94 protein-coding genes (2 of these 94 only partly in view) are annotated in these 115343 nt (G+C 69.2%); 37 read left to right on the forward strand and 57 right to left on the reverse strand.

Going from position 1 to position 115343, the window contains the following annotated elements; translation table 11 throughout:
* A protein-coding gene (locus ABD912_RS03870; RefSeq protein WP_345148605.1) for a hypothetical protein crosses the window boundary here: on the reverse strand, window positions 1-353 show its 5' end (the start). 622 nt of this gene lie to the left of the window's left edge; the window shows 353 of its 975 coding nt (coding positions 1-353); it begins with the start codon at window positions 351-353; its stop codon lies beyond the left edge, outside the window.
* Between the two features lie 179 nt (window positions 354-532).
* On the opposite strand from ABD912_RS03870, the gene xseA reads away from it, so the two are divergent.
* Together xseA and ABD912_RS03880 are read left to right on the forward strand one after the other, a co-directional pair.
* A complete protein-coding gene (xseA, locus tag ABD912_RS03875; protein ID WP_345148606.1) occupies window positions 533-1837 on the forward strand; it encodes an exodeoxyribonuclease VII large subunit in 1305 nt (434 codons plus the stop codon).
* Window positions 1834-2091, forward strand: coding sequence for an exodeoxyribonuclease VII small subunit (locus ABD912_RS03880; RefSeq protein WP_345148608.1), 258 nt, complete (start codon window positions 1834-1836; stop codon window positions 2089-2091). The genes xseA and ABD912_RS03880 overlap by 4 nt, the downstream gene beginning before the upstream one ends.
* A 32-nt stretch (window positions 2092-2123) precedes the next feature.
* Here ABD912_RS03880 and ABD912_RS03885 read toward each other — a convergent pair whose 3' ends face one another.
* The 4 genes from ABD912_RS03885 to ABD912_RS03900 form a co-directional block, all read right to left on the reverse strand.
* Complete coding sequence (locus tag ABD912_RS03885) at window positions 2124-3032, reverse strand: PPK2 family polyphosphate kinase (protein ID WP_345148609.1); 909 nt, start codon at window positions 3030-3032, stop codon at window positions 2124-2126.
* Window positions 3033-3134: 102 nt separating this feature from the next.
* The gene (locus tag ABD912_RS03890) at window positions 3135-4349 is read right to left on the reverse strand and encodes a pyridoxal phosphate-dependent aminotransferase (protein ID WP_345148610.1); all 1215 of its coding nucleotides are present in this window, start codon (window positions 4347-4349) and stop codon (window positions 3135-3137) included.
* Between the two features lie 76 nt (window positions 4350-4425).
* Window positions 4426-5403 (reverse strand): ABC transporter substrate-binding protein, encoded by a 978-nt coding sequence (locus ABD912_RS03895; protein ID WP_345148612.1) that lies wholly within the window; start codon window positions 5401-5403, stop codon window positions 4426-4428.
* A gap of 89 nt (window positions 5404-5492) precedes the next feature.
* On the reverse strand, window positions 5493-5981 hold the full coding sequence (locus ABD912_RS03900) for an NUDIX hydrolase (protein WP_345148613.1): 489 nt from the start codon (window positions 5979-5981) through the stop codon (window positions 5493-5495).
* Window positions 5982-6085: 104 nt separating this feature from the next.
* On the opposite strand from ABD912_RS03900, the gene ABD912_RS03905 reads away from it, so the two are divergent.
* From ABD912_RS03905 to ABD912_RS03925, 5 genes are all read left to right on the forward strand, one after another.
* A complete protein-coding gene (locus ABD912_RS03905; RefSeq protein WP_345148614.1) occupies window positions 6086-6583 on the forward strand; it encodes an Lrp/AsnC family transcriptional regulator in 498 nt (165 codons plus the stop codon).
* Between the two features lie 94 nt (window positions 6584-6677).
* Entirely contained in the window at window positions 6678-8549 is a 1872-nt protein-coding gene (locus tag ABD912_RS03910) for a tetratricopeptide repeat protein (RefSeq protein ID WP_345148616.1), read from the forward strand.
* A gap of 63 nt (window positions 8550-8612) precedes the next feature.
* Entirely contained in the window at window positions 8613-9035 is a 423-nt protein-coding gene (locus ABD912_RS03915) for a hypothetical protein (protein ID WP_345148618.1), read from the forward strand.
* Entirely contained in the window at window positions 9035-10567 is a 1533-nt protein-coding gene (locus ABD912_RS03920; RefSeq protein ID WP_345148619.1) for a sensor histidine kinase, read from the forward strand. Before ABD912_RS03915 ends, ABD912_RS03920 begins: the two co-directional genes overlap by 1 nt.
* On the forward strand, window positions 10545-11213 hold the full coding sequence (locus ABD912_RS03925; RefSeq protein ID WP_345148621.1) for a response regulator transcription factor: 669 nt from the start codon (window positions 10545-10547) through the stop codon (window positions 11211-11213). Before ABD912_RS03920 ends, ABD912_RS03925 begins: the two co-directional genes overlap by 23 nt.
* 215 nt (window positions 11214-11428) lie before the next feature.
* Here ABD912_RS03925 and ABD912_RS03930 read toward each other — a convergent pair whose 3' ends face one another.
* From ABD912_RS03930 to ABD912_RS03945, 4 genes are all read right to left on the reverse strand, one after another.
* Window positions 11429-11869: a hypothetical protein gene (locus ABD912_RS03930; RefSeq protein ID WP_345148622.1), complete on the reverse strand. Its 441-nt coding sequence runs from the start codon at window positions 11867-11869 to the stop codon at window positions 11429-11431.
* Between the two features lie 115 nt (window positions 11870-11984).
* Window positions 11985-13238, reverse strand: a complete 1254-nt coding sequence (locus ABD912_RS03935; RefSeq protein ID WP_345148624.1) for a phosphotransferase — start codon at window positions 13236-13238, stop codon at window positions 11985-11987.
* A gap of 61 nt (window positions 13239-13299) precedes the next feature.
* Window positions 13300-14136, reverse strand: coding sequence for a hypothetical protein (locus ABD912_RS03940; RefSeq protein WP_345148627.1), 837 nt, complete (start codon window positions 14134-14136; stop codon window positions 13300-13302).
* 130 nt (window positions 14137-14266) lie between these two features.
* Window positions 14267-14902 carry a GNAT family N-acetyltransferase gene (locus tag ABD912_RS03945; protein WP_345148629.1) on the reverse strand — a complete coding sequence of 212 codons (636 nt, stop codon included), beginning with the start codon at window positions 14900-14902 and terminating at the stop codon, window positions 14267-14269.
* A 95-nt stretch (window positions 14903-14997) separates the two neighbouring features.
* Here ABD912_RS03945 and ABD912_RS03950 point away from each other — a divergent pair, with 95 nt between their 5' ends.
* From ABD912_RS03950 to cpaB, 3 genes are all read left to right on the forward strand, one after another.
* Complete coding sequence (locus ABD912_RS03950; RefSeq protein ID WP_345148631.1) at window positions 14998-15711, forward strand: 5-formyltetrahydrofolate cyclo-ligase; 714 nt, start codon at window positions 14998-15000, stop codon at window positions 15709-15711.
* A gap of 144 nt (window positions 15712-15855) precedes the next feature.
* A complete protein-coding gene (locus tag ABD912_RS03955) occupies window positions 15856-16080 on the forward strand; it encodes an FmdB family zinc ribbon protein (protein ID WP_345148633.1) in 225 nt (74 codons plus the stop codon).
* 128 nt (window positions 16081-16208) lie between these two features.
* Complete coding sequence (gene cpaB / locus ABD912_RS03960) at window positions 16209-16901, forward strand: Flp pilus assembly protein CpaB (RefSeq protein WP_345148635.1); 693 nt, start codon at window positions 16209-16211, stop codon at window positions 16899-16901.
* Window positions 16902-16959: 58 nt separating this feature from the next.
* Here the strand turns inward: cpaB and ABD912_RS03965 are convergent, their stop codons facing one another.
* The 14 genes from ABD912_RS03965 to ABD912_RS04030 form a co-directional block, all read right to left on the reverse strand.
* The gene (locus tag ABD912_RS03965; RefSeq protein ID WP_345148636.1) at window positions 16960-21138 is read right to left on the reverse strand and encodes a DUF4011 domain-containing protein; all 4179 of its coding nucleotides are present in this window, start codon (window positions 21136-21138) and stop codon (window positions 16960-16962) included.
* A gap of 223 nt (window positions 21139-21361) precedes the next feature.
* Complete coding sequence (gene guaA / locus ABD912_RS03970; protein ID WP_345148637.1) at window positions 21362-22948, reverse strand: glutamine-hydrolyzing GMP synthase; 1587 nt, start codon at window positions 22946-22948, stop codon at window positions 21362-21364.
* A 63-nt stretch (window positions 22949-23011) separates the two neighbouring features.
* Window positions 23012-24163, reverse strand: coding sequence for an AI-2E family transporter (locus ABD912_RS03975; RefSeq protein WP_345148639.1), 1152 nt, complete (start codon window positions 24161-24163; stop codon window positions 23012-23014).
* 98 nt (window positions 24164-24261) lie between these two features.
* Window positions 24262-25200 (reverse strand): diacylglycerol/lipid kinase family protein, encoded by a 939-nt coding sequence (locus tag ABD912_RS03980; RefSeq protein ID WP_345148640.1) that lies wholly within the window; start codon window positions 25198-25200, stop codon window positions 24262-24264.
* Window positions 25201-25237: 37 nt separating this feature from the next.
* Entirely contained in the window at window positions 25238-25705 is a 468-nt protein-coding gene (locus ABD912_RS03985) for a DUF3817 domain-containing protein (protein WP_345148642.1), read from the reverse strand.
* Window positions 25702-26535 (reverse strand): SURF1 family protein, encoded by an 834-nt coding sequence (locus tag ABD912_RS03990; protein WP_345148643.1) that lies wholly within the window; start codon window positions 26533-26535, stop codon window positions 25702-25704. Before ABD912_RS03990 ends, ABD912_RS03985 begins: the two co-directional genes overlap by 4 nt.
* A gap of 108 nt (window positions 26536-26643) precedes the next feature.
* On the reverse strand, window positions 26644-28422 hold the full coding sequence (locus tag ABD912_RS03995) for a glycerol-3-phosphate dehydrogenase/oxidase (protein WP_345148644.1): 1779 nt from the start codon (window positions 28420-28422) through the stop codon (window positions 26644-26646).
* Between the two features lie 5 nt (window positions 28423-28427).
* Entirely contained in the window at window positions 28428-29576 is a 1149-nt protein-coding gene (locus ABD912_RS04000; protein ID WP_345148645.1) for a GuaB3 family IMP dehydrogenase-related protein, read from the reverse strand.
* Between the two features lie 227 nt (window positions 29577-29803).
* Complete coding sequence (locus ABD912_RS04005) at window positions 29804-30631, reverse strand: class I SAM-dependent methyltransferase (RefSeq protein WP_345148646.1); 828 nt, start codon at window positions 30629-30631, stop codon at window positions 29804-29806.
* Window positions 30632-30754: 123 nt separating this feature from the next.
* Entirely contained in the window at window positions 30755-31978 is a 1224-nt protein-coding gene (locus ABD912_RS04010) for a BtrH N-terminal domain-containing protein (protein ID WP_345148647.1), read from the reverse strand.
* A gap of 176 nt (window positions 31979-32154) precedes the next feature.
* On the reverse strand, window positions 32155-33660 hold the full coding sequence (gene guaB, locus ABD912_RS04015) for an IMP dehydrogenase (RefSeq protein ID WP_345148648.1): 1506 nt from the start codon (window positions 33658-33660) through the stop codon (window positions 32155-32157).
* Between the two features lie 439 nt (window positions 33661-34099).
* Entirely contained in the window at window positions 34100-35731 is a 1632-nt protein-coding gene (locus tag ABD912_RS04020; RefSeq protein WP_345148649.1) for a glycoside hydrolase family 10 protein, read from the reverse strand.
* Window positions 35732-35818: 87 nt separating this feature from the next.
* Window positions 35819-37912 carry an acyltransferase family protein gene (locus tag ABD912_RS04025; protein ID WP_345148651.1) on the reverse strand — a complete coding sequence of 698 codons (2094 nt, stop codon included), beginning with the start codon at window positions 37910-37912 and terminating at the stop codon, window positions 35819-35821.
* Between the two features lie 375 nt (window positions 37913-38287).
* Window positions 38288-38446, reverse strand: coding sequence for a hypothetical protein (locus ABD912_RS04030; protein ID WP_345148653.1), 159 nt, complete (start codon window positions 38444-38446; stop codon window positions 38288-38290).
* A gap of 191 nt (window positions 38447-38637) precedes the next feature.
* On the opposite strand from ABD912_RS04030, the gene ABD912_RS04035 reads away from it, so the two are divergent.
* A complete protein-coding gene (locus ABD912_RS04035; RefSeq protein WP_345148655.1) occupies window positions 38638-39624 on the forward strand; it encodes a hypothetical protein in 987 nt (328 codons plus the stop codon).
* 47 nt (window positions 39625-39671) lie between these two features.
* On the opposite strand, the gene ABD912_RS04040 is transcribed toward ABD912_RS04035, so the two are convergent.
* Complete coding sequence (locus ABD912_RS04040) at window positions 39672-41258, reverse strand: chitinase (RefSeq protein ID WP_345148656.1); 1587 nt, start codon at window positions 41256-41258, stop codon at window positions 39672-39674.
* Window positions 41259-41502: 244 nt separating this feature from the next.
* Here ABD912_RS04040 and ABD912_RS04045 point away from each other — a divergent pair, with 244 nt between their 5' ends.
* Genes ABD912_RS04045 through ABD912_RS04055 form a run of 3 tightly spaced genes read left to right on the forward strand, consistent with a single transcriptional unit; the run spans window position 41503 to window position 45893 of the window.
* Window positions 41503-43860, forward strand: a complete 2358-nt coding sequence (locus tag ABD912_RS04045; protein ID WP_345148658.1) for a glycosyltransferase family 2 protein — start codon at window positions 41503-41505, stop codon at window positions 43858-43860.
* Window positions 43850-44329 carry a hypothetical protein gene (locus ABD912_RS04050; RefSeq protein ID WP_345148660.1) on the forward strand — a complete coding sequence of 160 codons (480 nt, stop codon included), beginning with the start codon at window positions 43850-43852 and terminating at the stop codon, window positions 44327-44329. The genes ABD912_RS04045 and ABD912_RS04050 overlap by 11 nt, the downstream gene beginning before the upstream one ends.
* A complete protein-coding gene (locus ABD912_RS04055) occupies window positions 44322-45893 on the forward strand; it encodes a putative bifunctional diguanylate cyclase/phosphodiesterase (RefSeq protein ID WP_345148661.1) in 1572 nt (523 codons plus the stop codon). Before ABD912_RS04050 ends, ABD912_RS04055 begins: the two co-directional genes overlap by 8 nt.
* A 171-nt stretch (window positions 45894-46064) precedes the next feature.
* On the opposite strand, the gene groL is transcribed toward ABD912_RS04055, so the two are convergent.
* The 3 genes from groL to ABD912_RS04070 all read right to left on the reverse strand — a co-directional run bounded on the left by groL (window position 46065) and on the right by ABD912_RS04070 (window position 48664).
* Window positions 46065-47675: a chaperonin GroEL gene (gene groL, locus ABD912_RS04060; protein ID WP_345148662.1), complete on the reverse strand. Its 1611-nt coding sequence runs from the start codon at window positions 47673-47675 to the stop codon at window positions 46065-46067.
* A gap of 64 nt (window positions 47676-47739) precedes the next feature.
* Complete coding sequence (gene groES / locus ABD912_RS04065; RefSeq protein ID WP_345148664.1) at window positions 47740-48036, reverse strand: co-chaperone GroES; 297 nt, start codon at window positions 48034-48036, stop codon at window positions 47740-47742.
* 175 nt (window positions 48037-48211) lie between these two features.
* Window positions 48212-48664, reverse strand: a complete 453-nt coding sequence (locus ABD912_RS04070; RefSeq protein WP_345148665.1) for a hypothetical protein — start codon at window positions 48662-48664, stop codon at window positions 48212-48214.
* A 290-nt stretch (window positions 48665-48954) separates the two neighbouring features.
* Here ABD912_RS04070 and ABD912_RS04075 point away from each other — a divergent pair, with 290 nt between their 5' ends.
* Window positions 48955-50196 carry a class I SAM-dependent methyltransferase gene (locus ABD912_RS04075; RefSeq protein ID WP_345148666.1) on the forward strand — a complete coding sequence of 414 codons (1242 nt, stop codon included), beginning with the start codon at window positions 48955-48957 and terminating at the stop codon, window positions 50194-50196.
* A gap of 151 nt (window positions 50197-50347) precedes the next feature.
* On the opposite strand, the gene ABD912_RS04080 is transcribed toward ABD912_RS04075, so the two are convergent.
* The 7 genes from ABD912_RS04080 to ABD912_RS04110 form a co-directional block, all read right to left on the reverse strand.
* A complete protein-coding gene (locus ABD912_RS04080) occupies window positions 50348-50509 on the reverse strand; it encodes a hypothetical protein (RefSeq protein WP_345148668.1) in 162 nt (53 codons plus the stop codon).
* A 148-nt stretch (window positions 50510-50657) separates the two neighbouring features.
* Window positions 50658-51455 (reverse strand): hypothetical protein, encoded by a 798-nt coding sequence (locus ABD912_RS04085; RefSeq protein WP_345148669.1) that lies wholly within the window; start codon window positions 51453-51455, stop codon window positions 50658-50660.
* Window positions 51455-52720 (reverse strand): heparan-alpha-glucosaminide N-acetyltransferase domain-containing protein, encoded by a 1266-nt coding sequence (locus ABD912_RS04090; protein ID WP_345148671.1) that lies wholly within the window; start codon window positions 52718-52720, stop codon window positions 51455-51457. The genes ABD912_RS04085 and ABD912_RS04090 overlap by 1 nt, the downstream gene beginning before the upstream one ends.
* The gene (locus ABD912_RS04095; RefSeq protein WP_345148672.1) at window positions 52717-56679 is read right to left on the reverse strand and encodes a Pls/PosA family non-ribosomal peptide synthetase; all 3963 of its coding nucleotides are present in this window, start codon (window positions 56677-56679) and stop codon (window positions 52717-52719) included. Before ABD912_RS04095 ends, ABD912_RS04090 begins: the two co-directional genes overlap by 4 nt.
* A gap of 681 nt (window positions 56680-57360) precedes the next feature.
* The gene (locus tag ABD912_RS04100) at window positions 57361-58308 is read right to left on the reverse strand and encodes a hypothetical protein (RefSeq protein WP_345148675.1); all 948 of its coding nucleotides are present in this window, start codon (window positions 58306-58308) and stop codon (window positions 57361-57363) included.
* Between the two features lie 557 nt (window positions 58309-58865).
* On the reverse strand, window positions 58866-61445 hold the full coding sequence (locus ABD912_RS04105) for a LuxR C-terminal-related transcriptional regulator (RefSeq protein ID WP_345148677.1): 2580 nt from the start codon (window positions 61443-61445) through the stop codon (window positions 58866-58868).
* Between the two features lie 136 nt (window positions 61446-61581).
* Entirely contained in the window at window positions 61582-63285 is a 1704-nt protein-coding gene (locus ABD912_RS04110) for a glycoside hydrolase family 3 protein (protein WP_345148679.1), read from the reverse strand.
* Between the two features lie 96 nt (window positions 63286-63381).
* Between ABD912_RS04110 and ABD912_RS04115 the strand changes: the two genes are divergently transcribed.
* Window positions 63382-64524, forward strand: coding sequence for a glutamate--cysteine ligase (locus ABD912_RS04115; protein ID WP_345149401.1), 1143 nt, complete (start codon window positions 63382-63384; stop codon window positions 64522-64524).
* A gap of 30 nt (window positions 64525-64554) precedes the next feature.
* On the opposite strand, the gene tsaD is transcribed toward ABD912_RS04115, so the two are convergent.
* Together tsaD and ABD912_RS04125 are read right to left on the reverse strand one after the other, a co-directional pair.
* Window positions 64555-65631, reverse strand: a complete 1077-nt coding sequence (tsaD, locus tag ABD912_RS04120) for a tRNA (adenosine(37)-N6)-threonylcarbamoyltransferase complex transferase subunit TsaD (RefSeq protein WP_345148681.1) — start codon at window positions 65629-65631, stop codon at window positions 64555-64557.
* Window positions 65632-65799: 168 nt separating this feature from the next.
* Window positions 65800-65982, reverse strand: a complete 183-nt coding sequence (locus tag ABD912_RS04125; RefSeq protein ID WP_345148683.1) for a tautomerase family protein — start codon at window positions 65980-65982, stop codon at window positions 65800-65802.
* A gap of 240 nt (window positions 65983-66222) precedes the next feature.
* Here ABD912_RS04125 and ABD912_RS04130 point away from each other — a divergent pair, with 240 nt between their 5' ends.
* Window positions 66223-67005, forward strand: a complete 783-nt coding sequence (locus tag ABD912_RS04130; protein WP_345148685.1) for a 2-keto-4-pentenoate hydratase — start codon at window positions 66223-66225, stop codon at window positions 67003-67005.
* Window positions 67006-67191: 186 nt separating this feature from the next.
* On the opposite strand, the gene ABD912_RS04135 is transcribed toward ABD912_RS04130, so the two are convergent.
* Together ABD912_RS04135 and ABD912_RS04140 are read right to left on the reverse strand one after the other, a co-directional pair.
* Window positions 67192-68307 carry a fatty acid desaturase family protein gene (locus ABD912_RS04135; protein WP_345149402.1) on the reverse strand — a complete coding sequence of 372 codons (1116 nt, stop codon included), beginning with the start codon at window positions 68305-68307 and terminating at the stop codon, window positions 67192-67194.
* A gap of 317 nt (window positions 68308-68624) precedes the next feature.
* Window positions 68625-69680: a ferredoxin reductase gene (locus tag ABD912_RS04140; RefSeq protein WP_345148687.1), complete on the reverse strand. Its 1056-nt coding sequence runs from the start codon at window positions 69678-69680 to the stop codon at window positions 68625-68627.
* Window positions 69681-69782: 102 nt separating this feature from the next.
* Here ABD912_RS04140 and ABD912_RS04145 point away from each other — a divergent pair, with 102 nt between their 5' ends.
* Window positions 69783-71033, forward strand: a complete 1251-nt coding sequence (locus ABD912_RS04145) for a PucR family transcriptional regulator (protein ID WP_345148689.1) — start codon at window positions 69783-69785, stop codon at window positions 71031-71033.
* A gap of 14 nt (window positions 71034-71047) precedes the next feature.
* On the opposite strand, the gene rimI is transcribed toward ABD912_RS04145, so the two are convergent.
* The gene (rimI, locus tag ABD912_RS04150) at window positions 71048-71488 is read right to left on the reverse strand and encodes a ribosomal protein S18-alanine N-acetyltransferase (RefSeq protein ID WP_345149404.1); all 441 of its coding nucleotides are present in this window, start codon (window positions 71486-71488) and stop codon (window positions 71048-71050) included.
* Window positions 71489-71514: 26 nt separating this feature from the next.
* Entirely contained in the window at window positions 71515-72204 is a 690-nt protein-coding gene (tsaB, locus tag ABD912_RS04155; protein ID WP_345148691.1) for a tRNA (adenosine(37)-N6)-threonylcarbamoyltransferase complex dimerization subunit type 1 TsaB, read from the reverse strand.
* Window positions 72205-72489: 285 nt separating this feature from the next.
* Here tsaB and ABD912_RS04160 point away from each other — a divergent pair, with 285 nt between their 5' ends.
* Window positions 72490-74217, forward strand: a complete 1728-nt coding sequence (locus ABD912_RS04160) for a sensor histidine kinase (RefSeq protein WP_345148692.1) — start codon at window positions 72490-72492, stop codon at window positions 74215-74217.
* Between the two features lie 309 nt (window positions 74218-74526).
* Here ABD912_RS04160 and ABD912_RS04165 read toward each other — a convergent pair whose 3' ends face one another.
* The gene (locus tag ABD912_RS04165; protein WP_345148693.1) at window positions 74527-75291 is read right to left on the reverse strand and encodes a response regulator transcription factor; all 765 of its coding nucleotides are present in this window, start codon (window positions 75289-75291) and stop codon (window positions 74527-74529) included.
* 272 nt (window positions 75292-75563) lie between these two features.
* Between ABD912_RS04165 and ABD912_RS04170 the strand changes: the two genes are divergently transcribed.
* Window positions 75564-76196 (forward strand): hypothetical protein, encoded by a 633-nt coding sequence (locus ABD912_RS04170; RefSeq protein ID WP_345148695.1) that lies wholly within the window; start codon window positions 75564-75566, stop codon window positions 76194-76196.
* 46 nt (window positions 76197-76242) lie between these two features.
* On the opposite strand, the gene tsaE is transcribed toward ABD912_RS04170, so the two are convergent.
* Both tsaE and alr read right to left on the reverse strand, forming a co-directional pair.
* Complete coding sequence (tsaE, locus tag ABD912_RS04175) at window positions 76243-76869, reverse strand: tRNA (adenosine(37)-N6)-threonylcarbamoyltransferase complex ATPase subunit type 1 TsaE (RefSeq protein WP_345148696.1); 627 nt, start codon at window positions 76867-76869, stop codon at window positions 76243-76245.
* Window positions 76859-78049: an alanine racemase gene (gene alr / locus ABD912_RS04180; RefSeq protein WP_345148697.1), complete on the reverse strand. Its 1191-nt coding sequence runs from the start codon at window positions 78047-78049 to the stop codon at window positions 76859-76861. The genes tsaE and alr overlap by 11 nt, the downstream gene beginning before the upstream one ends.
* Window positions 78050-78489: 440 nt before the next feature.
* Between alr and ABD912_RS04185 the strand changes: the two genes are divergently transcribed.
* Entirely contained in the window at window positions 78490-79632 is a 1143-nt protein-coding gene (locus ABD912_RS04185; protein ID WP_345148698.1) for a hypothetical protein, read from the forward strand.
* Window positions 79633-79635: 3 nt separating this feature from the next.
* On the opposite strand, the gene ABD912_RS04190 is transcribed toward ABD912_RS04185, so the two are convergent.
* The 3 genes from ABD912_RS04190 to rfbB form a co-directional block, all read right to left on the reverse strand.
* Window positions 79636-80316, reverse strand: a complete 681-nt coding sequence (locus ABD912_RS04190; protein ID WP_345148699.1) for a hypothetical protein — start codon at window positions 80314-80316, stop codon at window positions 79636-79638.
* 393 nt (window positions 80317-80709) lie between these two features.
* A complete protein-coding gene (locus ABD912_RS04195) occupies window positions 80710-82176 on the reverse strand; it encodes a sugar nucleotide-binding protein (RefSeq protein ID WP_425548016.1) in 1467 nt (488 codons plus the stop codon).
* Between the two features lie 11 nt (window positions 82177-82187).
* On the reverse strand, window positions 82188-83186 hold the full coding sequence (gene rfbB, locus ABD912_RS04200) for a dTDP-glucose 4,6-dehydratase (RefSeq protein ID WP_345148700.1): 999 nt from the start codon (window positions 83184-83186) through the stop codon (window positions 82188-82190).
* A 54-nt stretch (window positions 83187-83240) separates the two neighbouring features.
* On the opposite strand from rfbB, the gene rfbA reads away from it, so the two are divergent.
* The gene (gene rfbA / locus ABD912_RS04205; RefSeq protein WP_345148702.1) at window positions 83241-84101 is read left to right on the forward strand and encodes a glucose-1-phosphate thymidylyltransferase RfbA; all 861 of its coding nucleotides are present in this window, start codon (window positions 83241-83243) and stop codon (window positions 84099-84101) included.
* 153 nt (window positions 84102-84254) lie between these two features.
* On the opposite strand, the gene ABD912_RS04210 is transcribed toward rfbA, so the two are convergent.
* The 8 genes from ABD912_RS04210 to ABD912_RS04245 form a co-directional block, all read right to left on the reverse strand.
* Window positions 84255-84818 (reverse strand): hypothetical protein, encoded by a 564-nt coding sequence (locus ABD912_RS04210; RefSeq protein WP_345148704.1) that lies wholly within the window; start codon window positions 84816-84818, stop codon window positions 84255-84257.
* Between the two features lie 296 nt (window positions 84819-85114).
* On the reverse strand, window positions 85115-87010 hold the full coding sequence (locus ABD912_RS04215) for a glycosyltransferase family A protein (RefSeq protein ID WP_345148706.1): 1896 nt from the start codon (window positions 87008-87010) through the stop codon (window positions 85115-85117).
* 16 nt (window positions 87011-87026) lie between these two features.
* Window positions 87027-89720 (reverse strand): glycosyltransferase, encoded by a 2694-nt coding sequence (locus ABD912_RS04220; protein ID WP_345148708.1) that lies wholly within the window; start codon window positions 89718-89720, stop codon window positions 87027-87029.
* A gap of 159 nt (window positions 89721-89879) precedes the next feature.
* Window positions 89880-91235, reverse strand: coding sequence for a lipopolysaccharide biosynthesis protein (locus tag ABD912_RS04225; RefSeq protein ID WP_345148712.1), 1356 nt, complete (start codon window positions 91233-91235; stop codon window positions 89880-89882).
* A gap of 179 nt (window positions 91236-91414) precedes the next feature.
* Entirely contained in the window at window positions 91415-92416 is a 1002-nt protein-coding gene (locus ABD912_RS04230) for a polysaccharide pyruvyl transferase family protein (RefSeq protein ID WP_345148714.1), read from the reverse strand.
* Between the two features lie 46 nt (window positions 92417-92462).
* Window positions 92463-93371 carry a beta-1,6-N-acetylglucosaminyltransferase gene (locus tag ABD912_RS04235; RefSeq protein ID WP_345148716.1) on the reverse strand — a complete coding sequence of 303 codons (909 nt, stop codon included), beginning with the start codon at window positions 93369-93371 and terminating at the stop codon, window positions 92463-92465.
* 79 nt (window positions 93372-93450) lie between these two features.
* Window positions 93451-94575: a glycosyltransferase gene (locus tag ABD912_RS04240; RefSeq protein WP_345148718.1), complete on the reverse strand. Its 1125-nt coding sequence runs from the start codon at window positions 94573-94575 to the stop codon at window positions 93451-93453.
* Window positions 94572-95189 carry an LbetaH domain-containing protein gene (locus ABD912_RS04245; RefSeq protein WP_345148719.1) on the reverse strand — a complete coding sequence of 206 codons (618 nt, stop codon included), beginning with the start codon at window positions 95187-95189 and terminating at the stop codon, window positions 94572-94574. The genes ABD912_RS04240 and ABD912_RS04245 overlap by 4 nt, the downstream gene beginning before the upstream one ends.
* 61 nt (window positions 95190-95250) lie before the next feature.
* On the opposite strand from ABD912_RS04245, the gene ABD912_RS04250 reads away from it, so the two are divergent.
* The 5 genes from ABD912_RS04250 to ABD912_RS04270 all read left to right on the forward strand — a co-directional run bounded on the left by ABD912_RS04250 (window position 95251) and on the right by ABD912_RS04270 (window position 101595).
* Complete coding sequence (locus tag ABD912_RS04250; RefSeq protein ID WP_345148720.1) at window positions 95251-96486, forward strand: glycosyltransferase family 4 protein; 1236 nt, start codon at window positions 95251-95253, stop codon at window positions 96484-96486.
* A gap of 65 nt (window positions 96487-96551) precedes the next feature.
* Window positions 96552-97601 carry a GDP-mannose 4,6-dehydratase gene (gene gmd / locus ABD912_RS04255; protein WP_345148721.1) on the forward strand — a complete coding sequence of 350 codons (1050 nt, stop codon included), beginning with the start codon at window positions 96552-96554 and terminating at the stop codon, window positions 97599-97601.
* A 3-nt stretch (window positions 97602-97604) separates the two neighbouring features.
* Window positions 97605-98576: a GDP-L-fucose synthase family protein gene (locus ABD912_RS04260; RefSeq protein WP_345148722.1), complete on the forward strand. Its 972-nt coding sequence runs from the start codon at window positions 97605-97607 to the stop codon at window positions 98574-98576.
* A 132-nt stretch (window positions 98577-98708) separates the two neighbouring features.
* On the forward strand, window positions 98709-100067 hold the full coding sequence (locus ABD912_RS04265) for a UDP-glucose dehydrogenase family protein (protein ID WP_345149407.1): 1359 nt from the start codon (window positions 98709-98711) through the stop codon (window positions 100065-100067).
* 55 nt (window positions 100068-100122) lie between these two features.
* The gene (locus ABD912_RS04270; RefSeq protein WP_345148723.1) at window positions 100123-101595 is read left to right on the forward strand and encodes a sugar transferase; all 1473 of its coding nucleotides are present in this window, start codon (window positions 100123-100125) and stop codon (window positions 101593-101595) included.
* Here ABD912_RS04270 and ABD912_RS04275 read toward each other — a convergent pair.
* Window positions 101592-103133, reverse strand: coding sequence for an NAD(P)H-hydrate dehydratase (locus tag ABD912_RS04275; RefSeq protein WP_345148725.1), 1542 nt, complete (start codon window positions 103131-103133; stop codon window positions 101592-101594). The two genes, ABD912_RS04270 and ABD912_RS04275, sit on opposite strands and share 4 nt — an antisense overlap.
* Before the next feature lie 285 nt (window positions 103134-103418).
* Here ABD912_RS04275 and ABD912_RS04280 point away from each other — a divergent pair, with 285 nt between their 5' ends.
* Together ABD912_RS04280 and ABD912_RS04285 are read left to right on the forward strand one after the other, a co-directional pair.
* Window positions 103419-104201: an SGNH/GDSL hydrolase family protein gene (locus ABD912_RS04280; protein WP_345148726.1), complete on the forward strand. Its 783-nt coding sequence runs from the start codon at window positions 103419-103421 to the stop codon at window positions 104199-104201.
* Window positions 104202-104375: 174 nt separating this feature from the next.
* On the forward strand, window positions 104376-105524 hold the full coding sequence (locus ABD912_RS04285) for a hypothetical protein (protein ID WP_345148728.1): 1149 nt from the start codon (window positions 104376-104378) through the stop codon (window positions 105522-105524).
* Window positions 105525-105893: 369 nt separating this feature from the next.
* Here the strand turns inward: ABD912_RS04285 and ABD912_RS04290 are convergent, their stop codons facing one another.
* Window positions 105894-106244: a holo-ACP synthase gene (locus tag ABD912_RS04290; protein ID WP_345148729.1), complete on the reverse strand. Its 351-nt coding sequence runs from the start codon at window positions 106242-106244 to the stop codon at window positions 105894-105896.
* A 97-nt stretch (window positions 106245-106341) separates the two neighbouring features.
* Here ABD912_RS04290 and galU point away from each other — a divergent pair, with 97 nt between their 5' ends.
* On the forward strand, window positions 106342-107235 hold the full coding sequence (galU, locus tag ABD912_RS04295; protein ID WP_345148730.1) for a UTP--glucose-1-phosphate uridylyltransferase GalU: 894 nt from the start codon (window positions 106342-106344) through the stop codon (window positions 107233-107235).
* A gap of 80 nt (window positions 107236-107315) precedes the next feature.
* Here galU and ABD912_RS04300 read toward each other — a convergent pair whose 3' ends face one another.
* Complete coding sequence (locus ABD912_RS04300) at window positions 107316-108065, reverse strand: AfsR/SARP family transcriptional regulator (protein WP_345148731.1); 750 nt, start codon at window positions 108063-108065, stop codon at window positions 107316-107318.
* A gap of 391 nt (window positions 108066-108456) precedes the next feature.
* Between ABD912_RS04300 and ABD912_RS04305 the strand changes: the two genes are divergently transcribed.
* The 7 genes from ABD912_RS04305 to ABD912_RS04335 form a co-directional block, all read left to right on the forward strand.
* The gene (locus ABD912_RS04305) at window positions 108457-109641 is read left to right on the forward strand and encodes a caspase family protein (protein ID WP_345148732.1); all 1185 of its coding nucleotides are present in this window, start codon (window positions 108457-108459) and stop codon (window positions 109639-109641) included.
* Window positions 109638-110906, forward strand: coding sequence for a hypothetical protein (locus ABD912_RS04310; protein ID WP_345148733.1), 1269 nt, complete (start codon window positions 109638-109640; stop codon window positions 110904-110906). Before ABD912_RS04305 ends, ABD912_RS04310 begins: the two co-directional genes overlap by 4 nt.
* Window position 110907: 1 nt before the next feature.
* Window positions 110908-112014, forward strand: coding sequence for a ComEC/Rec2 family competence protein (locus ABD912_RS04315; RefSeq protein WP_345148734.1), 1107 nt, complete (start codon window positions 110908-110910; stop codon window positions 112012-112014).
* Between the two features lie 193 nt (window positions 112015-112207).
* Window positions 112208-113140 (forward strand): M12 family metallopeptidase, encoded by a 933-nt coding sequence (locus ABD912_RS04320; protein WP_345148736.1) that lies wholly within the window; start codon window positions 112208-112210, stop codon window positions 113138-113140.
* Window positions 113141-113191: 51 nt separating this feature from the next.
* Window positions 113192-113497: a hypothetical protein gene (locus ABD912_RS04325; RefSeq protein WP_345148738.1), complete on the forward strand. Its 306-nt coding sequence runs from the start codon at window positions 113192-113194 to the stop codon at window positions 113495-113497.
* 216 nt (window positions 113498-113713) lie between these two features.
* Window positions 113714-114160 (forward strand): LapA family protein, encoded by a 447-nt coding sequence (locus tag ABD912_RS04330; protein ID WP_345148740.1) that lies wholly within the window; start codon window positions 113714-113716, stop codon window positions 114158-114160.
* A 237-nt stretch (window positions 114161-114397) separates the two neighbouring features.
* On the forward strand, window positions 114398-115343 hold the 5' end (the start) of the coding sequence (locus tag ABD912_RS04335; RefSeq protein ID WP_345148742.1) for a CHAT domain-containing protein. 1703 nt of this gene lie beyond the right edge of the window; the window shows 946 of its 2649 coding nt (coding positions 1-946); it begins with the start codon at window positions 114398-114400; its stop codon lies beyond the right edge, outside the window.

Here is a 115343-nt window from a genome sequence, read left to right on the forward strand (position 1 = left end):
TCGTCGAGTATGCCGTCGACCACGTCCCCCACGGTCTCCTGGAGCCTCGCCTGCATCCGGTCCTGGAGCCGGTCGGGCACCGGGAGCCGGTCCGGAATCCGGTCGAGCAGGCGGCTGGAGATCTCGGCGGGCAGCGCCTCGCGCAGTGCCGGGTCGTTTGCCAGCGCGGTGGCGACCTCCGTGGTGGGGCCGCTGGTGGTGGCCACGCGGTCGGCGTAGGCCGCGTAGGCGGACGCGCAGGCCGCCAGGGCAGCCACCACGATCAGCACCCACGCGAGCACGTGGCGCCACCATCCGCCCGAGTCGGTTGCCGGCGCGGCCGCCTGGCCGCTGCCCGTTGATTCGTAGCCCATGTGCACCGTCCCTGTGTTTCGGCATCCCGGCGACGTCCCACTGCCCACTGTGTCCGGCTGCCCAACATGTTCAACTGCCCAATCCGTCTCAGAGTACTGGTAGGAATGGATGCGGAACAGTAATGGCGACAGCCATGGCAAGGCACGCTGCCGGCACGGCACGCGGGAAGGATGGACACGTGGACGAGGAAGCCGGCCCGGCCGCGGCGCCGCAGGCGACCGCACCGCAGGCGACCGCGCTGCCGCCCACCGCGGCGCAGACGTCGCCGGAGGCGCCGTGGCCGCTGCGCCTGTACTCGGAGAACCTGAAGGCCCACGTCGAACGGGCCCCCGAGGCCTGGATCGAGGGCCAGCTACTCGAGGCCAACATCCGCAACGGCCACGCCTACCTGACCATGCGCGACGTCGACGTCGAGTACTCGCTCTCGGTGAACGTCTGGGCCTCGGTGATGCGCACCCTCGACACCCGCCCGGAGGTCGGTTCGCGGGTGGTGGCCCGGGTCCGTCCCAGCTTCTACCTCAAGACCGGGCGACTGTCGATGAACGCCTCGGACCTGCGCCCGGTGGGCCTGGGCGACCTGCTGGCCCGGCTGGAACGGCTGCGCCAGGCGCTGCAGGCGGAGGGGTTGTTCGATCCGGCACGCAAGAAGCCGCTGCCGGTGCTCCCACTGTGCATTGGCCTGATCACCGGGCGCGATTCCGACGCCGAGAAGGACGTCGTGCGCAACGCGACGCTGCGCTGGCCGGCGGTGCGTTTCAGCGTGCGCAACACCGCGGTCCAGGGCGTCAATTGCGTGCCCGAGGTCATTGCGGCGCTGCGCGGGCTCGACGCCGATCCGGAGGTCGACGTGATCGTGATCGCGCGCGGCGGCGGGGCGCTGGAGGACCTGCTGCCTTTCAGCTCCGAGGAACTGGTGCGTGCCGTCGCGGAGACGAGCACCCCCGTGGTCTCGGCGATCGGCCACGAGGCCGACCGCCCGATCCTCGACGACGTCGCCGACCTGCGCGCCTCCACCCCCACCGACGCCGCGAAGCGGATCGTCCCCGATCTCGGCGAGGAGCTCCAACGGCTGGCGCTGGCGCGCACCCGGCTGGACCGCTCCGTGCGCCACTTCGTGGAGCGGGAGGGACAGCGGCTGGAGTCGCTGCGCTCCCGTCCGGTGCTGGCGTACCCTGAGCAGCTGGTGTCCCGGCTCTCCGAGGACGTGGAACGACTGCGCGGCAGGTCGCTGACCGCGGTGCGGGGAGCCCTGGTCCGCGGGGCCGACGGGGTCGCCCACCTGCGCGCCCAGGTGCGGGCCCTGTCCCCGCAGCAGACGCTGGACCGCGGCTACGCCGTCGTGCAGCGGCCGGACGGCGCCGTGGTGCGCGACCCGGCCGAGGCCCCCGCCGGCACCGAACTGTCGGTGCGCCTCGCGCGCGGGCGCCTCTCCGCCGTCGTCCTTGAAACAGACCAACCCACCCAGGAAGGGACCCCCGCATGAGCGCCGAGCAAGGCAACAGCCAGAACCCCCAGCAGAATCAGGTCACCGCCGATCCGGCCATTGCCAACCTGAGCTACGAGCAGGCCCGCGAGGAACTGGTGGCCGTGGTTTCCCAGTTGGAGGCCGGCGGCGCGACCCTGGAGCAGTCCCTGGCGCTGTGGGAGCGCGGGGAGGCCCTGGCCGCGCGCTGCGAGGCGTGGCTGGAAGGCGCCCGGCAGCGGCTGGACGCCGCCCGCAAGCCCGCCGGGGAATAAGCCGGCGGGGCCCTGCTGATGGATACGGCCCGCTAGGACTTCGCAAGCCGGCGGCGCTGCTCCGCAACGTCGAAGGCGGGCGCGGGCCACTGCGGATCGATGGCGTGCAGGACGTCGATGAGCAGCTGCTGGACGGCGATGCGGGCGTACCACTTCTTGTTGGCCGGAACCACGTACCAGGGCGCGTCGTCGGTGCGGGTGCGTTCGATGGCGATCCGGTAGGCCTCCATGTAGTCGTCCCAGCGCCGGCGTTCGTCGATGTCCCCCGGGCCGAACTTCCAGTGCTTGTCCGGCCGGTCCAGCCGCTCCAGCAGGCGGTCGCGCTGCTCGTCCTTGGAGATGTGCAGCATCACCTTGACGATGCGTGTCCCGCCGCCGGCCACCAGTTCCTCGAACTGGCGGATCGCCCCGTAGCGGCGTTCGATCTCCTCCGGCGCGGCCAGCCCGCGGACCCGCTGGACCAGCACGTCCTCGTAATGGGAACGGTCGAACACCCCGATGATGCCGGCCTCGGGCAGCTGGCGCTCCACGCGCCAGAGGAAGTCATGGGCCCGGTCCTCATCGGTGGGCGCCTTGAAGGCGTGGTGGTGGATCCCCTGCGGGTCCGCCGAACCCATCACGTGGCGCACGATCCCGCCCTTGCCGGCGGTGTCCATGGCCTGCAGGATCAGCAGGACGCTGTTGCGCGCCCCCACGCGGGACGCGGCGAAGAGCCGTTCCTGGAGGGCATCGAGTTCGCCGTCGCTGGCCAGCAGCGCCGCGGCGCCCTCCTCCTTGGTTCCGGAAAACCCGGGGGTCGCGTCAGGGTCCACGTCCTCCAGCCGGAAACCGGCCCCGGCGCGCAGCAGCACGCTGGGGCTGGTTTCGAAGCGGGACGAACCCACGACGACGGCACGCGCCTCCGGGCCGGATCCGTTGCCATTGCCGTTTCCGTTGCCCATCAGGCCTCCCTGCCCTCGCCGAACACCTGCCGACCACTATGCCACCGGGCAGTGTTGGTGGGCAGTGCCGTTGCAGGTCAGTGCCGGGGCCGGTGTTGCGGCTCAGTGCCGCAGGTCCTCCAGGAACTCGGCGATGCGTCCGACCGCGTCCTCGATGTCCCGCACCGCCGGCAGGGTCACCAGGCGGAAGTGGTCCGGGGCGATCCAGTTGAACGCGGTGCCCTGGCTGATGAGCATCTTCTGCTGCTTGAGCAGTTCCAGGGCGAACTTCTCATCGTCGCGGATCGGGTAGACCTCCGGATCCAGCTTCGGGAACAGGTACATGGCCCCGCGAGCCTGCTGGCAGCTCACGCCGGGGATCGCGTTGAGCAGGCGGAAGGCGGTGTCGCGCTGTTCCTTGAGCCGGCCCCCGGGCAGGATCAGGTCGTTGATCGACTGGTAGCCGCCCAGCGCGGTCTGGATCGCGTGCTGCGCCGGGACGTTGGCGCACAGGCGCATGTTGGTGAGCAGGTTGATGCCCTCGATGTAGTCCGTGGCCAGGTGCTTGGGCCCGGAGATCGCCAGCCAGCCGGCCCGGAAGCCGCAGACCCGGTAGGCCTTGGACAGGCCGGAGAAGGTCAGGATGAGCACGTCGTCGGCCAGCGAGGCCGTGTTGATGTGGACGGCGTCGTCGTAAAGGATCTTCTCGTAGATCTCGTCGGAGAAGACCACCAGGTTGTGCTTGCGGGCGATCTCCAGCATCCCCTCGAGGATGTGCTTGGGGTAGACCGCACCCGTGGGGTTGTTCGGGTTGATGATCACCAGGCCCTTGGTGTGCGGGGTGATCTTGGCCTCGATGTCCTCGAGGTCCGGCAGCCACCCCTCCTCCTCGACGTTGAGGTAGTGCACGGGGGTACCGCCGGCCAGCGAGACCGAGGCGGTCCACAGCGGGTAGTCCGGGGCGGGGATGAGCACCTGGTCGCCGTTGTTCAGCAGCGCGTTCAGGCTCAGCGTGATCAGCTCGGACACGCCGTTGCCGAGGTAGATGTCGTCGACGCCGATGGTCTGGATGCCGCGCGTCTGGTAGTACTGCGAGACGGCGGTGCGGGCGGAAAAGATGCCGCGGGAATCGCTGTAGCCCTGCGCCTGGGGCAGGTTGCGGATCATGTCCACCAGGATCGCGTCCGGGGCCTCGAAGCCGAACGGGGCGGGGTTGCCGATATTCAGCTTCAGGATGCGCTGGCCTTCGGCCTCCATGCGTTGCGCGTGCTCCAGCAGCGGACCCCTGATGTCATAGAGGACGTTATGGAGCTTCGTTGATTGCTTGAATTCCGGCATTTTCATAGCTTCTCACAGGGTGTGCGGTGGGTAGGGAAATGTGATCAATGAGACGTGGGCCACGGCCTGCCCCGCGCTAGGCGAAGCCGTTGCCCTTGAGCCAGTCGGAGGCCGCCTCGGCCGGGGTCAGCCGGGCGTCGCCGGAGACCGCGCGGTCCAGGTCCGTGAGGTCGTCGCTGCCCAGCTCCGCGGAGACCCGGTTCAGCACCTCCACCGCGTCCTGGCCGACCACCTTCGCGTTCACCACCGGCACCACCTGCTGAGCGGCGAACACCGTCTTCGGATCCTCCAGGGCCACCAGGCCCTGGTCCACGATGGCCGGTCGCGTCGCCGGCAGTTCCACCACGTCGACGCTGCCGGCGATGAGCGCCTGCACCGCCTCGCCGCCGTCGTCGGCGAGCGCCACGAAGGTGCCGGGCACGCACTCGTAGCCGGCTTCCAGGCCGGGCAGGCCCTGCGCGGAGGTGCGGAACCCGGCCGGGGCCCCGAGCGTGAGCTTGCCGCAGGAGGGCGCCAGGTCGCTGAGGTTGCGGGCGTCGTACTGTTCCGCGGTGGCGGCGGTCGCCACTAGGGCCGAGTGGCTGTCGGCCGCGGCCGGGGTGAGCAGGGCCAGGTCCTCCGGCAGGGCCTGGCGCAGCGCCTGCAGGACGGAGTCGGCGGTGGTGGCGGTGGACGTGGCATCCAGGTCCCGCAGCAGCGCGCCGGTGCGGCCGGGGGCCACGTCGGCGAACCCGCTGGAAACGGCGTGGGCCAGCCCGGCCTCGGCCGTCGCGTCCGTGACCGTGGCCTCGATGCCGGCGGCGTTCAGCGCGCCGGCGTAGATCTCCGCCACGGCGCGGCCCTCGTCCGTGTCCGCGGAGGTGACCAGCAGGCGCTTCTCGGTGGTCGGATTGCTCACCACCGGGGAGTCCGGGACGAACGGGGCGGGGCCGCTGCAGCCGGCCAGGGCCATCACCGCGGCCAGCAGCACCGCGGGCCCGGCCAAGGCGGGGACCCTGGCGGCAGCCGGGTGGCGGGCGGTCCGGGCGTGGGAAGTCCGGGAATGCGGGGTCACGGGGTTGCTCCTGTGGGGATGTGCCGGGGTGAGCGAACGGGCTGAGTCTTGGCGAAGGGTATCCGGGCGAAGGGCGTGCCGGGATGGGGTCAGCGGGCGCCGTGGCGGGCGCCGCCACGGGCACGGTAGAGCTCCAGCGCCTCGTCGACACGGTCCACCCGGTCGATCCGGTCCAACTCATCGAGCGGGAACCACCGGGCTTCCGACGTCGAGCCGTCGTGTTCGAAGGCGAGTTCGCCGCCCACCACCTCCGCCTCGTAGAGCACCGCAACGGTCTGCAGGGCCCGGCCGGTGGCGTGCAGGCGCTTGTGTGCCGGGATGTGTCCGGACACGACGCCCAGCAGCTCGCGGAGGCGGACCTCGTAGCCGGTTTCCTCCGCCAGTTCGCGCACGGCGCCGTCCTCGATGGTTTCCCCCAGTTCCACGCCGCCGCCGGGCAGCGTCCAGCGCGGACGGAAAGCCGGGTCCGTGGCGCGCATGTCCCAGAGCGCCAGCAGGATGTGGCCGTCGCGGACCACGACGCAGTAGGCCGCCAGCCGGGTGTCGAACTCGGGGCGCGGGGCGGGTTTTGCGGTCATTGGTCCAGCCTACCTGCGTGCCCGTCCGCACGCCGGTCCCCTGCCCGTCCTCGCACCGGCCCGCCAACGTGTCCGCGGCTGGTTCCTGTGGTGGAATAGCGACTATGTCAGCCTCCGAGCAGCCCTCCGTCCCCCTCGACGCCGTCGACCGCCGCATCCTGTCGGAACTGCTGGCCGATGCCAGGATCAGCAACGCCGCCCTGGCCCAGCGTGCCGGCATCGCCCCCTCCACGGCGCTGCTGCGCACCCGCCAGCTGGTGGAGCGCGGGATCATCGAGGGCTACCACGCCGAGCTGAACCTCTCCGCCGTCGGCCGCGGCGTGCAGGCGCTGATCGCGGTCAAGCTGCGGGTGCACGACCGGGACAAGATCGACCGCTTCACCGCCGAGGTGCCGCAGCTGCCGGAGGTCCTTTCGATGTTCCACGTTTCCGGGGGCACCGACTACCTGCTCCACGTGGCCGTCGCCTCCACGACGGCGCTGCGGGACTGGGTGCTGGACCACCTGGCCACGGACGGCGCCGTCGGGCACACCGAAACCACCCTGGTGTTCGAGCACTTCAAGGGCCAGTCCGGCCCGCTGCTGCCCGAGGGCGCGGACTAGGGCCAACGGCGCGGGCCCGAAGGCGTGGGCGGCAGGGCCAGGGCGTAGGCTGGAGGCCAGCCACCCACCCGGCGATCCTCGAGGAGGCGCCCCGTTGTCCGCACTGGCCGAGCGTTTGCACGGCATCCTGAACCGTCCCCAACCGAGCCCGTTCCTCTCCCCCGACGACCCGCGCGGCTGGCTGGAGCTTGCCTACGACCGCGCCTACGCCGAAGACCACGACGGCGCGGTGCGTGCCGCGGAGGCCGGGATCGCCGCCGATGGCGCCGATGTCGAGGCGCAGCTGTCCCTGTGGGGCGTTGCCGCCTCCGTCCACCACCTCGCCGATCGGGACGAGGAAGCCCTGGAGTGCGCGCGCCGGCGCGTGGAGCTGCTGCGCCGCCTCGGCCGGAACCACCAGGCCGACCTCGAGGAGGACCTCGGCAGCCTGCTCTTCCGCGAGCCGCGCCCGGAGGAGGCGCCGCTGCTGGAAGCCGCGCTGGCCACCCACTCCGCCGCCGGCGCCAGCGCCGCGGTCCTCGCGGACATCCGCCTCCCTTTGGCGGTGTGCCGCGTGGAGGCCGGCGACGATACGGCCCTGGAGGACCTGGAGCTGTGCGCTGAGGACTACCGGGCCGGCGGACGCACCGAAAGCCTGGCCGGCGCCCTGCTGTACCTGGCCCACCACTACGCCCGTGCCGGCCGCTTCCAGGAGGCCCTGGAAAAGTCGGACGAACTGCTGGGACTTCCGGTGAACCGGGCCATGCGTGCGGCCGTGTGGATGGTGCGTGCCACCGGACACAGCGAACTGGGCAATCCCCTGGAGGCCGAAGGCAGTGCCGTCGAGGCGCTGGACCTGTACGCGGCGGCAGGGGTGCGGCGCGGTGCGGTCTCCGCCGCGGCCCTGGTGGCCAACATCGCTTCCCAGGCCGAGGACCAGGAGGCTGCCGTGCTTGCGTGGCGCATCGCGGTCCAACAGGCCGAACTCGGCGAGTTCGGTGAGGTCTGGGCGGTGCGCATGGGCCTGGGCAACCAGCTGCTGGAGGCCGGCGAATACCTGCTCGCCGAGGAGGTCCTGGAACATCTGGCCGGCTGGCTGGAGCAGGCCGGCCGGCCTGCCGACCAGGCCCGCACGCTTATGTCGCTGGGGCACTGCCTGCGCCATCAGGAGCGCGAAGGCGAGGCGCTCGCCGCCTGGGAGCGGGCCAGTGCCCTGTTCGCCGCCGCGGACCTGCCCGGCGAGGCCTCCCGTGCCCTGATGTCTGCCGGCACCCTGCTGGCCCGCGAAGGCCGCGACGGCGAAGGGCTGAAAAGCTTCGAGCGGGCGGTCGCGTGGGCCCGCCGTGCCGGGGAGGACGATCCGGCGGCGTTGCCGCAGGCGCTGCATGCGTTCGGCCATGCGCAGTGCGAGGCCGGCGACGCGGACGGGCTCGCCACGCTGGACGAGGCCATCCGCCTGGCTGACGAGCACAACGCCGAATGGCACTCGGCGGATTTCCGCGACACCCGCGCGCGCAGCCTGTGGCTGCTCGGGCATGGCCGGGAGGCGGTGTCCGCGGCGCTGGAGGCGGCGGACCTGTACCGGGACGCGGACGATCCGGACGGCAGCGGCAACGCCGAACTGTTCGCCGCCCAAGTGCTGTTCGAAACGGGGCAACTGGACCAGGCGTCCCGCGTGTTCCGGCTGATCGCGGAGGAACACCGGGGCAGCCCCGCCCACCACCATGCCGCGCAGCGGGGACTGTCCGAGGTCCTGGACGCCATGGGGCTGCGGGTGCAGGCCGAGGAGGCCCGCGCCGCTGCCGACGCGGCGCTGGATGCCGCAGATCCTGACGCGGACCCCGAGGGCGCGGATTCCGAGGGCGAGGACTCCCGGGAAGGGGGTCCCGAAGTCGGGGCTCCCCAGGAGGGGGGTCCTGCCGCGCAGGACAAGGCCGGAGGCGCGGACGACGCCGGGAACGCGCAGGGCGATGCCCCCCGCAGCTAGGACCGGGAACCGTTCCGGCGGGTTCTCATGTTCGTCTCATGGGGTGGCCCTTTAATGTCTCGCATGTCCTCCTCACGTCCGACGCGCCGCCCCCTCCGCATCATGCTCGCGGTGCTCGTGCTGGCCGTGCTCGGGGCCGTGGGCGCCCTCGTGGCCAGCACGCTGGTGGCCGCGCGTCCCGTCGACCTGGGTCCCGGCGTCGTGCTGCACGACGACGCCGCGGGCAGCGCCCCCGCGACCGATCCCTCCCCGGCCTCCACGGACGGCGCCCCCTCCGAAGGCCCGTCCACGGAGCCGGCGCCCGCCACGCAGTCCCCCACACGGTCCCCCGCGGCACCGACGCGGACCGCGTCCGCACCGGTGGTGCCCGCCCCGCCGTCGTCGTACGACGACGATGACGACGACGACGACGCGTCCGACGACTCGGATGACGATGACCACGCTGACGACGATGGCCCGGAACGCGAATCGGAGGACGACGACTGATGGTCCGACGCTTGAGGGCGCCGGGCTTCAGGGTTCCGGGCCGCCTCGCCGGGCCCGGCCGCGGGGCCAGCTCCGTGGCCGGACGCATCCTCGGATCCATGCTGCTGCTCTCGCTGCTGACCCTGCTGGTGGCCGGCGGCACGTCCTACGGCATCCTGCGCAGCCAAGCCTCCGCGCGCATCGACGACGCGCTCAGCCGGACGGTGAGCGAGTTCCGGGTGCTCTCCGCCAGCTCGGTGGATCCCGCCACCGGTGCGCCCTTCGTCCGCGCCGAGGACCTGGTCTACGTCGCCATGCAGCGCACGCTGCCCGCCGCCAACGAGGGAATGATGGCCCTGGGCCCCGCGGACGTGCGGTGGGTGGCTCCCGAATCGGTGTCCCTGCGCCCCGAAGCGGACCGGCAGCTGCTCGACGGGCTGCTGTCCGAGGCGGTGCCGGAACGCGTCGTGTTGCGGACCCTGTCCACCGGCACCACCACCTACCGCCTGGCCGTGGTCCCGGTGCAGCTGGCCGACGACGCGGCCGCCATGCGCTACGTGGTGGTGTTCGACCTCAGCGCCGAACTGGGCGCCCTGGGCCGCACGCACCTGGTCTTTATGGCCGCGGGCCTGGCGGCGCTGGCGCTGTCCGCCGTGCTGGGCTGGATGCTGGTGGCACGGCTGCTGGCCCCGCTGCGGGAGATGCGGCGGACGGCCGAAGCGATCTCCGAACACGACCTGGGACAGCGCCTGGAAGTGCGCGGCAACGACGACCTCGCGGACCTCTCGACCACCTTCAACCACATGCTGGACCGGCTGGGCAACGCGCTGCGCTCCCAGCGGCAGCTGCTGGACGACGTCGGCCACGAGCTGCGCACTCCCATCACGATCGTCCAGGGCCACCTGGAGCTGCAGGACGCCACGGACCCTCACGATGTCGAACAGACCCGCGCCATCGCCCTGGACGAGCTGGACCGGATGGGCCTGCTCGTGGACGATCTGGTCATGCTTGCCAAGGCTGACCGCTCCGACTTCGTGGCACCTGTCCCGGTGGAACTGGACGTGCTCATCGACGACGTGCTGGACAAGGCCCGCGGCCTGGGCGACCGGCGCTGGATCGTGGAGCGGCGCGCCCACGGGACCGCGGAACTGGACCCGCGCCGGATCGAACAGGCCATGCTGCAACTGTGCCAGAACGCGGTGAAGTTTTCCGCCGCCGGGAGCACGGTGGCCCTGGGCTGCGGGCTGCACGCGGGCACCGTGCGCCTCTGGGTGCGCGACGAAGGCATCGGCGTCCTACCCGAGGACCGGGCTGCCATCTTCGACCGCTTCGCCCGCGGCAGCAACGGCCGCCGCGCCGAGGGCTCCGGGCTGGGGCTGACCATCGTGCGGGCGATCGCCGGCGCGCACGGCGGCACGGCCGGCGTCGAATCGCGGCCCGGCGCCGGTTCGACGTTCTTCATCGACCTTCCGCTGCGCGGGTTCGGACCCGCGCCGGACGAGACAGACCACACCGGCAACGAGGAGGCCCATGAGCCAGATCCTGATCATTGAGGACGAGGAGCGGATCGGCTCCTTCATCGCCAAGGGCCTGCGCGCCGCGGGGTTCTCCCCCACCATTGCGGGCAGCGGCCGCGAGGGCCTGGTGCTGGCGCAGACCGGGGACTTCGAGCTGGTGGTGCTGGACCTGGGGCTGCCGGACCTGGACGGCTTCGAGGTGCTCCGGCGGATCCGGGACGGGCACAACACCGTGCCCGTCATCATCCTCACGGCCCGCACCAGCGTCGACGACACGGTCGCCGGATTCGAACGCGGCGCCGACGACTACATGCCCAAGCCGTTCCGCTTCGAGGAGCTGCTGGCGCGGGTGCGCCGGCGGCTGCGCACCGACGCCAACGGCGCGGACCTGGCGGTGCTGGGGCACGCGGGGCTGTCCCTGGACCTGCGCGCGCGGCGGGCCAGCGTGGACGGGCGCGAGGTGGACCTCTCGGCGCGTGAGTTCGCCCTCGCCGAGGCCTTCCTGCGCAACCCCGGCCAGGTGCTCAGCCGCGAGCAGCTGCTCTCCCGGGTGTGGGGCTACGACTTCGACCCGTCCTCGAACGTGGTGGACGTCTACGTGCGCTACCTGCGCAACAAGCTCGGAGCCGAGCGCATCGAAACCGTGCGCGGGATGGGATACCGCCTCGCCGCCAAGGCCTAGGCGGCAGGGACGGCTCCTCAAGGATCGCCGGCCGGGCCAACCGTGGCGACCTTTTCGACAAACCATCCTGCCCCTGACCCACGTTTGGCCAAAGGTTGCTGCTGGGTTCAAGGTTGAAACCCAGCGACAAGCTTTGGCCAAACGGTTGGGGAGTGCGTTTTCCTTTGTCCAAACGCCCGCGGCCGAATTCGCTTCCGGCCGGACGCTATGCGCGGCTAGGCCGCGCTGGCGGCGGAGGGCGCCGTCGCGGCCGTTGCCGCGGACACCGGGCTCGCCGGCGTCGCCGGGCTGGCGGCCGTGCCCGGGGTGACGGGCGAGGCGGGGGTCACCGGCGACGCGGCGGTCACGGGCGACGCCGGCGTGACGGGCGACGCGGCGGTCACGGCGGATGCGGGAGTGGCCGGGGTGGCGGCCGAGGCGCCGCGCTCAGTGAAGTCATCAACGTTCACCGCGCCCGGGTCCGCCGTGGCTGAGGTCCCGACCGCGGCCGCGGTGTCCGTTCCGGCGGTGTTTGCCGCGGTGCGCTCGACGGTGCTTTCGACCGTGCTCGGCGCGGTTCCCGATGCTGCCGTGCCCGTGTCCGCGGCTGCCGCGCCCGCGCTCACGGCAACAACGCCAAGCGCGCCGGTCACTGCCCAGAATTTGCGGTTGATCATGATCTTTCCTTCCGGTTGGGCCCTGGGGGCGTCTACGTCCCCCAGTGTTCGCCAGCCGTATGAGAACAAAAGGAAACGCTCATGAGAGGGTTCTCATGCGGCGCGCCCCGAGGCGTTAGCCGACCCGTCCCAGCAGCTCCTCGGCGGCCGCGAGCCGGGCCAGCGCCGACGGCTCCCAGCCCGGTATCCCCGGAGTCCGTGCTCCGGCCACCAGGGAAACCGCCACGGCCGCGGACCGGGCCCACAGCCCGCGCGGGTCCACGGTCCGCCCGAACGCCGCACCGAAGTGCTCCAGCCCCGCACCGGCGTGGACGTACCGGGAATCCACCGCGGGCAGCACGGCGAGGTGGCCCAGGAAGCAGGCCAGGTCATCCACGCGGTGGCCCGGACCCACCGCATCGACGTCCAGCAGCCCGGACACCCGTGGCCCGTCCATAAGCAGGTTGGCCTCGTAGAAGTCGCCATGGCTGGGAACCAGCGGGCCCCGGTCCGCGGCCTGGAGGACCGCTTCGATGCGCCCGCGCAGCTTGTCGATGCGGTCCGCCGCCACGGGCAGGGCCGAGATCGCAGCGTCCGCATAGCGGCCCAGCCGGTCGCTCCACGCGGGACGGGCCTCCAGCCCCAGCGCCGCGGCCGGCAGGCCGTCCAGCAGCGCCAGGAAGACGGCAGGATCAAGCGAGGTGCCGCCGTCGTGCAGGATGCGGCGGGACAGCGGTTCCCCGGGCGCCTCGGCCAGGGCCAGGACATCATCGACCGGGTCGCCGAGCGGCGGCGGGACCGGCAGTCCGGCGGCGAGCAGCAGGAGGTGGCGCGCCTGCAAGGCGGCGGCCTGGCCCGGGCGCAGCACCTTGAGGTAGACGTTGCGGCGGTCCACCACCGGGCCGGGGGTCGCAAACACCGCACGCAGCACCGCCCGGCGCAGCGGACGGTAGGCCACCGTTTCCAGCCGTTCGAGCCGTTCACCCCGTCCCCACAGGCCGCTCAGGCGGTCCGGGTCGCATGCCAGCGGCAGGCCGGGCAACCGCGGATCGTGCGGGTGCCGCCAGGCCGTGACCACCAGCGGCTCGGTGGGCCGGCGGGCCCCCGCCAGCAGGTCCTCGGCCTGTTCGGCCGGAATCTCGATGCGCACCGATCCGCCGTTGCCGGCACGCCGTTCGGTGCTCAGGCCAACGAACTCCGCCCCGATCGAGGGCGGAAGCTCATAGAGCGCGCTGACCCCGGCACCCGGGCGGTGCTGGAGCTGGACCTGAAGCGGCCGGTCCGGTCCGGCGAACCCGTCCAGGCCCACGGCGGCGGCCACAAGATCGTGGCCGTGGGCGGCGAAGAGCGCCAGCTGCAGGGTCTCGGACCATCCGTGGGCGCGGCTCACTGGGTGCCCGCCCGGCGGGTGCGCACCCTGTCCGGGCCCGTGGGGGCCGTACGCACCATCGCTAGGCGCGTCGGCGCTGCAGGACGGCGTCGAGGTTGATGCGGCCGGTGGCCGGTGACGCGCCGTCGGACCGTGCGCCCGAAAGTTCGGTGACGTTGACGACGTTCGGCTGTGCCGCCTGCGCGGCCGCGCGGGTGTCCTGAAGGATGCTGGTCACGCCGGAGGGCTTTTTCTCCTCGTCCGCCGGCAGCGGGGCCGGCTCTGGGCGTTCGGCCTTGGCCGCGCCCATGTAGGTCGGCAGCGGAACCCCGACCGGTTCCCAGGTCTTGGCGGCGGGAGCCTCCACGGATGCCGCGACGCGGCGGGCCTCCGCGCGCAGCTCCTCGAGGGTGGGTGCCGGCGCGGGCTCGGCCGCGGGCTCCACGTCGAACACCTCGGACTGGGTCCGGCGGACCGGGGCCGGCGGGTCCGGGGTGCTCATGGCCTCGGCGAAGACGGCTTCCATCCGGGCCAGCGCCTTGCGGCGCCGGTCGCGCACGGCGAAGGAGCGCAGCCCGGCGAAGCTGGCCGCGAGCACCACCAGCGCGACGCCGGGCACTCCGGCACCCACGGTCCCGAAGAGCGCCAGCGGTGCGCACACCACCAGAACGACGACGGCGGCCAGCCCGGCAAGCGCGACGGCCAGGCGCCCGGTTCGGATCCGCGCGGGGGCGGCCGGGGCGTGGATCCGCGGGGCTTCGGCTGGCATGTGGTTCCTCCGTTGGTGGCCGCTGGTGTCCGTGGCCGGTTCGTTGCGCGACGGCTTGGTTCCCCTATTGAACAGGCTGGGGACGATGAAGGCGAGCAGCAGTCCGAGCATGGCCACGAAGACCACGGAGCTCTCGACTTGTACGTCCACAATCACCAACTTAAGGGCGTATGCATTCCGCCTGCGGCATTTGTCCCGGTGTGTCTGTGGCCTCCACGGGAAATCCGCTGATTCTCCTGCCCGACAAGGTGTTTTCGGCGCCTTTCGGGGTTCCGGAGGTTCAGTTGCGCAGCGGCTCCCCGCGGGACGCGAGCCAGCGCGGCAGCAGCCCTCCGGCGGCTTCCTCGGCGGTCAGGGCGAAAGTGCGGTGGTCGGCCCAGGCGCCGTTGATGTGGAGGAATTTGCGGCGCAGGCCCTCGTCGCGGAATCCCAGCTTCTCCACCACGCGCAGGCTGGGTCCGTTTTCCGGGCGGATGTTGATTTCCATCCGGTGCAGGCCCAGGGCTTGGAAGCAGTGGTCGGTGGCCATGGCCACCGCCGTCGGCGCCAACCCGTGGCCCGCCCGGGACCGGTCCACCCAGTAGCCCAGCGAGGCGCCGAGCGCGGCACCCCACACGATGCCGGACACCGTGAGCTGCCCGGCCATCACCGGCTGGCGGCGGCTCGGTTCACGGACCGCAATGACCCAGGGCAGCGCCTGCCCCGCCCTCGCCTGCGCCTTCAGGGACGCCACCATGCCGCGGTAGGTGGGCGGGGGTGCTTGGGGGTCCGGCGAGGTGGCCTCCCACGGCCGCAGCCAGTCGGCGTTGCGGCGGCGAAGGTCCTCCCACTCGTCGTGGTCGCGGTAGCGCAGGGGACGCAGGAGCAGGTCCCCGCACTCAAGCGTCACAGGCCAGATCCCCGCACCGGTCACCATGGGTCACAGCTTAGCGCCACGGCGTCCCAGCGGTTGGCTCCCGGCGTTTGGGCCCTTGCGGTGGGGTCCTTGCGGTGGGGTCCTAGCATGGTGGGGTGGAACACCTTAGCGAAGACCAGGACCAAACCGCCGGCCGCGGCACGGAGCCGGGCATCGGCGGGACGGCGGACCGCGGAACGGCGAATCGGAGTCCGGCGCTGGAGAAGATGGACAAGGAGCACGCCCGCGCCACCTACCGCGGGTTGCGCCGGGCCCTTTCTCCCGCCGAGCGCCTGGGGCAGGCCGACGCGCTCGGTGGCCACCTGTTGCCGTGGCTGGCCGGACGCGCCGCGGGCGGTACCGTGGCCGGCGTCGTGTCCTACGGCGCGGAACTGCCGACGGCGGGGCTGCTGGCCGCGCTGCACGGGGCCGGGCATCGCGTGCTGGTGCCCATCTGCGAACCCGAGCGGCGGCTGTCCTGGGCGGACTGGTATCCGGACGTGCCGATGCAGCGGTGCGCGGTGGCGCCCATCGACGAACCGGCGGGGCCGCGGTTCGGGGCCGAAGTCATGGACGGCGCCGACGTGGTGCTGGTCCCCGCGCTGGCGGTGGACCGCGACGGCGCGCGGCTGGGCCAGGGCGGCGGCTACTACGACCGCTTCATCGCCTCGCTGGACCGGCTGGACCGCCGCCCGGTGCTGCTGGCGATGGTGTATGCGCACGAGTTCGTGCCGGCCGGAACGTTCGAATACCACATGCTGGACCGGAAGGTGGACGGGGTGGTGACCGCGGACGGGTTCACGTGGTTTTCCCCACGCCCGGGCCATTGATGTAGAATTGGCACTCTGGGGGTTGGAGTGCCAGCACCACGTGCCCGAACGCGCGGTTTCAAAACGCGCGGTTCCCGCATGTGGTCCGGCACAGGTCCCGGTGCGCCGGGCTCCCCCGACCAGCAACCTTCCGAAAGGGAACCCATGCCAACGTACGTGTACTCCTGCAAGGACTGCGACCACGCGTTCGAGACCGTCCAGTCCTTCAACGAGGATTCGCTGACCGTCTGCCCCGAATGCGGCGGCGTCCTGCGCAAGAAGTTCAACAGCGTGGGCGTTGTGTTCAAGGGCTCGGGCTTCTACCGCACCGATTCGCGGGGATCGTCCTCCTCGACCGCCCCGGCCGCGGCCAGCTCCGCCGCCAGCTAGGCGGCGAGGGCCCCGCGCCGAGCGCCAGCCCTCCACAGCTTTGCCTCCCCGCCGCGGCGGAGAGGGGCCGTCCACATTCCCGGAGTGTGGGCGGCCTTTCGCATGCCCGGCGTGCGGTACTGGGAGGCATGAGGAAGCCGCCCCGTTCCCGCCTTCCGCGCCCCGCCGGGGCGCAGGATCCACCCCACCGGCGAACCGGGCGCGAGTTGCTGGCGGTGTACCGCCGCCCGCTGTCCGCCTGCCTGGCCGCGCTTTCCGTGGCCTGCGCCCTGTCGGCCCTCGCTCCCGAACACGTTCCCACCCGCACGGTGGTGGTCGCGGCGCGGGACCTCCCCGCCGGGCACGCGCTCGCCGCCTCCGATCTGGCACTGCGGGTGCTGGCCTCCGCGGCGTTGCCTTCGGACGTTGCCGGCGATGCCGGCGAGGTCGTCGGCGGGCGCCTGGCCGTGCCGCTGAGGTCCGGGTCGCCCGTGGCCGTGGCCTCTCTGGTGGGGCCGGGGCTGCTCACCGGCGCCCCGCCGGGAACGGTGGCCGTCCCGGTCCGCCCCAGCGACGCGGAGACGGTCTCGCTGCTCTCGCCCGGCCAACTGGTCGATGTGGTGTTGAGCACCGGGAACGGCTACGAGCAGCCGGTCGAGTCCGCGGTGATCGCCTCGGCCCTGCCGGTGCTGTGGACCGGCGACGCGGCGTCCGACGGCGGCTGGCTGGGCGGGGAAAGTCCGGCCGGGATGGTCGTGCTCGCCGCATCGGCGGCGGAATCGGCCGTGCTGGCCGGTGCCGCCAGCCGGGGCCGGATCTTCCTGGTGCTCGTAGCTGGGTGAAGGGCTAGCTGGGTGAAGGGCTAGCTGGGTGAAGGGACGGCCGGCTGGAAGGGGCGGACTAGCTCCAGTGCGGCGGGCGTTGTTCCTGCAGCCAGCGGTCGCGGTCGCCTTCCCGCTCGCCCCAGGCGCGCGGGTCGTCCTCGGAGGCCACTCGCGGGACGACCCCGTCAACGGGGCCACCCGCGGAACGGCGGCCGCTGCCCTGCGGGAGCGTCGCACCCGCGCCGACCAGTTGCGACGTGCCGGTTTCCGATCGGCCCCCTGCGGGAGCCCCGGCCTCGGAAGCGCCGGCCTGCGGGTTCGGGCTTGCGGCGTCCTTCGGCGCGATCCCCGCGGCTTGGGCATGGCCCGCGGCAGGGGTGCCCCGCCCGGCAGTCTCCTGGGCGGATGCAGCTTGGGCGGAGGTGTCCTGGTCTGGGGTGCCCCGGGCAGCATCCTGCCGGGCCGGGCGGGAAGCGTGGGTGGGAGCGGATTCGGCCCGGCGGGGGCCTCCGCTGCGGTTGCCTGCCATGGCGTCCTCCTTGGCGCTGTCCTGTCCCCCATTGTCCGCCTGTTCCCTGCCAGGATCGAAGCCGGGGTCCGGATCGACCGCGGGCAACCCGAGGTGGGCGGCCAGCGTGTTGGCGATGGTGCCGGGATCGCTGAACACGTCGATGGTCCACAGCGGGATGTAGCGCCAGCCCATGGCCTCCAGCTGCTGGGGGCGCAGGCGGCTGCGCTCGCGCACGGTCATGCCGCGGTAGGCCTCGGTTCCGTCGGAGACCACCGCCAGCGGGGGGTGGTTGCCGGCGGCATCGACATCGGTGGCCTGGGCCGCCAGGTCCAGCACTCCGCGGTAGTGCTGGGCAACGGTGGCCCCGCGCCGGGCGAGCCGGTTCATCAGGTCCGCGACCAGCGGGTCCTTCAGCGGCGTGCCTTCCCCTTCCACCCCGGAGTCGCCGGAGAGCACCCGCCCGGCCAGCTCCAGGAAGCGGCGGGCACCGCCGCCGACCCGGTCCAGGTCGACGTCGGAGGGCAGGACGCCGGTGACCAGTTGCAGCAGGTCGCGCGAACGGGTGACGCCGGTGACGAACAGTTCGTCACCGCGCGCTCCGGAGAGCGGGCCGAAGTCGTGCAGGGCCTTGCCGTGCGGGGTGCGGCCGTAGCCGAGGGTGAAGATCACGGCGTCACGGACCAGCCCGTGGGCCCGTTCGACCGAGGACACCTGGAACGGCTCGTCGGCGCGCTTGAAGAAGTCGGCGGCCCAGGGGAAGTTGGGCAGCTGCAGGCGGATCGCCTCGGCAATCCGGGCGGCGTGGCGCTGGTTGGAGGCGATGACGGCCAGCGAACGGTTGGGGCGGCGGCGGATGTGCCCGAAGACCAGGTCGGCGACACGGTTGACCTCGGCGACGGTGGTTTCGATGCCCTCTCCGCCCTCGGGCAGGGCGGTGCCGTCGGCGACATACTCCACCGACAGCGAGGGGGTTCCCCCGCTCATGGCCCGCGCCGCGGGCAGGCGGCGCAGCGATCCGTCGTAGTACGCGCGGCCGAGGGCCTCGGTCAGGCCCTCGTCGACTCCGCGGTAGACGGTGCCCAGCCGGCGCAGGGGCAGCACCCCGGTCAGCGCGGTGAAGGTGCTCGCCGGCGGGGCCGGTTCGCGGGTGGAGGCCGTGGGATCGACGGAGACGTTGAAGCCGCGCGGGGAACCGAGCATGGAGTCGCCGAACGCGATCACCTGGCGGGAGCGGCTGATCGAGCCCAGCGCGGAACGCAGCGACAGGGCGTCGGCGTCGAGCAGGATCACGGCGTCGAAGTCGATGTCCGCCGGAACCTCGGCCGGAATCAGCAGCGGGGCTCCGATCCAGACCGGGACCAGGGAGTTGACCAGTCCCGTGCCGAGGTTGCCGAGCGCCTGCAGCGTGGGTTCCCCGTCCTTGAGCATGGCGCGCAGCTCGCGCGAGGCGGCGCGGTGGTCGGCCAGGGCGCCCTTCCAGCGTTTGGCCAGCAGCCACCGCAGGCGGGAGGCGCCCGAGGCGATGTGGGTGTTGTCGGCCAGGCGGTACTCGGCCTCGAGGCGGCGCAGGCGGGCACCGTCGGACATGGCGAGGTAGTCGTCGCCGCTGATCATGGCTTCGAGGGCGGACTGCCACCAGGCCAGTTCCAGCTCGTTGCCCACCAGTTCGGCGGCGACCTCGCGCTCGGAAAGGTCGTCCATGAGTTCGCTCAGGCCCTGCTCGCGCAGCTGCTCCTGGAGCAGGGTGCGTTCGGGCAGCGAGACCAGGGTCTCCTTCCCGGCGACCAGTTCCCGGAGCCGGACAAGCATGGTCTCCAGCGGAAGCCGGGGCAGCGCTTCCCGCTCCGGCGTGCGCGCCAGGACCTCGACGAGACGGTCCAGCCGCGCCTCGGCGTCGCGGTAGGCCGCGCCCAGCTCGGCCAGCCCGGTCGGCACCTGCGGGTGCCGCTGGCTGGTGGCGTAGCGGGCCCATTGCCCGCGCTGGCGCTGCACGGCCTGCAGCGCCTGGTGCAGGTCGGCGATGTGCACGCCGGGGCGCACGTATTCCTTGGCCACGCGGCGCAGCCGGGAACGGGTGATCGAGCTCATCTCGATCCCGTGTTCGCGCCGCCACTGGGTGGGGGCGGTGGCGCTGATCAGGTCGTCGACGTCGCGGTCGAAGATGTCGGGCTCGAACCGGTCGAGGCTGCCGCGGACGGCCAGCAGCAGGTCCAGCTGTTCGCCCCACTCGGCGAAGCTTTCGCCCAACTTGATCTCCGAGTGGGCGGCGACCTTGAGGATTTGTTCGTGCAGGGGCGGCAGGTCGGCCGCCAGGGACTCGGTGATCTCCAGCGCGTTTTCGGTCTCGCGGCGGTTGCGCAGGCGGGCTCCGTGCCAGGGGCTGGTCGCGGCGGCCCGGCTGAACCCGCCCAGCTCGGCGGCGCGGCGCAGCTTGGCCCCGGTTTCGTCGCGGCTGGTGATGTTGTCCAGGACGCTGCGCTTGAGCCGCACGGTGGTGGCCGGGGCGGGCTCGAGCGCGGTCAGGCGGGCCAGTTCCTGCATGGCCTGGTAGGGCGAGCACGCCCACCGGGCACGGACGTTGTGCAGCGAGCGCACGTGGTCCAGCAGCGCGTGGCGGTGGCCGGTGAGCGTGGCATGCAGCTTGTACAGCTGGGGTTCGGTGGCGCGTTCGTTGCGCAGGATGGCGCGGGTGAGCTGGTCGCGCAGCTCCTCGGGGCCGGTCTCCGGCGAAAGGCGCAGCGCCATGCTGTCCAGCCCGAGGTCGGCGAGGCGCTCGACCAGCCCATCGGCGGTCGCCCGCCGCTCGGCCACCACGAGCACCCGCTTGCCCTGTCCGGCGAGGATGGCTGCGGCGTTCACCGCGGTCTGCGTCTGGCCGGTCCCCGGGGGGCTGGAGACCACCACGGACTCCCCCGCCTCGACGAGGTCCAGGACCTCCTGCTGGGTGCCGTCGGCGTCGAGGACCAGCAGTTCGTCGGCGGGGTCGCGCTCGTCGCTGCTGAGCACGGTGACTTCGGGTTCGGGCACGTCCACCGGCCGGCCGGCATCGGCGTCCAGCAGCCGGGAGATGACGGGGTGGCGCACATCGAGGCGGGCGGGGTCGGCGGGGTCGTTGAGGTCGGCGAAGGTGGAGAGCATCAGCCGGTGTTCGATCACGGCGCCGCGCACGTCGGCGACGTCGCGGCGCAGCGAGTCCATGGCCAGGCGCGGGTCGAAGCGCGCCGTGGCGTAGGCGGAGGAGCGCAGCGCGTCGGCGTCGATGGCGACCCCGTGCACCTGGTCGAAGTAGCGGACCAGCGCGGGGTTGACCTCGGCCCGTCCGCTGAGCTGGATCTCGTAGTCGTCCTGGCCCTCGCGCAGGGAAAGCGAAATGCGTCCCAGCATCACGGGGGCGCTGAACTGTTCGCTGCGGCCGTCCTGGGTGGCGCGCCAGGTGGCCAGGCCGGCGGCGAGGTAGCCGACGTCGATCCCGCGGTCCTCGGACAGTTCCTCGACCTTGGCGCGCAGGGAGCGTGCGGCGCGACGGCCCACGGCGTACTGTTCCTGGTCGCGCAGCAGGGTGGACAGGCGGGTGCGGCGCCCGGCCAGGAACTGGGCCAGCCCCGACGGGTGGGCGTGCGTGAGGTCGATGCTGTTGGAGGAGGATCCGGCGAACCGCAGGAGCGTGTCCGTCCCGGCACCGGGACCGAGCTTCTCCAGCCATGCGGACAGCTCCGCGGCTCCGCCTTCCCGAGTCCCGTCCACGTGAACACATCCCTTCCCTGTTGTCGCCCCACCGTCGCCCCACTTGTCGTTCCGCGGGCGACGTCTCCCCCCGGACCCTACCTAACCTAGCCGAAAGCGGCCCCACCGTCGCTGACCGCAACGCGCAGGCGCCCGGACCGTGCCCGCGGGGAACCACGAGAAAGGGGAGGGACCGAAGCCCCTCCCCCGCTTCACGGACGTTCCGCGCCGCAGCGCCGAACGCCTACTCCCATTCGATCGTTCCCGGCGGCTTGCTGGTCACGTCGAGGACCACGCGGTTGACGCCGTCGACCTCGTTGGTGATCCGGTTGGAGATCCGGGCCAGCAGGTCGTACGGAAGCCGCGACCAGTCGGCCGTCATCGCGTCCTCGGAGGACACCGGACGCAGCACGATCGGGTGGCCGTAGGTGCGGCCGTCGCCCTGGACGCCCACGGAGCGGACGTCGGCGAGCAGCACGACCGGCATCTGCCAGACGTCGTTGTCCAGGCCGGCCGCGGTGAGCTCGGCGCGGGCGATCGCGTCGGCCTTGCGCAGCAGCTCCAGGCGCTCCTCGTTCACGGCGCCGATGATGCGGATGCCCAGGCCCGGGCCCGGGAACGGCTGGCGCTGGACGATCTCCGCTGGCAGGCCCAGCTGGGCACCCACGGCACGCACCTCGTCCTTGAAGAGGGTGCGCAGCGGCTCGACCAGCTCGAACTGCATGTCCTCGGGCAGGCCGCCGACGTTGTGGTGGCTCTTGATGTTGGCTGCACCCTCGCCGCCGCCGGATTCCACGACATCGGGGTAGAGCGTGCCCTGCACCAGGAAGCGGACAGGTTCGCCGGTTTCGGCGGCCTCGGCCATGATCGCGGCCTCGGCGGCCTCGAACGCGCGGATGAACTCGCGGCCGATGATCTTGCGCTTGGTCTCCGGGTCGGTGACGCCATCGAGGGCGCTGAGGAAGCGCTCCTGCTCGTCGGCGATGTAGAGCTTGGCGCCGGTGGCGGCGACGAAGTCCTTCTCCACCTGCTCGGCCTCGCCCTCGCGCAGCAGGCCGTGGTTGACGAACACGCAGGTGAGCTGGTCGCCGATGGCGCGCTGGACCAAGGCCGCGGCAACCGCGGAGTCCACGCCGCCGGAGAGGCCGCAGATTGCCCGGCCGGTGCCGACCTGCTCGCGGATCCGCTCGACCTGTTCCTCGACGATGTTGCCGGTGGTCCAGTCGGGCTTCAGGCCCGCGCCCTCGAAGAGGAAGTTCTCCAGGACCTTCTGGCCGAAGTTGGAGTGCTTCACCTCCGGGTGCCACTGGACGCCGAAGAGGCGCTTGGCCTCGTTGGCGAAGGCCGCGACGGGGGCGCCGGCGGTGGAGGCCAGGACCTCGAACCCTTCGGGGGCCGCACTGACGGCGTCGCCGTGGCTCATCCAGACGTTCTGCTCGTCCGGGATGCCCGCCAGGATCGACTTCGCACCGACGGTTGCGGTGGCATCGGTGGCGCCGTACTCGCGCAGGCCCGTCCGGGCCACCGTGCCGCCGAGTGCGTTCGCCATGGCCTGGAAGCCGTAGCAGATGCCGAAGACCGGCACTCCGGCCTCGAACAGCTCGGGGCCGACGCTCGGGGCGCCGTCGGCGTACACGCTGGAGGGGCCTCCGGAGAGGATGATCGCGGCCGGATTCTTGGCCAGGATCTGTTCGGTGGTGAAGGTGTGCGGGACGATCTCCGAGTACACGTTGGCTTCGCGTACGCGGCGGGCGATGAGCTGCGCGTACTGGGCCCCGTAGTCGACGACCAGAACCGGCTGGTGCTCTGGGGGGGTGGCTTGGTTGGTCACGGGTTCCAGTTTAGTCGCCCGCCGGACCGCGGCGCACCTTGGCGGGCCCGGACGTGACGGACCCTACGACGCCGGGCCGGCCGCCGTCGGGCCCGGGCCGCCCGCAGCCTCCCCGGCATCCCCGGGTGGCAGGGCAGTCCCGGCCTGCTCGGGCGGCTCCCGCCATACCTTGAGCACGGCCCACGCGACGGCGGTGACGGGCACGGCCAGCACGGCCCCGGCGATTCCGGCCAGGATGACGCCGGCGGCAAGCGCCAGCAGGATGACCAGCCCGTGCAGGCGCAGCGTCCGGCCCATGACGATGGGCTGCAGGATGTGGCCGTCCAACTGGTTCACCGCGATCACCACCGCGGCAACGATCAGCGCGACGGCCGGCCCGTTGGCGACCAGTGCCACCAGGGCGGCGAAGATGCCCGTGACGGTGGCGCCGACCATGGGTATGAAGCCGCCGAGGAAGACCAGGACGGCCAGTGGCAGGGCCAGCGGGACCTGCAGCACCAGCAGCGTCAGTCCGAGCGCCAGCGCCTCCACGAACGCAATGATCGCGGTGCCGCGCACGTACTTGCCCAGGACTTCCATGACCACGTCGCCCGAGCGGTGCAGCTTGTCCAGCCGGTCGCCGCTGAATCCGAGCAGGAAGAAGGCCCAGATCCGGTCCCCGTCCTTGAGGAAGTAGAAGAGCACCACGGCGCAGAGCAGCACGCCGGTGATGACTTCGGCGGCCGTGGACAGCCCGGAGAGCGCCCCCAGGCCGAACTGGCTGCTGCCGAGGAAGTCCCGCAGCGCCGCGGCCGCCTGGTCGATGGCCGTCTGCTCGATCGGCAGTGGCCCCTCAGCCAGCAGGCGCCGCAGTTCCTCCCACCCGGCGGTACCGGCCGCAACAAGGTTGTTCCATTCGCTGCGCACCGCGAAGACCAGCCCGGTGATTATTCCGCCGAGCACCAGCACAATGGCCAGGAAGGTGACCCAGGTCGCCAGGCCGGGCCGCAGGCCGCGGCGGCGCAGGTAGCCCACAACGGGGCTGAAGGCAGCGGCGAGAATGAGGGCGATCATCAGCGGGATGGCAATCAGCTTCAGCCGGACCAGCCCGTAGACGGCGACGGACACGGCAGTGAGCAGCAGAAGCAGCTGTGCTGCACGGATGGCCGGGCGGCCAAGCGTATCCGACCAGAGGGCTCCGGGTGACAGGGAGGGCCCGTAAGGGGATTGTGCCATCGTCGTGGCTCCTTCGTCAGGGCAATCGGGTGCGGGCCTTCTCCGTCCCGCACGCCCTATCCTCCACGTCGAGGGCCCGACACCCAAGCCCCTGCCGGTTAGCCCGGAATCGCCAAGGCGCCCGGGACGCTTTCGACGAGCACCGAGGTCCCGGCCGGGATCTGCAGGATTTCGCCGTCGATCTGGAACGGCACCGGGTCGACGACGGTGAAGGCGTAGCTCTTCACGCTGGCCTGCGGGCCCAGCCCCACCGTTACGGCACGCAGGGTCATCAGCGCCAGCCGCCACCGGCTGGCGTGCTGCATGGCAATCACCTCGAACCTGCCATCCATCGGTTGCCCGGATTCGCTGACGGTGCCGTACTTCGCCATCCCGGTGATGTTCGCCAGGATCAGGCTGTCGAATTCGGCACGCGCCCCGTCCGCGCGCACCAGTTCAACGGGCCGCAGCCGGGGGATCGTGCGGGCGACCGCGATGAGTTCGCGCAGCCTGCCCTTGCCGACCTCTTCGATGCCGATGGCCATGGCCGGGGTCACCCCGAAGCCGATGTAGGAGTGGGCGTATTGGGTCCGCCGTCCGCCGGGCGCTTCTCCTTCCGGAAAATCGAGGCTCAGGCGCAGCAGGTCCATCCGCCAGGTCCGGCCGCCGACGATGGCCTCGACAAGGGGCTGGGTGCTGGTGCTGCGCCGGTGGTCGTTTGCATTGCCGGCGGCCACCACCGCGCAGGGGGCCCGGCCGCCGCTATCCATCACGCCGTTGACGACCTCGTTGTATCCCCCATCGCCGCTGACCGACACGAGGAGCGGCCGCCCGTGGGCCGCGGCTGCGCGGGCCACTTCACGGGCATGGCCGGCGAAGGCGGTGGGCAGCATCTGCACCGGGACGTCCGGCAGCCGCTCCGCCAGTTCGGCGCGCAGGGCGTGGGCGGTGTGGACTGGCTTCTTGGCGGGGTCCGGGTTGAAGACCAGAACGATGCGGTCAAAGGGCGCCTCCGCCGCAGCGTGCCCGTTGGACGGACCTTCGGGCACGTGGACCATGACTGCGGCTCCTTCAGGCCTAGGGGCGGGCGCCGGCTCAGTAGCGTTTGGCGGCCTCGGGGTGGGTGGCGAGCTCGCGCTCGACCTCCTTGTGGACCTTGGCCTCCATGATGAAGGACAGCGCCGGCACCACGCCGCCGAGGGCGATCGTGACGAACCGGGTGAACGGCCAGCGCATGAGGCTCCAGAGCCGGAAGTCGGCGATGAGGTAGGCGACGTACATCCAGCCGTGGACGATCAGCACCGCGGTGGAGAGGTTGAAGCCTCCCTCGAAGGAGTCGGCGGGCAGGAAGCCGAACGTGTTGGGAGTGCCGTCGGCAGTGGTGCCGCCCAGGACGATCTCGGTGCCGAAGGCGTACTTCGCGACCATCTCCACCACCACCAGCAGCAGCATGACGCCGGTCGCATAGGCCAGGACCTTGTACGCCTTGGCTGCGCTGCGGATCTGGGCGGGGGTGCCGGCGAAGCGGCGCTTCTTCTGGGCGGGTACGGTCTGCTCGGTCATGCCTGTTCCTTTTCCGGGATGGTCTGCTGGGTGTCCTGCGCCGGCGCGTCCGGTGCCTCGGTGCTGCGCAGGGCCGCGGCCGCGTCCTCGAGGTCCTCCTGCTGGCGCCGGTAGTCGTCGGCGACCAGGCGGTACCAGAGGAACACCGCGAAGCCCGCGAAGACGAACCACTCGATGCCGTAGAACACGTTCAGCCAGTTGATCTGCTGTTCCTGCGGCTGGGGCCCGACGTGGACGGGCTCCAAGCCCGTGGTGGCGGCCCCGGCGTCGGCTCCGGCCTCGGTGGCGACGCCGAAGGCCACCACGAAGCCGCTGTACGCCGGCACGTCCCAGAGGTTGATCAGCTGGGCGGCGGACACGGCCCCCAGCGCCCCGGACACGGGTTCCTCGATGGGCGATTCGGTGGGCAGCAGCCGTCCAGTCAGGTCCAGCTGTCCGGACGGCGCGTCCCGGGGCGCGGAGGCGTCGGCCTGCCAGCCGCGCACGACGGCGATGGTCTCCCCTTCCGGGGCACCGTCCACGGCGAAGGGCGCAACGACCCAGAACCCCTTTTCGCCCTGCTGGAGCCTGTCGCGGACCAGGACCTGCTTGCCCGGGAGGAACCGGCCGCTGGCGGTGACGATCTGGTCCGCCTGGAAGCCCATCATCTCCTCGTGCGGGCGGATGTGGCCGGTCAGCGGGACCGCGGTCTCGGTGGTGCTCGGCGGCGGCGGGGCGGCGCTCTGGGAGCGGTTGAACTGCCACTGGCTGAGGAGGACGAAGCCAGAAGCCACGAGGAGCGCCCCCAGCAGGGCAAGGATCCATTGGGGCTTCAGGGCGGTTTTCAACACCCTTTAACGGTACTTCGGACGGGCTCGGTTCGGCGAACCGGGTCCCTGTGACCCCCGCGACGGGCCCTAACGACTACCAGTCTCCCCGTTCACGACCTGCCCCGCGCGCTAGTCTCGGACCGGAACGATGTCCTCGACGTTCGTGCGGGTCCGGTCCGCGGAGACGTCGTCGGGCTGTTCCTGGCTGGCCCGTTCGGCCTCGACGCGGGCCAGGTAGTGGCGGACCTCGCGCTCGACCTGCGCGGTGCTCCACCCCAGCAGCGGCGCCATGAGCCGGGCGACCTCGGGGGCGGCGGAAACGCCCCGGTCCCAGGACTCGATGGAGATGCGGGTGCGCCGGGTGAGGACGTCGTGGATGTGCCGGGCACCCTCGTGGGTGGTGGCGTAGACCGCCTCGGCGGCCAGGTAGTCGTCGGCGCCGGGCAGCGGCCGGGCCAGTTCCGGGTCGGCGGCGATGAGCGCCAGCACGTCGCGGGCCAGCGACCCGTACCGGCCCAGCAGGTGTTCGACGCGGGCCACGTGGACGCCGGCCTCGCGGGCCATCCGGTGCCTGCTGTTCCACGCCGCCGTGTACCCCTCGGCGCCAAGCAGCGGGATGTCCTCGGTGCACGACGGCGGGACCTGGCGGTCCATCGCCCGCACCGCCTCGTCCACCGCGTCGCGGGCCATGATCCGGTAGGTGGTGTACTTGCCGCCGGCAACCACCACGAGCCCGGGCACCGGATGGGCCACGACGTGCTCGCGGGAGAGCTTGGCGGTGGAGTCGGACTCCCCGGCCAGCAGGGGCCGCAGGCCGGCGTAGACGCCTTCGACGTCCTCGCGGGTCAGGGGCCTTTTGAGCACCCGGTTCACGTGCTCCAGCAGGTAGTCGATGTCCCGGCTGGAGGCCGCCGGGTGGGCCTTGTCCAGGGTCCATTCGGTGTCCGTGGTGCCGATGATCCAGTGCCGGCCCCAGGGGATGACGAACAGCACCGACTTCTCGGTGCGCAGGATCAGGCCCACCGTGGACTGGAACCGGTCCCGCGGGACCACCAGGTGGATGCCCTTGGAGGCGCGGACCTTCAGCCGCCCGCGGTCGGTGACCATCGCCTGGGTCTCGTCGGTCCACACGCCGGTGGCGTTGAGCACCTGCCGGGCGCGGACGTCGAACTCCTCGCCGGTCTCCTGGTCCTGGACCCTGGCCCCGACCACGCGTTCGCCCTCGCGGAGGAAGCTCACGGCCTTGACCCGGTTGGCCGCCCACGCCCCGTACTTCGCGGAGGTGCGCACCGCGTCCACGACCAGGCGCGCGTCGTCGACCTGCGCGTCGTAGTAGCGGATGGATCCGACGAACGCGTCGTCCTTGAGCGACGGGGCGCTGCGCAGCGTGGCGCGGCGGGACAGGTGCTTGTGGAAGGGGACGCCGCGGCCGTGCCCGGACGCCAGGGACAGCGCGTCGTACAGCGCCACCCCGGCGCCGACGTAGGCGCGTTCGGCGAAGCGGCCGGTCAGCGGGTAGAGGAAGGGCACCGGGCGGACCAGGTGCGGGGCGATCCGCTCGATCAGCAGCCCGCGCTCCTGCAGCGCCTCGCGGACCAGCGCGAAGTCGAGCATTTCCAGGTAGCGCAGTCCGCCGTGGATCAGTTTGGAGGAGCGCGAGGAGGTTCCGGCGGCCCAGTCGCGCGCCTCGACGATCGCCACGTCCAGCCCGCGGGTGGCCGCGTCGAGCGCGGCCCCGGCGCCGACGACGCCACCGCCGACGATCAGGAGGTCCAGCTCCTGTCCGCCCGCCGCGGCGGTGCCCTTCATCGCCTCCAGCGAGGCGGCACGGAACGCGGGGCCCAGTTGGCCGGTGTGCTGGTCACCGGCCTGGCCGCCTGCTGGGGCACCCGCCGCGTTCCGCGCCATGGGCGTCAGACGGACTCGTACGGGGACACGACCACGTCCACCCGCTGGAACTCCTTGAGGTCCGAGTAGCCGGTGGTCGCCATCGAGCGGCGCAGCGCGCCGACCAGGTTGGAGGTGCCGTTGGTGTGGCTGGAGGGGCCGAAGAGCAGCTGCTCCATCGGGCCGACGGTTCCCACGTAGGCGCGGTCGCCGCGCGGGGAGGTCTCGTGGTGCGCCTCCGCGCCCCAGTGCCAGCCCTGCCCGGGGGCCTCGTCGGCGCGGGCCAGCGCGGTGCCCAGCATCACGGCGTCCGCGCCCATGGCGATCGCCTTGACGATGTCGCCGCTGGTGCCCAGGCCGCCGTCGGCGATCACGTGCACGTAGCGTCCGCCGGACTCGTCCAGGTAGTCGCGGCGGGCCGCGGCGACGTTGGAGATCGCGGTGGCCATCGGAGCGTGGATGCCCAGCTGGCGGCGGGTGGTGCCGGTGGCTCCCCCACCGAACCCGACCAGGACGCCGGCCGCGCCGGTGCGCATCAGGTGCAGGGCCGGGGTGTAGCCGGCGGCGCCGCCGACGATCACCGGGACGTCGAGTTCGTAGATGAACTGCTTGAGGTTCAGCGGTTCGGTGGTCTTGGAGACGTGCTCGGCGGAGACGGTGGTGCCGCGGATCACGAAGATGTCGACGCCGGCGGCGACGACGGTCTTGTAGTGCTCCTGGGTGCGCTGCGGGGTGAGCGCGCCGGCCACCGTGACGCCGGCGTCGCGGATCTCGGCCAGGCGGGAGGTGATCAGTTCCGGCTGGATCGGCGCGGAGTACAGCTTCTGCAGGCGCTTGGTCACCGCGGGGCTGAAGTGCGCCGCTTCCAGCTCGGCCTCGAGGGCGACGATCTCGGCCAGCACCGGGCGGGGGTCCTCGTAGCGGGTCCACAGGCCCTCGAGGTTCAGCACGCCCAGGCCGCCGAGCCGGCCCAGCGCGATCGCGGTTTCCGGGCTCATCACGGAGTCCATCGGCGCACCCACGATCGGGGTGGAGAACTGGTAGGCGTCGATCTGCCAGTTGACCGAGACGTCCTGGGGGTCGCGGGTCCGGCGGTTGGGGACGATCGCCACGTCGTCCAGGGAGTAGGCCCGCAGTCCGCGCTTTCCGCGCCCGATTTCAATCTCGTAAGTCACCGGCCCAGCTTATCAGCGCGCCCCGCCCGCTCATTTCCGCCAAGCGCGGGGCAGCCGGGTCCCTGCGTGGCGACGAAGTCGACACGAAAGGGCCTGCCCAGCAAGCGCGGGGCAGCCGGGTCCCTGCGTGGCGACGAAGTCGACACGAAAGGGCCTGCCCAGCAAGCGCGGGGCAGCCGGGTCCCTGCGTGGCGACGAAGTCGACACGAAAGGGCCTGCCCCGCGCGCTACCGGCCCGCGCGCCGGGCGACGATGACGGTGGGTGCCAGCGCCCCCGATTCGATGGCCCGGCGCAGGTTGGCCAGGCGGGTCCCCATGTTGGGGCCCATCACCACTTCCGGCCCCAGCGGCTCCCCCTCGGCGGAGCGGGCGGGCGGCTGGTCGAGGAAGGCGAGCGCCTCGGCGCTGCGGTCGCGCGTGCTGTCCACCGCGAAGCCGGCCCCGGCGAGCGCGGCGTCGTACTCGGCCACGCTGCGCACGAACGAGTCCCCGGCCGAGGAGGCCCACGGCATCGGGTACTCGGCCGTGTCCCCGTCCCGCGCCATGATGTCGTAGATCGCGAAGACCCCCTGCGGGTGGAGCACCCGCGACACCTCGGCGAACACGCGTGCCTTGTCGGCGATGTTCATGCCCACGTGGATCAGGGTGACGGCGTCGAAGGCTCCGGCGTCCAGCCCGCTGTCGGCGGCGCTGGCCCGGGTCACGGTGATCGCGCTGGAGAGTCCGCAGCGTTCGTTCAGCTCGGTGGCGAGGTCCACGAATTCGGGGGTCACGTCCACGGCGTGGACCACGGCCCCGTGCTTGCCGGCGAAGATCCGGGCGGGCCCGCACAGGCCCGAGCCGAAGTCGGCCACCCGGGTGCCGGCGCCGATGCCGGCGTCGTGCACCAGCTCCTCGGTGGCCGCGACCCCGCCGGTGTGCAGCTGGTCCAGAGGCACCAGGTCCGCGGCGCTGAGGTTGTCCGGGTCCTTGCCCGCGCCGCGCAGGGCGGCGAAGACGCGCTCGCGCAGCGTCCCGGAGGAATAGTGGTCGACGACGGCCTGGACAGATCCCATGGTGTCCTCCACAGCTGGTTGCTCCACAGTAGTTTGCTCCACGGTGCGGCACACCTGCACGCCGGTGTGCCGGTTCCTGCCCTCATGCTAGGACGGCGCACACACCCCGCCAACCCCGGGGCGTCAGCCGGTGACCGTCGCCAGCGCCGAAGCCAGTCCGCGGGCGGCTGCCTCTTCGGCATCGGCCAGGTCCTCGGCCAGGTCCGCCAGGCGCGCGAAGTGCGCGGTCCGCTCCTCCACCGTCACCGCCGGGTCCACCGCGGCGGCGAGCGCGTCCCACCGCGGAGCCAGCGCGCGGTACGCCTCGGCCGATTCCGCCAGCGGGGCCAGGCCCGGCAGCGCCGAGGCCTCCGCCAGGAAGTCGGCGTAGAGCCCGCGCAAGCCTCCCGCCCCGGAGAAGCGGTTGGAGGTGAGGAACCCGGACAGCTGGGCCATGCCGTTGCGCAGCCGCGCCTCGTCGGCGAACATCGCCGTCCAGCCCTTCTTGGTGGTGGTGTCGCGCAGGCGCTCGGCCCAGGTGCGCATCCCGGCAACCCCGAAGTTCTTGGCGAAGTGCGCCGGGATCCCCTCCAGTTCGCGGGTTCCCAGCAGCCTCCCGGTGGTCTGCCCGATCGCCTCCAGGACGTTCAGCCGCAGCACCTTCACGCGCGGGCTCAGCGCCTGCGGAGCCCAGGCGGAGAAGTGCTTGTCCTTCTTGCTGGCCCGCCGGGCCGCGGCCAGCTGGTCCGGGGAGATCAGCTGCAGGGCGCCGGATCCGTCGTCCACCAGGTAGTCGTCCCCGTGCTCGCCCACCACGGCGATGTCCAGCGAATCGCTCTCCTCCACGGCTTCGCCGTCGATCCACGGCAGGGCCGCATGGGTGACGCGCACCACGACGGCGCGGCCGGCGTCGAGCCCCGCGTCCAGGTGGTCCTGGGCCTGCTTCGCGCTGTTGGTGGTGCGCTGGGTGACCGGCACCCCGCAGCGCTCCAGCAGGTTGGCCGTGTACGGCTCGGGGTGGGCCCGCGTCACCACGGTCACGGTGGTGGTTTCGGCGTATTCGAAGGTGAACACCATAAAGCCGATGCCGCCGGCAAGCCCGGCCAGCAGGGCCTGGCTGAGCGGCTGGCCGGTGACCGGGTGAGTGACGCCGGCCTGCGTGAGCACGCGATGCCACAGCCCGGCGTCGTACTGCACCACGTCCGCCGGCGCCGGGTACTCGGGCAGTTCCGCCTCGTCGACGAAGCCCGTCTCGGCCTCCTGGGCCTTCGGCGCGTTCATGAGCTTCTTGCGCGCCGTGGTGTAGGACTCCCCCGTCTTGGCCATGCGCTCGCGGACCATCTTCTTGAGCTGTTTGGGCTGGGGCATGGAAACTCTTTCCTTTGGGTCTCGCTGGTGCGCAGGGCGTGCCGGGGTGGTCCCGGGGGTGCGCAACGGACGGAACCCTCCTGCCGGGGACCGAGGTCCCGGGCAGGAGGGTTCCGTGCGGTGGCAAGTCTAGACGCCGAGGGGCCCCGCCCGAGGGCGGGGAGGCGTCGAAGACGCTAGCGCGAACGGTAGTTCGGCGCCTCGACGGTCATCATGATGTCGTGCGGGTGGGATTCCTTCAGCCCGGCCGCGGTGATGCGGACGAACTTGCCGCGGGCCTTCAGCTCCGGGATGGTGCGCCCGCCCACGTAGAACATGGTCTGGCGCAGACCGCCCACGAGCTGGTGGGCGACCGCGGAGAGCGGGCCGCGGTAGGGCACCTGGCCCTCGATGCCTTCGGGGATCAGCTTCTCGTTGGAGGGCACGTCCGACTGGAAGTAGCGGTCCTTGGAGTAGGAGGTGTTCTTGCCGCGGGTCTCCATGGCGCCCAGGGAGCCCATGCCGCGGTAGGCCTTGAACTGCTTGCCGTTCATGAACACCAGGTCGCCCGGGGACTCGGCGGTGCCGGCCAGCAGGGAGCCGAGCATCACGGAGTCGGCGCCGGCCACCAGGGCCTTGCCGATGTCGCCGGAGTGCTGCAGGCCGCCGTCGGCAATGACCGGCACGCCCGCGGGGATCGCGGCCTTGGCGGCTTCGTAGATGGCGGTGACCTGCGGGACGCCGACGCCGGCGACGATGCGGGTGGTGCAGATGGAGCCCGGGCCGACGCCGACCTTGATCGCGTCCGCGCCGGCGTCGATCAGCGCCTGCGCGCCCTCGCGGGTCGCCGCCTGGCCGCCGATGACGTCCACGTGCGCGGCCTTCGGGTCCTTCTTCAGGCGGGCGATCATGTCCAGCACGCCCTGGGAGTGGCCGTTGGCGGTGTCCACCACCAGCACGTCGACCCCGGCCTCGACCAGCGTCATCGCCCGGTCGTAGCCCTCGCCGAAGAAGCCCACGGCCGCGCCCACGCGCAGCCGGCCCTCGTCGTCCTTGCTGGCGTTCGGGTACTGCTCGGCCTTGTCGAAGTCCTTGACGGTGATCAGGCCCTGGAGCACGCCCTCGTCGTTGACCAGCGGCAGCTTCTCGATGCGGTGCTTGCCCAGCAGGTGGACGACCTCGTCCCGGGACACGCCGACCTTCGCGGTGATCAGCGGCATCGGGGTCATCTTCTCGAAGACCTTGGTGGTCAGGAACTCCGAATAGGGCACGAACCGGGTGTCGCGGTTGGTGATGATGCCCAGCAGCTTCTTGTCGACGTCGACCACCGGCAGGCCGGAGACCCGGTAGTGCGCGCAGAGGTCGTCGAGTTCCTTCAGCGTGGCGTCCGGGCTGATGGTCACCGGGTCGGTGATCATGCCGGATTCGCTGCGCTTGACCTGGTCCACGTGGTTGGCCTGGTCCTCGATGGAGAGGTTGCGGTGGATGATGCCGATGCCGCCCTGGCGGGCCAGCGCGATCGCCATCGGGGCCTCGGTGACGGTGTCCATGGCGGCGGAAAGCAGCGGGATGTTGATGTTGATCCGCTTGGTCAGCCGCGTGGTGGTGTCCGCCTCCGACGGGATGACGTCCGTCGGGCCGGGCAGCAGAAGGACGTCGTCGTAAGTCAGTCCTTCAAAGGCGAACGGGTTGAACTCGGTCACGGGGGGCCTTTCGCACGAGGGGGTTTCGTACCATCCTAGAACGCGCGCCGGGCTTGCGGCATTCCGCCGGTTCCCCACTGTGCCCAACGCCACGTCCCTGCGGCTGGAGCACGACGGCGGGCGGCTGCCCCGGCGCTCCGCGGGGCCCGCACCCCGTACAGCGCGGCACTCGCCTCCGGCGCTGCGCAGGGCCCGCCGCGGGCAAGGATTTCCACGGCCGTGGGCGGCCTTGGAAATCCGCTGCCCGCTTCCCGGGCCCCGCTTCCCGGGCCCCGCTTACCGGGCCCCGTGCGGAAAGGCGCCTTGTCCCAAGGGCTCCAAGGCCGGGCCGTGAACCATCTTGCGCGAATGGCTGGAACGGCTCGGTCATTCCAGCCATATCCGCAAGACGGTTGGCCGCGGCCGAACTTTGGGTGATGCTCCGGGCCAACCCCGCCGCTCAGGCGCGGATGAAGATGCAGGTGGCGTTGGCGGAGTCCATGCCGGTCTGGCTGACCGACTGGATCATGTACCAGTAGGTGCGCCCCGGCACGGCCCCGGTGTCCAGCCAGCTCTGGGTGCCGGCGGTGCGCCGGGGCACCGCGCGCAGGTAGGTGGCGGTGGACTGGATGTTGGGCACCACGGAGCCGGTGGATTCCCAGCGCCAGATCGCGATCAGCGTGGGGTCTTCGCCGGTGGTGCCGGAGGTCCAGGTCAGCCGGACGCCGGTGCCCTCGCGGACCGCGGACTTGATCACGGGCGTGGCGGGGCGGCCGGCATTCAGCTGCGGGAACGGGACGGGAAGGGCAGGGCGGGCGTAGTGCCTCGCGGCCAGGATGCCGATCGCGTTAAGCTTGTTCGCCCGGAACGCGGTGGTGTTGTAGAAGCAGTGCCCCCGCACCGCCGGGACGCCGCGGGCCTTGGTGAGGTGGTCGCGTAGCTCGTTAGGGTCCAGCCACGCGGCCGGGGAGGCGTCGCCGACCTTGTAGGCGGCCTCGCCGGTGTAGAGCTTCACCGCGGTTCCGGCCACCTGCTTGGCCCACCAGTCGACCAGCACGTTGTAGTTGGCCACCGGGTACCCCTGGTACCAGTACAGCTGCGGGGTGATGTAGTCCACCCACCCCTCTTTGACCCACTTCCTGCTGTCCGCATAGAGGGCGGAGTAGGACTCCAGCCCGCTGGTTGCGGAACCGAGGCTGCTGGAGGAGGAGTTGCGCCAGATCCCGAACGGGCTGATCCCGAACGCGACCCGCGGCTTCACGGCCTTGATCGCCGCCTTGGTGTCCCGGATGAAGACGTCGATGTTGTTGCGCCGCCAGCTGGCCACGGAGGTGAAGGCGCCCTTGTGGGCGGCGTAGGCCGCGGCGTCGGGAATCGCCTGGCCGGCCATCGGGTAGGGATAGAAGTAGTCGTCGAAGTGGATGCCGTCGACGCCGTAGTTCCGGACCAGGTCCACCACCACGGAGCGGATGAAGTTGCGCACGGCGGGAATGCCGGGGTTGTAGTAGCGCTTGCCCCCGTAGGCGAAGCTCCACGTGGGGTTCGTCCGGGCCGGATGGGAGGCCACCAGCGAATTCAGGCTGGTGTCCATCGCCACGCGGAACGGGTTGATCCACGCGTGCAGCGCCAGCCCGCGCTTGTGGGCCTCGGCGATGGCGTAGGCCAGCGGGTCGTAGCCGGGGTCCTTGCCCTGGGTGCCGGTGAGGTACTTCGACCACGGCTCCGCCAACGTGGACTTCCACATCCGGTCGGCCGTGGGCCGGACCTGCAGCAGCACGGCATTGAGGTTGCGCTTGCGGGCCAGGTCCAGGATCGAGCGCAGCTCGGCCTGCTGCGCCGCGGCGCTCAGCCCGGTCCTGGAGGGCCAGTCGATGTTGACCACGCTGGCGGCCCACAGCCCGCGGAATTCGGCCTTCGGGTAGACGGTGCTGGTGGCCGTGTTGCGGGCGGCCACCGTGTAGACGCGGTTGCGCACGACGGCGGCGGGAGCCGCCGCGGCGGCCGGTCCCGCCAGGCCGGCGGCAAGCCCCGCCCCGGCCAGCCCCGATCCGGCCAGCACGGCGGTAAGCACCTCACGGCGCGAAAGTTCCATGGTGCACCCCCCAGGTGCGGCACAGTCGGACTGTGCCGTGAGGTCAGGCTACGCCCGGGGAACACCTTGGCCAAGTGGCCTGGTCCACTACCAGTCCAGCGCCGCCTTGAAGCGTTCCTCGAACACCGGGGAGGTCGTGGCCGTGTAGGTCTTGGACAGGTGGGACTGGTCTATGTACACCAGCACGTTGCCGATCACCGGCCGGCAGACCTCGTCGTCGCAGATCTGGTCGGTCATTTCGAAGAAGCCCAGCCCGGCATAGGCCCGGTCACCCTTGAGCCTGTCCCGCAGCTCCTCCAGCGGGGACTCGGCGGCGATGGCGGCGTCGCGCTCCACGGTGCAGGCGGCGGATTCGGGGCCGTTCAGGTCCACGCATTCGGGAACCATGAAGTCGAAGCGCGCCGTGTCGCGCATCCCGGCAACGCGGATCCCGGCCTCCAGCCACGGCCTGACGCCCTCGAGGTAGCCCGGCGTGACGCGTTCGGGCGCCCCGAAGGAGGCCGTCAGGGACGCCAGCGTGAGCACGGCGTCGGGCCGGTGCTCCAGCACGTAGGCGGAGGCGGCCTCATTGAAGCCGTTGCAGGCCTCGTCGCGTTCCGGGCTTTCCGCACCGAAACGGCATCCCGGACGGTGCACCATGACCACCAGCCAGCCGTTGCGCTCGGCGGCCGGACGCAGCGCGGGAATCCAATGCTGGGCGTGGGAATCGCCCACCACGAACACCGTCTTGCGGGCGGTGGCCGGGTCTCCCGCCATGTAGCACTGGTCGATCCTGGCGTCGCCGGGCGCGTACTCCCCCTCGCACGGGCCGTCGAATTCGGCCCATTCGGCGTCCAGTTCGGTGGTCAGGGGAAGCACCGCCGCCGCGGGGCTGCCGCCGTATTCGAAGCCGGGGCGCAACGCCTCGGCACCGGGGTTGTCCTGCGCCGTCTGCGTCCCGGCCATCCGCTCGTAGGCGGCGACGCGCGCCTCCCATCCGCTAAGCGGGGCGGCGACCACCGCCAGCAGCACGGCAACCACCAGGCCCAGCCGCCGGCGTCGTACCGTGGGCCAGCGCCACGAGCGCAGCGGAGTCTCCACCGCCTTGGTGGTGGCCCACGCCAGCGCCAGGGAAAGGGCGATCACCGCGGCGCCTCCGGCCGGCCCCGGGCCGGCGGTCTGCCGCGTGGCCAGGTAGATGACCAGGATCGGCCAGTGCCACAGGTACAGGCCGTAGGAGATGTCCCCGAGCCGGGTCAGCGGGCGGAGCGAGAGCAGGCGGTCGGCGCCGAAACGGCTGCCGGTCCCGCCGGCGGCGATGACCGCCGCGCCGGCCAGCGTGGGCCACAGCGCCACCCAGCCGGGGAAGGACTGCTGAACCTGCAGCACGATTCCGCAGGAGAGCATGGCCGCCAGCCCGGCCCAGCCAAGCCCCACCCGCACCGCGGAGGGCAGCTTCGCGGCGTACGGGAGCGCCAGGGCCAGCAGCGAACCGAGGGCGAACTCCCACAGCCGGGCGCGGGTGTCGAAGTAGGCCCAGGCCTGGTCCGCGGCGGTGACCTGGATCGAGTAGGCCAGCGAAACCGCGAAGATGGCCCCGAACGCGGCCGCCGCCACCGCCCGGAACCCCGGCGCCCGGAGGCCGTGCCGGCGGGCCAGCACGCACATTCCGCGCCACAGCGCGGCGCAGGCGGCGAACACCAGCGGCCAGAGGATGAACACCTGGCCTTGGATGGACAGGGACCAGAAGTGCTGGAGCGGACTGGCGGTGGAATGGTCCGCGGCGTAGTAGTCGACCGCCGCCTCGGCGAGCGCCCAGTTCTGGACGTAGAAAAGGCTGGCCCAGGACTGGCCGAAGATCTCCGGCCAGCGGCTGCGCGGCAGCAGGTTCGCGGTGGCGGCGAGCACCGCAAGCAGGACCACGACGGCGGCGGGCAGCAGCCGCCGGAACAGGTTCAGCCAGTAGGCGGGCAGCCTGAGCGGGCGCCCCGCCTCCACCTTGCGGACGAAGGATCCGGTGAGCAGGAACGCCGAGATGAGCAGGAAGACGTCCACGCCCCCGGAGACCCGCCCCAGCCACACGTGGTAGACCACGACCATCAGCACCGCCAGGGCGCGCAGTCCCTGGACGTCCGGGCGGTACCCGGGCTTGCCGCTGGCGGCGCGGCCCGGATGGGCAGGGCCGGCTTGGGGAGGGCTCATCTGGGCCGGTTTTGCATGGGCAGGGCGCGCTGGAGCCACGTCGTGCACCTTCCGTGGTGGATCGGTCTGCTGTTTCCCCCGGCGGGTTGCCCCACCCCGAGCAGAAAATTTTACCAGCGGGCCGCGCCGCCCGGGCGCGGAGAAGGGTGCGCGCCGTCACGTGCCGTGCCGCAGGCCGGCCCCTCCCGCCCCCTGGAGCCCTTCGATAGGGCGCAGCCGTCCGACAGGACGCGCTCGCCACCACAGGGCCAAAACAGGACGACGGCGGAGCCGCACCCGACGCATGCGTGCATGCGTCGGGGCGGCCCCGCCGTCGTTGGCCTGGCTTGGCCCGCCTAGGGGGACCCCACGACTAGTGGGGACCCGCCGAACGGCTTAGTACGGCCAGTTGCCACCGTTGACGGTGACGTTGTACGGCCAGTTGCCACCGGCGTTGGCGTCGTCGGTGGAGGCGGAGCCTGCAGCGGCACCGCCGGCAACGAGGGCAGCGGCAACCGCAAGGGCTGCCGCGGACTTCATCAGGAACTTCTTCACTTTTTCACCTTTGTTTGTGGTGTGGGTTGTGGCGTTACTGGCCAATGGGAGAAACGCGCAGGTCAAGGACCATTCCTCCCCCAGCAGTATTCCATTGTTGCCCAAGTGAAGGAAGTGACCAAAGGGGAAGTTTCGTACCAATACGCGTTGTCAACCCATGGCGTGGCGCCCCCGTAGGACATACTGGTCCCATGCACCCGCCCCCCGTCCCCGGCGACCTCCGCGGCATCGAAGCGTTCCTTCGGCGTGCCCAGCGCGAGGGCGACCCGGACGCGGTCATCCGTGCCGCCCGGCAGGGGGCGGAGACCGCCCGCGAGGCGAACAACGCCGCGCTCGAGTGGCAGTTCGACCAGGCGCTGGCCGATGCGCTGCACGCCCTGGACAGCTACCCCGAAATGCTTGAGGTGGCGCAGCGGATGACCACCTCGACCGCTTCGGCGGCAGACGGGGCCCTGCGCGCCAAGTCCCTGGTGCTGGAGTCGATCGCGCTGCGGTGCCAAGGACGCTTCGTCCCGGCATCCGACCGCGCCCGGCAGGCGCTGGAGCTTCTGGACTCCGCCTCGAAACAGGCGGAAACACGTGCCCAGGCCTTCCAGTCCCTCATCGCGGCGCTGGTGGAGTCCGGCCGCATCCAGGAGGCATGGGACCAGCAGGCGGATCTGGCGTTGTTGCTGAGCTCGGGGTTTGATGGGCAAACCGCGGGAAAGGGATTCTGGACCCTCGGCAATCTGGCCTTCCTGGTCGGTGAAATCGACCGGGGCCTCGACTACCATGCACGCGCTTCCTCCCTGCTCTCCCCCGCCAACGACATCCAACTCTGGGCGCGTTTCAACAGGGCCTCCGCGGACCTGCAGCTCCAGGCCGGCGTGGCCATCGAGCAGACCCGCGACTGCATCGACCGGGCCGTCTTGGCGCATGAGGTCATGTCGCCCACGGAAATGGACCGGGTGGCGCTCGCCGTCACCCGGGCCCGGTGGGGCCTGGCCGTCAACGACCTCGCCGAGGCCGATGAGGTCCTGGGCACGGAACTGGCGGAGGTCAGCGATCCCGCGGCCGCCTACATGGTCCCCGCCTACCGGGTGTGGGGCGCGGTCCTTGAGGGGCTCGACGATCCCGCGGCCGCCCGGAAATTTGCGGAGGCCGACCGCCTCGAAGCCCTCGCCGACGGCGAGGGCTAGCCCGAAAAGCGCCCCCGCGCCGTTCTGCGGCCCGGAACGCTTTCCCGTCAGGGGGCGGGGGACTCCGTGGCCTCCGTCGATGCAGCCACCAGCTCCTTGACCTGGGCATTCGTCAACAGTGTCCACGGCGTGTTCGCGGCCGACTGGAGCGCCGCTTCCGGACTCTCCTCGGTGTTCCACCACTTCGCCTCCAGCACCCGCCCCTCGTACAGCACGCGGTCGCCCTTGGTGTAGACCCGCTTCGCTGACCATTCCGGGTACAGCCCGTCCGGGGCGAGCACGGGTTCCTCCGGCTTGTCGCCCGGAAGCACCGGCCCCACCAGCGTCCAGGGGGTGGCCTCCGAGGCGGCCACGGGGGCATCGGGCGCATCGCCCTGCGTCCACCATTTCGCTTCGTAGACGTTGCCGCGCCACACGATCCGGTCCGCTTCCACGTAGGCGGCTTCCTCGTTCCAGATCGGGTACGGGCTGGTTTCCGGGTTGTCGACGATCGCCGTGGCCGCCGGGGCTGACTGGATCCCGCCGGACGGTTCGGCCACGTCCTGCAGGCCCATTTTCGCGATGTCGCGCGCCAGTTCGGAGGCGAACTCCCCGGGGGCCTGCGAAACGCCGCTGCAGTTGTTGGAGACCCGCGTCAGGTCCGGGTAGTTGGGACCACAGTCGAAGTCCCGGTTGGCCGACCACATCGAAACGCGGCCCACGCCGACCTCCAGGGCGAAGGCGTTGAGGTCCCTGGCGTCCTGCGGCGTGAAGATCTCCCCGAGGAGATCGTTCTGGCCGATCATCGGGGTCAATCCGATCTTGCGCCACAGCGAACGGTCCCCCCATTCCGTTCCGTGGGAACGGTAGAGGTTCTTCAGCTGCCGGTGGGTGCTGCGGGCTCCTTGGATGGAGGCCTCCGCCATCGACTGGTCCGCGGAGCGCGTTCCACCGAAGTTCATCGTCATCAGGTTCACGCCCGCCAGCTCAACGCCGCCGGCCACGTACCGTTCCACCTCGGCCAGTCCGGCCGCCGTCAGCCCATCGGTGGCCACGGGCAACGTCAGCCACACCTGCAGGGGCTTGCCGGCGGCCGCAAACCGGTCCTGCACCTCGCGCACCGCGGTGACCCGGCGCTCGGAGGCGGCGGCGTTTTCCAGCGCGGCCCCCTCGATGTCCAGGTCCAGCGTGGACGAATCGTAGCGCTCCAGCAGGTTCCCATAGGCGGCAACCAGCCGGGCCGGGTCCTCGCACGCCACCGCGGGTTCGTCGTTGATCAGCCCGCCCGTGGACACCACCACGGATCCGCCCGACTCCTGCACCCGCGCCACCCGGCGGTCCAGGTCGAAGGTTTCGGCAGCGCCGTCCATCGAGTAGTAGCTGCCCCACGAGGGCTGGCAGGGGTCCTTGGGATCGGCCACGGCGAACCCGAGGACCACCCGTTCCCCGGCGGCGACGCTGTCGCCGATCGGATAGAAGGGGGTGGACGTCGCGTCCACGTAGGAGCCGAACCACGCGTGGCTCTGGTCGGCCTGGGCGGCGTCCTGCACCCTGCCCCACGCGGAGAGCGATCCGCCGACGATGAGGGCGGCAATGGCAAGGACAATGGAGAGCCGGACGACGGAAAGCCGCCGTCCCGCAAAACGTGAAGCCATGGTTTCCCCAACCCTCTTCGAGCGGCGTCGGCACCGCGCAGGACAAACGGCCCTCCGGCCGCGGTTTCCAGTACCCCGCGGTCACGGGCCGCCGCGCCGTCACGGATTGTCACCTGCACACTGCGCAGGTCCACAGCATAGTGCAGTACGTTACAATCAAACGAAAATGGGACGGCATGCGTCAAACCGTTGCCCTTCGGATTGTCTAAGGCATCACATTTTGTGTAGCTGGGGAGCACACTCGATGACTCAAAGCAGCACTGCCGCATCGCCGGACCAGGTCGACGGCCCACCCCCACCGCTCCACCCCGGCCTCGAAGCGGCGCCGCGGCGCCGCCAGTGGGGTTCGGAACGCCGCTCCGAGCCGCTCTCGATCGTCCACCCGACCCCGTCGAAGCGGAAACTCGCCTGGGGCCGCGTAGCCATTTCCGCCACCATCGTGTCGTGGGCGCTCTACGTCGTCACCACGGTGCTGCGGCAACTGGCCAACAATCCCGGCGTCGGATTCCGCTTCCAGTTCGAGGCCGTCCTTTACCTGGTGGTGGTCACGTTCCTGACCTTCTCGGCGCTGATGTACCTCACCGCCAGGCAGGCGGCGCTGCACCGTTTCGCCGAGCACAAGCGTGCCCCGCGCGGGGAACTGGACCGCCACTTCCGCGACTACGACAAGGGCATCACCGTCCTGGTGCCCAGCTACGCCGAAGAGACGTCGGTGGTGCGCGGAACCCTGTGGTCGGCAGCCCTCCAGGAATTCCCGGACCTGCGGATCGTGCTGCTGATCGACGACAACCCGTACCCGACCGATCCCGAGGTCGCGGCCAAGCTCGACGCGACGCGCAACCTTGCGGCATCCATCGAGAAGGCCCTGCAGGCCCCGCACCGGCAGGCCCTGGCCGCCCTGAACGCCTTCCGGCAGGCCCGCGGAACGGGTGCCACGGCGCAGGGACTGCTGCCGCACCTGTCCGCCAGCTACCGGCATTCGGCCGAATGGCTCGAGGCGATGGCCGAGGCCGAGCCGGTCAACGACCACGTCGACGAGTTCTTCGTCGACTCGGTGATCATGGGCCTCTCCCGTGAGCTGCGCCTGACCCTGCTGGCCCTCACCGCCGCGGAAGCCCAGCAGACCGGCCCCGATTTGGACCGGCTGGAGGAGCTGCACCTTCGCCTGGTCAGGATCTTCGACGCCAAGCTGACCTACTTCGAACGCAAGCGCTACGCCAGCCTCTCCGCCGAGGCGAACAAGGCGATGAACCTGAACTCCTACATCTCCTCCATGGGCCACCGCTGGCTCCTGGACCAGCGTGGCGACGCCCTGGTCCTGCGGGAACTGGAAGACGGGGAGGAGGCGGACGAGGACCGGGTCCTCGACATCCCGGACAGCGAGTACCTGCTGACCCTTGACGCGGACTCGCTGCTGCTGCGCGACTACTGCCTGCGCCTGGTGTACTTCCTCGAGTCGGAGGAGAACGCACGCATCGCCGTCACCCAAACCCCGTATTCGTCCTTCCGCGGCGCCCCGACCCGCATCGAGCGCGTGGCCGGGGCCACCACCGACATCCAGCACATCCTGCACCAGGGCATGACCGGCTACGGGGCCACCTTCTGGGTCGGCGCCAACGCCATCATCCGCAAGCGGGCGCTGCTGGACATCGAAGAGATCAATACGGTCGGCGGCTACGAGATCCGCACCTACATCCAGGACCGCACCGTCATCGAGGACACCGAGTCCAGCATCGACCTCGGAACGCACGGGTGGCAGCTGGCCAACTACCCCGAGCGCCTCAGCTACAGCGCCACTCCCCCCGACTTCGGTTCCCTGGTGGTGCAGCGCCGGCGCTGGGCCAACGGCGGCCTGCTGATCCTGCCGAAGTTCTGGAAGCAGTTGGGCGAACGCCGCTTCCAGCGCCAGCCCATCCAGCTGCGTGAAGTGCTGCTGCGGGTGAACTACATGGCCTCGATCGCCTGGGCCAGCTTCGGGCTGGTGTTCCTCCTCGCCTACCCCTACGACAGCCGGCTCCTGAGCCCTCTCATCTTCGCCGCGGCCCTGCCCTACTTCCTGTGCATGGGATCGGACCTGCGCGACTGCGGCCACCGCTTCTCCGACATCTTCCGGATCTACGGCTTCAACCTGGTGCTGCTGCCGGTGAACCTGGCCGGCGTCCTGAAGTCCGTCCAGCAGGCGTTCACCGGCGACAAGATCCCTTTCGTCCGCACTCCGAAGGTCCGCGACCGGACCGCCTCGCCCGGCCTCTACGTGGCGGTCCCCTACCTGATCGTGGCCTTCTCCCTGGTCACCCTGTGGCGGGACTTCCTGGACCAGAACTGGGGCAACGCCGCGTTCGCCGCGCTCAACGCCTCCCTGGCCATCTTCGCCATCCGCGCCTACATCGGCATCAAGAATTCGCTGGTGGACATGTGGCTGGGGCTGCTCAACTGGCTGTTCGTCGTCCCCAAGGCCAAGCCCGCCCCGAAGGCGGCGCCGGCCCCGGCAACACCCGAAACCACGGATTGGGCAACTATCCTTTATCAGGGCGACCGGCGGCTGAACCGGGATCTGCGCGGTTCCGATGACCGCAGGAGGAGGATTGGCGTTGGCAGGTAGCACCGGGACCGGCATCCATAGCGGGCGGGTCATCGAACCCGCGGTCCTGCCGGCCGCGGAAGCCGTTGCCCCGCCTGCCCCCGATTCCGGCGAGTCCCCGAACACCGCCGTGTTGCGCCCGCTTTCCGGCGGCATCCTGGAGATCGGGTTTGCGCCGGGCAGCATCCTGACCCCTTCCCTTCTCGAGCAGGTCGCTGCGACGGGCACCGCGACAGTCGCCGCTGCGGCCGAACCCCAGTGGGTACCGATGCATCTGTTGATCGACGTCTCAGCACTTGACGGAGTCGACCCCCGCGCCGCCTGCGTGCTGGGCACGTTCTCCGGAATCGGCAGGATCGCCTTCCTGGGCAGCGGCCCTGCCGACCGCGTCACTGCGCGATTCGTGGCCTCCGGGCTGCCCTCCGGAACCGACTTCCGCTACGTCCAGGACCGGGACGAAGCGCTCCGCTACCTGGAACGCAATGGCTAAATCGGCACTGAGGCTCCAGGCCGGAGACGACCGCCTCGAACGCCTCGTTGCAGCCATCCTTGACATCGCTGACAAGAAGTTCACCACCGGGCTGCAGCCGAGCCCGCGGCGGGACGAGATCGACGCGATCATCGTCGGAGTCAACTCCATGGCCCTGGAGCTGGCCCAGACCTATGCCTCCCTGGACCGCCGGGTTGCCGAGCGCACCGCCCAGCTGGAGGAGGCCCGGGACCAGCTGCAGATCCTCGCCTACTCCGATCCGCTGACGGGACTGGCCAACCGCGGGGCCCTGATGCGCGAGATCGAGCACAGCCTGGACGAACACCGGCGCGGGGAGCCGGCGCCCCTGTTGATGCTGCTTGACCTGGACGCCTTCAAAAGCATCAACGACATGCACGGGCACGCGGCCGGCGACCGGGTGCTGAGCACCGTCGCCGACCGGCTCCGCGAAGGACTGCGCGCGGGCGACGTCATTGCCCGGCTGGGTGGCGACGAATTCGCGGTCCTGCTGCCCGCGGGCTGCCCCTCCCCCAGCGAACTCGGCGACCGGCTGATCGAACTGATCAACAAGGAGATCAAGATCGGCGACGTCGCGGTCTCCCCCGGCGCCAGCCTGGGCATGGCCCACGCCACCCCGGAGCACGACGCGAACCGGCTGCTGCTCGAATCGGACACGGCCATGTACGTGGCCAAGCAGTCCGACCGGCGCAAGGTGCAGGAGTTCGAGGACTTCATGCTCTACGAGCGCCAGGAAAAGGCCACGCTGCTGCGCGACCTGCGGGTGGCCTTGGAGACCACGCAGCTGTTCCCGGTGTACCAGCCGATCGTGGACATCGAGTCGGGCCGCTGGGTCGGGGCCGAGGCCCTGGTCCGGTGGCGCCATCCGGAGCGCGGCATGGTGGTGCCGGACCAGTTCCTGGGCCTGGCGGAGGAAGCGCGCATGCTGCCGCGGCTGACCGCCCGGATCCTGGAGGCCACGCTGGAGGATCTGGCGCGGTGGCGGCACACCGGCCTGGTGGGCGAGGACTTCACGCTGCACGTCAACGTCACCCCCGCCGAGCTGCACATGCTGGACTTCCCGGACTCCATCCGCGCGGCGCTGCGCCGCAACGGGCTGCCGGCGTCCTGCCTGGGCATCGAGGTTACCGAGCACAATCTGATCAGCGGCGACTCCCTGGACCGGTACTCCCTGCTGGCCCTGCAGCGGATGGGCGTCGACACGTCGATCGACGACTTCGGCACCGGCTACTCCTCCATCGGCTACCTGAACAGGCTGCCCGTCACCGGGGTGAAACTGGACCGGTCGCTGATCCTGGGCATCGAGGAGGATCCGCAGCAGCTGGCGCTGCTGGGCGCCACCCTCGGACTGGTCGTGGCCTGCCAGCTGGGCTGCATCGTCGAGGGCGTGGAGACCCCGGAGCAGGCCGAACTGCTGCTCCGCCTGGGCTTCAACCGCGCGCAGGGGTACTTCTACAGCCGCCCGGTTCCGGCCGCCGAGCTGGAGCCGCACTTGCAGGCCCGCACCGCGGAGGGCCCCTGTCCGTCCGCGCCCGAGGCGCCCTAACGGCGCGACGGCGGAGGTCCCCTCACAGCACGACGGCGGGGCCCCGCCCTCCGCAATCCCCTGGTTTCCCACGGGGTGCGGAAGGGCGAGGCCCCGCCGTCGTTGCCTTCCGCGCGGATCACTTGGGATCCGCGCGGCGGCAGCCTAGCGGGCGTGGGAGCCCGCTCGGCGCTAGTGGCTGTGGCCCGCGTGCTCGTCTTCGTCGCTCGGCTTCTCGACCACGAGGGTTTCGGTGGTCAGCACCAGCGCGGCGATGGAGGCCGCGTTGCGCAGGGCGGAGCGGGTGACCTTCACCGGGTCGATGACGCCGGCGGCCAGCAGGTCCTCGTACACGCCGGTCTTGGCGTTGAAGCCCTGGTTAAGCCCGGACTCGGAGACCTTGGAGACCACCACGAAGCCGTCGAAGCCGGCGTTCTGGGCGATCCAGCGCAGCGGCTGGACCAGCGCGCGGCGCACGATGCCCACGCCCGCGACGGCGTCGCCCTCGAGGGCGAGCACGGCCGGGTCGGTGTCCAGCACGGCCAGCGCGTCGACGAGCGCGGTGCCGCCGCCGGCGACGATGCCCTCTTCCAGCGCGGCGCGGGTGGAGGACACCGCGTCCTCGATGCGGTGCTTGCGCTCCTTGAGCTCGACCTCGGTCGCGGCGCCGACCTTGATGACGCCGATGCCGCCGGCGAGCTTGGCCAGGCGCTCCTGCAGCTTCTCGCGGTCCCACTCGGAGTCCGTGCGGGACAGCTCGGCCTTCATCTGGGCGACGCGGTCGGCGAGGTCGGCCTCGGAGCCGGCGCCGTCGACGATCGTGGTGGAGTCCTTGGTGATGGTGACGCGGCGGGCGGTGCCGAGCACCTCGAGGCCCACCTGGTCCAGCTTGAGGCCCAGGTCCGGGGAGACGACCTGCGCGCCGGTAAGGATCGCGAGGTCCTGCAGCATGGCCTTGCGGCGGTCGCCGAAGCCGGGGGCCTTGACGGCCACGGCGTTCAGGGTGCCGCGGATCTTGTTCACGACCAGGGTGGACAGCGCCTCGCCGTCGACGTCCTCGGCGATGATGAACAGCGGCTTGCCGGCCTGCAGCACCTTCTCCAGCACCGGCAGGAACTCCTGCACGGTGGAGATCTTGCCGGAGTTGATCAGGATCAGCGGGTTCTCCAGGACGGCTTCCTGGCGCTCCGGGTCGGTCACGAAGTTCGGGGACAGGTAGCCCTTGTCGAACTGCATGCCCTCGGTGAGGACCAGTTCGGTCTGCGTGGTGGAGGATTCCTCGATGGTGATGACACCCTCGGTGCCGACCTTGCCGAAGGCCTCGGCCAGCAGGTCGCCGATCTCGTCGCTCTGGGCGGAGATCGCGGCCACGTTGGCGACCTGGCCGCCCTCGACGGGACGGGCGTTCTCGGCCAGGCGGGCGGCAACGGCCTCGACGGCCACTTCGATGCCACGCTTGACGTCGCCCGGGGCGGCGCCGGCGGCCACGTTGCGCAGGCCTTCCTTGACCAGGGCCTGGGCCAGCACGGTGGCGGTGGTGGTGCCGTCGCCTGCGACGTCGTTGGTCTTGGTGGCGACTTCCTTGGCCAGCTGGGCGCCGAGGTTCTCGTACGGGTCGTCGAGCTCCACCTCGCGGGCGATCGTCACGCCGTCGTTGGTGATGGTCGGCGCGCCCCACTTCTTGTCCAGGACGACGTTGCGGCCGCGCGGGCCCAGCGTCACCTTGACGGTGTTGGCGAGCTTGTCGACGCCGGCCTCGAGAGCCTTGCGGGCGTCGTCGTTGAAGGCAAGCTGCTTTGCCATGCTTTAACTCCTAGATCATGTGCATGAAGCCCCGGCCGGGGCCGGGGCTTCGCGCGCTGGAAAACTACTTGACGACGATTGCGAGAACGTCGCGGGCGGACAGCACCAGGAACTCCTGGCCGCCCACCTTCACCTCGGTTCCGCCGTACTTGGAGTAGAGCACGGTGTCGCCCTCGGCGACGTCGACCGGGATGCGGTTGCCGTTGTCGTCGACACGCCCCGGGCCCACGGCGACAACGGTCGCCTCCTGGGGCTTTTCCTTGGCGGTGTCGGGGATGACCAGGCCGGAGGCCGTGGTCTGCTCAGCCTCGAGCGGCTGGACAACGATGCGATCCTCGAGGGGCTTGATGGAGACCGGCATGCGGCACTCTCCTTTGCGTGAGTTACCTAGTGGTTTACGGGGCCGTTGGGCGTAGCCAACCGTCGTCGCGGTGCCAGCTGGCAAGTACCTCAGGCTTTGGCACCCGGACGAGCCGAGTGCCAAGAACGACTCTAGGCAAGGGTTAGCACTCGGTCAAGGCGAGTGCCAATTTGCTTCACATCGCGCCACGTCGGCGGCCGCGCAGGATCCCGAAGGCGCCCACGCAGATCGCCGCCAGGGACACGACGACGGCGGCCACGAATCCGCCCAGCGGCACCCCGAGCAGTTCCCGCACGGCCTCGCCCTCGGGCCCGGCCGCAAAGTAGGCGTAGCCGGCCCGGACGGACGTCCCCACCAGGACCAGGTGCAGCACGAAGGATGCGCCGAGCGCCAGCGCGGACACCGCCCCGACGGCCATGCCCCCGTACAGCAGCACCCGGAAGACCGTGCCCGCCGCACCAACCGGCGCGGGTCCTGCCGCCTCGGCCGCGGCATGCGCGTCGACGGCCTCCGGGAATCGGCCCAGGAGACCGTCACCGGCGCCGTTCTCCGCCCCGTTCCCTGCGACCTTGTCCGGCGCCTCGTCCTGCGGATCCATGTGCACGGTCCTGTCCTGTTCATCCACCACGCCACCACCGTACCCCCATGCCCCGACTTGTTGGGGCGGCCCGACCGGCTGGGCCCGAACCACTAGCGTCCAGCCGGCTCCCCGTTCGCGGCCTGCCCCGCACGCTTCGCGCGCGGGGACCCCTGACCGCTCTCTTACCTCGCTCCGCTCGGCGCGGGTCCCTCGCCGCCTAGCGTCCAGCCGGCTCCCCGTTCGCGGCCTGCCCCGCACGCTTCGCGCGCGGGGACCCCTGGCCGCTCTCTTACCTCGCTCCGCTCGGCGCGGGTCCCTCGCCGCCTAGACTTAGCCCCATGGCTCCACCCTCCACCGGCCCCGCCGACCAGCTTGCCCCCGTCCTGACTCCCGAGGGCTGGGCGCTGCTCAACGCTGTGGATCCGGCCGCCGCCCGCACCGAGCAGGGCGCGCTGGACCTGAACCTGGCCCTGCGCAAGGCGGGGCACGCCCCCGAACTGGCCACCGCCGTCGTGCACCAGACCCGGCTGCGCGCCAAGGGCGAGGCCAAGTTCGGCCCGTTCGCCGCGAACATGGTCTTCACCCAGGCCGGGCTGGAGCAGGCGACCCGGCTGAACGTGGCTGCCCTGCACGCGCGGCGTTACTCCGACGCGGGCCTCACCCGCATCGCGGACCTGGGCTGCGGCATCGGCGCCGACGCGATGGCCATGGCGACCCTGGACCTGGAGGTGACCGCCGTCGAGCTGGACGAGGTCACCGCCGCCGCCGCAACCCTGAACCTCATGCCGTGGCCGAACGCGCGGGTCGTGAACGCTGACGCCACCGGCTTCGACCTGGCCGGCTTCGACGCCGTGTGGCTGGATCCGGCGCGGCGCACCACCTCCACCTCCGGCACCTCGCGGATCTTTGATCCGGAGGCGTTCAGTCCCCCGCTGTCCTTCGTGGAGAAACTGGCCGACGCCGGGTGGCCGGTGGGCGTGAAGCTGGGCCCGGGCATCCCGCACGCCTCGGTCCCGGCCGGCTGCGAGGCGCAGTGGGTGTCGGTGGACGGATCGGTCACCGAGGTGGCCCTGTGGTTCGGTCCGCTGGCCCGGCCGGGCGTGCGGCGCGCGGCGCTGGTGATCGGGGCCCACGGCGGCGCGGAACTGACCAGCGCCGAGGAGTACGACGCCGGCGCCGCCTCCCGCGCCGAGCTGGGCGAAATCGGGGGGTACCTGTACGAGCCGGACGGGGCGGTCATCCGCGCGGGACTGGTCGCCGAGGCCGTGGAGCTGGCCGACGGGTACCTGCTGGACCCGCACATCGCCTACTTCTGCGCCCCCGGGCTGGTGCGCACCCCGTTCGCCCGCGCCTACCGGGTGCTGGACGTGATGCCCTACCACGTGAAGAAGCTGCGCGCGTGGGTGAAGCAGCGCGGCATCGGGGTCCTGGAGATCAAGAAGCGCGGGGTGGACGTGACCCCGGACGAGCTGCGCAAGGTGCTGCTGGCCGGGGCGGGCAAGTCCGCGAAGGAGAAAGCCACGCTGGTGCTCACGCGCATCGGGGAGCACCGGGTGGCGGTGGAGGTGGAGCCGTGCTGACTCCCCGTTTCGGCCAAGGTTGCTGCCCCGCCCCCACGTTTGGCCAAAGGCTGTTGTCGGTTCGGGCCCCAAAACCCGACATCTTCCTTCGTCCAAACGTGGATCGAAGGCAGCGTCCTTTGCCGAAGTGTTTGGTTCCAGGCCGGCGGAGCTAGCCGCGCGGACCGTCCTGGGCGGCGGTACGGCGCCAGCGCTCCTTGGCCTCTTCGCTCAGCGATTCCCACGGGAGCGCGTCGGGCATCCAAAGGCCCGGGAGCAGCTTGGCCCGCTCCTCGTAGAGTTCCTTGCCGGGATCCTGCCCGTCGGTCGTCACTGTTGCACCTGTTAACTGCACCTTGGCCCTCGGTCCGTGATGGCCCGCATCTCAGCGGCTGCCTTGGAGCCAGTTTAGGGCAGGTTCCCCTACCCTCCGCCTGCGTAATGGAGGTGGACAGCAAACTCTGGGGCGACGGACAGCTAGTTCACAGCCCGGAAGATGGGGCGCCGGAGGTTGCGGGGGCCGGCACGGCAAAAACGTCCTCCTCCACCCCCATGATGATCCGGTCGCCGGGCACGGCCGTGCGGAGCAGCGCGGTGACGGTGTCCAGGTCGGTGGAGATGCAGCCCACCGTCACCGCGTTGCCGGTGTGGAAGAAGATGGCGAACGAGGCGCCCTGCACCGTGGGCATGTCCGGTTCGCGGTTCCAGTTGATGACGGCCGCCTGCTCGTAGTGGCCCTGGCGCATGTAGCGCCAGAGGTTCTCGTCCGCCGCGCCCCCGCGGCCCTCGAAGTACCGGTTATAGGTCGGCCCGTGCTCCCCGCCCCACCGGGACCGCCGGTTGATGGTGTGGTACTCCAGCGCCGTCCCGGGATCGGTGCGGCCCAGGGCCTCCGTGAAGGTGAACGATCCCACCGGGGAGTAGCCGGTGTCCTCCCACATTTTCCCGGCCGGGGCGAACCCGGAGGCCCCGGCGAATCCGGTGGCCTGCCATTCCTGGACGTACCCACGGGCGGTCCGGGCGCATCCGGTGATCAGGACCCGGGATTCGCCATAGGAGGCAGCCGTCGCAAAGGTGACCCGGCCGGCGTCGTGCGCGGGATAGGCCACCTCCCCCGCATTCAGCCGGGCGCAGGGACCCGTCACCGGCGGGCCGGCCTGCCCGGCGGCGCCCATTCGGGGCGGCCAGAGCGCGTCCGCCAGCAACAGCGCGACAACCAGCATCAGGGCCGCCGTCCCCACGCCGGCGCTCCACCACCCCGTCCGGAACCGATGCCCCATCAGTCCTCCCTCGCTCCCGCATCACTCCTCTGTCCGGTATCGCTCTTTGGCCCGGGGTCGCTCGTCCGCCCGGCGCCGCCCGTAGGCCCGGTGCCGCCGGCCGGGACGATCCTGGCTCCCGCGCGCTTGGCGGCGAGGGAGACGAGCCTCTCGAGCGGGCCCGGCCGGCCTTCGGTGGCGTTGCGCCAAATGAAGGCGAACAGCAGCGCGGCCGCCACGTGCACGGCCAGGGCGGCCCACGGATGCCGCAGCAGCAGGCCGGTGGACAGGAGCACCAGATGGCCGGTGTAGAGCGTCAGCGTCATGCCCCCCACTACCCGCAGCGGCGTCAGGGCCCCGCCCCAGGTGCGGGAGAGGAAGAGCAGTCCGCCGAGGGCCGCCATGGCCGAGCCGGTGGTGGTGATGATCTCCAGCGGGGTCGACGAGTACGGGGCCATGACCGCCAGCCACCAGTTGGTGCTGGTCGAGAGGCCAAAGTCCGGGCCGTAGACCAGCAGGTCCTCCAGGTCCGCTGCCTCCAACCCCGGCGTGGCGGCCAGGATCCGCTCCCGCCCGCCCAGCGGGCCCATCAGCAGAAGCGAGACCAGCCAGCCGGCCACCGACAGCAGGACGCCCCCGACCACGAGCCGCAAGTGAACGGCCTTCGACCTCAGGTCCAGGCGTCCGATGGCCAGCCCGGCGCAGATGTAGGCCATCCACGGAACGGCGGGGTAGCTGCCGCTGAACAGCAGGACGCCGGCGACGTCGCCCGGGTGGGTGATCAGGTCCGTCAGCGTCGGGTCGTAGCCGTCCAGGTCCCCGAGCCCGTCGCGGACATCCTGCATCAGGACCGGCCCCAGGACGGCAAAGCCCAGCGCGGCAAAGGCCAGCACGCGCGGGCCCAGGCCGAGGAACGGCACCGCCAGCAGGAACATCGCCCCGTAGTAGGCAAGGATGATCGCGGCCGGCGGGTTCAGGTACCCCACCAGCAGCCCGATGGCGCAGATGGCCAGCGCCCTCACGGCCAGCGAGACCCGGGCCCCGGCCAAGGCCCGACCGGACAGCAGCCGGGTGCCGCCCGAGGAGAAGGTGAGCGAGACCCCCGCCAGCAGGGCGAACAGCGCGGCCGACCGGCCGGCGAACAGCGTCCACACCGGGCTTGTCCCGGCCTCCTCGGTCCAGGCCGGGATGATGTGGATGGCCATCATCCCCAGCAGCGCCACGCCCCGTGCCACGTCCACCCCGCCGAGGCGTTGGGCTGCGGGCAGGCCCGCCCGGCGGTTCACCGTGCCCCCGTCCGCGACGCGGTGGCCGGGGCCGGACCCTGGCCGCCGGAGTCGTCCTCCGCACGCACCCAGTTGCGGATCGGGTTGCCCGTCCAGCTGCCTCCGGCCGGCACGGCCTCGGCGCGCATGACCAGCGAGCTGGCGCCCACGGTGGCCTGCTCGCCCAGCGTGCTGCCCGGCAGGACGATGCTGTTGGGGCCCAGCGTGGAGCCGGCCTCCAGCACCACCGTGTCCATGCGCATGATGCGGTCGTGGAACAGGTGGGTCTGCAGCACCGTGCCCCGGTTGACGCTGGCGCCGTCCCCCAGCCGGATCAGGTCGAACTCCGGCAGCCACCAGGTTTCGCACCAGACCCCGCGGCCGATCTTGCTTCCCATCAGCCGCAGCCAGAGGTTCAGCAGCGGGGTGCCCAGGATCATCCTGACCAGCCCGGCCACCGCCAGCGATTCGGCGAAGACGTCGGCCAGTTCGTTGCGCCAGATGAAGGAGGTCCACAGGGGATGCTCGGACGGTTTGAACCGGCCCACCAGCGCCCATTTGGCCGCCAGTGCCGTCAGGCAGCCGGCGAGGCCGCTGGCCAGCAGGACCGGCCCGGACCAGGCCACCATGGCCGCCAGCCCGGCCTCGGCTTGGATGGTGAAGAGCACGAAGACCGTGGCCAGCGCCAGCCAGGCGGTGATGATGGCCGGCAGGATCCGGCAGATTTCGACGGCGGCGCGCGCCACCAGCAGGCGCCGCGGCGGGTCGTAGGTCCGCGAGGTTTCGCCGTCATCGACCGGCCGGGGAAGCTCCACGGCGGGGCGGCCGAACCAGGACGAGTCCGCCGGCATGTCCTGCGGTGCGGAGGACAGGACGGCGATCAGCGAATTCTGCGGGACCTGCCGGTCCGGCCCCACGATGGCCGAGTTCCCGACGAAGGACCGGGTTCCCACCCCCGCGTGCCCCAGATGCAGCCAGCCGCCGCGGGTCCGGGGGGTGGAGATCATCGAGTGGTCGGCCAGGAAGGAGCGGTCCTCCACGGTGGTCAGGTGCGGCAGCGTCTCCACGGTGGAAATCTCCACGTTCCGGCCCACCTTGGCCCCGAGCAGCCGCATCCAGGCCGGGGTGGCCAGGCTGGCGTAGAGCGGGTAGATGGAGATCAGGGACTTGGCCAACAGGACGTTGGTCAGCCACGCCGCCCAGGCCGCGGTTCCGTGCAGCGGGTGGAAGCCTGGCGTGAGCAGCGGCCTGAGGCCGCGCACCAGCGCCACCGTCAGGCACAGGTAGATGCCCAGCGTCGCCACGACGAACACCGGGCTCCACAGCGCCAGGGTCCACAGCGCGGTCTCGAGCCGGCCGACGCCGGCCACGACGTGGACCATCAGCAGGCCGCCGGGGACCACGCTGACGAGCGGCAGCAGGGCCAGCAGCATCAGGGACAGCGGGTAGAGGAACCCCACCCGGCGCTGGCGCCGGTGCTTGCGGCACTCCGGGGGCCAGTCCTCGCCGGCGGTCCCGACGCGCTCCATCGCCGATCCCGCCCACAGTTCGCCCTGCGGGACGGTGCCGTCGACGCAGGTTCCCGGGGCCACTTCGGCGCCGGCCTCGACGCAGGCGCCGCCCATCAGGGTGGAGCGGGTGCCCACGCGGGCATCGGCCCCGACCCGCACCCGGCCGATGTGCAGCTGGTCGCCGTCGAGCCAGTGCCCGGCCAGGTCGGCCTCGTACTCGATGGCCGCCCCGTCGCCGAAGGAGGCCAGACCGGTGACCGGCGGCATGGTGTCCAGGTGGACGCCGCGGCCCACCGTGCAGCCCAGCGCCTTGGCGTACCAGGGGGCCAGCGGGGTGCCCATGGCCGGTTCCAGCTTGCAGAAGGTGACGATCCGCTCCACCGCCCACAGGCGCAGGTGCACCCAGCCGCCCCGGGGATAGGTGCCGGGCCGGACCCCCGCCAGCAGGATCCGCGCGGATCCGACGGCGAACAGGAACCGGAAGGGCATGCTGTACAGCACCACCCAGGCCGCCAGCGTCGGCAGCAGCGGGGGGTTGGGCATCCAGGGGGCGTCCGTCACCCGGAACAGCACCGCGCACACGACCGCCAGGCCCGCCACGTAGCGCAGTCCGACCACGCCGTAGAGGCCCAGCACCACCGGGGCCTGGACCAGGCCGGTCCACCAGGGGGTGGGACGGATGGACCGCCCCGACGCGGTGACGGCGCCCAGCCGGCCCAGCATCCCGGCCATGCCGCCGAGCGTGGGGTGGGCGTAGATGTCAGCGATGGAGACGTCCGGGTAGCGGGTCCGCAGCGCGGACACCAGTTGGGCCGCGGCCGTGCTGGCGCCGCCGACGGTGAAGAAGTCGGTGTCTTCGGTCAGCGGCACCGGTCCCAGCAGGTCCGTCCAGTGCCCGGCCAGCCAGGCGGCCTCGCCATTGAGCTGTTCGCCGCCCTCCGCCGCGCCGGGGCTTCCCGGAAGCGGCCAGGGCAGGGCCTTGCGGTCCACCTTCCCGGAGGTCTTGGTGGGAAGCTCCTCGATGATCCCCAGCGCCGGGACCAGCTGCGCGGGCAGCTGCTCGGCCAGCCGTGCGCGGGCCGCGTCCAGGTCGATGCTCCGGCCGGCCTCCGGCACCAGGTAGCCGGCGAGGACCTTGTTGCCGCTGGGCGTGGACTGCACGGCGGCGGCCGCGGTGGCCACCCCGGGCAGCGCGGAAAGGGCCTTGTCGATCTCCCCCAGCTCCACACGCCGGCCGGCGAGCTTGACCTGTTCGTCGGCCCGGCCCACGAACACCAGTCCCAGCGGGTCGGCCAGCACCAGGTCCCCGCTGCGGTAGGCGCGTTTCCAGCCGAGGGTCGGCATCGGCGCATACTTCTCGGCGTCCTTCTCCGGGTCCAGGTAGCGGCCCAGCCCGACCCCGCCGATGATGAGTTCACCCTCCTCGCCCCAGGCGACCGGGCGGCCGTCGGGATCCACCACCGCGAGGTCCCATCCCTGCAGCGGCAGGCCGATCCGGGCCGGCGGGGTTCCGTCCAGCCGCGCCCCGCACGCGATCACGGTGGCTTCGGTGGGTCCGTAGGTGTTCCACACCTCGCGGGTGGGGCCGGCGAGCCGTGCGACGAGCTCGTTGGGGCAGGCCTCCCCGCCGAAGATCAGCAGCCGGACGTGCTCCAGCGCCTCCGCCGGCCACAGGGCGGCCAGCGTCGGGACGGTGGACACCACGGTGATGTGCCGCCCGGCAAGCCACGGCCCCAGGTCCGCGCCGGAGCGCACCACCGCCCGGGGGGCGGGGACCAGGCAGGCGCCGTTGCGCCAGGCCAGCCACATCTCCTCGCAGGAGGCGTCGAAGGCCACCGACAGGCCCGCGAGGACCCGGTCCCCCGGGCCCAGCGGCCGGTCGGTGCAGAACATCCCCGCTTCCGCGTCGGCCCAGGCGGCCGCCGAACGGTGGGTGATGGCCACGCCCTTGGGCTTCCCGGTGGAGCCGGAGGTGAAGATGATCCAGGCGTCGTCGTCCAGCGACGGCTGCGGGATCTGTCCGGTCGGCGGGACGCCGGGGACCATTACGATGTCGAGCCCGGCACCGATCACGGCGCAGACGCCGGCCTCCTCCCACACGGTCCGCGCCCGTTCGTCGGGCTCGTCCGCATCCACGGGGACGTAGGCCGCCCCGGAGGCCAGCACGCCCAGGATCGCGATGTACAGGTCAGCGGAGCCGGACGGCACCCTGACACCCACCCGGTCCCCCGCCCCGACGTCGGAGCTCCACAGGCGGCGGGCCACGCCCTCCATGCGCACCTTGAGCTCCCGGTAGGTCATCGGGCCGGTTCCGTCATCCAGGGCGGCGGCCGCGGGATGGGTGTCGATGGTGTGGTTGATGATGTCCAGCAGCGTCCGTTCGGCCGGCGCGGGCAGGGTGGGGAAGAGTGCCGCCTCCGGACCGAACCGTGGCGTGGCCGCTCTCCCCTCCTCCCCCGGGGACTGCACTGCCGGTGCCGCCGTTGCCTGTACTGCCGTTGCCTGAGCTGCCGTTGCCTGTGCGGTGATTGCTTGTGCCGCCGTCGCTTGCGCGGCTGTCACCTGTGTTGCCGCCCTTACCTGCGGCGCGTCCGATTTACCTATCCCGAAACTACGGTCGTAGTTCAAGTGAAGCTCCCCCCAGATACTTCAAGCAGATTCAGATATTCAGATGTCTCGCACAGCTGCTCCGGGGATTCCGGCCGCGATGTCCTCCGGACCCTGCCCAAGGGGCAGCGCCCAGGGACCAGGCCCCTCGTTCAAGGGCCCTGGTGCGGTGGATCGGATGGTGGTGCGAGTGATGACAGCGCGCCTTCCGTGGCGCGTGGGGGCCTTCCCCTGCTCCCACCGCGCTGTTCCCATCCGCTCATGCGGAGACCGCTGCCCGGGCAAGGCGGTGGCCCGCCGGACGTAGGTTTCCGATTCATGATTCCCCGAATGCAGCTATGTTTCGACTGTATAAACAGGAATCGGCCCCCCGCATGAGTAAGGACTACTCAGATCAGGCCGCAAATTACTTGGATGCCGCCCCCCGCGTTTCGACAAAGGAAGATGTTGTTTTTGGGGCGAAAATCTGCATCCACCCTCGGCCAAAGGAGCGCCAAGGGCATCGTCCTTTGCCGAAAAGCAGCGCGGGGGCTACGCGGAGCCTCAGGCCACGGCCGCAAGAAGCAGTTCGCGCCGCAGCCGCGCCAGGAACTTGGCCCGTCCCTCCCGGCTGAAGACCGTTCGGGTGACCTTGATGACCGTCCATCCGCGCTCACGCAGCATGGCGTCGCGGTTGATGTCGCTCTCATACTGGTTGCGGTCGAGCCGGTGGTGGTCGCCGTCGTACTGGATGGCGATGCGCGCACGCCGGATCACGAGGTCCGGCATGACGGACCAGCCATCGGGGAAGTGGAGCCTCACGTTTACCTCAAGGTCGTGGATCCCTTCCTCGACAAGCATGCTCCGCAGCCGGGATTCGGGCGCCGAATATACTCCGGGCCGAAGCAGCGGGAGGACCTCCCGAGCGAGGCGGACACCCGGCACGGACTTGCGGCGCGAGAGGACCTCCGCGATCTCCTCCACGTTGGACAGCGGGTGGACCCCGAGGACGCCGTCGGGCCGCGGCGGCCCCTCCGGGGTCTGCAGCAGCGAGTCCCCCGCCGCCACCAGGTCCTCCAGGCGCATCCCCGTTCCGGCCAGGTCTGCCCACGTCCAGGCCGGCGAGGTCAGCGCCAAGCCGCCGGCGGTCCGGACGTCGCGTTCCAGCAGCGGCGCCACGTGCCCGACGACGTCCGGCCTGCGCGAGTGCCCGCCGGCGCCCTTGATGCGGGTGAGGTGGATGGGGAAGAGCACACTGATAGAGGCCGGGAGCCAGATTCCCCACGCGAGGGCGGAGCTGATGTGGCTGAGGAAGGTGCCCGGATCCAGTCGGGTGTAGGCGCCAAAAAGTTCGAGCACGCCCACGTCCTCCCCGGCGAGCCTCCGGAGGCCCCGCGTGGGGGCGTCGAAAGCGGCCGAACGCATGGCGCCCGGGGAGAGCCCCTGCTCAATCGCGTCCCGATAGGTGAAGATGCTGGGGGTTTCCGCACGCCTGTTCGGTTGCTTGTCCATGGATGCCATGGTGCCCGGAACCGAGACTGCCCGCAGAAGTTATCCACAGGCCAGGGTTCCAGGCGGGGGAGCCGCCATTTAGACCAAGCTTCCTGCCCTCGCACCCCGTTTGACCAAGGGTTGTTGTGGGGTTGAGGGCCAAAACCCAGCGACAAGCTTTGGCGAAACGGAGTGGGAGGGCAGGAGGCCTTGGCGAAACGCACGGCAGGGACAACAAAGGCCGCCGCGGCACGCTTGGGGGGAAGCGCCGCGACGGCCTTGTGTTCTTCCAAAGGGCCATGGTCCCGAACGGGGGGCATGGGCCTTCGGGTGAAGGGCGCCGGGCTTTCGGGGGAAACAGCGGACCGTACGGTCGGCTTGCCCGGCATGCTGCGCCGCCAGTTGGGGGACTGAGGCGGCGCAGCCTCCAGTATGCCCGCTCCCCGGAGGCTGAAACGGGATTGGACCCGCGAGGTGGTGTTAATCACCCGTTCATTCACCCGTCGCCCGCGCCGTCCGGTCATCCACCGACCAGCCCGTCTGGCCGCCAGCCGGGGGAACCCCTGTCATCGGGCCCGCTATCCGCCGGGCCCGTCGACGATCCCGCGGGCTGCGGCGCGAAGCAGCGCTTCGGACCTGCTGGCCACCCCCAGTTTCCGGTAGATGTGCCTGACATGCGTCTTCACGGTGTTCAGGGACAAGTGCAGGTCGTCTGCCACGTCTTGGAGGGTGCGGTGGGAGACCAGGGATCGGAGGACTTCGGTTTCACGGTCGCTGAGTTCCTCCGCCGAAGGCACGTCGCCGATCTCCAGAACCGGTTTCAGGGCGGGCGGATGGAGCTCGGCCAGGATCCCCATCTGATGGAGGAGTCCGCGTTCGGCCTCGCTCAGGACCAGCCACGGGGTGCTGAGGCCGTTGTTTCGGCAGAGGGCATCCGCGGCGAGCGCGCTTTCCCGGGCAGTCCGGGCATCGCCTTTCATCGCGGCGGTGACCGCCCCCAGGAATGCGCCGACCGCCTGCCAGCGCGGCTGGTCCTTGTCGATGCGCGCCACGACGCGGCCCAGGTTGGTGGCCGACGCCCGGCCAGCCGCAAGAGCCAGTCGCAGGCCGAGCAGCTTTCCGACCACGGAGGCTTCCGCCCCCGTGCCCAGTAGGCGCTGGGCACCGGCCACGTCGCCAAGGATCATTCGGAGATAGGCCATGGACGCCTTGCGTTCGGCCTCGTCCACGCCGATCCGGGACTCGGCGGGGCCGGTTTCCGCCTCCAGTTCCAGCCGTTCCAGGCAGCGTTGCACCAGCGGCCGGCCGTCCGGTTCCGAGGCGGCGTAGCCGATCAGCCACAGGAATTCGGCAACGTTCCGGGCCCGCTGGAGCATATGCGCGGCGCGGCCCGTCCCGGCGGAGTCCAACAGGATGCGGGCACCGGAGAAGTCGCCCGACTCGGTGAGGAACAGGGCCTTGGCCACCCGGTACGCCGTACCGCGGTCGCCGGCCAGCCAGTCGGCGGGCCAGCCGCGCCGCTCCAGGACCTCGAGGGCGGAACCACAACGCTCCATGAAGCCGGCGAGCGCCAGGGCCAGCGCCTCCAGGCCTGCCGCCCGGAAGCGCGTGAGGTGGGTCTGCGCGCTGGCCCTGCGCTCCAGGACGGTGCGGAGGAGTTGGATGGCCACACCGTGCCGCTCCTCGTGGAGCAGGGTTTCGGCCGCAACCAGCGCCGCGCGGTCCGCGACCGCCTGGGCGTCCCCCTCGAAGCCTCCGGTGGACTGGACGAGGACAGCGACGCGGGTGGCGGCCTCGAGGCCGATGCGCCGGTCTCCGGCGAGGGTGGAATGGAAGGCGATCAACGAATCGAAGACGCAGCGCCGCAGGGGGTCGCGTCGCCAGGCCTTGGCGACGCGGGGGTCCTGGAGCTGCTTCTGCAGCTCGGCCAGGAGGGAGGGGTCCCAGGCGGCAAAGTCGCGGGCGGCCCAGTCCATGGTGAAATCCAGGTGGTCCAGCAGCAGCGTCCGGGGGCCCGGCTCGGGGACGGAGCGGCGGACGGAAAACCACTGCTGCGGGGTCAGGGACTCGGTCTCCGTGATCCGCTGCAGGATCAGGGCGTCAATGTCCCGTCCCGGCAGGGCGGCCAGGGCCGCCTTGAGGGCGGGTGCGAACTCCGCGTGTTCGCCGGCCCAGTGGGCGATCCGCTTCTGCGCCACGGTGGTGTCCAGCCCCAGCCGGTCTTCGGCGATGATCCCGGCCCTGCGCCACGGCTCCACCACGCGGGTGCGCAGGAGCCCGCCACTGCTGCCGTAGTCGAGCAGGCCCAGCGCCTCGATCAGTTCCGTCACCCGTTCAACGGCGGCCGGGCCGGTTGATTCCTTAGGCAGGCCGGGGACGCCGTCGACCAGCGGGGCCAGCAGGTCAACATTGGTGGCGGCGGCGGTGTCGATGACGCGCAGCACCAAGGCGGCGAGGCCGTGGAGCGGCTCGGGAAAATCGAAAACCCAATGGCGTTCGTACACCATGCGGGCCAGCGCTTCCCCGGGGCGGAGGCGGATGGCGGTGTCCAGGTCGGCCGGGTCGCCCGGGTCGAAGGCGCCGAAGTACATCTGCGCCAGGCCGGGCAATCCTTGTGCAGCCTCCTGGAGCCGCTCGGCGAGTAGTGCCGACTCGGGGTAGCCGCGGCGCATCCCGAGCAGGTTCACCTCGGCTGCCGTGAAGGCGAGTTCGTCCAGGCGAATGATCCGCGTGGAGAAGGGCAGCGTCTCGGCCGCCAGTTCAAGGGAGGTCGGATGCCTCGTGGTCAGGATGATCCGCAGCTTGGGACAGCGGGCCAGCAGTTCGGGGATGGTTGAACCGGCCAGGGTCCGGACGGCGGCCGGGTCCTGTGCCCGCAGCCCGGAGTGGTCCAGCACCAGCACGCGCGGACCGGATCCAAGCTGCTCCACCGCGGCGAGGATCGTGTCCACGGTGGCGGTTGGTTCCCGCCCCGTGTCCCACCATCCATAGCCGGGCGCGTCGGCTCCCCCTGCACGCATCCGCTCCCGGACCCACTGCGCCACGGCAAACGTCTTGCCGGCAAAGGCGGGGGCACGCAGGATCGTTAGCCGCTGCGTGCCGTCGAGGGCCGCCGCGATCCGCTCCCTGGGCACGGCGATGCCTGCCGGTTCCGGCATGTGCTCCAGCAAATGGTGCCTCAGCTTGCATTCCTCCCCTGGCAGGACCGTGGTGGACGGATCGACCCAAGGGTAGCAATGGACGGACGTCACACCGGGGAGCGCACCGGCGAGAGCGATCCGCTGGCCAGGTTTGCTACGGACAGCCGGTACCCCGCGGGTACCGTCCGACGTCGGCGGGCAGCGTTCCGGGGGCCTCCGTCTTCCCGGCCAGCACGTCGGCGAGCGCGGTGAAGGATTGGGGGGTGCGGCCGTAGAGGGCGATCCGGGCGGTCCGCGCCGCGGATCCGGCCAAGCCCCACGGGGCGTCCAGGGCCACGACGATGTCCCCGGAGCCGGTGGCCTTCCCGCTTCCGAGCAGCCTCACCAGCGTCCCTCCCTTGGAGGATTCGGCGGAAGTCGCGACGTCCAGTCCGGCGGCTTCGGCCGCGCTGCGCAGCCGGGCGCGGTCCGTGGCGGTGCCGCCCTCGATCCGCAGCTTTCCGGAGACCAGCGTGCCGGAACATTTGCCGCTCACCACGGTGACGGCGGCGCGGGCGGCTTCGAGCCCCACCTTCCGGCCCGCGCCCGGGGCGGCCGGCGGAACCCGCGGCCAGTCCTGCCCCGTGCCCCCGAAGGCGGCCCCGGAAGCGGCCAGCCGTCCCTGCCAAAGCATCATCGCCCCCACCTTGGCGGCGGCCTCGTCCAGCCGGGCCTCGGGAATCTCGCCGGACCGGACGGCCTTCACGACGGCCGCATGGGCCGGGGCGATCGCCTCCGGCATCAGCAGCAGGTCGGCCCCTGCCTTGAGCGCCTCCACGGCGGCCCTGCCGTTCGGGTAGGCCTCCGTGACGGCACCCATGTTCAGTGCATCGGTGACCGCGACGCCGTCGAAATCCAGCCCGTCCAGCTTCCGGTAGCTGGCGGCGGACAGGGAGGCCGGCACCCCCTTCTCGAGTTCGGTGACCGCGATGTGCCCCATCATGACCATCGGCGCCCCGGCCTCCACGGCGTCCCGGAACGGCACCCAGTCCCGGTCGGACAGCTTCCGGACGGAGGTGTCCTGCGCCGGCAGCCCCACGTGGGAGTCCGTGGTCACCGAGCCGTGCCCGGGAAAGTGCTTGACGGAGGGCAGCACCCCCGCGTCCAGCGCGCCGGCGACCGCGGCAACGGTGTGCCCGGCCACGGCCTCGGCATCGTCGCCGAAGGAGCGGGAGCCGATCGTGGGGTCGGAGGCGCCGGCCGTCACGTCCGCGATCGGGGAGAAGTTCACGGTGAAGCCCAGCCGGGCGAGCTCGGCATCCATGGCGGCCTGCGCCCGCCGGGTCAGGCCGGTGTCCCCCGCGGCCCCGAACGCCATGGGCGTCGGCCATTCCGTCAGCGGTTCCTTCAGCCGCTGCACCACCCCGCCCTCCTGGTCGACGGCCACGATTCCGGGCCAGTCCCGCCCGGCGGAGAGCGCCTCCCGGAAGTCCCCGACGATGTCGGCCAGCTTGTCCGTGTCCGCCGCGGAGGTGCCGCCGGTGGTGGGGACGTTGTCGCCCATGATGATCACCCCGCCCAGGTGCAGCTTCTTGGCGAGTGCAAGTTCGGCGTCCGGCTCCACGCCGGCGTAGTGGTCGATGAGGACCTGCCCGGCCTTCTCCTCCAGGTCCATGCCGGCAACGGCGGCGCGGGCGGCCTCGACCTCGCTCGCCAGCGGGCCCCAGCCGGTCGGCGGGTCCTGCACCGTGGCGGACGACGGCGGCGGTGTGCCGGCCGCCGTCGTGCCGCCGCCGTTGGGCGCCGGGCCGGTGCAGGCTGTCAGGGCGGTGCCCGCAGCCAGCATCAGGACGGCCATTGTCCGGGTAAAGCGCACCACGACCCCAGTCTACGGGCCGATAGGATGGTGGTATCGGCCGCCCCACCCCCCTGGGGCCCCGTAGCTGATGGAGCCCCTTACCTGATGGAGCACGGATTGAAGATCGAGTTTGCGCAGTCGGGGCAGTCATCCCTCGGCGTCGAATGGGAAATCGCCCTGGTCGACAAGCAGACCCGGGACCTGCGCCCGGTGGCGGAGGACGTGCTGCGCGGGGTGCACGAGCTGCACGGCGAACTCGACCCCGACGAGGAGCACCCGCACGTCAAGCAGGAACTGCTGCTGAACACCATCGAGATCGTCACCGGGGTGTGCTCGACGGTGGCCGAGGCCAAGGACCAGCTGCGCTACAACCTCGGGGCCGTGCGCGAGGTCACCGACCCGATGGGCGTGGACCTGTACTGCGCCGGATCGCACCCGTTCGCGCCGCCGAAGCTGCAGCAGGTGACGGACAAGGAACGCTACGCCAAGCTGATCGACCGCACCCAGTGGTGGGGCCAGCAGATGGTGATCTACGGGGTGCACGTGCATGTGGGCCTGGACCGCTGCGCCAAGGCGCTGCCGGTGGTGGACGGGCTGATCAACTACCAGCCGCATTTCCAGGCGCTTTCGGCCTCCAGCCCGTTCTGGGGCGGCGAGGACACCGGGTACGCGAGCCAGCGCGCGCTGATGTTCCAGCAGCTGCCCACCGCCGGCATCCCCTACCACTTCGACACCTGGGCCGCCTACGAGGGCTACGTGGCGGACATGCTGCACACCGGGGTCATCGACGACATCTCGGAGATCCGCTGGGACGTGCGCCCGGTGCCCCGCTTCGGGACCGTGGAGATGCGCATCCCGGACGGGATGTCCTCGCTCAAGGACGTCGGCGCGATCGCCGCACTGACCCAGTGCCTGGTCGATGACATGTCCACCACCCTGGACAACGGCGGCAGCATCCCCGTCATGCCGCCGTGGTACCGCGTGGAGAACAAGTGGCGCGCGGCCCGCTACGGCATGGAGGCGATCATCATCCTCGATGCGGCCGGCAACGAGATGCTGGTCACCGAGCACCTTGAGCAGGAGCTGAACCGGCTCGAGCCGGTGGCGCGCAAGCTCGGCTGCGCGGACGAGCTCGCCGACGTGGAGCGGATCATCAGGGGCGGGGCCGGGTACCAGTGGCAGCGGGAGATCGCCGCGGCAAACGCCGGGGACCTGCGCGCGATCGTCGCGGACAACGTGGCCCGCATGCACTCGGTCTGACTCCGGGATTTCGCCACCTCCCAGGCTGCCTCAGAGGGTGATCGCGGTGACCGGCTGGCCGGAGTCCGCGGCGAAGCCGATGCCGCTGGGTGCGCCGCCGGCCATGACCACCTGCGCAGCCAGGGCCGCCACCATCGCCCCGTTGTCCGTGCACAGGCCGGGCCGGGGCACGCGCAGGGCGATCCCGGCGGAGGCGCAGCGCGCTGCCAGCAGCTCGCGCAGCCGGGAATTGGCGGCCACTCCCCCGCCCAGCAGCAGGGTGGACATGCCGTGTTCGCGGCAGGCCAGCACGGCCTTGGAGGTGACCACGTCCACGACGGCCTCCTGGAAGCTGGCGGCGATGTCCGCGACCGGGACCTCCTCGCCGCGGGCCCGGTACTGCTCCACGCAGCGGGCGACGGCGGTTTTCAGGCCGGAGAAGGAGAAGTCGTAGCGGTGCTTGCCGGGGTTCTCGGCGGTGCCGGTGAACTTGGGCATGGTCAGGCCGCGCGGGAAGCGGATCGCCTTGGGGTTGCCTTCCTTGGCGATGCGGTCGATGACCGGCCCGCCCGGGTAGCCCAGCCCCAGCAGGCGGGCGACCTTGTCGTACGCCTCCCCGGCCGCGTCGTCGATCGTGGCGCCCAGCAGGGTGACGTCGCTGGCGAGCGCGTCGACCTTGAGGATCTCCGTGTGCCCCCCGGAGACCAGCAGCGCGCCGAGGCTCTCCGGCAGGTCCCCGCCGTCGAGCACGCCCACGCCCACGTGCGCCACCAGGTGGTTGATCGCGTAGAGGGGTTTTCCGGTGGCCAGCGCGAGCGCCTTGGCGGCGGCGACGCCAACCATCAGTGCCCCGGACAGGCCCGGGCCGGAGGTGACGGCGAGCGCGTCGACCTCCTCCAGCGTGACCCCGGCGGTGTCCAGGGCGGAACGCAGCGTCGGGACGAACGCGTCCAGGTGCGCCCGGGAGGCAATCTCCGGGATAACCCCGCCGAAGCGCACATGCTCGTCCATCGAGGAGGAAACCGCGTTGGCCAGCAGTTCGGTGCCGCGCACGATTCCGACGCCGGTCTCGTCGCAGGAGGATTCGATGCCAAGGACCAGGGGCGCGGTGGGCACGGGGGCAGACATGTCCACCAGTTTATCCTTCCCGTTTCGCCCTTCGTTTCGCCGAAGGGTCCCGCTCCCCTCTCCCGTTTCGCCAAAGGTTGTCGCTGGGTTTTACCCCCAAACCCGACATCATTCTTTGGCGAAACGGGAGGGGCGGACAGTGCCCTTTGGCGAAATGCGGACCCCGGATCACTCGGACTTGAGCCTGTCCCCCACCGCCCACAGGTCCGGCTCCACCTCAACGACCTGGACCCGCACCGTCTCCAGGGGAGCGGAGAGTTCCTCGGCAATCGTCGCCGCGACGGCCTTCGCGCATTGGCCCAGCAGCGCCCGGTCGCGCCCCTTGACAACCTTGATTTCGACGATGGGCATGGTTCCTCCTGGTTCGCGGGGCGCCGGCACGGCCTGCCGCGGCGCCGTTGGGCCCCGACACTACCCCACTGCCTGCGGCCTGCCCCGGAGGGGACGCCAGGTCCCGGGATGGCGCCGGCACGGTCCCTCTCCGTTCCCGCGCGTTCCGGCCCCGATCGTCCACCGCAGGCCACCGCACCGGATATCGTCAACCGCAGGACATTCCCCCGATCAGGACATTCCCCCGAGAGGAAACACGCCATGGCGAACTGGACCGTCGACTCCGCAGCGGAGTTCCTGCTGGCTGCCGAACGCAACCGCACCGACGTCGAACCGCTCACCGACGAATGGATTGAGCTGGATGCCGCCACCGGCCACCTCATCCAGGACGCGCTGATCGCCCGGAAGGTTGCCGCCGGAGAGGCCGTCACCGGGGTGAAGCTCGGCCTGACCTCCCGGGCCAAGCAGGAGCGCATGGGCATCGACAGCCCGCTGACCGCCGTCGTGACCGACGCGATGCAACTTCCCGAGGGAACGCCGGCCCCGTACTCCCGGCTCATCCACCCGCGCATCGAGCCGGAGATCGTGTTCGTCATGGCCCGCGACCTGGAGGGCCCCGGCGTGGACGCCGAGGCCGCTCTGGCCGCCGTCGGCACGGTCCACGCCGGGTTCGAGATCATCGACAGCCGGTACAGGGACTTCCGCTTCCGGCTGCCGGACGTCATTGCGGACAACGCGTCCTCGGCCTGCTTCGTGGTCTCCGGGCGCGCTTTCAGCCCGGCCGAGCTGGACCTTGCCGCCGAGGAAGTGGTGGTCAAGGTCGACGGCGTCGAGGTGGACCGGGCCACCGGCGCGGCCGTGCAGGGTCACCCGGCCGCCGCGCTGGCGCTGGCCGCCAATGCGCTGGCGCGGCAGGGCAAGCGCATCCCGGCCGGTTCGCTGGTGCTCACCGGCGGCCTGACCGACGCTGTGGCCATGGCCCCCGGCTCCAGCTTCACCGCCGAGTTCGCGACCCTGGGGACCGTGGAGATCCCGGCCGGCTAGGGCATGGCTGCGCTCCGCGCATTTCGCCAAAGGATCCGTTTCCGCTCCCCCGTTTCGCCAAAGGACGATGCCGGGTTTCACCCTGAAACCCGGCATCGTCCTTTGGCGAAACGCGAGGGGCGAGCGGCGTCCTTGGGCGAAACGGCCTGCCCCACCGCAGCCCCTGCCTTCGTAGGGGTGCGGCGGCTAGGAGCGGGCCGGCTTCCCGCCGCCGGGCAGCGCCAGCCGGAAGATCTTGCCCCAGGTGGAGCCGACCTGCTTCAGGAGGGGCCCCTCGTTGTAGGGCAGTCCGTAGCGCCGGCACAGGTCCTTGACCTTCGGCGCCACCTCCGCGTACCGGTTGGACGGCAGGTCCGGGAACAGGTGGTGCTCGACCTGGTGGGACAGGTTGCCGGTCATCAGGTGCATGAAACGGGATCCGGAGATGTTCGCGGAGCCGATCATCTGGCGCACGTACCAGTCTCCCCGGGTCTCGCCCTCCACCATGTCCTCGCTGAACGTGTCCGTCCCCTCCGGGAAATGCCCGCAGAAGATCACCGCGTGGGCCCAGACGTTGCGCACCGCGTTGGCGGTGAGCGTGCCGATCAGCGCCTGCTTGCCGGAGCCGGTGAGCATCGCCGCCGCCGGGGTGGCCGCATAGTCCTTGGTGAACTGCTTGGCGGCCTTCAGTCCCAGCGCCTTGAGGTCGCGCTTCATGGCGTCCTTGGACTTCCGGCCTTGCTTGAAGTCCTCGAGTTCCAGGTCGTAGATCGCGATCCCCCACTCGAACAACGGCGCCAGGATCGCGTTGTAGAGCGGGTTGCCCAGGTTGAAGGGCTTCCACGGCTGGGCCGGATCCATGCGCAGCAGGTTGTAGCCGATGTCGTTGTCCTTGCCCACCACGTTGGTCCAGCGGTGGTGCAGGTCGTTGTGGGTGTGCTGCCAGGACCGCGACGGGGTGACGAAATCCCACTCCCAGGTGCTGGAGTGGATGTCCGGATCGCGCATCCAGTCCCACTGTCCGTGCAGGACATTGTGCCCGATCTCCATGTTCTCGAGGATCTTGGCCACGGACAGCATCGCGGTGCCCGCAACCCAGGCCCCCTTGTTCCGGCTGCCCAGCAGGGCAACCCGCCCGCCGATCTCAAGCCCGCGCTGGATACGGATCATGCGGCGGATGTAGGCGGCGTCGGAGGCGCCGCGCTTGGCCAGCACGGCGTCGCGGATGGCGTCCAACTCGCGCCCGATCTCCGCGACCTGCGCGTCGGACAGGTGCGCGGCGGCCGGCGGGCGGACCAGCGGGCGCCCTTCGGTGGCGAGCATGCCGGGGCGCTTCTTCGCGGCGGGCACGACGGCGGCCGGCACGGTGCCTGCCGCGCCCGCCGCCGCGGTGCCCGCGCCGTCAGCCTTGCCATCCGTTGCCGGCACCCAGGACTTCGCACCGGGGGCACCGGTGGTCGCGTGCGGGGTGCCGGTGCCGTGGTGGTTCGCGGTTGTTGTCATACGGTGCTGCTCCTGAAGGCTTGGGGACTGGGGGTGTCGGCGGGTACGGTTCGCCGTCGAAATCCTGTGGGTGCGGGAAAGCGGTAGTGGCCGTTGGGGCCCGTTCCGATCCGAGTGCTGCGCGGCGTCCGGGCCGTTCAGAGGCCCAGGTTGACGGGTCCGGCGGCGGCCGAGACGCAGGTCTGGATCAGTTCTCCTGGCTCCCCGTGCACCTCGCCGGTGCGCAGGTCGCGCACCTGGCCGGAACGCAGGGGGATGAGGCAGCTGTGGCAGATGCCCATGCGGCAGCCGCTGGGAACCAGCAGTCCGGCGTCCTCGCCGACCTCCATCAGCGGCACGTCGCCGGGGGCCTCGACCTCGCGGTCGGAAAGCTCGAAGGTGACCAGACCGCCGTCTTCCCCGGCGCCGGCGGCCAGCGTGGTGTCGAAGCGTTCGATCGTCAGTCCGTCCCCGTTCGCCTCGGCCTCCCACAGGGCATCCGCGGCGGCGGCGAACCCCTCGGGGCCGCAGGCGTAGGCGGCGCGCTGGCGCCAGTCTGGGCAGATGGATTCGATCGCGGCGGGGGTGGAAAAGTCCAGCCGCCCGTCCGTCTCGGTGTAGCGCTGGGTGACGCGCAGGTTCGGGAACTGGTCGGCCAGTTCGGCCAGTTCCTCGCGGAAGAGGCTCGTCTCCGGCGTGCGGGCCGAATGGATGAGCACCACGTCCGCGTCGCGGCGGTGCGGGACCAGCGTGCGGATCATCGACATGACCGGGGTGATGCCGCTGCCGGCCGTGAGCATCAGCAGCGGGCGGGGACGCTCGGGCAGGGTGAAGTCGCCCTGCGGCGGCGCCAGGAACAAAACGTCGCCGGGCCGGGTGTTGTGGACCAGGGCGTCGGAAACGGCGCCCATGGCGGTGACGGTGACGGCCGGGTCTTCGCCGGCGGCGGTGCTGAGGGAATAACTGCGCCAGTGGCGCACGCCGTCCAGTTCGACGCCGATGCGGGCCCACTGGCCGGCCTCGTGGGCCTTCCAGCCGCGTCCGGGGCGGAAGTGGATGGTGGCGGAATCCGCCGTTTCGGCATCGACCCGAGTCACGACGCCGCGCAACTGGCGGGTCGAGTAGATGGGGTCGAACAGCGCGAGGAAATCCTCGGGGGCTAGCGGGGTGGTGAACAACGATGCGGCTTGTGCCAGCTTACGGAGCCGGATCATGTTTTCTACACTACGGGCAAAAAGGAAGGATTTCTTCCGGGCGGGACATACGATTGTGGTGGAAAAACTATTGCGCGGCAACAAAAAGCTTCCGGAGGGATAATGGAAACGGCCAAGGGCGGCACAACCCAACACGGCGCATCCGAGCACGTCACGGACGGCCCGCCCCGGCCCCGGGACGAGTTCCCCCTGGACCCGCCGTGGCTGCAGCTTCCCCCGGAGGTCGGCGAATTGCTGCGGCCCATGCTGCCGGGAGTCGTGCATGCACTCATCGATGCCATCCCGCTCATGGTGCCGGCCTATGCCCGGCCCATCGAGGGCCGGTTCGGGCGCGGCGTGCGGAAGGGAACCACGGTGGCGCTGGAGCGGTTCCTGCAACTGCCCGGGACCCGCCTGCCCGCGCTGAACGAGGAGAGCCGCATGCTGGTGGCGGGCCTGGGCAGCGGAGAGTTCCGGCAGGGCCGTTCCATGGATGCGCTGCTGGGAGCCTATCGCGCCGGGGCGCGGGTGACGTTCCGCGAACTCTCCAAGGCCTCGGTGGAGCACGGGTTGGGCATGTCCGTGGTGGTGAACCTGGGCGAATCGATCCTGGCCTACATCGACGAGCTCTCGGCGGTGAGCGCCGAGGCCTACGCCTTTGCCCAGTCCGAGCGGGCCGGGGAGATGGACCGCCGGCGCACCCAACTGCTGGAGCTGCTGCTGCTGGGCCACGGGGACGAGGCCTCCGTGCGCCAGGCCGCCGCCATGGCGGACTGGTCCCTCCCGTCCCGCCTGGCCGTGGTGACGCTTCCGGTGGAGAAGGCCGAGGGACTGCGGCTGGGGCTGGGCCCGGGCGCCCTGGTGGTGGAGCGCGAAACCGACGTCGTCGCCCTGGTCCCGGCGGGAGCGTCCAAGCGGTCCCGCGCCGCGCTGGCCCGGACGCTGCGGGGCCGCGGGGCCTCGATCGGTCCGGGCGGCGGGTGGGAGCGGATTCCCGATTCGCTGCGCCTGGCCATGCAGGCCGCCTCAGTGCTGCCGCCGCGGGACGGGGAGGCCGCTCCCCCGATCTGGGCGGACGAGCACCTGGCCGAAGTGGTGCTGGGGACGGAGCCGTCGGCGCTGGCCGAGCTCGCTGTCCGCAGGCTCGCACCACTGGAGGGGCTGCGCCCGACCCAGCGGGAGCGGCTGGCCCAGACCCTGCACTCCTGGCTGCGGCACTGGGGCCAGCGCACCCCGATCGCCGCCGAGTTGGGGGTGCATCCCCAGACCATCGGCTACCGCACCACGCAGCTGCGCGACCTTTTCGGGGAGGACCTGGATGATCCGCAGGTGCGGTTCGAGCTGGAACTGGTGCTCAACGCCGGCCACCGCTAGCGGGCGTCCGGGGCCTACGCCTCGAACTGTTCCCGGAGCACCTTGCGCATGATCAGCGCGTCCACGCCGTCGCGGTAGTAGCGCGGACGGACATGGATTTGCTCGAACCCAAAGCGCAGGTACAGCTCCTGGGCGCGCGGGTTGTCCGCGCGCACCTCCAGCAGCACGTCCTCCGCCCCGCGCCGGCGGGCCTCCTCGATCAGGCCGGCCAGCAGGGCGGAGCCGATCCCGCGGCCCTCGCAGGCCGGAACGACGGCGATGGTCTGCACGTCCGCCAGCGGCAGCACGCACATCATCCCGCAGTAGCCGACGATCTCCCCGCCAAGCTCGGCCACCCAGTACAGCCGCGTGTCGGTCTGGGAGAGCTCGTCGTGGAACATCTGCTCCGGCCACGCGTCGACCGGAAACAGCCTCCGCTCCAGCTCCCAGACCGTGGGAATGTCCGCGGCGGCCATCGGACGGATCGTCGCGCCGGCGCCGGTCACGGGGTGTGCCCCTGCATCGCGGCCGGAACCTTCGCGTCGGATTCGCGCAGGTACAGCGGGGTGGTGGCCAGCAGGTCCTCGCCGCGCGCCAGCTTCTCCAGGGCCGAGGCGCCCAGCGAGGCCGCGGTCGGCTGGCGGTCGCGGAAGCGTTCGACGGCGGGTGCCCCGGCGGCGGCGAGCCGATCCGCGTAGAGCCCGGCCCCGGCGCCGCACACCGGTCCTTCGGGCAGGTGCCCGGGGACGGAGACGTGCGGTCCCTCGTCCAGGGAGCCGTCGGCGGCATAGCGGGCCCAGTACAGTTCCTTGCGCCGGGCGTCGATGGCCACGGTGAACCCCTGTGCGGGCGCCTCCCCAGCGGCCAGCACGTCCCAGGCGATCGCGTCCAGGCTTACGGCGCCTTCCACCGGCACGTTCCAGGCGAATCCGAGGGCGCGGGCGGTCGCGATGCCCACGCGCAGGCCGGTGAACGGGCCGGGCCCGACGCCGACGACGATCCGGTCCAGCTCCGCCCCGGCGACGCCGGCTTCGGCAAGCAGCCCCTGGATCGCCGGGGCCAGGACCTCGGCGTGGGTATTGGTCTCAGTGGAAGCGAAGGAGGCAAGGACCTCGGCGGCACCGTCCGTGCGGGTGCTGCGCAGGAGCGCCGCGGAGGCGATGGCTGAGGTGTCGATGGCCAGAATAAGCACCCTGACATCCTAGTCCGCCGCGGGAGGTGCGCCCATGGCGGCCGGCGCCGACGCCGGGCGCGGCTCCCCACTCCCAGGCGGCTCCCGCTCTAACGTCCAGGCGACTCCCACACCTCGCTTCGCTCGGTGCGGGTCCCTCGCCGCCTAGCGTCCAGGCGACTCCCACACCTCGCTTCGCTCGGTGCGGGTCCCTCGCCGCCTAGACTTGGGGCTACCGCGTCCACCCGGGCCCGCGTGTGTTTCCGCAAGCCACCCCGACGTTGTCTCCAAGGCGGTTCCCACCCGATGCAGATCCCCCTGATCCGGTCCTTGATCGGCCCGGTGCTGTTCCATGAGCTGCCGCTGGCACGCAAGGTCAATCTCAGCCAGTTGCCGATGACCCTCCTGGTGCCCCTGGTGCTGGCCCTGGCCTACGTCACCAACCCGGAGACGGCGTTCAGGGAGCCCGTGTTCCTGGTCGGTGCGGCCATGGTCCTGCTCATTTCGGCGGTCACCGCCGTGCTTCCGTGGGACAGGTTCCCGCGACGGGCCCACCTGGTCATCCCCGCCCTGGACCTGGTGGCGATCTTCCTCATCAGTCTGGGCGGCTACCAGGTCCTCATTGCTCTGCCCTTCCTCTCCGGAATACCGATCTTCTGGATGGCCTGGTCCGGGATGATTCCGCGCACCACGGTGGCGGTGTCCCTCCTCGCCCCGCTGGCCATGTTCTGGAGCCAGGCCGTGCATGCCGGCAGGCCGCTGGCGAGCGAGGTACTGGGCCGCCCGCTGGTTATCCCTTTTATGATGCTGGCCCTGGCGCTGGTCGTCATCGCCATCGAAAGCAGCACCACCCGCCAACACGGGAGCATCAAAGAGGCCTACGCCGAGAGCCATCGCCAGGAGAAGCTGCTCAACGCCGTGCTGAATGCCGCCAACGTCGGGCTGGTCGTTTTCGACGCGGAGGGAAAGATTGTTTTCATCAACGAACTGCAGCATCGCCTGCGCCTGAGCAGCCTCAAGCCCGGCCACGAGCCGGAGAGCGAATCGAGCCTGGAACTGTATGGCGCCGATGCGTGGGGACGCCCCGAGGCCCGGGAACTGCCCGCGGAGGAGCGTCCGCTCCACCGCGCCCTGCGGGGAGAGGAGTTCTCGGACGATCTGGTGTGGGTCGGCCCCCCGACGAACGGCAGGCAGGCCCTCACGGTCTCCGCCCGGCCCCTGTTCGACGACGGGAACCGCCCGGCGGGCGGGGTGCTGGTCTTCAAGCAGGTCACCGACCTGATCGGCGCCCTGCACGCCAAGGACAGGTTCCTTTCCAACGTGAGCCACGAGCTACGCACTCCGTTGACCTCCATCCTCGGCTATGTGGACCTACTGGAGGACGACCCCAGCCTGCAGCCCTCCGCCCGGTCCGGGCTGCAGATCGTCAGCCGCAACGCCCGGCGGCTGGACCGCCTCGTGGACGACCTGCTCACGGCCGCGGCGGACCGGCTCGATTTGCGGTCCCAGCCGCTGGATCTGGGCCGGGTGGTCAGCAGCTGCGTCCGTTCCGCGGATCTGCGCGCCGCGGCCGGAGACCTGGTCCTTGAGCGGGACATCCCCTCCGGCATCCGCGTGTTCGGCGATCCGATCCGGCTGGGCCAAGTGGTGGACAACCTCATCTCCAACGCCATCAAGTACACCCCGGAGGGCGGTCGGGTCCACGTGGCCCTCCGGTTGGACCGTGGCGGCGACGGAACGCAAGCCGCCGTCGTGACGGTGGCTGACACCGGCATCGGCATGGACGCGGCGGAGCTTGAACACCTGTTTGACCGGTTCTTCCGGGCCGAGCGAGTCCGCCGTGCGGCAATCGCCGGCGTTGGGCTGGGCATGCCGATCACGAAGGAACTGGTGGAGGCCCACGGCGGGGAGATTGCGGTGGAGAGCGAGCCCGGCGCGGGCAGCACGTTTACGGTACGGCTGCCGCTGCTGACCCCGGGACAGTCGGAAGCCGGTCAGGCGGAGGCGGCAGCGCACAGCCGGCAGGAAGCCTAGCCCTCCGGGTCCCGCCCCGGTTGCACCCCCCAAGACTGCAACCGCGGCGCCCCCGGGACCCGCCGGCACGCGCGAAGTCGCTGGTCGTGCCGAATGGCGGACGGCACGGTTTCCCCGGAAAGCCGCAGTCCGCCAGAAGATCAATCGTCTCCCACGAACCTTCAAGATCCGCTCCGGAATCCGTGCATAAAATCCTCAGCGTTGGCGCATCCCGCCAGGGGCCCGTACCAAATCTTGGGTTCCCGGGAGGGTGTTCCTTGAGACTGGGGGCGAAAATCCCTCCGGGCACCTGCCCGGCCGGCCGCACGGCTAGCGGTGCGGCGCCGCCCGGTAGCCGATGCCGCGCACCGTTTCGATCCAGCGCGGTTCCCCTGTCCGGTCGCTCAGCTTGCGGCGCAGGTTGCCCACGTGCACCTCCACGGCGCGTTCGTCGGCCGGGACCACCAGCGTTCCGGAGTCGAATCCGTCGCCGCGCAGGAAGCGGACCAGTTCGGATTTGGAGCGCACCAGGCGTCCGCCGGAGAGCAGCACATGCAGGAGCAGGAATTCGGAAGGGGTCAGCGGCACCGGAGCCCCGTCCACCGAGACCGAGTGCTCCGAGGGATCCAGCACCAGTCCGTTCAGCTCCAGCATCTCGTTCCGTTCCACCGGTTTGGCGGCGGGGAGCGAAACCGGGCGGGGCGGCGCGGGCGCACCCCGCTTCCTTCGCCGGCGCATCATGGCCTCCACGTGGGCGCGCAGCTCGCGGGGACGGAACGGCTTGGTGATGTACATGTCGGCGCCGATTTCCAGCCCCTGGATCGCATCGATCTCGTCGGTGCGGGCGGTCACGATCACGATGTGCACGTCCGCGTTTCGGAGCCGGACGCGGCGGACCACCTCGAAGCCGTCGATGTCCGGCAGGCCCACGTCCAGGGTCACCAGGTCGGGGGCGTGCGCCTGCACCAGGCTTATCCCCTGCCACCCGGTCTCGGCCACATGGACCTCGAAGCCCGACTGGGCCAGGATCGCCGCGAGGAGGACACGAATGTCCTCGTCGTCCTCCACCACGATGGCGACACGCCGTTCATCCATGATCCACCTCCCTCGGGTCCCCTGCCCTATCTAGTGCCAGTCTACGAGGTGCTTCGGCCCCAGAAGAGGCAATCCCGTCTATGACTGGCAACTTTTTTGTTCCGCGTGTGGATTTTCTGTGTACTTGGCGCATCCCGCCAGACCCCGGGGTGCCGTGACGGGCAAATCCGGCGCCGGGCACCCTGCGGGGATTCCCCCGCCCGGGCCGGAAGAGGCCTACACTTCGGGTATCGCGCAGATCACATCGGCGGGATTTGGGGGAAGGCGGGGCCATGGGGGAACTGATCAGGCTCACCGAACACGGACTTGCCCGACGACGGCGGATGGGCTGGCAGCCGCGCCCCCACCGGTGGGCGCACGGCGCGGCTTCACCCGCACCCGGCGATGCCGCGCCGGAACGGCCGATCGATCTCGCCGCGGCCCGCCTGCGCCGGCGCACCCGCCGGGAGGATACCAGCGTGGTGCATGTGCATTTTGGCCCCGCACCGCCACGCAGGCCCGGACCACCAATCAGGCCCGTCTCAGGCGTTTCCGGCGGTTCCCGTTCCGGGAGCGCCCCTTCCGGCGTCCCCGAAACCGGCCTCCTGCGCCTGGTCGTGCGGGACGCCTGCTCCCCCGGCCCCGAGGATTCCGGGCCGGCCTGCGGCACCTTCAGCCTGGAGCGCCGGCCGCGGATCACCGGACGGCAAAACCCCGGCATGCTGCTGTCCGTGGAGACGGGAACCTGGGCCCCTGAGCCGGGCCGCCTCCGCTACCGGTGGTACCGCGACGGCCACCCGATCCACCGGGCCACCGGTCCCCGCTACAGGGTGGATGCCGAGGACCGCGGCGCCAGGCTCAGCGTCAAGGTCACCGCGGTCCGTGAGGGCTTCGCCCCGCGCACCGCCACCGCCACGCTCCACTAGGTCTACTGACGCCCCGCCAGGTGCACTGATTAGGGACGCCGCGGCGCTAAGGCTGGATTGGGCGCACGTCCTGCCACCGGGGCCCGTAGGCCTCGATGCGGATGGTGCGCGGGTCGGCTGCGTCCGTTTCCTCGAAGTCGAAGACCAGCTCGTCCCCGGCCTGTTCGCCGGTTGCGCGCAGCAGGGTGATGTCCAGCCGCGAGTCGCTGAGCGGTTCCACCTTGCCGCGGCCCCACTCGACCACGGTCACGGACGTGGCCAGCGTCGACTCCAGGTCGATGTCATCCAGCTCCCCGGCGGAGTCCAGCCGGTAGGCGTCCACGTGCACCAGGTCGGGTCCGCCGACCAGGGACGGATGGATCCGCACCAGCACGAACGTCGGGGAGATGATTCCGGGCCGCACGCCCAGCCCCTCCCCGAGGCCCTGCGTGAACGTCGTTTTCCCGGCGCCGAGTTCGCCGGAGAGCACCAGCAGGTCGCCGGCCCGCAGCCCGGCAGCCAGCCGCGCCGCGAACGCCCGGGTGGCTTCGGCGTCGTCGGCCCGCACTTCGGCCGTCCACGCCGGCCGCTCACGAAGGAGGCCCTGCTCACCCGCGCGCGCATCCCCTGCACGCGCGACGCCGGCCCCGGTGCCGCCGTCGTGCTCCGCGCCCGCGGCCGGCTCACTCGCCATGTTCGCCCCAGCTGCCTTCCACGTAATGGCGCGGCACGCGCTCGGAGATGCGCGTGACCATCTCATAGTTGATGGTTCCGGCGGAGGCCGCCCACGCCTCCGCGGCCGGTCCCCCGTCGCCGAACAGCACCGCCTCGGCACCGATCAGGTCCGCCGGCTCGACGTCCGCGCCCATGTCCACCACGAACTGGTCCATGGCCACGCGGCCGCTGCTGCGGCGCAGCGCGCCGGCAACCAGCACCGGCGCGGCCTGGGCGGTCCGCGGGATGCCGTCGGCGTAGCCGAGCGGGACCAGCGCCACGGTGGTGGGGCCGGCCGTGCGGTAGGTCAGCCCGTAGGAGATGCCCTGGCCGGCGGGCACGCGCTTGGCGTTGGCGACGCGGGCCACCAGCCGCATCGCCGGGCGCAGCCCCAGGTCCGCTGAGGTCTGGTCCGCGAACGGGCTCAGCCCGTACATGCCCAGGCCCAGCCGGACCATGTCGAAGTGCGTGTCCGGGCGGGAGAGGATGGCCGGGGTGTTGGCGGTGTGGCGGACCTCCAGGCCGAATCCGGCCTCCTCGGCGAGCGCGACGGCGGTACGGAACGCGGTGAGCTGTTCGTCGGTTTCGGGGCGCTCGGGTTCGTCGGCCACGGCCAGGTGGGAGAACACGCCGACCACCCGCAGGACACCTTCCTCCTGGTAGGCGGCAGCGGCGGCCAGCAGGTCCGGCCAGCCGTCGGGGGTGCACCCGTTGCGGCCCAGGCCGGTGTCGATCTTCAGGTGGATGCGGGCAGGCTGCGCCGCGGTGCGCGCGGCGGCCGCAATGTGGTCCAGGTCCCAGCCGGAGACGCCCAGGTCGATGTTGGCGGCGATCGCTTCGGCGAAGGGGGTGTCGGTGGTGTGCAGCCAGGCCAGCAGCGGGGCGGTGAGTCCGGCGGCACGCAGCGCCAGGGCTTCGGTGGCGTGCGCCGTGCCCAGCCAGGTGGCGCCGGCCTCGAGGGCCGCCTTGGCGACCGGGAGGGCGCCGTGCCCATAGGCGTCCGCCTTGACCACGGCCATGACCTGCGCGGGCGCGGCAAGGTCGGCAATGCGGCGCACGTTGTGGCGGATCGCGGAGAGGTCGATCACGGCACGCCGTTCCCACGGCTGTTCGGCGGGAAGGGCGACTGCGGCGGAACTGGGCTCGATCTCGATACTCACCAATCCATTGTCCCAGACGCAGCCGATCCCTCCGTCGCCGGCAGTTCGAGCGGCCACTCTGCTCCACGACTGCCGGGCCGTCAACTTCCCACTGACCAAGTGTTTTAGATTACGAATTTTGTAAAAGGGTTCACAGGAAAATGAGCCTCCCGTAGAGTGTGCCGCGAGCGGGGAATCCAGGGGGGAACCGGGATTCACCGCTTGTTCGGGTACGCAAAAAAACCAGTTATTGGGGGACAAAAAATGCAACAGGACCGCTATCAGTTGGCCGATCGACGCCGGGCACGGAACCAGAAACTGGCAACCGCGGGGGTCATCCTCTTGGCTTTGGGTGTGGCCGCGGCCGTGGCGTACGCGCTGCTGTACGTCTAGCTGGGCACTTCCCGCTTGGCGGTAGCTGCCCATGCCGGCAGGCCGCCAAGCCGAGGATGATGGGCGCCATGGAGGATGACGCGTACGCCAGGAGACTGTTCGCCATCCTGACAAACCCGCATCCCACGGGAATCGATCCCGATGATCCGTACGGGCAGGCCGATGACGGGCTTGACCGCTACGACGGCTTTGGTCGGGACGTCTGGGTGGAATCGGTGAGGGTCGCCGACGGGGAATTCGGGGCGGAGCTCCACATCGAGTTCGGGCTGGCGCTTCCTTCGGGTCCGGACTGGAGGGGCGTGCCGCAATCGGGCACGCTCCGGCTCCCCGCCGCTGCGGAGTGGCGGGAGGTGAGCGGCTATGCGGATCCCGCGGCATACGCTCCAGTCGTGGCGCGCGAGGTGGAAATCGCCGCCGGCAGGCATGTCGAACGCCACCGGAGCCGCCCCGCTGCTTCGTTGGGGGCCGGCCCGGCTCGGCCGGTGCCACCCGGCCGGGATGCGCAGTGGCAGGTTCTCCTGGACGCGCTGGGAGGCGAGGGCGCCGTGGCTGAGGTCGGCCCCGGCAGGATCGAGGTCCGTGAGGCCGACCGAACCGTCGTCACGCTCGTCGTTAGTCCCGACCAGTGGGAACGAGTCCTCCTCGATCACACGTGGGGCGATGTCGACCTGTACTTCGCCGAGCTGCTCGGTCCGCGCCAGGAGGACGAGGCGTTCGTGGTGTTCTACAACGGCGATCTGTCCCGATCCACTCGCGAGAAGCTGCCGCCTGTCCGGGGCAGGGATGGCCCCGGCCCTCCCTGCGGCCCTAGGGCCGTTCTTCACCCGCTGGTCGATCAGTGCTCAGCCCGCGGCCTGACCCTCGCGGGCCACCTCCTCCAGAATCCTGGCTGTCGGCGATGCCGACATCAGCTGCCCTATCACATCGGGGTTGTCCCACACCTGGCTGCGCAGCCGTTCCAGAAAGACGGTCGCGGCGTCCTTGGTGTCGAAGTCAAGGAGCACGGCCACGTTGTTCTGGTCGTCCGTATCCCGAAATACCCGCACAGACCGGGCGCCCGACGCGGCGCGACCTGCGGGATCGCTGTCGAAGACTTTCTTGAATTCCGCGTAGTCCCGGACCGTATAGCCTATCTGCAAGGTGAACATCGTTGTTCCTTTCCCTCGTCTTGCGCCAGGACCACAATAGGCCGCCCAATATCATCCGGGTAGGGCTCAAGGCTGGCGCCGATCCGGTGCCGCGAACGTGTCCGGCAGCACGCGGGCACCGGCCGCCTCCCGGTCGAAACGGCCCAGCACCGACACCCGGCCCGGCGCATTGATCACGGCATGGGGAGCCCGTTCGCGCAACAACCGCATCCCCCGATCCGAGGCCGTCCTGTAGTCGGCCTGCGCACCGCCCTCCAGCGATCCCCAGAGAGGGTCGTCGATGGCCAGCACCGTGTCAGCGTGCGCCAGGGCGAAGGCCATGAAATCGTCACTGCGGACGGCACCGGCAGCTTCCGGCAGCAGGCCCGCCCGGTGCAGCGGATAGGAAGAGACCAAAGCAGGTTCCACCGCGGCCGGTTCCACCGCGAGTGCCACGGAATCCACGGCAAGGGGAAGGCCCATGGAACGGGCCACCAGCGTATGGTGCGCGGCCAGTCCGTTGGTACCCGGCGGCAGCCCGATCACCGCGCATCCCGGGGCCCCGCCTTCGGCGTCGGATACGGCCCAGTCCCCATCGGCACGTCCCAATTCGACCGGGCCCAATTCGGCCAGGATCCGCACGGCGGCGGTGGCCGCGGCCTCGGCCGGGCAGCCACGGCCCACCGGCACAAAATGGATCTCCGGCGCACGCTCCGGACGGTGGATCGCCACGGCGAGGGTCTGCGCATCAATCAGGTCGCAGCGCAAGAGCACACTCCCCGGGAGGGCCGCTCCCAGGCCCTCCAAGGCGGCGTCGCGGATGCGCGCGGAGAGTGACGAAAGGAGGGTGACGAACACAGGAACCCCTTTCCGGCGGTTGGCGTTCCGCCACGGCCCGGAGGTTCCCACCAGTGTGTGGGTGAAACCTCCGGCATGTCCTACTCGGTCAAACGGCAACAGGCGTGGGGATAACCATGCCAGCCCCTGCCGCCCCATCGGCGCCGTCCGCAGCCAGGCGAGGGCGCGGATTTCACGCCGAAATGGCTGCAAGATCCACTTTACATATTGATGACCGCCATTCGGTAAATAATGTCATCGTCTTGTAAAAAAGACGGCCTGCGTCACAGACGGCAACCCCGCCAGGCAGGCGGCGTCCCGCGTTCACCCGTGCAGGTACTCGCGCAGCCGCACCAGCTGGTCCTCGGGCTCGAAGCCGGTGGAGCGGATCTTGGCCAGGTCCAGCACGCTGTTGGCCGGCCGCGGGGCCGCCTGCTTCCCCGCGAAGTACTCGCCGGTGGAAACCCCGGTGACGGCCGCCGGGTCGTGCCCGGTGGCCGCATAGACCTCCGCGGCGATCTGGGCCCAGCTCATCGGTTCGCCCGCGTTGGTCAGGTTGTAGGTGCCGTAGGGGGCGCCGTTGGCCAGCAGGTGCCGGATGCCGTCGGCCAGGTCCCGGGTGAAGGTGAGCCGGCCGGTCTGGTCGTTGACCACGGACGGGGAAATCCCGCGCTCGGCGAGGGACGCCATGGTGGCCACGAAGTTCGCGCCCTCCCCCACCACCCAACTGGTGCGCAGGATGTAGTGGCGCGGCAGGACCGAGACGATGGCGTCCGCGGCGGCCTTCGTCTGCCCGTAGACGCCCAGGGGCGAGACTGGCGCGGCCTCCGCGCGGCCTGCTCCGGCATCGGGCCCGCTTTCGGACCCGGCCGGGGTGAGAGTGCCGTCGAAGACGTAGTCGGAGGACACGTGGACCAGGGCGAGCCGGTGCTCCAGGCAGGCCCTGGCCAGTGCGGCCACCCCGGTCACGTTCGCGGCCCACGCGTCGCGGCGGCCGGGCTCCGTCTCGGCGGCGTCGACGGCGGTGTGCGCGGCGGCGTTGATGACCGTGCCGTAGCCGCGCCAGTCGAACCCTGCCACCGCGGCCGCATCGGCGAGGTCCAGCTCGGCGCGGGTCGCGAACACGACCGACGCGTCGCCGTCGTACGCGGCGCGCAGCGCCCGTCCCAGCTGGCCGTTCGCGCCCAGGACCAGCGTCTTGCGCGGCGGCATCGGGACCACGTCGGCCAGCCGCGGATGGGCCCTGTCCTTCGCGGAGAGCTCGGCGTTCTCCAGCGGGATCGGCCATTGGATGGCGGCGGTCTCGTCGGCGAGGTTGAGGAAGGTGTATTCGGCCTGCGCGTCGGCGGACCAGTGGTCGTTGACCAGGTAGGAGTACGCGGTCTGGTCCTCCAGGGTCTGAAAGGCGTTGCCCACGCCGCGCGGGACGAACACCGCCTTGGACGGATCCAGTTCCGCGGTGAACACGGCCCCGAACCCGGGCCCCTCCCGCAGGTCCACCCACGCGCCGAAGATCCGACCCGTAGCGACGGAAACGAACTTGTCCCACGGTTCGGCGTGGATCCCGCGCGTGGTGCCGGCGGAGGCGTTGAAGGACACGTTGTTCTGCACCGGGCCGAAGTCCGGCAGCCCCGCGGCGAGCATCTTCTCCCGCTGCCAGTTCTCCTTGAACCAGCCCCGGTTGTCCCCGTGCACCGGCAGGTCCACCACCAGCAGGCCGGGGATCGGCCCCGGCTCGGTGACCGCCAGCGGCTTGGCGAAGCCGATGGTGCCCTCGGTGGCCGCGCTCACTGCCCGCCCGTTCACTGCCCGCTCCGCGCGTACTTGGCCTCGGTGGCCGCCTTGGCCGGCCGCCACCAGTCCTCGTTGTCCCGGTACCAGCCGATGGTCGCGGCCAGTCCGGAGTCGAAGTCCCTGTAGGCCGGGGTCCAGCCGAGCTCGGTGCGCAGCTTGGTCGAATCGATCGCGTAGCGCAGGTCGTGCCCTGGCCGGTCGGCGACATGGTCGTAGGCCTGGGGATCCTCCCCCATCAGGGCAAGGATCGCCTCGACCACCGACTTGTTGTCCTTCTCCCCGTCGGCCCCGACCAGGTAGGTCTCTCCGATCCGGCCCCGGTTCAGGATCGTCCACACGGCGCTGGAATGGTCGTTGGCGTGGATCCAGTCCCGCACGTTCAGCCCCGTTCCGTACAGGCGGGGGCGGATGCCGTCGATCACGTTGGTGATCTGGCGCGGGATGAACTTCTCCACGTGCTGGTACGGACCGTAGTTGTTGGAGCAGTTGCTGATCGTGGCCTCCAGCCCGAACGAACGCACCCAGGCCCGCACCAAAAGGTCCGATCCGGCCTTGGTGGATGAGTACGGGCTGGAGGGGTTGTACGGGGTGGACTCGGTGAACCGCTGCGGGTCATCGAGTTCCAGGTCCCCGTAGACCTCGTCCGTGGAAATGTGGTGGTAGCGGACCCCGTGCCGCCGCGCGGCTTCGATCAGGGTGTAGGTGCCGAGGATGTTGGTGTCCACGAACGGGCGCGGACCGGCCAGCGAATTGTCGTTGTGCGACTCCGCCGCATAGTGCACCACGGCGTCGGCCCCGGCCACCAGCGCATCGACCGTCTCGGCGTCGCACACGTCCCCCACCACCAGCGACACCCGCTCCTCCGGCAGCCCCGCCAGCGACGCCGGGTTGCCCGCGTACGTCAGCTTGTCCAGGACCACCACCTCCGAATCGGTATTCCCGATCAGGAAATGCACAAAGTTTGATCCAATGAATCCGGCTCCCCCGGTGACCAGAATTTTCCCCATGAACGCGATGCTAATGTCTTCCCTTTTCCAAAAACAGGGGTAAAGATGGGCCGCATGCGAGGAATCGTTCTGGCTGGGGGAACCGGGTCGCGTCTTCACCCCATCACCCTTGGAATCAGCAAGCAGCTTGTGCCCGTCTACGACAAGCCGATGATCTACTATCCGCTGTCCACGTTGATGCTGGCCGGCATCAGGGACATCCTGGTCATCACCACGCCGCAGGACCAGGACCAGTTCCAACGGCTGCTCGGTGACGGCAGTCAGTGGGGCATCAACCTGACCTACAAGACCCAGCCCTCTCCGGACGGGCTGGCGCAGGCGTTCGTGATCGGCGCGGAGCACATCGGCACGGAAGGCGCAGCCCTGGTGCTGGGAGACAACATCTTCCACGGACCCGGGTTGGGCCGGCAGCTGCGCAAGCTGACCCGCGGCGAGGGCGCCACCGTGTTCGGCTACCACGTGGCGGACCCGACCGCGTACGGCGTCGTGGAATTCGACGCCGACGGCCATGCGGTTTCGCTGGAGGAGAAGCCCGCCCACCCGAAGAGCAACTACGCGGTTCCGGGGCTGTACTTCTACGACAACGACGTCGTGGAGATCGCCCGCAACCTCAAGCCCTCCGCCCGCGGCGAGCTGGAAATCACCGACGTGAACCGCACCTACCTGGAGGCCGGAAGGCTGAACGTGCAGGTGCTGCGCCGCGGCACTGCCTGGCTGGACACCGGCACCTTTGAAACCCTCAACGACGCCGGCATCTACATCCGCACCATCGAGGCCCGACAGGGTCAGAAGATCGGCGTGCCGGAGGAGATCGCTTGGCGGTACGGGTTCATCGACGACGGGCAGCTGTCCGCGCTGGCGGACAAGCTGGGCAAGAGTGGCTACGGCCAGTACCTGCTGGGGCTGCTCGGCTAGACGGCGCCTTCCGAACCGCCCCCCCTGAACCCGTCCAAACCCGCACGATCCCCTGCTGGCCGAGCTGCCCGCCGTCAACCCCGTGTTCGCTACCGGTTCCCGCGATGAGATGTGGTGCTGGGCTTCTCCTCGGGGGTGGGGGCTCGGGTGGGTTTAGCGGCAGATCTTGGCGCGGATCTTTTTCGCGACGGTCATGTCCTTGGAGGTGTAGTAGAGGCCCTTGACGTTGGGTGCGCCCAGAAGCACCGAGTACGCGTCGGTGACACGTTCAATACGGTTCTTGACGATTCTGGGGATGAGTATTCCGCACTTGCGGTGAATCTCCCGGTGGGCGACCTCGTGGAGTGCGATGTGACGGATCTTCGTCCGGCTCTGGTTCAGCCCGAGGGTGCTGATCGAGAGAGGGTTCTTCCGGGAGGGTGTGTAGCAACCCAGGACGCGGGAGGACGTTGTGCACCTGTTGTTGGCGTGCACGATGGTGACGCCGTACTTCTTGGTGATCGACTGGGCGAACTTCAGGTTCCTGCGCTGTTGCGTGGTGAGACTGGATTTCCGGGCCTCCACGGCCGCTGCTGTTTGGACGACGTTCTGACCGAGGGTGGGGACAGCCGGGGCTGTCGATGTCGGCGGTGCCACGGCGGCTGCGCAAAGCCCGAGCGTAAGGACCGCAACGAGCAGGATCGCCCAGGGCATTCTGTGGTGGTGGGGCGTCTTCACGGTGTTCTCTTTTCTGGGGTGAGCGAGAAGGCCGCGTTGTGGCGGCCCATGGTTTGCTCGAAAGATCCGTCGGGATCTCCCGGAGAGGGACCTTCATCGAGGTCCAACCGACTCATCCCCGGTGCACCCTGTGGTGCACGGGTACCAGATACCACACCAAGAGGCTGCTCCCGATACAAGGGGTCGGGCTACCCTTTTTCCGGCCTGACCCCTGAGTGGAATCCTCGGCTGGAAGGCCGTTTCCGGATGGTGGCATAGGTTTCGGCGGGGCGTGCGGGCCAGCTCGCGTCGCGCGCCTACGCCTCCGGCGGCTTGAACAGGGTGGTGCTCCACCGGTCCTCGAAGCGCATCCGCGACTCGGTGAGATCCAGCCCGGCCGGGGCGGAGATCTCCACCCTGGCGGTCCCGCGCTCGCCGACCAGTTGGGCCGGGTAGGTGACCTTGCCGTTCCCGCCGGCCCTGCTCCCGTCCGTGCCCACCGGCCCCGCCTCCACACTGCCGGCCAGCCGGGTGTCCCCCGAGACGTGGACGGCGGGAAGGCGCAGCACCAGCGGCTCCCCGGGGGCCGAGTCCTGGGCCAGGTCCTGCTTGCGGGGACGCGCGGAGCCGACCGCCGTGCGGGCGAAGGACTCAAGGTCCAGCGCCAGCGCCCCGCCCTGGGTCCGGTACGGAATCGCCGAGCGGCCGTTGAGCAGGGCCGGCCTGCCCGGGTCCCACGTGGTGCGCACCCGGTGGGTTGCCCCGTACCCCAGTCCGGTGATGCGCACGAAGATGTCCCACACGCCGCCGTCGAGCCGGGACCCGTAGGCGGCCGTCTCCGGGTCCAGCTCGAACACCACCTCGGCGCGCACGGCGAGCGCGGGGCCCAACCGGCTCGCGTCCACCCGGCTGCGGCCCTGCAGCAGCCAGTCGACGTCGGTTTCCCGGCTGCGGATGACCGGCTCCACAGCGGCCGCGGCCGGGTAGTGGGCCAGCACCTCCTCCGGGACGCCGGAGACGATGCTCTCCGGAAGGTTGCGGAACAGTGCCCCGGCCAGCGGATCCGCCCGCACGGCATGCCGCCCACCGGCCCCCTCCGCCCCGGCCACTTCATCCCCGTTCCGACCGCGGCGCGCGAACGGCAGCGGCGCGCCCGCGCCGTCGAGCAGGATGGCGTCCACGGCCACCTGCAGGACTCCCCGGGCCCACCGGACGTCGCGCACCTCGGGGGCCACCCGAATGCCGGCGTCCAGGCGGGAGAGCTCCAACAGCCGCACATGGTGGCCGCGGCGCAGCAGGTAGGAGCGCAGCCGTTCCGGCGGCTGCAGGCCGGCGTCGATCCGTTCGGGGAAGTGCTCCAGCAGCCGGTCGAAGCGGGCGGTGAAGCGTTTGCGGTCCGTGGTGGAATAGCGGCCGTAGCCGGCGACGCGCTCCAGGATGCGGCTGCGGTACCAGCGCCGCAGCAGCACGTCCTTGCGCGGATCGGAATCGGGCAGGGCGAGCACCGGCTGCAGCGACTCCTCGAAGGAGCGCCAATAGACCTCGAAGTCGTATCCGGCCTTGTGGCTGTTGTTCTCATGGATGGTCCACCGGTAGCACGGGTAGTCGGCCAGCACCCCCACGGCCTCCGTCGCGCACCACACCATCCCGTTGAAGCTGAAGTCCTCCAGCCGGATCCGCCCCTCCGGGAACCGGATCCCGTGCTCGGCCAGGAACTCCCGCCGGTAGAGCTTGTGCGGGGTGATGCATTGGACGGCGGCATCGTCCAGCCGGGCCAGCGGGGCGGCGTTGGCCCGCCATTCGTTCCACCCGGGCGAGGACCACCCCTGCACCACCTCCTTCGGGTGGAGCGCGTCCAGCCCCGCGCCCGCCGCGAAGCGCCCCATCCGCTCCAGGGCCTCCGGGAACAGGTAGTCGTCGTGGTCGCAGTAGAAGACGTAGCGCCCCCGGGCGGCGTCAGTGCCGACGTTGCGCGGCCGGCCGGGCCAGCCGGAGTTGGGGATCCGCAGCACCCGCATGTACGGGCGGGCGGCGGCCATCGCCTCCAGCCGGGGATACGTGCCGTCGGTGGAGCCGTCGTCCACGAAGATGGCCTCCCACTCCCCCGCCGGCAGCGTCTGGGCATCAAGCGACGCCACCAGGACATCGAGCTCCGGCGGCGAGTTGTAGGTGGCGACGACGACGCTCACCAGGACGTCCGTGCCGTTTCCCATGGCTGTTCCTTTCGCCCTACCCGTCCAGCAGCTTGCCGTCCTTCACCACCGGATTGCCGGCGACGCCGACGGCCCGGTAGAACTCCTCCATGGCGTGGTCGTTGTAGGCGGCGGGGTCGAAGACGGCGGGCTCCACCCTGCCGTCCAGGAAGGCCGTCAGCCCGGCGGCCAGGGCGTCGTCGTCGCGGTCGACGACGAGCCCCTGGCCCGGCGGCACCGCCGAATCGACCGAGCCGAACGCGGTGGTCACCAGCGGCAGCCCCAGCACCATGGCCTCGAGGATCACCATCGGCAGGCCCTCGTAGTCGCTGGAGAGGACGAAGCAGTCGGCCGCCTCCATCACCAGATACGGGTTGGCCAACTGTCCGGTGAAGCTCACGCACCGGTCCAGGCGCAGGTCACTGGCGAGCTGGCGCAGGTCCTTCTCCAGCGGGCCGCTGCCGATGAGCAGCAGCCGGGTCTTGGGCCGGGTCGCGTGGACCTGGGCGAAGGCCCGCAGCAGCCGCGCCTGGTTCTTTTCCGGGGAGAGCCGGCCGACGGTGACGAAGGTCTGCACGCCGTCCTCCTGCCCTTCCGGGAAGAAGGCGTCCAGGGTGCGCTGGTGGCCAAGTTCGGCGTCGATGGTGGCGTCGGTGTAGATCCTGCGCAGCGTGCGCATGATGTACCCCAGGTCGCGGGAGCCGGAACCGTAGAGCTCGGCGAAGGCGGCCTCCGCCCCCGGCAGCGGGGTGCGTTCGGTGGAGACCATCGCCTGCAGCCGGTGGTAGGCCAGCGAGTTGCGGGCGGAGACGAAGGACGACGGCGGCGCGTACGCGGCCAGGTTGGTCGCGTTGACGCGGGCCAGGTCGGCTGAGACGGAAACGATGGCGTCGAAGGACCGGTAGGCGGCGAACAGGGCCGTCAGGTGGACCCGGTGCGGCTGCTTGCCCTTGATCTCCTTGCGGGCCTCGGCGAAGAGGTCGTTGTGCGCCCAGACGGAGTGCTTGCGGGCGTGCCCGCGCAGCAGCACCAGGGACCAGAACGGCGAGTATCCGGAAAAGTCCACGACGTAGTCGAACCGGCTCTGCCCGAAGCAGCGGCTCCACTCGGTGTCCCAGATCGGCCGGGAGCCGGCCCTGAAGTTGCTTCCCCGCGCGGGACCCTTGTCCAGCATGCGCCGGTACCGGACCCGGTCGGCGATGCCAAGGATCGGTCCTCCCGCGCGGGGGAAGAGCCGGATGTTCGGGTTGATCCGCAGCGCGTTGGCGGCGCGGTCGGCCTGGTTGGAGTAGCTGTACCAGACGGAGACGTCGAACTTTTCGTGGTCGATGTTGTCCATTAGGTTCAGGAAGGAGGTGGTGATGCCGTTGGAAACCAGCCCGCCGGCATAGATCAGCAGCTTGCGGCGCCCGTCGGAGTGGTCGCGCAGCAGGTGGGTCTCCCCCAGGCCGTGCCTTTCCGTGCCCTGCCCGTGGGTTCCGGCTCCCTGTGCGCCCGCTCCGAAGACCGCCGCCACCACGCGCTCGGTCGCGTGGCCGTCGTCGTCCGGAACGTAGTCCCGCACGTCGCGCCCGTATTGTTCCCACGCATCCGACCACCCGCCGTCGCGCTCCTGCTGCGCCCGCACGCACTCGGCCAGGTGGGCTGCCAGTTCGGGCACGGTCCGGGCCACCGGCCCGGGCAGCGAGTCGGGGCTGCGGTAGAGGCCGCGGCCCTCGGCGTAGTCCTCCCAGTCGGGGGTGTAGAAGAGGATGGGTCCGCCGGTGGCGAGGAAGTCGTAGAAGATGCTGGAGTAGTCGGTGACCAGCACGTCGGTGATGCCCAGGATCCGGTTGGCCGGGACCGCGTTGGGCACCAGGTACCCCTCCAGCCCCGGGGTGTCCCGCGCCGCGGCGTAGACCACCTGGTGGATCTTCAGCAGGACGCGGAAGCGGGTGGTGTCGATCAGCTCCTCCAGCGCACGTACGGTGTGCAGCAGCCGGGCGGCATCGTTGGCCGGGTTGTAGAAGGAATCGCCCTTCCACGTGGGGGCATAGAGGATGATCCCGCGGCCGTCGTCGTGGATGCCGGCCGCGGCCAGGCGTTCCCACAGGTCCTCCCGGGCGGCGGCGTCCGGCCACTGGTGGTCGATGCGCGGGTAGCCGGCCTGGATGATGGTGCCCTCGAAGATGTTCCGCAGCTTGTAGCCGGCGTAGTACATCTGCTCGGTGGTGAACGGATTCGGGGAGAGCAGGTAGTCGGCCTGGACGAAGTTGCGGATGATGTTGCGGGTGTCCGGCCCGCCCCCGGGGACGTCGTACCCCATCGCCTTCAGCGGGGTGCCGTGCCAGGTGTTCAGGTAGATCTGGCCGGGCCGCTTGGCGAAGGACCACGGGAAGGTGGAGTTGTTCACCAGGTACTGCGCGCCGGCCAGCGCCTCAAGGTAGTCGGCGGTGCCGGTTTCGACGAACGACACGCGGGGGTCCTCCGCAAACTCGGCCACCGTGTCCGCATGCTCCTGCAGCGAGTTCAGCGCCCAGACGTGCCGCAGGTGCCGGTAGCCAGGATCCGCGAGCAGGTGCCGGAAGATCGCCTCGGGATTGCAGAGCATCCCGTTGCCGGAAAACGACTCGTACAGCACCGTCCCGGTCCGGATCGGCGCGCTGCGCGCCCGTGCGTAGCGTTCGGCCGTGGCCAGCCGGCGGGCCCGCCCAGCCTGCTTTGCCAGGACCTTGTAGCTCCCCGATTCCATTAGGCGCCGAACACTCAATTTCCCCATGCAGAGCGTTTCCCCTCTGTCCCCCATGCGCGAACTCGCCCGGTGCGCGGGCGGGCACTGCCGAATCGGCTTCAGCTTAGGGCCTTGCTGGGAATAGGGGTAGAGAACACCGGCCCATGCCCATGAGAGGCGTCATCGGTCAGGAGCGGAAATTTGCTGCCCCAGTATCCGGTCAAAATCGCTCAAAGGCTCGGCAGCAGCGATCGGTACGCCCTTACCGTCCGCGGGTACGGAAAACTCTGTCTCGCTTTTCCTGTCCAACGTAGGACCGGCCCCACAATCTACTCGCCGCAGGCGACCCCGAGCACGAGGACTTGGACCAGCATGTCGAGCACGTCGCCGCGTCTGGCCAATCTGCCAGCGAGCCGTCGCGCTGCGAACTGCATATCCCAGAGCTAGACCACAGATGCCTCCGAGAGCACCAAACTGCCACGCAAGCACGGCGCATGCTCCGAGGCCAAGGAACGAAATAATCCCTGAAATGCGGGTGGACTGCCCCAAGATCCCCAAAGGTGCCAGGCCGCATTGAACCAGCATCGTAGTTTGAATCCCCAAGACGAAGAGAACAGCAAGCCCCAGCGCCACCACAAAGGGAACTTCTAACATACCCAAGGAGATCCATTTGAAGAAAGGTTCAGAAAAAGCCAAGAAAATCAATGCGCAGGCAAGTGCAATGACACAGCTTTGATTAACCACCCTCAGCGATGACCGAGCGGATGGACGCCCATTAGACACGGCTTTTGATCTGAAAAAATCAAATAGTGGTGAGAATGCAGTATTTGCCTGCTTCAGCGTTTTGTCTACCAAAGCAAACAGTGGAAGGGATTGGGGCGCGACTATAGCCACAATCGGAATGGCAGCCGTTGCGTAGGTAACGCCGATCACGCTATTTCCCAATCCGTGGATATTCTTTCGAATGACCGACCTAATGCCGCCTATGGATTTAACGCTACTGCCATCAGAATCCCGACTTACCCAGACCTGCGTTACACCGATGGCCAGAAATAGCCCAACAGTCGAACCGATGAGGATCCATTCCGGTTGCTTGAGGTGAGCCGTCAAGATAATCCCCACTAAGGTGGGCATAGTCCTCGGCAGCGTCTCAAGCAACTGCATCATTCCGGGTCTCGACAACCCGACAAATACCCAATTGCAACGCATCCCCAGAACAGCAGTCGACAGGAACGCGAGACCGAAGACTAACGCGTCCCGGCCCGCTCCAATAATCCACAGTACGACCATAAAAACAAGGACGGCAAAACAAAGAAGCGCGAACCGAACATACAAGGATCTCGCCACCCGAGCCGCAAGGGTTCCGGGGTGCGCCTGAGAAACCTCAGCAGGCCCCGTAAGGTCCCAGCCGAAGGAGATCACAATCGACGCCCAGACGCCGACGGTCTGGCAAAGTACGATATGTCCCCACGCCGCTGCGCCGACCGCTCCCATGAGCACAGGTATGGACACAAGGGCCAGCACGCCATAGACCAAAACACCAGCAGCGTACAGACAAACTGCCCCAAGAGATCGTTTCAGGATCTTTCCTCTCTCACGCCACCGTCACTTGAGGCAATTCCAGGGAAGCGGACTTCCAACTCTCCCTATCCCGCACTGGCGAGTACAACTATCGGAAATGGCGCCCACTCATCAGTGCAGAATCAAGAACTTTGCTAATCTTGATGGCTGAAGAATCGCTGGGCCTCGCGCACAGAACCAGCCATGCTCACGTTTCCCAGCGCAGAGACATAATCCGAGTAGATTCGCGAGATTTTGTGATTGACGTTATCTACTGCGACGACTTGCTTCCCCAGCAGTACTCCGAGCACCATTGCATGAAGCCGATCCGTCACCACCGACTCTCCTCGACTCAGATTCCTGATAGCTGACTCAAGATTCGTCTTCGCCATGGATTCGAACCCTCGAATCTTCAACCTCAGGAACAATCCGCCAAGTAAAGGGCACAGTCGCGATATATCTTCAGGCAAACGCTGCAACCGCCAGAGCACTCGAGGGGGAAGGCGAGTTTCCCAGTGCCAATCATAGGTAGCTACGCCCTCCGGGGGGATTCCGGATTCGGAAGCCGCGGTTGACTCCCTGTCCAAACGCAAAAGCTGGACTACAGGATTGGTCGTTTGCCCCAAAGCTTCCTGGTACCCCAATCCGAGCGCTAGGTCGGGGCAGAAATCGACAGTCGTCCCGGGAAATGCCTCCCGAGCTTCATCAACTGCAGCTCGCTCTCGCAAAAGAAGTACAACGTTACCGTGATTGGCCAGAACCTGGGCCGCACGATCTCGACCTGAAACGTGGTCAAAGTCCATGGTTTGAGGCAGTTGAATGATCTGTCGATCCGGGAAGCTTTCAATAACTTTTTCGCGGAAGGCTTGGTGATCCGGCCATCTATCTCCGAAATTTCCACCGCCATGGATAAGAATCGGCCCTTCGGGGTAGACTCGCCGAAGCTCTCGTGGATTGAAATAGTGTAGCGAAGCTTCATAAGAAACTTCTACGCCGAGACGGCTTAGATAGTTTTTGGTTCCGAGCCAAATCAGCGAGTCACCAGAATTAAAATGTCTCGGAAAATCAAGGAGCGCTACCTGCTTCGCTCCACCCAAGTGGTTACCTAGGGCGCGTAGCGTTTCCTGCTGGATTTCTGCAAGATCCTTGAATGCCATCAAATCCCCCTGATGCAAAAGCGATATCTTAGATTATGTAACATCTTCATGAGCTTGACCCCTGCGTTATCCTGGCATCTATCTGCCCAAGGATTTCTTGTTGACTCGACCTGATTTTTCGGATGAAAAAATCGTTGGCCTCAATTCCACTGGTCACATCGCTAGAAGACACATAGCCGTTCATGTCATCCCGCAAGTAGTGAAAATTCTGCAAACCAGAGACCTTGCCGTTCTGAGTGGATTCGAGGCCACCTGCTATAGTCTTTGAGCTCCACCGCGAGTTATGTACGAAAGTCTGAAAAGCCATTTCATCGGGCGCATACGAGTTGCGGAGAAAACGAAATTCCGAAGTCCTGATGGCGGCAACGGCTTCACGAGCGCATGCAACCGGGAGAGCCATCCATTGTGACCCCGCGACAGGTTGGAGAGTGTCAGGGATTTTTTGACTCCTAGATACTGCCGCCATAAATTTACGAAGAATTCGCGCCGCCAGCGGCGGTATAAAACCCTGCAAAGTCCCGCGAAGGTCAAACCAATGTCGGCGCGTAACTCGCTTCATGTCCCAACGTTGATCTGATGAACGCAAATCGTAGGCACGACAAAAGACCCCTCCATCCGAAGCAGAAATGGCCTCCACGAATTCCGGGAGGGGTCGGAGGGGGTAGCAGTTGCCCGAAAGGAAAACGACGTAATCGCCTTCATTCGCCTCACTGGGAAGAGCGTCGACACACTTCATCATGGCTTCCACAACAGAAAATCCGCCCCAGTGGACGGGGCAACGGTCATTAACGAAGTGAACCGAGGCGGACCTGAACGATGTCAGACCTGCTCGGAATCCTCGGACCTCTCGCTTGGCATCAATATGGGCAATGACCGGATGCGGAGCCAGTGAATCGACCAGTCGGCTGAACATCTCTTCGTCGTTGTGGGCCATGACTGCAAAGTAGATTTTCATCGAAGCGCGATCTGCCAGTCGACCGCAGTAGCGGCGGGTCTAAGGGCCCAGAGCCCACTACTTGATATGCAAAGCCACGTCACGCGCTGCCAACCTTTTCGTAGGTTCTGTTCAGTTGGGCCACGACGGAACCCATGTTGAAGCGCTGGCTCACTGCAATCGTCGCTGCTTTTGCCATGGTCGATCTCTTGAACTCGTCGCCCAACAGCCCGTCAACAACTTGAATGAGGTCATCCAGGGATTCGTCGAAGACCTCTCCGGCACCATACTGCTCGACGTACGGTGCCAACCCACACGAACTGGATACGACGACCGGGCAACCCACGGACATCGCTTCTAGTACTGCCATGGGAAACGGCTCATTGATCGACGGCAAGACAAAGAGGTCCTTGCCCCGCATCACGCTCAAGGTTTGTTCAGGTGAAATGGGTCCTAGCCACTTCACGTAGGCCCCTGCGTTATGGCGGGCGATGGCAGATTCCACCGCCGCGCCAGCACCCTCATCGGGTCCTACGAGCTCAAAAACATGCTGCGGATACTTGGCGTGCAATGCCGCCGCCATCTCCACGAACAGTTCGGGCCGCTTTCGAGCCTGAAGCCTAGCCAGATAGAGGACCCGCAACGATGGTGAATCAGCGCTGATGCCGGGGCCATTGTCGGGGACTCCGTTCGGCAGGAACTCAAGGGATTCGTGCTTCGCCCCTACTTCCAAGAGTCCCGCGCGCTCTGTTTCTGTCAGGTAGAAGACAGCTCCGGCTCGTCGTAGCAGACGTTTGGTCGCCAGGCGATCCAGGACATTTGCTGAAAGACGTGGGGATGGGTCGATCATGCCGTGGGTCTGGAGGACAAACGGCACTCCCCTCAAGGCGACGACGATGCCTGCCGGCAGCGTCACAAGGTCACGAGCGGCATGGATATGAACGACATCAAACCGACGCGCATTCTCATGAAGCCACTTGATCATTCGAGGTGCGGAAATTCCAGCAAACCCGATGCCTGGAATTGTCCGGTGTGCATTGAACAATGTAACTGACACGCCGTCAAAGACGGTCGGAAAGCCGTCATCGAACCCACTGCCGGCGGCGATGAACTCGGCGTCGTGGCCCGAACTGTGGATTTCCTTAACCAGATTGGTCGCCACCCGGACGGGTCCGCCATATGCACCATCAGGTGTTATCAGAGTCGCAATGTGGAGGATTTTCATTCGGTAGCCGATCCGTGGGAGGCCTGGTCTTTGTCCTCCGGAAACCGGTGTCCGAGAACAGATGGGGGACAGCCGCCAAACACGGTGTTCGCCGGCACATCACAGGAGACGACTGTCATGGGCTTGACAAGCGCGGAGGTGCCGACGGTGCAGCCGCCCGTAAGCATGACACGCGAGGTAAGCCAGGCTCCGTCCTTTATTTCTACGGGCGAAGTGAGCAAAGCCATATCGTTCCGATGTGCGTGGCTGCCAGTGGTTACGAATGTTTCCTGGGAGAGGACAACGTCCCGTCCGATGATCACCGTGTCTTGGTTGTGAATCCACACACCTTCGCCGATCCAGCTTCCGGCGCCGATCTCCAATTTCCAAGGGAACTTGACCCGGGTGCGAGGACGGAAAATCACGCCCTCACCGATCTTTGCTCCAAACAAGCGCAGGACCCGAATGCGGAGATTGGAACTAATCTGAAGCGGATTCGTCACGAAGAACAACTCAACGAGGCCCCATAGGTACACAACTAGAGCGGGACGTCCCCAAGCCGCGCGTTCCCCCGGCGCCCTGGAGAGGTCGATAACAGGAATCTCGTTTACGTCACTGTTCGTAATTTCGTTCATTTCGCCCCCGCCACACGCACGATTTCTTAATTTGTATATCCGCTCGCCTATTCTGGCATACGTGACTACCCGAGACTTCGCGGCATTGATTGTCAGCCTCAACTACGCCCCGGAGCCCACAGGCAATGCTCCGTATTCCACCAAGTTGGCGGAGGGGCTGCAGCGGAGGGGCCGCGATGTCCAAGTTCTCACCGGGTATCCGCATTACCCTGAGTGGAGCATTTCGGACGGCTACCACGGGATGACGATGGACCAGCGGATCAACGGCATCCCGGTGAAACGACTCAGGCACGCTGTGCCGGCCGAGCCCCGAACCCTTTCACGTATGCATATGGAACTCTCCTACGGGCTGCGCTCCATCCTCGCCAGCTGGCGGAAAGCCGACGTCGTTCTCACGGTTTCACCTGCGCTTTTCGCTTCTGGCCTAGCAGTCCTTAAGGCCCGCTTGACTAGGATCCCCGTTGGTGTCTGGGTCCAAGACATCTACAGCCGTGGCTTGGAGGAAACCCAAGGCTCGTCCTCATTGGCGGCCAAGATCATGAAACGGGTGGAGGGCCGAATTCTCCGGTCGGCCTCTGGGGTGGCCGTCATCCATGAACGCTTTCGGACGTACATCGTCGATGAACTCGGTGTCCCACACGACCGCGTCCGCGTCATCCGGAACTGGACACACATTTCCGTTCCCGAGAACGTAGACCGCGCAATGGCTCGTACTCGCTTCGGCTGGGCACCAGAGGACATTGTCGCCCTGCACGCTGGCAATATGGGCATCAAGCAAAATCTGGAGAATGTCGTCGATGCCGCCCGACTCGCGGACCTGCAAGGATCTTCCGTGAGATTCGTGCTCCTCGGCCACGGCAACCAGCGCCAGTCGCTGGAGAAGTACGCCCAGGGAGTGAAAAACATCACTTTTATGGACCCTCTTCCGGATGAGCTCTTCACGCAGGCCCTTCAGGCAGCGGACGTACTGATCGTGAACGAGATGCCCGGGGTCAAGGAAATGTCCGTCCCCAGCAAGCTGACGTCATACTTCGCCACAGGACGGCCCATCGTGGCCGCTACGGAACCGGATAGTGCGACGGCCGACGAAATCCGTGCCTCAGGTGCGGGTATCCAAATCAACTCTGGCCGGCCCCAGTCTTTACTCGAAGCAGTCGAGGAACTGGTAGCCGACACCAAATTGGCCGCTTCTTGCGGGGCCGCCGGCGTTCCATACGTACAGTCCGTACTTGACGAGTCACGGGCCGTCGCCGCGTACCAAGATTGGCTGGCAAACTTGATTACCACCGCTAGGTAGGAATTAATAGCCTCTAGGGGTGTCCACGACAGATGTTGTTAAAATCATTTACACAGGGGGAAAACTTGGCCAAGAAAGCGCTCATTACGGGGATCACGGGCCAAGACGGCTCCTACTTGGCTGAGCTGCTGCTCGGCAAGGGCTACGAGGTCCATGGCCTGATCCGCCGCGCATCGACGTTCAACACCGCCCGCATCGACCACATGTACGTGGACCCGCACCAGGAGGGCGCGAAGCTCTTCCTCCACTACGGCGACCTCTCCGACGGCGCCCGTTTGGTGACGCTGCTGGCCCAGATCAACCCGGATGAGATCTACAACCTCGCCGCCCAGTCCCACGTCCGGGTCTCTTTCGACGAGCCGGAACACACCGGCAACACCACAGGCATGGGCAGCATCCGGCTGCTGGAGGCCATGCGCATGGCTAACGTGAACGCCCGCTTCTACCAGGCGTCGTCCTCCGAGATGTTTGGCGCCACTCCGCCGCCGCAGGACGAGGAAACCCCGTTCTACCCGCGCTCCCCTTATGGCGCAGCCAAGGTCTACAGCTACTGGGTCACCAAGAACTACCGCGAGGCGTACGGGATGTTCGCCGTCAACGGCATCCTGTTCAACCACGAGTCCCCGCGCCGCGGCGAAACGTTCGTGACCCGCAAGATCACCCGTGCCGTCGCCGCCATCAAGGCAGGCAAGCAGCACGAGCTCTACATGGGCAACCTGGACGCCGTGCGCGACTGGGGATACGCCGCCGAATACGTCGAAGGCATGTGGCGCATGCTCCAGGTCGATGAGCCCGAGGACTTCGTGCTGGCCACCAATGCGGGCTACACGGTCAAGGACTTCCTGCAGTACTCCTTCGAGCACGTCGGCCTGAACTGGGAAGACTACGTCCGCTTCGATGAGCGTTACCTGCGCCCCACCGAGGTCGATGCTCTGATCGGCGACTACTCCAAGGCCAAGGACAAGCTCGGCTGGGAGCCCACGGTCAAGACCCCGGAACTCGCCCGCATCATGGTCGACGCCGACATTGAAGCCCTCAAGAACGCTGGCACGCACTGGATCGACACCGTCGACCTGAAGAGCTGGAACAGCGACCTTTTGGTTACGGGGGCCTAAACGGTGGAGAACGTCGAGTTCACCGCCCGCCCGCTGGACCGCAACGCCAAGGTCTATGTCGCAGGCCACCGCGGATTGGTCGGGTCCGCGATCTGGCGCAAGCTGGAGGCCGAAGGCTTCACCAACATCATCGGCCGCACCTCCGCCGAGCTGGACCTGAAGGACCGTGGTGCGGTCTTCGAGTTCTTCTCCCAGGAGAAGCCACGGTATGTAGTGTTGGCCGCGGCCAAGGTCGGCGGCATCCTGGCCAACAACACCTACCCGGTGGACTTCCTCAGCGAGAACCTGCAGATCCAGCTCAACACCATGGACGCAGCGCTGGAACATGAGGTCGAGCGCCTGCTCTTCCTCGGTTCCTCCTGCATCTATCCGAAGCTGGCCCCTCAGCCGCTGAAGGAGGAGTACCTGCTCACTGGGCATCTGGAGCCCACCAACGACGCCTACGCAATCGCCAAGATCGCCGGCATCCTTCAGGTCCAGGCCGTCCGCCGCCAACATGGCAAAGCGTGGATCTCCGCCATGCCGACCAACCTGTATGGCCCAGGCGATAACTTCTCCCCCGCCGGCTCCCACGTGTTGCCGGCCCTGATCCGCCGCTACGACGAGGCCGTCCGGGATGGCGTCAACACCGTGGTGAACTGGGGCACCGGATCTCCGCTGCGCGAGTTCCTCCACGTCGACGACATGGCTGCCGCGTGCCTGTTCCTGCTGGAGAACTACGACGGTCCGGAACAGGTCAACGTGGGCGTCGGCACTGACGTGACTATTCGGGAAGTCGCCGAGATCGTGGCGGCGGCAGTCGGCTATACCGGCACCATCGAGTGGGATGCTTCCAAGCCGGACGGTACTCCGCGTAAGTTGATGGATGTCAACAAACTCACCGAAGCTGGCTGGAAGGCCCAGATCGGTTTGCGTGATGGCATAGCAGGGACCGTGGCCTGGTTCCGGGAGCACCGGGACTCCTTCCGCGCGTAACACGCGGGTGGCTTGCGGCTTCCGCTGGCCGCCCGCATCCGCACCAGCGGATAACCTAACCGTAGGGACGGGAAGATTAGGTCTCGCCCGACACAGTTCGCACTACCATCTGATAGGGGAAGCAACGTGTCATTGCGCATTTCCGTCATCGGAACCGGCTACCTCGGCGCCACCCACGCGGCCTGCATGGCCGAATTGGGCTTCGAGGTACTGGGGCTGGACGTCGACCAGGCCAAGATCGACAGCCTCTCCCGCGGCGAACTCCCGTTCCACGAACCTGGCCTTCCGGAGCTGCTGCTCAAGCACATCGCTTCCGGCCGGCTGCGGTTCACCACCTCCTATGAAGAGGTGGGTGCGTGGGCCGACGTGCACTTCATCGGCGTCGGCACCCCCCAGAAAGCGGGGGACAATGCGGCGGACCTCACATACGTGGATGCTGCGACCCTTTCGCTGGCCCGGAACATCACCAAGGACGCGCTGATCGTCGGCAAGTCCACGGTGCCGGTGGGCACTGCGCGCCGGCTGCAGCAGTTGGTCATCAAAAACAAGAACGATGGCGTCGACGTCGGCTTCGCATGGAACCCCGAGTTCCTGCGCGAGGGCTTCGCGGTACTGGACACGCTGACCCCGGACCGTCTGGTGGTCGGTGTCGAGAACGCGGAGGCCGAGGCAGTCCTGCGCGAGGTCTACGCCACCGCGCTGGCGGCCAACACCCCGTTCATCAGCACCGACTTCGAGACCGCCGAGCTAGTCAAGGTCGCCGCCAACGCGTTCCTAGCCACCAAGATCTCCTTCATCAACGCCTTCTCCGAGGTCACCGAGGCCGTCGGCGGGGACATCGGCACGCTGGCGGATGCTATCGGCCACGACACCCGGATCGGGCGCCGGTTCCTGAACGCCGGCGTCGGTTTCGGCGGAGGCTGCCTGCCCAAGGACATCCGTGCCTTGCAGGCCCGCGTCAGTGAACTCGGGCTGGAGCGCACCATGCGGTTCCTTTCCGAGGTGGACGAGATCAACCTGCGCCGCCGCGACCGCGTGGTCTTCCTCGCCGAGGACATGCTCGGCGAACTGGCGGGGAAGAAGATCGCCGTACTCGGTGTCGCCTTCAAGCCGGACAGCGACGACGTCCGCGACTCCCCCGCCCTGGATGTGGCGGCCCGGCTGTTCAACGCCGGTGCGGACGTGAACGTATACGACCCGCAGGCTAATGCCAACGCCGCTCAGCGGTTCCCGCGGCTGAACTACGTCGGTTCCATTGCCAACGCCGCCCACGACGCGGACCTGGTGATTCTGCTTACCGAATGGGCCGAGTTCAAGAGCCTGTCGCCGACAGACCTTGACGGGATGGTCCGAGGGAAGCGCTTCATCGACGGACGCAACGTGTTGGCTATGGGCGTATGGCAGGACGCCGGGTGGGACATCACCGCACTCGGGCACAAACACCTGGACCACCAGCATTCGGGACTGACGCGGCCGCCGATCAACGGCTAGTCCTACGGACCGCCCCGCACCGGGCAGAGTATTTTCTTTGGGGGAATGAAGCACCTTGCAGACCTTGGAACCAGCCGCCTGGACCAGGCAGGCAACGCCACAGCCATGGCAACAAAGTCTTCCGCGCGCCCTGCGCCTCATCGACGCAGGTGTCATCGCCGTGTCCATGGCACTCGCCCAGATCCTACGTTTTGGCACCGATACCTCCGTCACTCTTAATGGATCGGCAAGACTGAACTATTGGTTAGTAACGGCGCTGATTATTTTTTCCTGGTGGATCATGCTCGAAGCCTGGGGCAGCCGTGACCCCAAGGTCTTCGGGGCCGGCCCCGAGGAGTACAAGCGGGTTGCCGTCGCGTCGCTGTATCTCTTCGGCCTCATCGCGATCGTCTCCTACGCGCTGGAGCTCCCCACCGCCCGCGGCTACGTGGGCGCCGCACTGCCTGCCGGTGTCGTGCTTCTGCTCTTCAGCCGCTGGCTGATCCGGCGCTGGCTGATCCACCAGCGGGAGAACGGTCTGCTCATCCGCCGGCTACTGCTGGTAGGCGGGCCATCAGCCGTGGAGCACCTGCACCGCCACCTCACGGCCACCCCAGCCGCCGGCTATATCCCCGTCGCTGCAGTACTACCGGGCTATGAAGCCTTCTCCCCTACCGGCAACGAGCTCCCTCTTCCGGTAGCCGGCACGGGTAGCGAGACGCAGGATTTGCTACAGGCCATTGAGGAGCATCAGGCGGACGCGATCGCCATTTCCGCCGGATCCGCGCTGAAACCGCGCACCATCCGCCGCCTCGGGTGGGAACTTCAGGAACGGGGGATCAGCATGATCATGGCCCCCGCGCTAACCGACATCGCCGGACCACGTATCCACACCCAGCCGGTGGCGGGGCTTCCGCTGATTCACGTCTCCACCCCGAAGCTCGAGGGTCCCCGCGCGGTGGTGAAGAGGAGCTTCGACATCCTGGGCGCCGGGCTGGTGCTGCTGATACTGTCCCCGCTGCTTCTGGTGGTGGCCGTTGCCGTCAGGCTGGACAGTTCCGGTCCGACATTCTTCCACCAAGAGCGGATCGGTAAGGACGGGGCAGCGTTCCGCATGCACAAGTTCCGCTCCATGGTGGTGGACGCAGAGGCCCGGCTGGCTGCGCTGCGGCAGGCGGACGAGGGTAACGGTGTGCTGTTCAAGATGCGTGAGGATCCTCGCATCACCCGACTCGGGGCCTTCATCCGCCGCTACAGCATTGATGAATTGCCACAGCTGTGGAACGTATTGGTCGGCGAGATGAGCATGGTGGGGCCGCGCCCGCCGCTTCCGGCGGAGGTGGACACTTATGAGAAGTACGTGCACCGCCGACTCATGGTCAAGCCCGGCATCACTGGGCTGTGGCAGGTGAGCGGTCGCTCCGACCTGTCCTGGGAGGAAAGCGTCCGACTGGACCTGTACTACGTGGAGAACTGGTCGCTGATGCAGGACTTGCTGATCCTTCTCCGCACGGCCAAGGCCGTGGTTGCGAAGGACGGGGCCTACTAGGGTCCCGTGAGCTTTGGGCTGGTGCTGCCGCCAGATCCAGTTGGCTGCCCCTGCCGCACCAAGGCCAGCGCCTCCGGCACGGCCTCGGCCAATCCGGAGGCACCGAACGGGCCGGGGCCGGCAAGCCTGCCCGCGGTTCCGTGGATCATTGCCGCGGTCGCCGCCAGGCGGACCAAGTCATGCGGCGCGAGTTGGACCGGCTGCACAGCCAGCAAGGCGCCGATGATCCCGGTCAAGACGTCCCCGCTGCCAGCCGTAGCCAGTTCGGGACCGCCGGCACTGACCACGATCGCATAGCCGTCCGGGGAGACGCACACCGTGGTGGGCCCCTTCAGCAATACCACCGATGAGTAGCCGACCGCAGCCCACCGTGCCCAGCGCAGCGGGTCCCGCTCGATCGCGGTCCGGTCCACGCGCAGCCCAGCCCGGTTGAGTAGGTCCTCGAGTTCCCCGGCGTGGGGGGTGAGGACCAGTCGCCCGTGGCCCTGTTCGGGCTGGAAGGTCCGCAATGCACTGGCGTCTACGACGCACGGCTGGCCGGTGCCGATGGCCTCCGCGGTGTTCTTCGCCTGTAGCGGATCCTCGCCTATGCCGGGCCCCACGGCCCAAGCCTGGACGTGTGCCGTCGTGTCTTGAGCGGGAACGGCTTCGGGTACGCGTTGGGCCAGCAGGGGTCCGACCTCCGGGGCGGAAACGGTGCGCAGCATCCCTAGACCGGTGTTCACGGCCGCAGTGGCCGTGAGCAGCGCCGCCCCGGGGTACTGGGCCGAACCTGCCACCACGCCCAGGACACCGCGGCTGTACTTGTGCACCGACTGCGCGGGCCGCGGTAGCGTGCGGACGGCGTCCTTGGGCTCGAGCAGACGCAGTTCGGGCTTGCCCAGATGCGGACCGAGGCCAATGTCCACGACCTCAACGCGCCCGGCCAGCAGTCGCCCCTCCCCCACAGCCAAGCCCACCTTGAGGGCGCCGAAGGTAACAGTCAGGTCTGCCGGCAAGACGCCGCCGTGTGCCTCGCCGGTATCGGCGTCGACGCCGGAGGGAAGATCGCAGGCCACCACCAGCGTTCCTGGCGAAACTCTCGGCAACTCCACGGCGCCGCGGGCCCCGGTGCCCACCACCGCATCGATGAGCACGTCGGCGCCGGCGATTACCTGGTTGGCTTCGCGCCAGCGATTGACCCTGCTGCGCGGACGGGAACCCACGGGATGGTCGGTGCGGACCAGTTTTCCGCCAGCCTTGCGCAATGCCGCGAGCCCACCGGGATGAGCCTTCTCTCCCGTCAGGATCGCGGTGCAGGCCACCCCACGCTTGGCCATGAGGGCCAGCGCGAAGAGGGCGTCCCCTCCGTTATTGCCGGTCCCCACCAGCGCGGCGGCTGAGCTCCCATACACCCGTCCCCGTTCAGTGCGCAGGAGGTCCATCGTGTGGTGAGCCAATCCAAAGGCGGCCTGCCCCATAAGAGCGGGGCCGCGGCCGGCGTCGAGGAGGGGCTGTTCTGCGGCGCGCACCTGCGAGCCGGTGTAGGCGGGGATCATATGGTCAGGATATCGACTGCGCGGGACCGTTCCACGACCGTCCCATACGGGTCGGGAACTCCGCGCACCCCTCGGCGCCAATCAAAGCCAAGGTGAAACTCCCGCCGGTCGACAAAGGCTGCCGGCGGCCTTGGCGCTGACTCCCGTTCTACCCTTGGAAGGTTCCCGGCCTGCGCCCACCTAGCGCAGCCATGAGGGAAGGGATTCCGGTCCGTGGAAGTGATTACTGCAGCGAACTAACGACCTGCTAATCTGGCTCTGACTTCTGGGGAATGAGGCAGCCATATGGCGGGGACAGTTGTTGTTTGTGGAGATTCACTCGCCACGCGTTTCGGCCTGTTTCACCGGCGGGATTCGTCCGCCTTTCCCCAGCTTCTCAGGAAGGCTCTGGCAGTCCAGGGCTTGAAGGTTGTCTCTCTGGCCAAGGCCGGGCTTATGGTGAGGGACACCCAAGCCCAACTGGACCGTGTTATCAACATGGACCCAGCCGTTGTCATCCTGTTCAATGGTGGTAGGGAAAGCCTGTTGCGCGACTCGCGGCTGCTGAACCTTATCCGAACAGATCCCCGGCGTGTGGCAGCAACGGGTTGGAAGGCTCCCCTTCAGGCGATCAGGCGCTGCATCTACAAAGGCTTTTTGGCATCGGTTCAGGGACCCCGCGGTGACCTTGCCGCAACCTTAATAATGAGTAGTCCCAACCTGCACCATGGCGAATTCCGCGCATCCTTCAATGATGTCCTTGACGCTATCCTAGATCGCACATCTGCCCACGTGATCGCCATTGTTCCCTGTGGGTTAGAAATGAGGATCTACCCGTGGAGCATCCGGAATAACGTCGCGATTCAAGAGACAGTCGCCCGCTCCGCCCAACACAGCGACCGGGTAACCTGCATTGATCTTCGGGATGATCACTACTTATCGCCCGAGAACTTTCAAGGCGACGGCGTTCATTACTCCGAGGCAGGGCACCGAGCTATAGCGGCAGAGTTGGAGCAGAGAGTGACTTCGCTGGATCTCGCAGCCGCAACTCCGGACGAGCCAGTTTCCCAATCTCTGAGCCGGAAGTAGGCATCATCAGACTTGGAGCGTGGGCCGCCACCGCACTTAGGTCTGCTGAAATATCTACCAATCGCCAGAGCGGATCATACTCGCAAGGTAACATCCGGTCATACGTACCGTGACTTGTAAGGGACCGGCGGCCGATAGGATTGGACTGATCGGCTAACTGCAATCGGGGGACTTTTGAGCACCGCTCACATTTACGTTGACGACACGAAGGCGACCGAGGGTATCCGGACCGCCACCATCGAGGTTCCGGACCGGGAGACGCGGACGCTGTTCTTCGAGTCCCACGAGGGGATCCTGTCCGTAGAGGCTGGCGCCGATCCCTTCCTGCTGGGCTCCCTTCTGCTGCTGATGGAGGCAGGGCACGCCGTCCACGTGCACGGAGAAGTCACCCAGCGGCTGCTCAGGAATCTCCATGAGCTTCAGGCGGCGTGGGCCAAGTGGAAGCCGGAAAAGTACGTCTTGGTCGAGATTTCGGCCGATTCGGTGGTTGACCGCAGGCCCTCCAGCACCGCGGCCATCTCTGCGTTCTCCGGTGGGGTTGACGCCTCCTACACCGTGCAAATGAACCTGCGTGGGCGCCCCAACGCCTCGCATGACCTTCGCGCGGTTGTATTTGTCCACGGGTTCGATATCCCTCTGGAGAACGAATCCGACTACCTTGGAGCTCGCGACCGTGGGGAGAAGTTGCTCGCGGGTACCGGCCTGAAGACGCTGGGGCTCCGGACGAACGTCCGTTCCCTCGGCCAGGACTGGGAGGACAGTTTTGGTCTGGCCGTGGCCTCCTGCCTGACCGCCTACCAGGGCGAGTACGGCGTGGGGCTGATCGGTAGCGGCCACGCATATGACGACATAGTCCTCGGCTGGGGGTCATCCCCCGTAACCGACCATCTCTACGGGACCGGGCAGATGGATATCTGGCACGACGGGGCCGGCGCGGCGCGAACCGACAAGATGGCAAGCCTCGCGTCATGGCCCGAGGCACTACAGTACCTGCGCGTGTGCTGGCAGGGTAAGCGGGGCGACCGGAACTGCGGACGATGCGAGAAGTGCGTACGCACCTTCCTGAACTTCAAGGCCGTTGGGGTGGATAGCTTCGAGTGCTTCGAGCAGGTGCCCGATCGCCAAGCGGTCCGTAGACTCCGGGTCGGATCAAGCGCGCAACTGGGTGAACTGAAAAGCATTGCCAGGTATGCGGCACGCCATGGCGTCTCCGGCGAGTGGACCTCCGATCTTGCCTATGCGATCCGGGTCAATTCCCTCCGCGTCGCAGCCAAGCAAAATGCCCTAATTTCGGCGACAGTAAGAGCGGTGCGGCGCAAGTAGAAGGTGCCTCCAGCTCCCGCTGGACTGCGATCAGGATTTTCAAGGAGACAGACTTTCCGAGAATCTGAGCCCATAGCCCCCGATCCGTATACGGGACGAATAAGCCGGCGCCGTCACGGGCCCCTGCGAGTTCGCGAAGGAACAGGCCCTTAGTAAAGGCGGCCCAGCGTGGGAGCAACCGTAAACGCCAGCAGCAGTCATACTGGACCAGATCGAACTGCGCGCGTCGGGCTTCAGCGGCGACGCCACACGTTACCGCCCCAGCCGTGTCTGGTTCCAGCCCGACGAAGCAGCCCACGCGCGGCGATCCTGAAGGCCGCCGCCGGAACCGGCCAAAGCCACCACTTGCCGTAGGGACATGCTTTCCCCCTACCGCTCGGCGACAACCATCGCGGTGGCAAGGTCCCCGTCGTGGCTCAGCGAAAGGTGCCAATAGCGGATGTCCTTTGCGTCAGCCACCGCGGCCACCGTCCCTTCGACCAGGACGTGGGGATCCCCGGCGGCATCGACCACCACCTGGCAGTGGTGCCAGTTCATCCCGGCCGGTGCCCCGAGGGCCTTCGCGACGGCCTCCTTGGCTGCGAAGCGGGCCGCGAGGGAGCGGACGTGTAGCCCCCGTTCCGCTGGCACGAAGAGCCGTTCCCGCAGGGCCGGCGTGCGCGCTAGCTGCTCCTTAAAGCGGGAAACCTGCACCACGTCCACACCAATCCCAACAATCATGGTTCCGATTCTAATGGGGCCATACTTCAACAATCGTCGACATGCCAAACCAAAAAAATTTGGCCATTCGACGCAAAATTTCCCTAAGATCACCTGTATGACAAATATCGGGGTTACGAAAGCGGTCATTCCGGCTGCGGGATTGGGAACGCGCTTCCTGCCGGCAACGAAGGCGATGCCCAAGGAAATGCTGCCCGTTGTCGACGAGCCTGCGATCCAGTACGTCGTCGCCGAAGCCTCCAAAGCCGGCCTGAGCGACGTCCTGATGATCACGGGCCGTTCCAAGCGCGCGCTGGAGGACCACTTCGACCGCCGCCCGACGCTTGAGGCGATGCTGGAGGCCAAGGGGGACACCGAAAAGTTGGAGGCCATCCGCTACGCCGCCTCCCTGGGCGACATCCACTACATCCGCCAGGGCGATCCGCTGGGCCTGGGCCACGCGGTGCTCTGCGCCAAGCGGCACGTGGGCAAGGAACCGTTCGCGGTGCTGCTCGGCGACGATCTCATCGGCCCGCAGGACGACCTGCTCACCGAGATGATCCGCGTCCAGCAGGAAACCGGCGGCTCCGTTATCGCGCTCATGGAGGTGGATCCCGCGGACATCTCCGCCTACGGTTGCGCCGACGTGTCCGTGGTGGAAGGCCAGGACTACGTCCGCGTCCACGGACTGGTGGAGAAGCCGGCCGCCGCGGAGGCCCCTTCCAACCTGGCGGTGATCGGCCGCTACGTGCTGCACCATGAGGTGTTCGAGGTCTTGGAGCAGACCGCGCCCGGCCGCGGCGGCGAGATCCAGCTGACCGACGCACTCCAGACGCTGGCCGTCCAGGAAGGTTCGGGCGGCGTGCACGCCGTCGTCTTCCGCGGCAAGCGCTATGACACCGGCGACAAGCTCTCCTACATCAAGGCCGTGATCGAGCTGGCCTCCGGGCGCCAGGACCTGGGCCCGAAGCTCATCCCGTGGCTGAAGGATTTCGTGGCGACCCTCGACTGAGGCAACCCCGCCCAACGCAGATTGCCCCGCACTTTTTGGAGTGCGGGGCAATCTGCGTTGGACCCAGCTGGAGAGGATGCCTAGCGGTTCTGGCCGGGAGGAAGTCCGGGTCGTCCCCCGATGCCTCCCGAGGCCAAGCCGGCGCTGCCGGTCCGGACCTGTGTCAGCGTGTTCAAGACCTCCGGCGTGGGGCCCACCCCGAGCTCCTCGCCCAGTCGGCGGATGAAGCGACTCAGCCCGGCGGCGGCGACGGCGTGGTTGCCGGCCCCGGCGTGGGCGTGGGCAAGTAGGCAGGCGGCGCGCTCGGAGAGGGGTTCCAGCGCGAGCACCGCCTCGGCCGCCTCAAGCGCATGCAAGGTGTCGTGATGCTGCAACTCGAAGACAGCCATGATCTCAAGGGCCTGGATGCGCCGTTGCAGCAGCTCGTCCTGCTCCGCCAGCAGCCAAGGCTCGTCCCACCCAGGCAACAGGTCGGCGCCGCGCAGGAAGTGGACGAATCCCGGCGGGAGCTCGTTGCTGCGGCAGGGCATCCTCGCAAGATGCTCCCGCAGGTCGTGCAGATCGACCCGCACCGCGTCTGCTAGTCCGAGCCGGTTCCTGGTGGCGACCACCAGCCCGGGGACGGTGCGCGATATGCGGTGGACACTCACCCGAAGGCTGTCCAATGCCCGCGCGTCGGTGGTCTCGGGCCAAAGGAGCCCGGCGACCCGCCGTCGCTCCAAGGGCCCCTGCATGGCCAGCAGCGTGAGCACGCGCTGCTCGCGGAACGCCACTCTGGTCTTTTCCCCGCCTCGGACGAATTGCCAAGAACCAAGGAGGGAGAGGCTCATTTCCTGCACCCCGCCACACCTCCCCCAGTGTCTGGCGGCAGGACAACCCGCCGCGCATGGCCCCCCGTGAGGGCCACCATCCCAGCGTCGCTTCGAGCGGTCAAGATCGCGACGGCCCATTTCCACAACCAATCGAAATATCACAGCCTGTTTTGTCAATTTTTTGTCAATTCGGCGTTCCCGGTAATGCTCGAGTAATGCCGCCGGGTGTATACGGGTGGTTTGGGCCGCATTCTGGGGCAGGCCGGGAACGGGGAAACATGGGCAAGAACATAGTGGTTTGCCTCGCTGGAACAGGGGCCCAAATCGCCGCCCGTGGCAGCAGCAACGTGGTGCGCCTCTTCGAACTGCTCGTTCCCCCGCCATGGCCGACCCAACAGGGTTGATCCACATGGAAGACGCCCCCGCCGGGGGAACCCATGCGCTGGTGGTGGGTGTGGGGCGCTACCCGTTTCTGGCGGGTGGCGAGAAGGAGGTCCCCGAGCACGGGGGCATGGGTCAATTGAGCTCTCCCCCGGTCTCCGCGCGGGCCTTCGCCGACTGGCTGCTCCGCGAGTACGCGTTTGCGGCCCGGCCACGAGCCAGTGTGGCCCTGCTGCTCAGCGAGCCCGGCAGCGACAGCTACACGAACCCGCGGGACGGCGCCATCCACACCGTCCCGCCGGCCACCATCGAGAACCTGGTGGCTGCGGTCAAGGCCTGGCGCGTCCGTGCCGCCGGCTCGGCGCAGAACCGCCTGCTCTTCTACTTCTGCGGGCACGGAATCGCGCACGGAGTGGACATGGCGCTGCTGGCCGAGGACTACAACCCGGCCGACCCGAACAACCCACTAGACGCCGCACTGGACTTCAACGGCCTGCGCCGCGGCTTGCGCTCCAGCCCCGCGGCCGAACAGCTGTTTTTCCTGGATGCCTGCCGCTCCACCGACGCGGTCCTCTCCGACCAGGACGAACATCCCTACGCCGGTCGGGTCCCGCTGCTATACCGGCGCCGACCGGATGACCTGCCCGCCCTGCGCTCGACCCCGTACTTCGCCACGCTCGCCGGCGAGCGCGCCTTCGGCCGCCCGGAACAGGTCAGCCTGTTCACCCAGGCGCTGCTGCGAGGGCTGGCCGGGGCCGGCAGCACCAAGAGCTCCGGCAGCTGGAAGGTAACCACCGCCCAGCTGGCTGCCTCGATCGACGACTTCATGCGCCGCCCGGTGATGGCCGGGACCGCCGCGCTGGCCCAGATCCCCACCGCCAACGAGGTATCCGACTTCGAGGTGCACGAGCTGGCCGGGGATCCCCGGGTTCCGGTGTACGTCAGCTGCCTGCCTCCGGAGGACAGCGTCCTGGCCGACTTCAGTTGCCGGTCCAGGCCCGCCGGCGGCACCGTTCCAGCCGACGCCTCCCCCACGCTGAGCCGGCCGTGCAGTGAGGTCGATGCGGAGCAGGAAGGCGACGGCGAGTGGTACCTGGAGCTGGGGCCCGGCGACTACCACTTCGAGGCCGACCTGCACGACGGCAGGCCGCGGGCCAGGGACTCCTTCGCCTGGCCACCGCACCTAACCGTCCGGTTGGAGGCGGCGCCATGAGCGGCGCGCCTCGCGGCACCGGGCGGCTCGAGGTGCTGATCGGCTCCGACCTATATCCGCAGGCCGACGCCGGCGGTTCCGGGAGCGTCTTCATGGCCGGAACCGTCATCGCGACCTCTGACGGCAGGGAGCGGGAAATCCTCCTGCCGCTCGGCGGGACGGTCGAGGCGAAGTCGCTGGAGCTGGAGCCGGGCAACTACGTGGTTCAGGCAACCCTGCCCTCCGGGCGGGTCATCAGCACCTCCACCGAGGTCACCGCCGGCGGCACCGCCCGGGTCCACCTCGACGCCTCGGGATCCCCGCACGAAACCCACGCCTTCCAGTACGCCATGGGCAACCTGCAAACCTCCGCCGGCTACCAGCGCGCCAACCCGCCCCGGGCCCATGTACCGGGTCCGGAGCTCGACCGCGGCCAGCCCCCACCCCGGGGCCCGGGGACCGTGGGGCACCTCGTTGCGGCCGCCGCTCCGGGCTACGCCGCACTCAACGCCGCACCCGGCGTCCGAGCGCTTGCGGCCTCCGCGGCACTTCCCCTGCCCGGCCTCCCGGTCGGGGACCCTGTGCCCACCGGTGATACCACCACCGAGCTGTACCGCTTCGGGGCGGAGACCGCGGCGGCCCCAGCCGGGCGGCACTACCTGACCATTGGCGCCGAGGGGACGGTCCACCTGGCCACCCTGCCGGTGCCGTGGAACGGGATGGACGGGACAAGCTGCACGGTGGAGGTCATGGTGAACCGCGGCCCGCGGCCGGTAGCCGGACCGGTGACCGTCACCGTGTGGGATGCCCGGCTCGGCGGAGGCCTCGCATACCTGGGCACCGGGGCGTTGAAGCAGGCTGCCACCGTCTTCCGGGACGTCCAAGGGATGTTGCTGGAGAAGGTGGCGAACCCGCTGGCCGCCACTGCCGCCGCGTACGTGCTGGCGGGCACGGAGGACACCGGGATGCGGCAACCGTGGGATCCCTGGCTGGAAAACCTGGCCAACTGGTTCCCGGGGCTTGCCGACGGGTCGATCCTCTGGGCGGCCCGCCGGCTGCGCACCGCCGGCAGTGCGGCCGAGGCCGAGGCCCTGAAACCGCTGCTCGCGGAGGCGTTCGGGCGCGGGCTGCCCGCCTACACGCTCGGGCTCGTTTGGCTGGCCGACTTGCTCGCCGAGTTCCCGGAGGACCCCGGCTGCGTCCGGATGCATCAGCAGGTGCGCCGGCTCTCCTGGCGGGCCGACATGCGCGAACCCTTTGTGGTGCTGAAATTCGAAGGAGAATGAGATGGCGCCAGAGGAGACCGGCCGCGTGCGGCTGGACATGCTGCCCGGCATCGACGGAGACGCGCTGCTGCTCCAGTACACCGTCCCGCCCGGCAGTCCCGGCGCCGGCACCCGGCGGATCCTGATCGACGGTGGCCGCACCGGCTCCTACCCGCTGTTCACACCCCTGCTTGCGGGCCCGGACGGGAGCCGCCCGGCCTTGGACGTGGTGGTGGTTACCCACGTGGACCAGGACCACGTGCTGGGCATCCTCGCCCTCCTCGAGGACCCGGACCGACCGGAGATCCGGGACGTCTGGTTCAACGGCTACGACCACCTGATCGGGGACGGCTTCGAACACTTCGGCCCGCGCGACGGGGAACTGCTCACCGACGCGATCGAACACCAGCAGCTGGGCTGGAACACCGCGTTCGCCCGGCGCAGCGTGCTCGCCGGGCGCAGCGCCGAACCCTTCGGCGACGGCTCGGTGTTCACCGTGCTCTCCCCCGACCGGGACCAGTTGCGCCGGCTGGAACCGGTCTGGGTGAAGGAGTGCGCCCGGCACGGACTGATCCCCGGCACCGACCCGGTGCCACCGGCGCCGTCCGGCTTCGAGTCCTTCGGGAGCCCGGACATCGAGGCGCTCGCCGCCACCCCGTTCAGCCCCGATTCCTCGCGCACCAACGCCACCAGCATCGGCTTCCTCTTCGAGTACGCCAGGGTGCGCCTGGTCTTCACCGGCGATGGGAGCGATGCCCGGCTGGCGGCCTCGCTGCGCCCGCTGGCCGAGGCAGCCGGTGGGCGGCTGCGCATCGACGCGCTGAAGGTCTCCCACCACGGCAGCGCCGCCAACCTCTCCCGGGAGCTGCTTGAGCTTCTTGACTGCCCCCGCTATCTCATCTCCACCAGCGGGGCCCGGCACCACCATCCGGACGCCGCCGCGATCGCCCGAATCCTCAAGTACGGCGGCGAACACAAGGAGCTGGTATTCAACTACGCCGAGCGGGCCGCGGCATGGGACGTGGCCGAGTGGCGCCAGCTCTATGGCTACACCGTGCGCGGCCCCGACCCGGGCGCGGACGGGTTCACCGCCCTGCACTTCCCCACCGCCGGTACCGCCGATGGGTGAAACCGGATCCGGTCCGGGCGCAGCACGGTAATGCTCGGGTAATGCGAACCTCGATATCTTGCTGGTGGCAATTCCCTACATGTCACTCAGTCCTGTGTGGCCCTGAACGCACCGGCAAGAGCAGAGACAACAGAAATGGCTCCCATCCACCATGGGCAAGTTGAATGGGAGCAGGCGAGGAAGCTGAAATCCGATGACAACGCTCGATAAAGAGACCCAGGATTCGTTGCTCGAGATTCTCCGGCTAGCCGGGAAGATCACCGAAGTCACGGACTACTCGGAAGACGGCCAGACCGACGAGAATGCCGGCTGCCGGATCATGCCCCTGCCGCCTCGGCTGTGGGAAAAGGCAGCCCGGGTGGCCGTGCGGACCAATCCGGTCAACTCCCCACAGCTGGAACTGCCCGGCGTCGACGCGCCTGCGCGGGCCACCCTCTTCGTCAGCAAGTATTGGGGACCCCAGCCGAAGCAGTTGTCGGTGAGCTTTCTGGAGACCACACCGGCGGACCTGCGGGCCCGCATCGTCAGCCACCTGAACGCTTGGAATGAGTCGGCGGGCATCTCATTCACCGAGACCGCGGGGACCGGCGATGTCCGCATCTCCCGGGGCCCGGGGGGCTACTACTCCTATCTCGGAACCGACATCCAGCTCATACCTCAGAACCGGCAGACGATGAACCTGCAGGGTTTCACCATGAACACCCCGGAACGCGAATTCCGGCGGGTCATCCGCCACGAGGCCGGGCACACGCTCGGGTTCCCGCACGAACACATGCGGCAAGCCCTGGTGGCCCGCATCGATCCGGCGAAGGCCTATCCCTACTTCCTCCGGACCCAGGGCTGGACCCAGGAGATGGTCGACCAGCAGGTGCTGACCCCGCTGGGGGCCAGCTCGATCATCGGCACGGAACCGGACCAGGATTCCATCATGTGCTACCAGCTGCCCGGCGACATCACCCATGACGGACAGCCGATCGTCGGAGGCCTCGACATCAACGAGACCGATGCCGCGTTCGCCGGGTTGATCTATCCCAAGGTCCTTCACGAGGCAGCAACCCCCCGGGGGGTGCAAGCCGCGTCGCCGTCCAACGATTGGGACCCGTCCGAGGACCGGACCGACGTCTAGGGTTGCATCCATGACGGAACACACGACCTCCGACCATCAAGGACCCGCAGGGTGAGCCGGCTGATCGACATCCAGCCTGGATTGCAGGACCTGCCCGAGGAGTTGGTGGTCGGGGTCGGTGACGTGCTCCGCTTCTCCGCCACGGGGGGCCATCTCAGGGAGGGAACGGCCGTCGAACTCATAGGGATACTGACCGACGCCGTGCTGGGCACCGACGGTCGGGTGCTCAGCCCCATGGGGCCTCCCGGCACCGTCCTCTTCCACGCCACCGCCCCGGGGCGGGCAGTGATCGACGTGGCGACCGGGGACCCATGGCAGCAGTCCACCACGTGGAGCCTGAACATCCGGGTGGAGTAGCCAGGGGCCTCGGCCGGGCAGGCTGGCGTTGAAGGGCGGCCTGGACCTGGAGATCGGCGACGCTCCCTTGGAGGCTGAACTGCGCCGCCGTCATTGCGGACAGCTGCTCGCTGACCATCGGGGGACGGCGGTGCCGAATCGGGGGCGACCTCGGGAGCATCCCGTGAGACGATCGGTCCCATGCGGGCCCTCCCGGGCCCCAAAAGGAGAGCGCCCATGACTTCGGAGAATCCTTCACCGAGCGTTGGTCCGGGTCCTGCCGGTGCGCAGCCCGAGCCGTCCCAGACGCCCGTTCCGGTATCCAACACCGATGCCGTGGGCTCCGCCCCCGCGGAACGCTCCAGCGGATCCTTGGGAAGGCCGGCAACCGGGCAGCCCACCCCGGCACCGACACCGGAGCACGCGTCCCGCACCGCCATGGCGTGGGGAGTGACCATCCTGGGGTTGGTGCTGCTGGTCCTGCTGATCGTCTTCATCGCACAGAACCAAGTCATGGTGCCGCTGAAGTACTTCGGCTTCGATGGCACCGTCAACCTGGGGCTGGCCCTGCTGGTAGCCGCCGTGACAGGAGGGTTCGTGGTCGCGGCGGTGGGCGGCGCCCGCATCCTGAAGCTGCGCGGACAAGCCCGCGGGACCGGCGGGAGAACCCGCCGACCCCGCTGAACGTCCGGCCCGCGTTAGGCGCGGGTCGCGGCGCAAGGCACCGAGGCCAGATCGCGGATCCGGGTTCTTGTAGTCCGTGGTTCCGTGCGCCACCCTGAAGGTGTGTTCGGATCCGGCCCGCCGGAGACATGACTTCGGAAAGGATTAGCATCCAAGGATCCATTGGTCGGGAAGGCCGCGGTGGATAGTGACATTGAGCTCGAGATCGGTTCCGGACAGGGTGGATACACTGTCCGGGTGATCCATGCCCCGGCGGGCGGCGAAACGTCCGGCACGTTCCAGTTGGACGTGGAGGCGGTGCTGGGAAGGCTCGCCGAACTGGAAGCGACGGTTCTGGCCTCGGCCATACCGGCGCGCCGAACAATACCGGCAGGCGAAAAACCCCTGCACGAAGTGGGGCAGCAACTGTTCCAGGCGCTGTTTACCGGCCAGGTGGAGGACACGTACCGGGCCAGCCTGGGGGTAATCCACGACCGAAGTCAGCGACTGCGGGTGGTGCTTAGGCTGGCAGCCCCTAAAGTGGCGGCTCTGCCGTGGGAGATGCTGTTTGACCCGGCAACGGAATCCTACCTCTGCCATGACTTGCCGCTGCTGCGGCGCATCCCCGCCGCCGACTACAACCTCCGCCCCCTTGAGGTTACTCCGCCACTGCGGATCCTGGGCATTGTCGCCGCGCCTCACGACTTGCCCGGGCTGGATACGGACGCGGAAAGGCAGCACCTTGACCAAGCTCTGGCAAAACCGGTCGCTGACGGATTGATCGAGTTGGTCTGGGCGCCGCGGGCGACTTGGGACGGCATCCAGACGACGCTGATGGACGGACCTTGGCACGTGCTGCACTTCATCGGTCACGGAGACTACGACGTCAACCGGCAGGAGGGCCGGATCGCTCTGGAATCAGACACCGGCCGTGCCGACAGGGTGGAGTCCTCCCGGCTAATGTACCTGCTCCACGAAGCCGAACCTACGCCCCGGCTGGTGGTGCTGAATTCCTGCTCCTCCGGGGAGGCCGGAACGGAAGACCTGTTCTCCGGGACTGCTGCTGCCCTGGTTCGCGGCGGGATCAGCGCCGTGGCCGCGATGCAGTTCACCGTCAGCGACCGTGCCGCAATCGCCTTCGCTCGCGGATTTTACGCCGCAATCGCGCATGGCCGCGACGTTGACAGGGCGGCTGGCAGCGGGC

The sequence above is a fragment of the Arthrobacter ginkgonis genome (genome assembly GCF_039540195.1).
Classification (GTDB): domain Bacteria; phylum Actinomycetota; class Actinomycetes; order Actinomycetales; family Micrococcaceae; genus Zafaria; species Zafaria ginkgonis.

Bases quoted from the DNA above. Each gene is read 5' to 3' on its own strand.
- ABD912_RS04045 (WP_345148658.1), top strand. From the start codon at position 41,503: ATGACTCAAAGCAGCACTGCCGCATCGCCGGACCAGGTCGACGGCCCA.
- ABD912_RS04005 (WP_345148646.1), bottom strand. From the start codon at position 30,631: ATGGGATCTGTCCAGGCCGTCGTCGACCACTATTCCTCCGGGACGCTG.
- ABD912_RS04245 (WP_345148719.1), bottom strand. From the start codon at position 95,189: ATGAACGAAATTACGAACAGTGACGTAAACGAGATTCCTGTTATCGAC.
- ABD912_RS04315 (WP_345148734.1), top strand. From the start codon at position 110,908: ATGGCGCCAGAGGAGACCGGCCGCGTGCGGCTGGACATGCTGCCCGGC.
- ABD912_RS03985 (WP_345148642.1), bottom strand. From the start codon at position 25,705: ATGACCGAGCAGACCGTACCCGCCCAGAAGAAGCGCCGCTTCGCCGGC.
- ABD912_RS03975 (WP_345148639.1), bottom strand. From the start codon at position 24,163: ATGGCACAATCCCCTTACGGGCCCTCCCTGTCACCCGGAGCCCTCTGG.
- ABD912_RS04010 (WP_345148647.1), bottom strand. From the start codon at position 31,978: ATGCCCCAGCCCAAACAGCTCAAGAAGATGGTCCGCGAGCGCATGGCC.
- ABD912_RS03955 (WP_345148633.1), top strand. From the start codon at position 15,856: ATGCCAACGTACGTGTACTCCTGCAAGGACTGCGACCACGCGTTCGAG.
- ABD912_RS04160 (WP_345148692.1), top strand. From the start codon at position 72,490: ATGCAGATCCCCCTGATCCGGTCCTTGATCGGCCCGGTGCTGTTCCAT.
- ABD912_RS03980 (WP_345148640.1), bottom strand. From the start codon at position 25,200: ATGGTCCACGTGCCCGAAGGTCCGTCCAACGGGCACGCTGCGGCGGAG.
- ABD912_RS04055 (WP_345148661.1), top strand. From the start codon at position 44,322: ATGGCTAAATCGGCACTGAGGCTCCAGGCCGGAGACGACCGCCTCGAA.
- ABD912_RS04330 (WP_345148740.1), top strand. From the start codon at position 113,714: ATGACTTCGGAGAATCCTTCACCGAGCGTTGGTCCGGGTCCTGCCGGT.
- ABD912_RS03880 (WP_345148608.1), top strand. From the start codon at position 1,834: ATGAGCGCCGAGCAAGGCAACAGCCAGAACCCCCAGCAGAATCAGGTC.
- ABD912_RS04305 (WP_345148732.1), top strand. From the start codon at position 108,457: ATGGAAGACGCCCCCGCCGGGGGAACCCATGCGCTGGTGGTGGGTGTG.
- ABD912_RS04165 (WP_345148693.1), bottom strand. From the start codon at position 75,291: ATGGATGAACGGCGTGTCGCCATCGTGGTGGAGGACGACGAGGACATT.
- ABD912_RS03915 (WP_345148618.1), top strand. From the start codon at position 8,613: ATGTCCTCCTCACGTCCGACGCGCCGCCCCCTCCGCATCATGCTCGCG.
- ABD912_RS04320 (WP_345148736.1), top strand. From the start codon at position 112,208: ATGACAACGCTCGATAAAGAGACCCAGGATTCGTTGCTCGAGATTCTC.
- ABD912_RS04290 (WP_345148729.1), bottom strand. From the start codon at position 106,244: ATGATTGTTGGGATTGGTGTGGACGTGGTGCAGGTTTCCCGCTTTAAG.
- ABD912_RS04135 (WP_345149402.1), bottom strand. From the start codon at position 68,307: ATGCTCGCCACCGAAGGGCGCCCGCTGGTCCGCCCGCCGGCCGCCGCG.
- ABD912_RS04130 (WP_345148685.1), top strand. From the start codon at position 66,223: ATGGCGAACTGGACCGTCGACTCCGCAGCGGAGTTCCTGCTGGCTGCC.
- ABD912_RS04230 (WP_345148714.1), bottom strand. From the start codon at position 92,416: ATGGCATTCAAGGATCTTGCAGAAATCCAGCAGGAAACGCTACGCGCC.
- ABD912_RS04275 (WP_345148725.1), bottom strand. From the start codon at position 103,133: ATGATCCCCGCCTACACCGGCTCGCAGGTGCGCGCCGCAGAACAGCCC.
- rfbB (WP_345148700.1), bottom strand. From the start codon at position 83,186: ATGGGGAAAATTCTGGTCACCGGGGGAGCCGGATTCATTGGATCAAAC.
- tsaE (WP_345148696.1), bottom strand. From the start codon at position 76,869: ATGGCGAGTGAGCCGGCCGCGGGCGCGGAGCACGACGGCGGCACCGGG.
- ABD912_RS03885 (WP_345148609.1), bottom strand. From the start codon at position 3,032: ATGGGCAACGGAAACGGCAATGGCAACGGATCCGGCCCGGAGGCGCGT.
- ABD912_RS04220 (WP_345148708.1), bottom strand. From the start codon at position 89,720: ATGGAATCGGGGAGCTACAAGGTCCTGGCAAAGCAGGCTGGGCGGGCC.
- cpaB (WP_345148635.1), top strand. From the start codon at position 16,209: ATGAGGAAGCCGCCCCGTTCCCGCCTTCCGCGCCCCGCCGGGGCGCAG.
- ABD912_RS04310 (WP_345148733.1), top strand. From the start codon at position 109,638: ATGAGCGGCGCGCCTCGCGGCACCGGGCGGCTCGAGGTGCTGATCGGC.
- ABD912_RS04125 (WP_345148683.1), bottom strand. From the start codon at position 65,982: ATGCCCATCGTCGAAATCAAGGTTGTCAAGGGGCGCGACCGGGCGCTG.
- ABD912_RS03945 (WP_345148629.1), bottom strand. From the start codon at position 14,902: ATGGTGACCGGTGCGGGGATCTGGCCTGTGACGCTTGAGTGCGGGGAC.
- ABD912_RS04170 (WP_345148695.1), top strand. From the start codon at position 75,564: ATGGGGGAACTGATCAGGCTCACCGAACACGGACTTGCCCGACGACGG.
- rimI (WP_345149404.1), bottom strand. From the start codon at position 71,488: ATGGCCGCCGCGGACATTCCCACGGTCTGGGAGCTGGAGCGGAGGCTG.
- ABD912_RS04280 (WP_345148726.1), top strand. From the start codon at position 103,419: ATGGCGGGGACAGTTGTTGTTTGTGGAGATTCACTCGCCACGCGTTTC.
- ABD912_RS04035 (WP_345148655.1), top strand. From the start codon at position 38,638: ATGCACCCGCCCCCCGTCCCCGGCGACCTCCGCGGCATCGAAGCGTTC.
- tsaD (WP_345148681.1), bottom strand. From the start codon at position 65,631: ATGTCTGCCCCCGTGCCCACCGCGCCCCTGGTCCTTGGCATCGAATCC.
- ABD912_RS04145 (WP_345148689.1), top strand. From the start codon at position 69,783: ATGGAAACGGCCAAGGGCGGCACAACCCAACACGGCGCATCCGAGCAC.
- ABD912_RS03995 (WP_345148644.1), bottom strand. From the start codon at position 28,422: ATGGCGCGGAACGCGGCGGGTGCCCCAGCAGGCGGCCAGGCCGGTGAC.
- ABD912_RS04075 (WP_345148666.1), top strand. From the start codon at position 48,955: ATGGCTCCACCCTCCACCGGCCCCGCCGACCAGCTTGCCCCCGTCCTG.
- ABD912_RS03925 (WP_345148621.1), top strand. From the start codon at position 10,545: ATGAGCCAGATCCTGATCATTGAGGACGAGGAGCGGATCGGCTCCTTC.
- ABD912_RS04140 (WP_345148687.1), bottom strand. From the start codon at position 69,680: ATGATCCGGCTCCGTAAGCTGGCACAAGCCGCATCGTTGTTCACCACC.
- groES (WP_345148664.1), bottom strand. From the start codon at position 48,036: ATGCCGGTCTCCATCAAGCCCCTCGAGGATCGCATCGTTGTCCAGCCG.
- ABD912_RS03930 (WP_345148622.1), bottom strand. From the start codon at position 11,869: ATGATCAACCGCAAATTCTGGGCAGTGACCGGCGCGCTTGGCGTTGTT.
- ABD912_RS04100 (WP_345148675.1), bottom strand. From the start codon at position 58,308: ATGGACAAGCAACCGAACAGGCGTGCGGAAACCCCCAGCATCTTCACC.
- ABD912_RS03905 (WP_345148614.1), top strand. From the start codon at position 6,086: ATGTCAGCCTCCGAGCAGCCCTCCGTCCCCCTCGACGCCGTCGACCGC.
- ABD912_RS03900 (WP_345148613.1), bottom strand. From the start codon at position 5,981: ATGACCGCAAAACCCGCCCCGCGCCCCGAGTTCGACACCCGGCTGGCG.
- ABD912_RS04240 (WP_345148718.1), bottom strand. From the start codon at position 94,575: ATGAAAATCCTCCACATTGCGACTCTGATAACACCTGATGGTGCATAT.
- ABD912_RS04185 (WP_345148698.1), top strand. From the start codon at position 78,490: ATGGAGGATGACGCGTACGCCAGGAGACTGTTCGCCATCCTGACAAAC.
- ABD912_RS03890 (WP_345148610.1), bottom strand. From the start codon at position 4,349: ATGCCGGAATTCAAGCAATCAACGAAGCTCCATAACGTCCTCTATGAC.
- ABD912_RS04040 (WP_345148656.1), bottom strand. From the start codon at position 41,258: ATGGCTTCACGTTTTGCGGGACGGCGGCTTTCCGTCGTCCGGCTCTCC.
- rfbA (WP_345148702.1), top strand. From the start codon at position 83,241: ATGCGAGGAATCGTTCTGGCTGGGGGAACCGGGTCGCGTCTTCACCCC.
- ABD912_RS04020 (WP_345148649.1), bottom strand. From the start codon at position 35,731: ATGGAACTTTCGCGCCGTGAGGTGCTTACCGCCGTGCTGGCCGGATCG.
- ABD912_RS04085 (WP_345148669.1), bottom strand. From the start codon at position 51,455: ATGGGGCATCGGTTCCGGACGGGGTGGTGGAGCGCCGGCGTGGGGACG.
- galU (WP_345148730.1), top strand. From the start codon at position 106,342: ATGACAAATATCGGGGTTACGAAAGCGGTCATTCCGGCTGCGGGATTG.
- ABD912_RS04105 (WP_345148677.1), bottom strand. From the start codon at position 61,445: ATGCCGGAACCGGCAGGCATCGCCGTGCCCAGGGAGCGGATCGCGGCG.
- ABD912_RS04215 (WP_345148706.1), bottom strand. From the start codon at position 87,010: ATGGGAAACGGCACGGACGTCCTGGTGAGCGTCGTCGTCGCCACCTAC.
- ABD912_RS04300 (WP_345148731.1), bottom strand. From the start codon at position 108,065: ATGAGCCTCTCCCTCCTTGGTTCTTGGCAATTCGTCCGAGGCGGGGAA.
- groL (WP_345148662.1), bottom strand. From the start codon at position 47,675: ATGGCAAAGCAGCTTGCCTTCAACGACGACGCCCGCAAGGCTCTCGAG.
- ABD912_RS04025 (WP_345148651.1), bottom strand. From the start codon at position 37,912: ATGAGCCCTCCCCAAGCCGGCCCTGCCCATCCGGGCCGCGCCGCCAGC.
- ABD912_RS04235 (WP_345148716.1), bottom strand. From the start codon at position 93,371: ATGAAAATCTACTTTGCAGTCATGGCCCACAACGACGAAGAGATGTTC.
- ABD912_RS03920 (WP_345148619.1), top strand. From the start codon at position 9,035: ATGGTCCGACGCTTGAGGGCGCCGGGCTTCAGGGTTCCGGGCCGCCTC.